Source organism: Flindersiella endophytica (genome assembly GCF_054779015.1).
Genome location: NZ_BAAGYY010000041.1, coordinates 115,778 through 227,349, shown reverse-complemented (window position 1 = coordinate 227,349; position 111,572 = coordinate 115,778). Strand labels below are relative to the sequence as shown.

The window sequence follows — 111,572 nt, the reverse complement described above, 5'->3', positions numbered from 1 at the left end:
CGCGATCCGTCGCCAGTGTGGAAGTCGGTGCCGTCGAAGGCGAAAACCGTGTAGTAGAAGCGGGTCAGCGGTGTCAGACGGGTGTCGGTGAGCGCCTGGACGACCGGGCTGGACTCGCCGTACACCAGGTCGCCGTCGTCGGGATCCAGCGGGAACGTCCGCTCGCGGCGAACCACGCGGACACCGGCCAGGGAGCCTCCGCCGAACGCGGAGGCCGGCGGGTTGGTCCAGGTCAGCTCCACGCTGTGGCCCAGCAGGCTCGGCACGGCCCGGGCACCGGTCGGTTCCCGGCTCATCGGCTCACCCCGCCCTCGATGACCAGCTGGATCGTCTCCGGGTAGCCGGCTCTGGGCAGCTCGAACGGCTCGAGCTCGATCACGCCGTCGGCGTCCACGCCGCCGTCCGCCGTCCGGCTGAACTGCGTGACGGTCAACGACGCCACCTGCGGCAGGCTCTGCAGGGCGTCGTAGACCCGGCTCAGGAACAGCGACTGGCCGAAGTCGACGACGTCGAACGCGATCAGCCCGGCCGTGGCCGCGGTGACGGCGGCACGCACGTCGTCCTGCAGGAAGAACGGCTCGGCCCGGATCGTCGCGCGCAGGAAGATGTCGGCGGGTTCGGGACCGAGCACGCGGATCACGCTGGTCGCCATCCGCGACTCCTCGAACGCGGCCAGCAGGTCGCGCCGCAGCAGCTCCGGCGGCTGCTCGACCCGCCCGCTGGGCGCGACGTACAGCAGCACGTCGTTCCAGTTGAGCGCGACCGCGCGGGCCTTGCCGACGCCCGGCGTTCGCAGTGCGAGCTCGACGTAATCGTCGGCGGTGACCGCGCGGTCCTGCGCGCGGAACAGCCGGGGCGCGAGGTCGCGGCCTGTCTCGATGGTCTCGGCGACCGCTCCCCCACTGCCTCCGGCCGGCGCGACGATCCGCCGCAGCGCGCTGATCGACGACGTGAACGTCGTACCCGGCAGGACGTTGCCCTGCGGACCACCTCCGACGCGGTAGGTCGCGTGCACCTCCACCTGGTCGAGACCGCTGCCCTTCGGCGGGATCGCGCCGTTCACACCGTCGCCGAACAGCAGCGAGACCGTGCCGTCGGCGCCGCGCTGGACCATGAAGCCGCGCTCGACCGGACCGACGGCCGCCAGCGTGCGCACCTCGTGCCAGAACGTGGATCCGCCCGGCCCGGTGACCGTGACCGAGATCGACTTGGCGATCACCGGTCGCTTGCCGAGCTGGTAGAGCTGGTTGGGGCTGCCGTCGGAGCTGCCGAGCAACCCGTTCGCGACGGTGCTCCCCTCCACGGCACTGACCGGCAGGAACCACCGCAGGTTGTCCTCGATCGTCGGGCCGAGGACGGCGGCGGTGAGCGTGACGTCGCGGACGGACTCGAACTGGATCCGCTCACCCGTGTCGTCTGCCCGGTCGGGGGTGAGCTGTGCGGCGAACGCCGTTCCGGCGGGAATCGTCAACGGCAGCGCCTGTCCGGCGTCGACAGCCACCGCCAGCTCCACCGTCGCCGGCGGAGCCGGGCGGAGCTCGTGCCCGAGCAACCGCAGCAGCTGAACCAGCGACTCCGGCTCGTCGCTGGTGGCCGGGAACAGCTGCGAGGCGATCCGCGACTGGTAGTAGAGCGTGATGTCGCTGGCGTACGCGAACAGCTCGATCAGCAGCACGCCCAGGTCGTTCTCGGTCTGGTCCGTCCACTCGGGGAGCGTTTGCCGGGCGATCGTGAGCATCGACTCGCGCAGCGCGTCGTAGCCGAGGTTGGTGTAGTCGATGGGAAGCCCGCGTACCTCGCTCATGAGGACCTCGGCAAGGTGAGCGCCACGTGCTGCGCCAGCTCGTTGGAGTCGATGGCGTAGTCGAAGGTGACGGTGAGTTCGGATTCGTTGTGGGTGAGCCGGATCGGGCTGGTGAGCCGCGCCAGCGGGAGATGGTTGCGCAGCGCCTGCTCGATCTCGTGCCGGATCAGCGTGCGCAACGTGTGGTCGTTGGGCTGCTGCAACCGCTGATGCACACCACCGCCGTACGAGCGGCGCAGCACCCGCTCACCCAGCCGGGTCGAAAGCAGCTGCCGGACGTCGTCGGACACCTTGGCCGCACCCGTGCTCTGCCGGACGTGTCCGTTCTCGATCCGGAACGGCATGGACATCCCCCGAAGCGTGGTCATCGCACCTTGCCTTTCAAGCTCGCCGGCGCGGCCGGAGTGGAGCCCGGCACGGTGAGGTTCGAGATCGCGTTCTTCAGCGTCGCACCGGAGGCGGGCAGCGCCGGATCCCAAGCGGTGAAGGCGGTCTTGAGCCCGGCGTCGAACGCGCGCAGGGCGTCGACCTCGTCGCGCAGGTCGGTGACGAACTGCCAGAACGCCGAGTCCTGAGCCGCCGCGGAGATGGTCTCCGCGTCGATCGTGAGGATCCTGAAGACCGCCTCGCCGAGCGCGTCGAAGTTCGGCCGCACCTGGTCGCTGTCGACGTTGGCGCCCGCGGGCGGATCCATCGCGTTCAGCCGCACACGCATCGCCTCGCGCAACTCGGTCGCGCAGGTCGTCTTGTCCGTTCCCAAACCCATGGCCGTCTCCCCCTACGCCAGGACCTTGACCTGGCTGCTGAGGGTGATCGGCACTGGCGCGCCGAGGTTCCCCACCCCTTGGTCGGTCAGGTGCAGCACCGGCTGTGCGCCGGCGCCGAGCACGACAGTCGGGCCGTCGACCTTCGCCATCGAGGCGCTGAGCTCCAGCGTCGACGCGCCGGCCTCGGCTTTGACGGCCGCGGCCTCGAGCGTCACCTTGGCGACTCCGCCGCCGTGCTTGATGTTCACGGCGCCGGACGTCAGCTCGATCTCGTGCTTGTTGACGCCGTCGGTGAGCTTGACGCCGTTCTGGTCGAACGTCAGCTTGTGCGTGTGCTTGCCGTCGGTCAGCACGACCGACTCGCTGCCGGACGTGTCGTCGAAGATCAGCAGATGACCCGACACGGTCTTGAACGCGCGTACGGTCGGCGGGTTCTTGGCGGCCTCCGGTGCCCAGGTCTCGGCGTCCTGCTGCAGGCCCGTCCAGATCGCCTGCGTGGAGTCGCCGCCCACGAACTCCACCCAGATGTTCGCCTTGTTCTCCGGAACGAAGAACATGCCGAACGGCAACGCCGCCTCGGCCGGCACGACCTCGTCCGGGTGGACCGCGGGCACCGACACCTGCAGGATCCCGGACTTCCCGGCGTCCCGGTTGTCCGCCACCGTTCCGCGATACTTTCCGAAATACAGGTCAGCCACGACTTCCCTCCTCTACCGCACGGCCTTGAAGTCGGACTTGTAACCAGAGGCGTCGATCGTGTGGGTGACGCTGGTGACGTACCAGTCACCCACGAACCGCTCGTGCACCCCGGTGATCGAGACGTTGCACTTGGCGCGCATGAAGATCGAGCCGACGGTCGTACCCGACGCCGACATCCCCAGCCGCCGCGACTCCAGCGCGCCCGCGGTGTCGTCCAGCTGCTGCTGGGTGGGCGCGACCGCACCGGTCGTGAGCTTGGGTTTGGCCAAGCTCTGCTGGAGTTTCTCCCTCGCTCGCTGCCCTGCCTGGAACAGCACGTCGATCCGGTCCAGGTCCGCGCGGTTGGCGCGGCTCGCCAGGTCGGACGCGAGGTCCCAGCTGAAGACCTCGACCGGCGGAGGTGGCGGTGTCTTGATCCGCTGGCCGCCCTGGCCGAGGTCGTGGACCTCCTTCTGGCGGTCGATCAGGCTGGCGTCGAACGTCGGAGTGAACGACATCAGGTTGCTGCCGACGCCCTGCCGGTAGCGCAGCACCAGCTTGTCCGCCCGGTTCAGCCGCAGGATGCGCCGGTCCGGGACGAAGTACAGAACTTCCTGGTCGTTCTCGTTCAGCTCGACGAAGCACTTCGCCTGGTATCTCTTCGCCAGGTCCTGCAGGAGCGCCAGATCGGTCTTGGCGTCCTGGTTCTCCCTTACGATCTTGGGATCCGGGTCGAGGTTGGCGACCACGCCGGCGAAGCGGTAGGGCTCGGCGATCTTCCTGACGATCGCGTTGACGGTCGTGTTCGTCCAGAGCTTCTTCTGCTCTTCGATACCCATCTCGATCGACTTGTCCTCGCCCTTGATCTTCACCTGGGGCACGCCGTTGTCCGGGTAGGTCAGCTCGACCTTGGTGATCAGCGCGCGCAGCAGCAGCGCATGCTGGTCCGGCTCGTTGTAGCCGAGGTCGATCTCGGCCCGGCAGCCCTCCATCAGCGCGTCGGCGTAGATCATCCGTGGGTCGTTCACCGTCAGCGACACGTTGTCGGTCAGCCTGTCGTCCTCAACGACCTGTACCGACGACACCCATGGCGTGACGTCCTGCCCCTCGATCACCACCGAGAAGTACGGAACGCGGGCCGGCAGTCCTGGCGACATCTAGAAGCTCCTCGCCCGGTTGGCACGGGTCACGCGGGCCGGTTCCGGCAGCCGAAGCTGTTCCCCCGGCGTCAGGTCGAGCGGGTAGCGCACGGGGTTGGCGTCCAGCAAGCGCCACCACAGCTGCTCGTCTCCGAGCCGGCGACGGGCGATCAGGTCGATCTCCTCGCCCTGGAGTACGCGATGCGTCTGTTCGCTCGCTGCGCCGGTCGCGGTCAGGCGCAGGCCGATGACGTGCCGGCGCGTACCGTCCGGCGCGGTGACCTCGAGGACCGGGAGCCCGGCGAACCGGGACCTCTGCGGGACCGGCATCAGAACACACTCCCTGCCGCGGGATCCGGGTCGTACGGCGTCAGCTCCACCAACGTCACCTGGACCTCCGCGCGAACCGGATCCAGGTTGAGGTTGTAGAGCTGCTCGGTGATCTGCACCTCGGTGACCACACAGTCCATGACGCGATCGCCGAAGCTGAGCAGGCAGGCCGGCGGGGCGGCGAACACGGTTTCCGAACCGGTGAACAGACCGGAGAAGCCGTCCAGCGCCTGGTTCGCGTCCTGCCAGTCCTCGGTCCGCGGATACACGAACGCCTTGTACTTGTTGAGCTCCGGCATGATCCCGCCACGTTCGTCGAGCGCGATCGAGGTGGGGCCGTCGAACAGGCCGTCGACGAGAACCGTGAACGTCAGCGTGCGGTCGCCGCCCGCGCTGTACTGGCGGACCGGCATGAGCATGCCGGGCGCGTTGAGGGAGGCGTAGTTGACCGAGCGCTTGTCCGTGAGCTTCTCGGGGTTGTACTGGAACATCACCTGGATCGCCGGGTCGAGGTCGACGCTGAGCAGAAATCCGCGGGACGGAGTGCGTTGCTGGAGATTTCCCATCCGTTCCTCCCCCTACGCCACAGCCGGACGCGCGCCGGCCTGGAAGTCCTGGGTGGCCCGCAGCGCGCCGAGGCGAGCCTGGAGTTGGGCCACGATGTCGTCGGTGAGCAGCTGGGCCGAGTTGGCCTCCAGCCGGTCGGCCGTGATCGTGATGTTGATGCCGCCGGCGTTGACGGTCTGGTCGACGGTCACCGGCCCGCCGATCGGTGCTGCCGCCAGCGCACCGCCCGGGCCGAGCGTCCCGGTTTCCGGCGGAGCCGCGGCGACCACCGTCGGTGGCGGCGGAGGGGTGGCCGACGGCAGCTGTGCCTTGATCATGGCGTCGATGTCGATCGACCCGAAGAGGCTGTCGCCGATGCCACCGAAGAAGTCCCCGACCGCGCCGGCTGCGTCGCCGAGCTTCCCGCCGACCCAGCCGGCGGCGTCACCGATCTTGTCGGTCACGAAGCCGGCGGCGTCGCTGACGGCTCCACCGAACCAACTGCCGGCGTCGCCGATGAAGTTGCCGACCTTGCCGATGGCATGGCCGACACCGCTGAGGAACCCGCCGAGCTTTCCACCGAGCCAGCCGAGGCCGTTGCCGATGGCCGACAGCCCGTCCCACAGCTTGCCGGCGATGCCGGTGACGACAGAGAGCACCGACCCGAGTCCGCCGAACAGCTTCAGCAGCGTCCCCAGCGGCCCCGGCATAGACCCGAGTGACTTCGAGATGAGCCAGACGAACCCGGCGAGTGCACCCAGGCCGATGATCATTCCCGCTATGTCGAGGCCGCTCATGTTGCCCAGCGTGGAAGCCAGCCCGGTGAGCGCGGTGATCAGCGCGGTCACCGGTGCCATCGCCTTGAGCGCCCTGTCGGAGAGCTTGTCCAGGACCTTCCCGAGCAGCCAGATGAACCCGAGGATCAGTCCGAGCCCGAACGCTATGCCCACGAAGTCCCAGAAGCCGAACCCCGCGAGCGCCTGCATCAGCGTCGTGATCGCGGTGAAGAACTTCGCCAGCGGCTCGATCACCTTGAGGGCCTTGTCGGTCAGGGTGTCCAGCGCCTTACCGAGCAGGAAGACGAACCCGACGATGGCCGCGAACCCGACGACGATCTTGATGATCTGGCCGGGCTTGAAGCTCGCCAGCGTCGCCATCAACTTCCCGATGGAGTCGAAGAACGCGTTCAGCCCTGGCAGAAGCTTGCTCAGGTCGGTCTTGAACTGCTGGAACGCCAACCCCAGCAGGGCGACGAACCCCGCTATCGCCGCGAACCCGACGCCGATCTTCAGGAAGTCCGTGCCCTTGAAGGCGACCAACGTGGTCATCAGCTTCGAGATCGCCTCGAAGAACGCCTTCAGCTGCGGGACGATCTTCTCCAGGTCCGTGGTGAACAACTGGAACGCCTTGCCCAGTCCCGCCACGAACCCGGCGATCAGCGTGAATCCACCGGCGAGCTTGAGGAAGTCCCAGCCGCCGAGCTTCACCAGCGCTTCGATCAGCGGGAGCAGACCCTTGATCAGGATCCCCACCGCGGTCGCCGCGACGATCGATCCGAGTCCGAACGTCTTCAGGGCGGCGCCCACACCGAACAGGAACCCGACGATGATCGCCAGCCCGAGTGCCAGCAGTCCCAGCAGGCCGAGGAGCTTGAGCAGGTCGAGGTCCTTCAGCGGATCGGCGCCGGTGATGTTGATCAGGATCGTGCCCGACACCACGATCCCCTGCCTGAGCTGGTCGAGGATCTGCGTCAGGAGGTCGATGATCATCGAGCCCTGCTGGAGCTGCATCGAGCCCAGGCCGCCGATCTCGTTCTCGAGGTCGTACATCAGGTTGATGAGGTCGTGCAGGTGCAGGTGAGATCGCCAGTTCAGCCAGTTCATGTAGCGGACGATCTCGAGCAGCTCCAGGAACGTGTTGTAGCTGAAGTACGCCACGGCCCAACGCGTCGCCTGGAGGTGGTCCAGCAGGTCCTCGTTCATCACCTGGACCTTGAGGCGGCGGTCGCTGACGCCCTTCATGATGTCGATGACGTCGATGCTGAGCATCCGCAGCGAGTTGCCGATATCGAGCAGCTGGCGGTTGATCCGGTCGAGAGGCGGGCGCACGACGTCGACCAGGCCGCGGCGGGTGTACGCGCCGACGAGCCGCGCGCTGTCGTCGGTCAGCGTCAGTGAGAGCGGCAGTACTCCGAGCATCGTGGTTCACCTCCTTCTCGGTGGGCTTTCTCGGTGGGTCCTAGTGGCCGGCCTGGGCGCGGGCACGCTCCAGTTCGGCTTTCTGTTCCGCGAGCACGCCGGCCAGTAGCCGGGTGTAGGCGCGTCGCTCGTCGATCTCGAGTCCCATCGCCTCGGCGTGGCCCCAGTGCAGATGGAAGCCGAGGGCGAAGATCTCCTGGCGGAGCTGCTCGATCTCCGTCAGTTGGGGGTAAAAAAACTGGTCAGGTCCAGCGTGGTGCGCATCGGACGGCCGCAGGATTCGCAGTCGAAGTCACGGCTCAGGTCCACGCCGGGCATCTCGTCGCGAAACGCGCGCTCGATACGAGCCCGGTCGCTCATCGTCAGGTCGGACAGGAGCTTGGTTCCGAGCGCCTCGCGGCGGTTCTCGGGCATCTCCTCACCGTCCCCGCTGACGCTGACGAGACAGCGGGCCAGTAGCGCGTTGGTGCCCTTGGCGGCGTTCTCCCGCGCGACCGAGGCGACGCGCTCCTCGTCGGTGCCGACCGGCAGCCGGAACCGCAGCACGTCGTACCAGCCGTCTGTGCCCCTTCCCCTACCCCGGTCCTCGAAGCCGTCCTCGAGCTCCACGACGATCTCTGGCATGCCGGCGGTGTCGGAGACGCGGACGGGAAAACTGTCCAGGTCCTCGATCGCCATCGTGGTCTCCCGGCAGGCGGGGCAGGTATAGCTGGCTTCCAGGTCGGTGCCGAAGGTCAGCTTGCGCAGCTCCAGCAGCAGGAAGTTGCGGTCGGGGCTGGTCAGGTCGCCGATCACCTGCCGGTTCAGCTGGGTCAGGTCGCCCAGCGAGCGCAGGCAGCCGTTGAGCAGCTCGGTGACCAGCTTTCCCGCGTTGGCGCGCAGCTTGCGGTCGGCGAGCAGCGCCTCCTCGTGGCCGGTCAGCTTGCGCAACGTCGCCTTGCGGTGCAGCCGCCCGTCGGGGTCGAGGTATCCGACGGGCAGCGCGACTTCGTACTCGCGTGGCCGGCGCGGCCTCACCTCGGCCACGGCGTCGAACCCGGCCACGGTCATGAGACACGCTCCATGCCTTCGTGCTCGATCTCGAGGGTCTGCTTGAACAGGCCGGAGGACCCGGCTTCGAGGTCGGTGAACTTCGACGACTTCACCCACGCGCCGTAGATGGCGAACCGCAGGACTTCCTGCTTGTTCTCCTCCTTGATGACGGCGATGTTGCGACGCACGGACGACGTCCGGCTCTCGCCGTTCAGCTGGAACATCTCGGCGAACCAGTCCTTGAAGAAGGCGTCGAAACGGCTGCCGTCCATGTTGCGCTCGATGACCAGCGTGTCGAACTTGATGACACCGCTGGAGATCTTGTGCACGGTGGGCGAACCGCCGTCGGGTTGTTCGATCGTCTCGGTCATGCCCTCGTTCAGGCCGGTGACCTTCGTGACGGGGCACTGGGTGCCTTCGATCTCCACGAGAAACCCGTGTGTACGGTACGACTCCTGGAACGTCAGCTCTGCCATGTCGTTCTGCCTTTCGGTGTGTCAGGCCCCTGTGTCAGGCTTCGGCGGCGGTGGCGCCGCTGTCCTGCTGGCCGACGATGATGAGGATCGCCTCGGCCGGCTTGGCCGGGAAGAAGAAGACCTCGAGAGTGAAGACGCCGTTGGCGACGTCTGCCGGCGGGTTGTTCTCGGCGTCGCACTTGACGGTGAACACCTGCTCGGCTGGGTCCGACCCGAACGCGCCCTGCCGCCAGATACCGAGCAGGAACGGTGTGACGACGTTGAAGCGCACCATCTTGCGCAGGGTCTCGTCGTGCGGTTCCTGGGCGACGAACGTCAGGCTGTCGCGCAGGCTCGCCTTGACGAAGTTGAACAGCCTGCGCACGTTGACGAACAGCCAGCGGGTGTCGGTCGACAACGTGCGGGACGCGTCGACGACGATGCCGGCACCCGGGAGGGCGCGGATGCCGTTGACTCCCCCGTTGCGTACCAGGTCGGTGTGGTCGGCGTCGGTCATGTCGTACTCCACGCCGAGCGCGTCGTTGATCCGGGCCTCGTCTCCGGCCGGCGCCTTCCACACGCCACGGGCGTCGGCGATCCGCGCGTACACGCCGGCCACTTCGCCGACCGGTGGGACCGACACCAGCGGCTGGACCGCTGCCGTGGCCGGGTCCGGATTGACGACCTGGATCCACGGCGCGTACAGGGCGCCGAAGACCTTGCGGCCGCGCAGTGCCGCCGCGTACGCCTTGGCTCCTTCACGATCGAAGCCGAACGGGACGGTGCCGATGAACATCGCGTCGCCGCGGCGTTCGCAGTACGCGATCGCGCCGGCCGCGACGCCCACGGAGGTCGACTCCGGGACCGCCAGCAGCTGGATCGCGACGTCGTTGAACGCCTCCAGCCCGCTACGCAGGGCCGGGTCGCCGAGGAAGGCGGTGTCGGCCGGATCCGCGCCGTCGTTGCCGCCGGTCAGCGGGTAGATCCCGGGCGCGGGCGCGTCCACACCGGGGCCGGATGCGGAGTCGAGGTCGGTGGCGACCAGGAACGCCGAGCCGCGCTGCGGGTCGTTGACCACGGCCTCCACGTAGGAGTCGTGGGAGTCGACCATGCTGACCGGGCCGAACCGTTCGACCTCAGCACCCGCGCGGCGGACGATCAGGTCGAACTCGACGCTCGAGATCCTGGTGGCGGCCGCCGGCATCGCCGGGAACGCCGGAGCGGCCGGCCAGCCGATCAGCCGGTAGGTCTCCGAGGCTGCGGTCAGCGTCCGGAAGGCCTGCGACCCGGCGACCGGAGTCGCACCGGTCAGCCCGAGTGGTGTGCGGGCGTCGCCGACACCGCCGGCCGGTGCGGCCACGGCGATCGTCGAGCCCGTGCCGTCGGTGTTGGACAGCAGCGCGAGCCGGTTGCCGGCCGTGATCTCGGCGGCGAAGCCGACCGCCTGCCGGTTGATCGCGGCGACCACTTCGGCGATCGTGACGGCCGCCGGGTTGGCGAAGTCGGAGGTGTGGAACACGATCGTCTCGCCCGCACCACCGTTGGGTGTGACGAGGATGCCGGAGTTGTCGGCGACGGTGGCCGCGAGCGCCGCGACGGCGATCACGTGCCCGCGGACGGCGTAGCGGACCGCCGAGGAGGTCCGGAAGCCGCTGGCCGACGACAGCGCCGCGGTCGTGCTGCCGGCCGCCAGCGCCGCGTCGCTGTTGGCGTTCGCGCCGGTGAAGCCGAGGCTCGCCGGGGCGGTGATCGCCAGCCGGGACCACACGCGCGGGTCGGTCGTGGCCACCGCGACGTTGAGGTTCCCCGCCGGCGTCACCGCGGCACGTACGGCCGTGGTCTGGCGGTTGATGACGGCCGCCACTTCCTGGGCCGAGGCCGCGCCGATCGTGGCGAAGTCGGCGGACCGGAACGTGACGGTGGTCGCCTGGTCGACGCCCCTGGTGGTGACCGTGAACGTCGCGGTTGAGCCGTCGGTGAGCGCGAACGGCTCGGCGTTGCCGCCGGTCGCCTGCGCCGGCACGGTGGCCTGGCCCAGCGGGTGCCGCTCGATGGCGACGCTGAGCTCGTTGCCCCACGCGCCGGGATCGGCGGTGCCTCGCGTTCCGGCCTGCAGCCGCAGCGTGGCAACGGGTGCGGTGGCCTGGTCGTTGACGGTCGCCGCGGCGGTGAGCGCTCCGGACCCGACGACGCGGACGACGAACGCGTCCGAACCGCCGTTGTCGAAGAAGCCGCGAACCGCGAAGGCCCCGAACGCCTCGGGCGTGTGGCCGCCGAAGACGTTCACGAAGTCGGTGAAGCCACGGATCCGGACCGCCTTGTCAGGTACGCCTCGCTGGCTGCGTACGACGAACCCCGCGACGGACGTGGGTGCGGCGGTGATCGTCGGCGCGGATCTGCCGTCCACCTCGACGACGGTGACACCGAGATTGATAGTCATCTTGTTTGTCCCTTAACCTTCCGCGGCGGAGCCGCCGCCGGGCTGCTGGCCGACGATGATGTGGACCGTCTCCGCCGGGCGGACCGGGAAGAAGAAGACCTCGACCCTGAACAACCCCAGGTCCACATCGGAGGCCGGGTTGTTCTCGGCATCGCACTTGACGGTGAACACCTGCTCGGCCGGGTCCGACCCGAACGCGCCCTGCCGCCACAGGCCAAGCAGGAAAGGCGTGATCACGTTGAAGCGCACCATCTTGCGCAGCGCCTCGGTGTGTGGCTCATGCCGGACGAAACGCAGGCCGTCCCGCAAGGACGTCTTGACGAAGTTGAACAGCAGCCGGACGTTCACGAACTGCCAGCGGGTGTCGGTCGACAGCGTCCGGCTCGCCGCGACGGCGGGGACTCGGCCGCCGGGCGACAGGATGCCGTTGGTCCGGCCGTTGCGGACCAGATCGTCGTGCTCACCCTGACTGAAGCCGGCCGACAGGGCCAGCGCACCGCGTACGGTCGCGGCGTCACCGGCCGGTGCTTTGTGGATGCCGCGCTCCTGCTCGGTGCGCGCGTAGACGCCCATGACGTGACCGTCGGGCGGCACGAACTTCACCGGCGCGGGCCCGACGCCCGCGGGGTCGGCGACCTGGATCCATGGTGCGTACAGCGCGCCGTAGACCTTGCTGCCCTGGAACTGCGCCGCGTACGTCTTGACCGTCTCGGTGTAGTGGGCGACGGTCTCGGTGGCGCCGCGGTCGGGCGCGGAGCCGACGTACATGCAGTCGCCGCGGGCCGCGGCGTAGTCGAGCGCTCCCCTGGTGACCAGCGCACGGCCGGTGGCGGAAAGCAGGTGCGCGTCCGGAACCGCCAGCAGTTGCACGCCGGCCGTGTCGAGCGCGTGCAGGCCGGTGCGCGCGGCGGTGTCACCGGTGAGGTCGCCGGCCGCCGCTGCCGTCTCGCTGCCTCCGGTCAGCGCGACACCGCTGACCACGGCCGGGACGTCCACCCCTGGTGCGGCGGTGGACACGTCGGCGGCCAGGACGTACCGCGACCCGGTGACCGGATGGTTGATCCGGTCGAGCACGTAGTCGGCCACGCCGGCCTGCATGGACAGGTTCGGCCAGGTCTCGACGACGTCGAACGTGCCGGTGGTGGGGTCCTGCAGCCGGACGAGCACGCGGAACTCCGCACTCGTGACCACGACGTTCGCCGCCACCGCTTCTCCGGTCGCGGCGCCGATGGTGACCGTACGGGTCACCTGGTCGACCGCCGTGACGACGCGGAACAGCGTGGTCGCCGACACGATGCGCAGCACGCTGCCGACGCCGACGCCGGCCGTGGAGGCCAGTTGCAGCGTCGTCGCCGTCGCGGCCGCGGCGGTGCTGACCGTCGTGCTGGCTCTGGGGTCGTCGCGTACGTCGATCCGGAGCGCCTGTGCCCACGTGCCCGGGTCCGGTGCGCCGCGGAAGCCGGCGGTGACCCGCAACGTGGGTGCGGGACTGCCCGCGCGATCGTTGAGCGTGGCCGTGGCCGGCAGGCTGCCGGCGCCGGTGACCCTGACGATGTGCGCCTCGCGACCACCGTTCAGGAAGAACCCGGTAACCGCCTGCGGCAGATACCCGTCGGGGTGGTGGCCGCCGAATCGGGCGGCGAACTGGTCGAGGCTGGTCACGCGTACGGCCTGGTTCGCCACACCCCGGCGGGTGCGGCCGACGAAGGCCGCGACCGAGGTGGGTGCGGCCTGCAGTACGGGACTGGCCCGGCCGTCGACCTCGGTGACGTTGACGCCTACCTGGAGTGGCATCGCTACGAAGTCCTTTCTGGCGACATCCGAACCGTTCCTTGCGCGCCGAGGCGAAGGAGCAGGCTGTCGGCCGCGATCTCGCGGGCGACCACAAGGCGTCCACGGGCCGGCAGAACGCAGCGGCCGGTCGGCAGCTGCAACTCGATGGGAGCGGAGGTGAGGTTCTCCACGACTGTGTTCTCAGCGTCTTCTGGGGCCGGGCGGCAGGTCAGCGCGGCCGGCTCGGTGCGGTAGGGCTCGCTGGTGGCTTGCCCGGCTTCGAAGCCGAGCACGGCGGCGGCGTCGGGCAGGTCGTCGTCGGCCGGTGCCGTGACGGCGAGACTGGAGCCGACGCCCTGGCTCGGCGAGATCAGACGGACGTGGCCGTCGCCGGTGACGCTCGCGACCTTGCGGCGCAGCACCCGGTTGACGTGCGCCGCGACGTCCTCGGCGGTCCAGTCCGGGCGCTCGTCCTCGCCGAAGCTCACCTTGCGGGACTTGCCGTCGACCTGGATCGTCATGGTGGCGTTCGCCGGTAGGGCGTACGGCGCGGTTCGCAGGCTGGTCAGCCGCGCGGATCCGGGACCGCTGCCGGTGGCGGAGGCGATGGCCGTCGCGAGTCCGAGCGCGACCGCGGCGGTCGAGGCGCGCACGTCGACCTCGAGCACCGTGGTCTCGCCGGTCTCCACCGTGGCCAGGACGAGCCTGCCCTCGGCGTCGACGGATCCGGTGATCCCGTCCAGCCCGTCGACCGCCTCGGCGAGCTCCTCGCCGGTGGCTTCGCCCGGCTCGAACGTGAACGTCTGCCACGATCCGTCGTTCACGCGGAGGACCAGCGACGCTTCGCCGGGAAGGCGGTAAGTGGTCGTAGCCGTCATAGCCGCAGCACGATTCCCTCCTGGTCTTCGGGGCTGCCGAGCTGGCCGGAGAGCACCTGGCCCTGGCGCACCCACGGCACCTCGACTCGCGCGCCTGTCTCGATGCGCGTGCCGACGTGGAGATAGATCGGTGCCGGGGTCGCGCGCACGCGGATGTCCAACGGCGGCGGCAGCAGTGTTCGTACCGGCAGCACAGTGCCGTTGACGCGCAGGCCGGTGTCGACACCGACGCGGCGCAGGATCTCCGTACGCAGTGCGAGCGACTGCGTTCGGTCGCTCGCCGCCGGAAGAATCTGGTACTCGGCGAGAACCGGCCGCGGCGCCGGGCGCAGGCTGCAGACAGTGAGTCCGTCGCGTACGCGGAAGGAGTCGCGCTGCGGGATGTCACTCGCCCGCTGCGGCTCCTCACGCTGGTCGGTCTGTGTCACCAGCACAACGGGATCGGGCAGGTCGCCGGTGTCGGCCGGTTCGTTGAACGGGCTCTCCTCGAACCGGATCGGCGCCGTCACCGAGATGGTCGCGCCGTTGCTCATCGCCGCGGCGAGCACCGGTTGGATCGTGAGCGTGGTCGTGCCGGCCACGTCGTCGTGGACGGCGCCGGTCACCTGATGCTGGGCGCCGGAGGCGTCGACCGTGATCCGGTTTCGCGTGTGCAGCTTACGATTCCGCGCGACGACGATCGTGCTGGCGTCGGCGGCCGCCGCCGCGGTCAGCGGCAGCGCGTCCACACCTGGCAACGGCAGCCCGTCGAGCAGATCCGCCAGCGCGGTCTCCACATCCTGCAACGGCTCGTCGGCAACCGCCAGGAACTCGTCGAAGAAGATCTGGAACGGCTCATCGGTCAGGCAGCGGAGCGAGAACGCGGTGATCCGGCCGCGCCTGTCGCCGGCGATGCCGAAACGGTGCTGCTCCCACGTCCGCCGGCGGTTGACCGGAACGAGCCAGCGGTGTTCCTCGCCCGGTGTGTCAGCGGCATCGGTGTAGGAGAGCTCCAGCAGGAACGGCGCCCGCGGCGAGCCGTCGGCAGCGCGAGAAGCGTACGTCCACAGGCGAAACTCGTCGTACGCACGGAGGTCCAGCTGGGTCGCCGGTGCGAACGCCGCGGTCACGCCGGCCGCGCCGGCCCGCGCTGTGAGCCGCAAGCTGCCGGTGCCGCTGACCCGGAAGTCGGAGACGTCGCTGCCGAGCAGAGCGGCATTCGACGACGACCATCCGACCTCGAATTCGGACACCGTAGTACTCGCCATGCCTGTTTCACCCTCGTTCGTACGCGAGCACATCTGGCTCACGGAGAATCACGTACGAGGACTGTGCCCCCCGGCGATTGACAAACGATGGGAGCCCGATGGAAGTCCGATGGAAGCGTCAAGGCTTCCGCATCAATGCCCGCGATAGGGGGTGAACCAAGGGATCTCCCCGATGCCCGGCCTCTATCCAGGGCTCATCCTGAGCACATGCCCCGCCACCCGGACGTCCTCATCTCGGACAGCGATCGAGAGCTCGTCGCGGTCCAGCTTCGCAACGCTCATGTCGAGGGACGGCTCACCCTCGAACAGCTGCGTCACCGGATCGGCCTGCTTGGCCAGGCGACCAACCAGGCGGATGTCACCGCTCTGGTGAGCGATCTTCCCAGCCCGGACAGCGACCGGCGGGCACCTGTGCCGACTGCGCAGGCTGTGCAGACGGTGCCGTCCAGGCTGCCCGCGAACCACGCGCTCATGCGACAGCTGTGGACGGCCTGGCTCTCACTCGTCAGCGTCGGGCTGGTGCTCGGGGCGCTGGAGACGGTCGCGCCCGGAACCATTCCGTACCTCGCTCCGGGCGGCTCGGCCTGGCACCTTCTCGCCGACCTCTGGCTGATCGTCACACTGACGAGCGGCGCCGTGCTGGCCTCGGTCTCCGCCGTCCGCCGCCTCACCGGCGGGCGCGGCCGGCCGTGATGCCCAGGCAGGTTGGGGTCGAATCGGCGTGCCGACACGATCTGATGTCGTAGCTGGGTGAAGGCCTCCCGACCGTGCCCTGAGCAGACGAGCCGGGAAGGCGCGGCGCGCCTTCCCGGCCGGTTCGTCAGCGGATCCGGTAGAAGTACCAGCCCTGGTCCGGCACGACGCCGTAGTAGTAGCAGGGCTCCGGCGCGCGTCCCCCTGCGGCGATGACCTCCGCCCGGTTGACCTCACAAGCCCCGTTGGTTCCGTACGGTCCGCACGTGCCGGGCGGGCAGATCCCCGCCGGGCCGATCCGCTGCGGTGCCGGCTGACTGGCGTTCGCCGCCACCCCCAGCGGAACGATCGACGCGGCCGCCATTCCGGCGACAGCCACGGCCTGAGCTATTCGATTCACAGAACTCCCCTTCCACGAATGCCCCTCTCCCCGTTCGAGAAGGTGCTCTGTTCCGACCTTCGCAGTGACCGCTGGCGGCTCGCTGGCGCTCCGCTGACGAGGCGGCGGCAGATCCACAACACTCCGGGGGTGGGCTACGTGTCCGTTTCAGACCGGTATGTGAGTGAAGCCACACCACGCGGATCTACCTCTATGCCATCAACGACAACAACGGGCTGGTGCGGGTCGGCCAGGTCGGGTTGACGGACAGCACCTTCAACTACAACCAGGGCACGTTCGGCGCCGGCGACACCGCGGACACGCTGTACGTGCGGCTGGCCACCTCCGACCGGAACCTCTACGCGGTCGACGTCAACACCCGCACAACCACCCGCATCGCCCTGACCGCCAACGTGCCCAACATCTCCGACATGGTGTGGGCCAGCGGATATCTGTGGGGTGTGTACGGCGAGGGCAACCGCCTGTACCGGATCAACCCGGCCAACGCCGTGGTGCCCCGAGGTGCCGGCGGGACCTGCGCCGATGCCGGGGCATGCGCCACCCCGGTGGCGATCACCAGGCCCGGCGGCACGCAACCGCCGGCGCCGGCGCCGGGCCGGCGGCTGCCGGACGCCGGCTCGAGCGCGCTGGCCCTCGCGGCGCTGGCCCTGCTGCTCCTCGTCTCCGGCAGTTTCCTCCCCTGGCGAACGAGCCGCCGCCTCCTCCTTCGACGGTAAGGGGCCGCGGTCCGGAAGTGGAGGGCCGGGACCGGCGCGAGCGTTGACGGGTCCCGGCCCCCCAACTAGCTTCCGGAGGCTATGAGGAGACCCGTGGCCGCGACGCTGATCGCCTTGCTGTCCGTCGTTTCGGCCCTTCTGCCCTGGTCTGCCGGTTCGCGACCTGCCGGCGCCGCCCCCGAGCCGGACGCCGCCAGGTCCGATACGTTCAGCCCCGGCGCGGAATGGCGCGACACCGCCGGCAACGTGATCCAGGCCCACGGCGGGCAGGTCGTCCCTGCCGTGGAGAGGGCCGGGGAGGTGGGTGGGGACGGCCGGCGGATCTGGTACTGGTATGGCGAGGATCGCAGCAACGGCTACTTCGACAGCCCGGGCGTACACCTCTACTCCTCCTACGACCTCCACAACTGGACGGACCAGGGGCTCGCGCTGCGTGCGATGAGCTCCCAGGACCAGTTCACCGACGACAGGTACTTCGCGCGGCTGTACCGGAACTACACCGCCGAGCAACGTGAGATGGTGTGGCGCGACCTGTCGACCAACGCCGTACGCACCGACGGCTGGGCGCGGCCGTCGATCCTCGAGCGACCGAAGGTCGTCTACAACAAGGCCACCCGCAAGTGGGTGATGTGGGTGCACTCCGACGGGCCGTCCTCACCGACGAGCACGTCGACGTACGCACGCGCGGAGGCCGGCGTCGCCGTCGCCGACTCACCGAAGGGACCCTTCCGCTGGCTCGGGTCGTACCGCCTGAACCGCGTCCCGAGCGACTCGGTGCCGTGGTGCGGCACGTCTCCCGCGTTCGACCCGGCCGGCGGGATGGCGCGCGACATGAACCTGTTCGTCGACGACGACGGGACGGGCTACGTCATCTACTCGTCCGAGGAGAACCGGACGATGTACATCTCCAGGCTCAACCGGTCGTACACCTACCTGTCGGCGCCGCCCGAGACCGCCGTCCAGGGCAGGGACTTCGTGCGCACGCTGCCGTGCAGCCAGCGTGAGGCGCCCGCGATGTTCAAGTCCGAGGGGACGTACTACCTGCTGACGTCGGGAGCGACCGGCTGGGACCCGAACCCGGCCCGCTACGCCACGGCGACGCGGATGCTCGGCGCCTGGACCGACCGCGGCAACCCGGTCTCCGGCCCCGCCGGCGCCAACACGTACCGGTCGCAGAGCACCAACGTGATCCCGTACGACCGCGAGCACAACAAGTTCGTCTTCATGGGCGATCGCTGGACGCCGGACACGCTGGCGACCTCGCCGTACGTCTGGCTTCCGATGCGCTTCGGCGAGGCCGGCGCGCTCTCCATCGGCCCGGACGCCCCCTGGAGCCTGCGGGATCTCCAGCCCTACGAGCTGTGGAGCGTGACCACGCCGATTCCCGACCATGTCTGGCGTGGAGACACCAGCACGTTGCCCGCCGAGGTCTCCGTGCGGACCGGACGCCGAACCGCGACGCACCGGGTCACCTGGGACGCCGCCTCCGTGGCCACGCCCGGGTTCGCCAAGCTGCGCGGCACCTTGGACGACGGCCGCGGCTTCACCAGGGATGTCGTCGTCGTTCCGCACGGCCTGTGCTACGCCGTCAACGCCGGCGGCGCCACCACCGCGGACTGGCAGCGCACCATGGACGTCGCCGGGACGGAGGGCGCGCTGCTCAACTCCGCGCCGGAACAGCCACTCGGCGTCGATCCGCAGACCGGCACCACCTGGGGCTTCACCGGCGACAGCGGAACGTACGGCAGTGCGTCGGGCGATCTCTACAGCACGCTGCGATGGGCCAAGAACCGCGAGCCGCTCACGTACACCTTCGGCGGCCTCGAGCCGGGGACGTACACCGTGCACGCCGGCTACTGGGACCCCTGGCCGTCGGCCAACCGCGCCGCCCAGGTCAGCGCCAACGGCCAGGTCGTCGACGAGCAGCGCCTCTTCACCAGCGACTACACCGCGGCCGAGTACGCCGGTATCACCGTCGGCGAAGACGGCCGGATCGTCGTCGAGATCGCGCCCACCCGTACACCGGACATCCAGGTCAGCTGGCTGATGGTGGCCCGCCCCTAGACCGACCAGCTGCCGTCGCGCATGACGGTTCGGCCGGCGAACTCGTGGAAGCCGTTCCAGACCTGCACGCGGCCGGGCGTCAGGCGCAGGTAGACGAACCCGGGCAGCACGCGTGGGTCGTGCGACACCTTCGCGAAGGCATCGGCGATGCCGGGTTCGATCTCGGCCACCGGGACCAGCTCGACCGTCCCGTCGATCATCGTGATGTCGTCGTGGTGTCCGATGGCGACCCGGGCCGTGCCGTTGGCACGGAGGTTCGCCACGGTCGGACTGTGCTCGAACGTCGCCATCGTGAGGTGGCTGCCGTCCCACACGTAGCAGACCGGGATCAGGTGCGGGCCGGTCTGGCTGCCGGTGGCCAGCCAGACCTCGTGCCGGCCGGCGAGCTGCGCCAGCGCGTGCTCGCGGCGTTCGGCCGTACTCCTCGGTGGGGCGGGCGTCGTCTGGGTCATCGGGTGGACTCCTTCCTGGAACTGTCCGTTCTCTCCTTTCTGACGATCGGCCGTGGGCCGAACACGACACTCGCCCGGCGAATGTCGAAACACGTCTGGACGGAGTCGGGGTCAGGCGTGCGCGCGCCTGGCCCCAGCGCCCGGCTCCCGGTCAGCCGCGGCCGTAGCCGTTCGCCGCCCAGACGCAGTAGGCGAAGCCGGCGACCACGGAACCCATGACCGGCTGCAGCGCCTGCGCCCGCGTGACCGCCAGCGCGTGGGTGAAGACCCCCGTGTTCCAGAACGCGGCCGGTATCCAGCGCGGAATCTGCTGCAGGTACGACGCCGGGGCGGTGCCGGTGCCGTCGACCTTCAGATGCGCGCCTGTCGCACCATTGATCAGATTCAGGGTGTAGGTCCTGGACACGCGCTGCATGTCGGTCAACGTGAACGTTCCGGCGAGCCCGGTCCGGTACGCCGCCGTCATGAACTCCAGGTTGAGCGCCGCGTGGCTGAGGTCCTCGGCCTGCCTGGCTGGACTGTAGGTCTGGGTGAAGGACGAGATGTCCTGTGCGGTGTAGCCGGTCTGCGTCCACCCGTTGTACGCCGCGGAGAGCACCGGCCAGTACGGCCACCGGTAGGCGTCGTTCACGAACGTCATGCTGTACCGCAGGTGGTTCTTGATCTGAATCACCCGCTGGCCCCACGTGGCCGATCCGGTGGCACGGTAGAGCTCGGCCATCGTCATGGCCATCGCGTTGATGTGGTTGTGCGGTTCGTTGCTCCCGTCGCACGGCACAGGCGACCCCTTGAGCAACTTGTACGCGCCGAAGCCCCGATCGTTGATCCAGTACTCCCGTTCGTGAAAGTCGAGCCCGGCCTCGGCCGCCTCCAGGTACTCGTCGGCTTTGGCACTGTAGGTCGGGTTCGCTCGCAGCGCCGCGTCGAGGTAGACCAGCCGGACGAACGACGCCAGCGGGTACAGGATGTGGCCGGTGTGCACTGCCCAGACGAACGGGGCCGGCTGCAGCCTCGTCGTACCGGCGACCGGGAGGCCGATCGCGTTGGAGTGGTCGGGCCGGACGTCCCTCACGCTCCACCGTGTCGTCTGGTTGTAGACGTTGTTGTAGACGTACTTGAACACGTACCTCGGGCTCGCGGTGTTGAAGTTCAGGTCGGACGCGGTCACTGCCGACCCGTCGGCCCCGCGGAACACGAGCGTGAACGGCGAGGTCTGCGTCGTTCCACCGGTCTGCCGGACCTCGACCGTGGCTCGGTTGTTGACCGACGGCTGCGCGGTACGTACCTGCAGCAGCGGCTTGCCCGTCGCGTCCTTCAGCGTCGCGATCGCCGCGCTGTAGTCACCTGTCGCACGCCACACCGGACCGGAGACACCTCGGTAGTCCGCCACACCTCGTTCCTGGTCTCGCTGGGCGAGAACCGTGTCCGCGTTCCGAATCAGGTGATCGAGGTAGACCGTGTCCTTCGTGGTCTCGTACATCCGCACCAGAGCCAGCAGGACATAGGCCTGCCCCACGCCAGCGCGCCGTCCTCGTTGTTGTCGTCGGGCTGTCCGTCCGCACCGGACGCCTCGTAGTCGGCCAGGAATCGGTCGAAATCGGCCCGCGAGGTGTAGTCGTAGGTCGCCGCCCCGGCCGGTGCGGCGCCTCGCAGCAGGCCCGCCCCGACCACCGCGGATGCTCCGCCGGCGAGCAGAGCCCGTCGGGAGAGGCGAGACCACCTGACGTCGTTCATCTTGAGTCCCCCTTCGTAAAGCTGAATGAGTGACCTCAGCCCTTGACCGCTCCGGCCATGCTGCTGAGGATGTGGCGTTGCAGAAGTACGAACACGACGAGCACCGGGATCAGCGAAAGCACCGTCCCGGCCGCCAGGCCACGCACGTCGGCGCCACTGACGCCTGACAGGTAAGCGATTCCGAGCGCGATGGGGAACTTCGCCTGGTCGTCCAGCACGATCAGCGGCCACAGGAAGCTGTTCCACACCGAGACGAAGCCGAGAATCGCCAGCACGGCAAGTGTGGGCCGCGCGATCGGGCACGCGATCGACCAGAAGATCCGCCACTCGCTGGCGCCGTCGACCCGGGCCGCCTCGACGATCTCCTCCGGGATCCCGGCGAACGTCTGCCGGAGCAGGAAGATACCCAGCGAGGACAGGATCGCCGGCAGGATCACCGCCGCGTAGCTGTCCAGCAGCCCCAGCTCGCGCATCACGAGGAACCGTGGGATCAGCATCAGCTCGCCGGGCAGGAACATCGTCGACAGGAACAGGATGAAGAAGAACTGACGGCCCCGGAACGCGATCCTGGCAAGGGGATACGCCGTCATCGCCGACACGACGAGATAGACCGGGACGATCACGCCGACATACAGCGTCGAGTTGAGCACGAAACGCCCGAACGGGATCGTCGTCCACGCCTCGCCGAACCAGTCGAGCACCGGCGGCCGCGGGATCAGGTCGGGCGGGAACGAGAACACCGGCTGGTCGCTCGGCTTGAGCGCCGTCGCCAGCAGCCACAGGAACGGCCCGGCGAACACCAGCCCGATCGTGGCCAGCAGCACGTACGTGCCGGCCGTCCGGCGGCGCTGCACCGTGAGCACCATCGCGCTCCTCACCCGTCCCGTCGCCGGCCGAGCAGCTGGTTGGCGACCGCGAGCACGACCATCACCAGCCACAGGAAGAGCCCGGCGGCACTGGCGTACCCGATGTCGTACTTCTCGAACGCCGTGTGCCAGATGTAGTACCCGAGCGTCAGCGTGCTGTCCTGCGGGCCGCCGCGGGTGAGCACGTAGACCGACTCGAACGACCTGGTCGACTCGAGCATGCCGAGCGTGAGCGTCACCGAGACGTACGGCAGGATCGCCGGCAGCGTGATGTGCCAGAGCCGGCGAAGCCGTCCGGCACCGTCGACCGCCGCGGCCTCCAGGTGCTCACGCGGTACCGCCTGCAACGCGGCCAGGTAGATCACCATGAACAGCCCGATGTTCTTCCAGCCTTCCACTGCGGCGAGCGACGGCAGCGCCCAGTGCGTGTCGAGCAGGTAGTCGATCGGCCCGGCACCGACCAGCGAGAGCAGCCAGTTGAGCACGCCCTCGCGGCTGAGCAGGAACCTCCACGCGACCGCCACGGCCACCATGCTCGTCACCACCGGCAGGTAGTAGACGGCGCGGAAGAACCGGATGCCCCGCAGCCTGCGGTTGACCAGCATCGCCAGGAACAGCGGCACGATCACCGCGAACGGCAGGAACATCGCCATGAACGCGAACGTGTTGACGACCGCGTGCTGGAACTGTGGGTCCGCGGCCAGCCGGGCGAAGTTGCGCAGGCCGACGTAGGTCACCGGCGTGACGATGCGGTACGACGACAGCGACATCTGCAGGGCGATGATCGCCGGCCAGGCGAACAGGCCGGCGAACAGCAGCAGGCCGGGGAGCAGGAACAGGTACGGCGTCCAGAATCGCTGGCCGACCGTACGGCGCGGGCCTCGACGTGGATCGCCGCGGCCCGGACGTACCGGTGCCGAGAGTCCTGTCGCTGCCATCACGGCTCCTTCGCCGCCATCACGCTGCGATGTCCAAAAGCCAGGTTTACGGTCCCACCACGAACACCATCCTCTTGCACTCCGAGCGCGTCAAGTGGAAGAACGCGCCTCAAGCAGAGAAGGGTCTTGACGAACCACAGCAAAGGCCACCACATTGAGATGTCCGTAGCCCATGTTTCGGACTATCCGGCAAGTGGAGTCGTAATGAAGCGATCCCGTTCCGCCCTGGCCGCTGTCGGCTCGATGCTGCTGGCTGCCGCCCTGCTGCTCACCGGATGCATCTCCGGCGAGCAGAAGCCACCGCCGGCGCAGGGTGGTGGTGAGAAGTTCAGCGGCGAGATCGAGTGGTGGACGATCAACCTGCAGAAGGACTACTCCGGCTACATCAACGGCCTGATCAGTGCCTACGAGAACAAGCACCCGGACGTGAAGATCCGCTGGGTGGACGTGCCGGGCCAGGACATCACAACCAAGCTGCTGGCCGCGATCGCCGGCGACAAGGTGCCGGACGCGGTGAACTTCGCCTCCACCACCACCGGCCTGTTCGCCGGTCAGATGGCGGATCTCCGCACGTACTTCGACGCGGACGAGCTCGCGGCGTACGCGCCGTCGCTCGTCAAGCCGCTCACCGACCAGCAGGGCAAGGTCGCCGCGGTGCCCTGGTACAACGGCGGCGCGGGCCTCGGCGTCTACCGCCGCTCGGTGCTGGCCAAGGCCGGCTTCGACCCGGCGAACCCGCCGAAGACCTGGGACGACGCGCTAGCCCTGGCCCAGAAGGTGAAGGACAGCGGCGGAGGCTACGGCGCCAACGTGATGGCCTACAGCCTCACCATGCAAAGCGAGGGAGTCCGGCTGATCTCCGCCGACCGCAAGCGGGCGACGTTCAACACGCCCCAGGCGGTGCAGATCCTGGAGAAGTACAAGAAGTACCTCGACAGTGGGGCGATCGCTCCCGGCGTTCTCGGCAAGGACCCGCGAGCCTACCCGCAGAACCTGTCCAACCAGCTGATCGCGTTCATGCCGTCCGACACCTCCAGCAACCTGCTCGGCCTGCAGGAGAACGCGCCCGACGTCTACGCCGACAGCGTGGTGGCCCCCGCGGTGACCGGCCCGTCAGGCACGCAGCTCATGGCCGGGCAGCAGGTGTTCGGAATCCCGTCGGGATCAAAGCACCAGGCGGCTGCCGCGGAGTGGCTGAAGTTCGTCACCTCTCCTGCGAACCAGCTGAAGTTCTGCAAGCTCGTGGCGATCTATCCCTCGACGCCTCAGACACTGAAGGACCCGTTCTTCACCGACGTCAGCGGCAGGACTCCGGCCGACCAGGCGCGCAAAGTGCTCGTCGACACGTTCCCGTCGATCGTGGACGCCTCGCTCGGCTCGGGCAACGACGAGAACCTCCGGCTCCTCTTCGACGAGCAGGTGCGGGCCTACATGTCGGGAGGCAAGTCCGCCGCCGAGGCGCTGGCGGAGGCCGAGAAGCAGTGGAACGCCGAACTGGCGAAGCCGAGCTGAGAGGCGACTCATGGGTGGAACGGGCGACGGGCTGCGGGTCGGCATCGTCGGTGCGGGTCTGATGGGACGCGGCAACGCGCTGGCCATCTCCGGCGAGCGGGACGTCGTTGTGACGGCGGTGACCAGCCGTACGCGCGCGTCGGCCGAGGCGCTCGCCGCGAGCCAGCCGCGGCCCGTCCGGGTCGCGGAGTCGCTCGACGAGCTCCTCGCCGGCGATGACGTCGATGCTGTCGTGCTCACCACGCCGGACCACCTGCACGGCGACATGATGGTCGCGGCCGCAGCGGCCGGAAAACACATCCTGGTCGAGAAACCGTTCACCACCTCAGTCGCCGAAGCCGACCGGGCGGTCGCGGCGATCCGGTCGGCTGGCGTGGTCGCGATGTGTTTGTTCAACCACCGTTGGGTTCCCGCGTACGCACAGGCCAAGGAGCTGACCGCCGATCTCGGTGAGGCGGTCGTCGGCTACGCCCGCAAGAACGACACCATCCACGTCCCCACCAAGATGCTCGGCTGGGCGGACCAGACAACGTGTGCGTGGTTCCTGTCCAGCCACGATATCGACCTGATGAACTGGCTCGTGGGCGATCGCGTGGTACGCGTCTACGCGTCGGCGCGCTGGGGCCGGTTGCGCGACCTCGGCATCGAGACGCCCGACGCCATCCAGATCCAGGCGGAGTACTCCCGCGGCGCGACCGCGACGTTCGAGTCGGCCTGGATCTATCCCGAGACGTTCCCCACGATGGTCGACTCCTACGTCACGCTCGCCTGCGAGGACGGCGTGGTGCAGCTCGACCGGCAGAAGGAGAACGTGGTGCTGGCGACGCCGCAGGCCTACTCCTATCCGCGCAACCTGCTGCAGCGCGTGCAGCACGGCATACCGGCCGGTGCGTACCGCGACGCGATCCGGCACTTCGTCGACTGCTGCCTGACCGGTGCCCGGCCGCTGGTCTCGGTGGAGAGCTCGCGCGACGTCACGGCCGTCCTGGAGGCGGCGCACGAGTCGATCCGTACCCGCCTGCCGGTGGGCGTGCTGTGAGCCTGCCAGAGCCTGCCATGAGCCTGCCATGAGCACAGCCGCGACCTCGCCGGAGAAGCCCCGGCACATCGACGAGCGGATCACCTCGATCGGACCGGCCGAGCTGCTCGACGCGTTCGGCAACCCTGCCGGCGTGCACGACCTCGCTGACTTGCGGGCATGGGTGGCACCCGGCACACGCGAAGCGCTCTGGCCGATCGGCCAATGGGCCACGGAGACTCGTGGCAGCGACGAGGCCGCGGCAGTGATCGCGGCGGCGGAGGACTTGCGGCGCCAACCGCCGGACGTGACCGGAGCCGGGCTCGGACGTTCGGCGCGCTACGGCTTCCACTACCTCGGCTGGCTCGAGCCGGCGGTCCGGGCGTGGGCGCTCACGGGCGACGATCGCTTCGTCTGGACGTTCGAGGAGCTATTCCGGGAATGGATGCGCGGCCGGGACGGGCTGATCGGCGATTGGCCGGGTCTCGACCTGATCTGGTACTCCCTCGGCACCTGGGCCCGCGCCTCGTTGCTGCTCCCCGCGTTGGACGTCCTGGCCGGCTCGCTGTCGGACGCGGCCTGGGGCGAGGTCATGAGCACGCTGATCGGCGGCGCGCGCTGGGCGTGCGACGAGCACGACACGTTCCGCAACGGCAACTGGCAACTGGTCTCGGCCGTCCACCTGCTGCACGCCGGGTCCGTCTACCCACGCCTGACCGAGGCGGAGCAGTGGAGGCGGCGCGGCCTGGAGCGGCTGGCCGAGCACCTGGACAACGACTTCTACGCCGACGGCGGGCATCACGAGCGCTCCCCCGGCTACCACGCGATGTGCCTTTCCGAGGTGCGGCTGGCGACGGCCATCGACCAGCGTTACCTCCGCACCGGCCTGGACGCGCACCCGAAGGTCGCCGCGATGCACGACTGGCTGCGCGAGCTGACCAGCCCTGCCGGCTGGGTGCCACACCTGCAGGACTCCGGGATCGTCTGGAGCGGTGCCGCCACCGAACCACGACCGTCGCGTTCGGTGTGGCTGGAGCCGAGCGGATATGCCGTCCTGCGCGCCCGCGAGCACGAGATCCGAGTCGTCGTCAACGCCGGGCCGTACGTCGGGCACGAGCTGGAGTCGCACTCGCATCGCGCGGTCCTGGACATCATCCTGGAGGGCTGGGGCCGGCCGCTGCTGTGGGAGGCGGGTGGGCCTCCGGACTACGACGACGAGCGGTACCAGTCGTGGTTCCAGGCCGGCCGCGGGCACAACACCGTGCTGGTCGACGGCCACGACGTGGGCGCCGACCGGGACGTGGCCGTCGAGCACTTCGAGGAGTCCGACGGCGAGGTCGTCCTTTCCGCCCGGGTCCGCACCGGTCGCTTCGAACACCGGCGGCGGCTGACGCTGCGCCGGTCCGAGCCGGTGCGGCTGACCGTCGACGACTGGATCGACGCGCCCGGCCGGCATACGTACGAGCTGCTCTGGCACGCGCCCGCGCCCTGGCGCTGGATGGACGGTGAGTGGCGTGCCGGGGGCGACCCGGGCGTCCGGTTGCACGTCGAGGACCTCGGCGACACGACCGTCGCGACGTCCGAGGGTTCGGCTCGGCTGCCCGATCCGGTGACCCGGACCGACGAGTACGCGCCGCTTCACACGCTCTCGCTGACTCGTTCGTACGGCCGCTTCACCACCGTCGTCACCCCGATCGCGGGGCAGCCATGACGAGCGGGCCGGAGCTGATCGACGTGCACGCGTCCGTCGGCGCGCACCCACGGGCGTACGCGAACGGCAGCACCGCCGAGGAGCTCTCGGAATCCCTGCGCCGGCTGGGGATCCGGGCCGCCGTCGTCGGTTCGACGACCGCTGTCTGGCACGATCCTGTGCACGGCAACGCCGACGCCCTGGACGCCGGACGGGTCGCGGGCCTGCACCCGTGCGTGATCGCCGTCCCACCCACGCCGGAGGAGACCGACGACACCGCGGCGCTGCTCGCCGACGCGGTCGCGGCGGGAGCCGTGGCCGCGCGGATCCATCCGGGCACGCACGACTTCGATCCGCTGGACCCGTCGATGGACGCGTTCTACGCCAAGCTTGTCGCCGACCAACTTCCGCTGACCGTCGAGCTTCCGGAGGCGGGCTGGCCTGCGATCGACCGGATCGCCGACCGCTGGCCGGAGCTTCCGGTGATCGTCTCCGCGCTCGGCTATCGTGCGTTGCGGCAGCTCGCGCCGGTCTTCCGGCGCCATCCGAACCTGCACGCCGACACGGTCAACTTCGCCACCCACGAAGGCTGGGAGTGGTTCGTCCGGCAGTTCGGCGCCGAACGGCTGCTGCTCGGGACGGGAACGCCGCTGCGCGACCCCGCTGACGTGGTCGCGCGGCTGCAGTGGTCAGGGCTGTCCGCGGCCTCGCGGCAGCTGGTCGGGCACGACAACGCCCTACGGTTGTTCGGGAGACTGGCATGAGCGCGCCGGCTGCCGATCCTCTGCTCGCGGCCATGCTCGCCGGCGAACCGCTGGCCGATGTGGATGTCGTCGACGCACACGCGCACCTCGGCCCGTACAGCCTGTTCCTGATCCCCTCCTCCGGCATCGACGCGATGGTCGGCGTGATGGACCGGACCGGCGTACGGCAGGCGGTGCTGGCCTCCAACCGCGCCATCCAGCAGGACGCGCACGCCGGCAACACCGAGGCGTTGCGCGCAGCCGACCGCTTCCCCGGCCGGATCGCCGCGTACGCCGTCGTCAACCCCTGGCAGCGGCCCGAGCGCGAACTGCACCGGCTCGAGACCGATCCGCGCTTCGCCGGCATCAAGGTGCACCCGGACCTGCACGAGTATCCGCTGACCGGCCCGCTGTACGAGCCGGTGTGGGAATGCTCCAGCCGGACCGGGCTCCCAGTGCTCACCCACACCTGGCACGGCTCGAGGTTCGACGATCCCGCCCAGGCCGGCGCGGTGCTGGACCGGCACCCCGAAGTCCGCGTCGTCCTCGGCCACAGTGGCGTGAGCCCGGCCGGCATGGCCGCTTCCCTCGAGGTCGTACGCGCACATCCGTCCGCCTACCTGGAGATCTGCGGCTCGTCGATGACCGGCGCGCTGTTGCGCTGGCTCGTCGCGGAGGCCGGCCCAGACCGGGTGTTGTTCGGTTCCGACTTCCCGTTCATCGACCAGCGCTTCTCGCTCGGGCGGGTGGCCGGGGCAGGGCTCGCGCCCGACACCGCCGCGGCCGTCCTCGGCGGCACCGCCAGGCGGTTGTTCGGCAGACTCCGTACCGGAGAGCAGAAAGGGGGCCGAGCATGACCGAGGACCACGCGCACGACCGGATGCTGCACGCGGTCGGCGAACGTTCACCGGATCTCGCGGTCGGACTGTTCGGGCCGCGGGCCGTGGTCAAGGTGATGGCCGAGGAAGGCAAGCGGATCGCGGGCCGCGGCACCAGAGGCTCGATCCAGTTCGTCAGCGCGAGCCACACCGAGCTGTCCGAGGCCGCCGAACGCTACGTACGGCTGGCCGGCCGGATCGACGCGGCAGTCTTTCCCGGGCCGATGCACTACGACCTGGCGCGGGAGGCGGGCTACCTGTCGGTGCCGGCGTCGTACGTCAAGCTCAGTGGCGCGGCGCTCTACTCCACGTTGCTGCGCGGCCGCTTGCACGACGATCTCGACATCACGCGGCTCAGCATCGACTCGCTCAGCCAGGCGGCGGTCGAGGAGTCGTACGCGGAGATCGGCGTGCCGACCGAGGGCGTGCACTGCGAGCCCTACACCGATCCGTCGTCTGCCCTGGGATTCGCCGGCTTCCACCGCCGGCTGCTGCGATCCGGTGCGGTGACGACGGCACTCACGACGATCTTCAGCGTCGAGCAGTCGCTTCGCGCCGAAGGCCTTCCGGTGCTGCGGATCCAGCCGACCCGTGCGACCGTACGCGAGGCGCTGGAGACCGCTGTCCTGCTCGGGCGTGGCACGAAGCTGGAGGACCAGCAGATCGCGATGATCGCGGTCCAGCTGCTCACCGAAGGGTCGCCGGCCGGTGCGAGCACGTACTGGCAGCAGGACGCCGCGTTGTCGGTGCACAGGATCCTGCTGGAGGAGGCGCGGACGGTCGGTGCGACCGTCGTACGGCGCGGTGACACGCGGTTCGGCATCACGACGACGTACGGCGGGCTGGACACGCTGACCTCGCATCTGCAGCACGCACCGTTCGTCACCGCCGCCCGGCGGCAGCTCGGCGTGCCGCTCGCGGTCGGGCTCGGTGCCGGGCACACGCCGCGCAACGCCGATGCGAACGCCCTTGCCGGGCTGGAATCGGCGTTGGAACGGCGGGGTGAGGTCGCGGTCTACGTCGACGAGTCCGAGGCCGAGCTCCTGCTGTCGACCGAGGCGCCCGAGGTCGTCGCGCAGCCGGCCGACGGTGATCTGGCCAGGGCAGCGGCCGTGCTGGAACGGATCCTCGCGGCGAGCCCGGGGCTGACTGATGCCCAGCCCGCGGTCGTCGACGTGGAGGAGGTCAGCGCCGCGCTCGGCGTCACCGACCGCACCGGGCGGCGGATGCTCAAGCAACTCGTGGAGGCCGGGCTGGCCTGGCCGTTGCCGCCGCAACCGTCGCCCGGTGGCGGCCGGCCTCGGCAGCGGTTCCGGCTGCTGCCCGGCCGGATGCCCGGACCACCGGAGAGCCTGTCCGGCTGAGCTCGCTCACGGCTTACAGGGAGGGGATCGGATGCCTGACCAACCTCGTCACGATCGCGCCGAGGAGATGTACGCGAGGGCGTGCCACTCGATCGCGGGCGGTGTGTCCAGCGACGCGAGGCGGGCCTCCGGGACGCCACTGTTCGTCGACCACGCGGCCGGCGCCGAACTGTGGGATGTCGACGGCAACCGGCTGATCGACTACGTGCTCGGGCAGGGGCCGAACGTACTCGGGCACGCCTCCCCTGTGGTGGCACGCGCGGTCAGTGAGCAGGTCACGCGCGGCGTCGCATACTCCGCCCAGCACGAGCTCGAAACCGTCGTGGCGGAACGGATCTGCGCGATGGTGCCGGGCGCGGAGAAGGTGCGGTTCAACACCGTCGGGTCGGAGGCGGTCCACGGGGCCTTGCGGCTGGCTCGCGGGCTCACGGGACGTCCCAAGGTGGTGAAGTTCGAGGGCAACTACCACGGCTGGCTGGATCCCGTTCTGTACAGCGTGCATCCGGACCTCGCGCTCGCCGGCCCGGCGTCGTCGCCGGCTGCCGTACCGGGGTCGGCGGGGCTGCCTCCCGACGGTGCGCGGGATCTGATCGTGCTGCCCTACAACGACCTGGAGGCCGTACGGAAGTGTTTCGCCTCCTACGGCGACGACATCGCCGCGGTGATCTGCGAGCCGTTGCTGTGCAACACCGGCGTGATCTCCCCTGTGCCCGGCTATCTGGAGGGCCTGCGGGACCTGTGCACTGCCAGCGGTTCGTTGCTGGTGTTCGACGAGATCATCACGGGCTTCCGGCTGGCGGCAGGTGGCGCGCAGGAGTTCTTCGGTGTCACGCCGGACCTCGCCGCGTTCGGCAAGGCGATGGCAGGCGGCATGCAGGTGTCGGCGATCGCCGGGCGGTCGTTCGCGATGGACGCGATCGCGGACGGCCGGGTGGCACACGCCGGCACGTTCAACTCCCAGCCCGTCGCGCTGGCCGCGGCCGCCGCCGTGCTGGAAGTGCTCGACACACAACGGGATGCCGTCTTTCCGATGATGCACGCCGTCGGGCAAGGGCTGATGGCCGGGATCCGTGCGGCCGGGAAACGGCACGGAGTCCCTTTACTGGTCGAAGGTCCTGGCGCGGTGTTCCAGGTCTACATCACCGAGCAGCCGGCCGTTCGCGACTATCGCGACTTCGCGGCATGCGACCGGGTGCGGATGACCCGGCTGCACGAGCTGTTGCTCGAACGCGGCGTCAACACCGTGCCGCGTGGCCTGTGGTTCCTGTCGGCCGCGCACACGCGGCTCCACGTCGACCAGACGCTCGCCGCGGTCGACGACGCACTCGCCTCACTCTGATCGACGAACTCACCGGGGAGGATCCTGATGTCGTTGAGAAACCTCGTCCTTCGCCTGACCACGTTGGTGTTCGCGGCTGTGGTCGCGGCCGGCGGGTCGGCCGCTGTTCCCGCGGTGGCCGCAGATCCGCTGCCGCTCACCGTTCCGTCCGTCCAGCAGGCGACGCCGGGCTCGGGAGCCGGCTACACCTGGGCAGCCGGGGCGCGGATCGTCGTCAACTCCAGCGCCGGCAGTCCGCTGGCCGCGGACGCGCGGACGTTCGCCTCCGACCTCGCCGGGCTGCTCGACGGGCCGGCGCCCGCCGTCGTCAACGGCGCGCCGGACACCGCACGACCCGGCGACATCACGCTGTCGCTGGGCAACACCGACGCGCGGCTCGGCACCGAGGGCTACGGCATGACGATCGGCCCGGTGCTGTCGATCAGCGCACCGACCGAGACCGGCGCGTTCTGGGGAACGCGCACGGTGCTGCAGCTGCTGCGGCAGCAGCGCACCCTGCCCGCGACGACGGTCGCGGACTGGCCGCGGTTCGAAGTGCGGGCCATCTCGGTGAGCTTGTACGACTTCCCGGCCGGCTGGTTCGTGAACCTCGTACGCGACATGTCGTACGTGAAGCTCAACGAGATCACGACCGGGTCGGCGTTGTCGCACCTCACCGACGCGCAGATCCGGGAGATCCAGACCGTCGCGAACCGGTACCACGTGAAGTTCGTCGGCTGGTTCAACACCACGCACTACAACCCTCCCCCGATCCCGGCAGCGTACCCGCGCCCTACCGACTCAGAGTCGCCGACCAGCAAGGGAATGTCGCTCCCAGCTCCTCGACGCTGGACATCACCAAGCCGGCCGCGGTGACGTGGGCGACCGACCAGATCGAGCGCTACATGGACCTGCAGACGGCGCCGATCTGGCACGCGGGTGGCGACGAGTATCCGATGTGGTACCTCCGCAACGACAAGGTGACGGCTTCGAACGCGCCCGACCTGTACGCGGCCGCGAAGGCGAAGTATCCATCCGAGCAGTTCCCCGCGGCCGCGCTCTACAACGAGGTGTTCAACCACGTCGACGATCTGGCCAAGGCACACGGCAAGCAGATGCGGATCTGGAACGACGACCTCGTTCCGACGACGGCCGCGAAACTCGACCCCGACGTGGTCGTGGACCACTGGATCAACTACGCGCCGGCTCTGAAGCCCGCGCAGCTGGCGGCGGCCGGACACCATCTGATCAACTCCAACCAGGACCACCTCTACTTCGACGAGCACAAGCCGGGCGGGAAGAACGCCACGGACACCGACCTGTGGACGACGTTCGACCCGGGTGTCTTCCACGGCGGGCTGACGATTCCGGGTGGCGCTGACAGTCCCGCGTTCGATGGCATCAAGCTCAACACCTGGCACGGCGCGATGCACGAGCCGCCGGGCCCGCTGGAGCTCGACCTGCTGGCGCTGGATCGTCCGCTGGCCGAGCGGGCCTGGACGATCGCCAAGCCGACGTCGACGATCACCGCGGCCCGTACGTTGTTCACGGCGATCGGGCGGGCGCCCGGCGTGGTGCAGACACCGGCCAGCAACGACCCCGGCGCGACGTCGTTGCCCGGCTCTCCCGCTGTCGCCTACCAGGGCTCGCAGCAGCTGTTCTTCGTCGGTGCCAACGGCGAGTTGCGCAGGCGCTACTGGAAGTCCGGACTGCCTTCTGTACAAGAGGCCGCGGTGGCGACGTCTGTTCCCGTGACAGGACGGCCGTTGGCGTACGTGTCGGGAACACAGCTGCACGTCTTCGCCCGCGGCACGAACGGCAACCTGCAGCACGCCTGGTACGAGCCGGCCACGAACACCTGGAGCCACGACGACTGGAGCGCCCGGACCGGCACGCCGGGCTCGGCACTGGCGGGCGACCCGGCCGGCTTCGCGTACGGCGCGAACCAGCACGTCTTCCTCCGCGGAACCGACGGCAAGCTCCGCCGCATCTACTGGGACGCGGGTTCGCAGCGGCTGGTGGCCGACTCGTGGGGCGGCAGCATCGCCGGCGATCCGGTCGCGTTCGTGTGGGGCAGGACCCAGAACGTCTTCGCGGTCGGCCCGGACGGTGCGTTGCACAAGTGGTGGTGGCAGCCCAGCGACCCCGGACCGGCCGGAGCACCGCGCGTCCAGCATCTCAACCTGGGTGGGAGTTTCGCGGCGTCGGCCCGGCCGGCGGGCACCGGCTACGTGGAGAACGTGCAGGACGTCGTTGTCCGCGACACCCAGAACCACCTGCGCCTGTGGTCGTACGACGAAGTGGCCGGCACCTCGACCTGGCGCGACCTGACAGCCGCGACCGGCATCTCGGCGGCTGGTAACCCTGCCGAGTTTGTCTACGGCACCTTTCCCGACGCGGAACGCCACATCTTCTTCCGCGACGCCTCGAACAACCACCTTGCCCACATCGCGATCCGCCCCAACGGCACGTTGCTGGCCGACGACTGGACCACCTCGGCGGTCGGCACCCCGGACACAGCCGTGGGCGATCCGGCCGGGTTTGTTTTCGGCGGCAACTCCAGACACGTCTTCGCCACCAACCCCGCGGGGGCGACGCACCACTGGTGGTGGCAGTCGGCCGACCAGACCATCCGGCAGGACACCTGGTCGTCCTGAAAAGTCGTCCTGAAAAGGTGTCGCGCTTTTGCAGGTTCGCGTCGCATCAATCCATCAAGCGTTGTAGTACGGTTCCCGCTCCGATCAAAGATGATCAAGAAAGGGAACGTCATGCGACGTACTGTTGTGCTGCTCGTGGCTGTCGCCTTCGCGCTGGCCGGCCTCACGAGCTGCGCGGGTGGGGACGACAAGTACTGCGGCCTGCTCGAGCAGGCCGACAAGGACAAGACGCTGTCGGGCACGGCCAACATGGAAGACCCCAAGGTCGTGGACAAGGTGATCGCCAAGTTCAAGGAGATCGGCGACGCCGCTCCCGGCGACATCGAGGACGAGTGGAAGTCCGTGAACGACGGGATGGCGATGGTCAAGGACCCCGCCAAGGTCGACCCGAAGGAAGCCGAGCGGCTCGGCAAGGACATGGAGACCGCCCTCGAGACCCTCGAGAAGGACGCCAAGGACCGCTGCGGCGTCGACCTGAGCTGAGCGCCGCCCCCTAGCCCGACGCGTCGTCGAGCCGGTCCTGGTATTGGCCCTGGTGTTGCCAGGCACCCGGACCGGCTCGACTAGGCTCGCGGACATGCCGGACACGCAGTACGAAGACCTACTCCGCCACGTCCTGGACACGGGTAGCCACAAGCAGGACCGCACCGGCACGGGCACGCGGTCGATCTTCGGTCACCAGTTGCGCTATCGGCTCTCCGACGGCTTCCCGCTGATCACCACGAAGAAGGTGCACTTCCGTTCGATCGCGTACGAGCTGCTGTGGTTCCTGCGCGGCGACTCCAACGTCGGCTGGCTGCGAGACAACGGCGTCACGATCTGGGACGAGTGGGCGGCGCCGGACGGCGATCTCGGGCCGATCTACGGCGTACAGTGGCGGTCGTGGCCGACGCCGGACGGCGGGCACATCGACCAGATCAGCGAGGTGCTGCGCACGCTGCGCGACAACCCCGACTCCCGCCGGATCATCGTGTCGGCCTGGAACGTCGCCGACATCCCGCGGATGGCTTTGCCGCCGTGCCACGCGTTCTTCCAGTTCTACGTCGCCGACGGCGCGCTGTCCTGCCAGCTGTACCAGCGCAGTGCGGACCTGTTCCTCGGCGTACCGTTCAACATCGCCAGCTACGCGCTGCTGACCCACATGATCGCTGCGCAAGCCGGGCTTGACGTGGGTGATTTCGTCTGGACCGGAGGCGACTGCCACATCTACGACAACCACATCGACCAGGTCCGCGTGCAGCTCGCCCGCGAGGCGCGGCCGTTCCCCACGCTGGGCCTGAAGCCTGCCGACAGCCTGTTCGGCTACACCTACGAGCACATCACCCTCGACGGCTACGACCCGCACCCCGGCATCAAGGCCCCGGTGGCGGTGTGACCGGTGTGATCCGGCCCAGGATCGGAGTCGAGTGGGCGCAGTCGTCCAACGGCGTCATCGGCCGCGACGGCACGCTGCCGTGGCACCTGCCGGAGGACATGAAGCACTTCCGTACCCTCACCGCGGGCGCGACCGTGCTGATGGGCCGGCACACCTGGGAGTCGCTGCCACCGCGGTTCCGCCCGCTGCCGGGCAGGCGCAACCTCGTCTTGTCGCGCACACCGCAGCCGGACGTCGAGACCTTCCCCGACCTGCCGTCGGCCCTCGCCGCGGTCACCGGAGACGTCTGGGTGATGGGCGGCGCGGAGGTGTACCGGGCGGCTCTGCCGTTCGCCGACCGGATCGTGGTCACCGAGATCCGGGAGCCCTTCGAGGGCGACACCTACGCACCGGACATCGGGCGACCACCGGACTCCGTCGGCGACTGGCAGCAGTCGACGACCGGCCTGCACTACCGCTTCCTGACCTGGGACATGGCCCGGTTCACCACGCCGTGAAGCGTTGCGCGAACCGCTGCCCGAGCCGGTCGCAGGCGAAGACCGGCTCGGGCGGCAGTTCGTACGGTCGGCTTCAGCGCTCCGTTCGAAGCGGGCGAGGTCGTCCCACGGCCAGCGAGCCGGCCAGCACCAGCGCGATGCACAGCCAGGCGAACCAGTCTCCGAACCGCGCGTAGGGCGTGAGAGCGGGATCGGCAGGCAGATCGGCGACGATGGACGCGGTGGACGTGACGGTGGCACGCTGTTCGGCGACCACTCTGCCCCTGGCATCGCTGATGGTGAGCGAGCCGAGCTGGGCGGCCCGGACGACGCCCAGGCCGTACTCCACGCCGCGGGTGACGGCCATCCGGCTGTGCAGCCAGGCATCGCGTTCGAAGTCGAGCGCGGGCACGAGGAGCAGCCGGGCACCGTCACGGCGGTAGGCGCGGATGAGGTCGGCCTTCTCCAGGTCGAAGCAGACCGCGAGCGCCCACCGCCGTCCGGGCACCAGGACTCGCCGATCACCTGGTTCCAGATCGTCCTCGAGTCCCGGGATCAGGAGGTGCTTGGCGTACACCGCGCCCGAGGGCAGGTCGATCGCGGCGTTCACCGACGTGCCGTTCCGGGCGAGGACGAGCCCGGCGACCACGTGGATGCCGCGCTCGCGCGCGACCATGCCGAGCGGGCCGGTGAGCAACGGAAGGGTTTTCTCGTTCGCCCGAAGGGACTTCTCCGGGAGTACGACGACCTGGGCGCCCGAGTCGGCCAGCCGCCCGATCTCGCGTACCAACTCGGCGATGACGATCCGGCCGGCCGGCGTGTCCACCGGCAGGTACTCCGGAGGCTGAGTGACCGCGAGGGCAGCCACCCGTACCCGCTCCCCTTCTCCTGTCGACCCGGCCGACGCCCAGGCGCCGTACCCCATCACGAGGGTGGCGACGATCAGTACAGCGATGCCGAGGCGTACCCGGACCCGGCCGGCGGCACCCGGTGCGGCGACGGCGGCGATCGCGGCCGGGACGCCGAGCGCGACGAACGTGACGCCCCAGTGACCGGTCAGCGCGCTCAGCTGGAGCAGCGCCCGCGCGTCGGCCTGGGTGTAGGCGATGCTCCACCACGTCCCGAACGGCGTCGCCAGCGAGACGACGTACTCCAGCGCGACCCAGCCGGCCGGCAGGACCAGCGCCGCGGAGACGTACCGCCCACGGCGCAGCAGCGCCCGGGTCACGGCGACCAGTCCCGCGAACACCAGCGCCGAGCCGGCCAGCAGCCCGACGGCAACGGGGACAGGCTGCTCGAGCGTCGCCGTGTAGTACGCCCACAGGTCGATGCCGCCGAGCAGCCAGGCCAGGAACGCCGCGACGACCGCGGTCGTGGCGTTCACCCGTGGCGCCAGCAGGAGTACGGGCAGCGGCGCGAGCAGCAGCAGCCCCGGCACCGGGTGCAGGCCCATGCCGCCGTACCGGAGCAGGAGAGCCGAAACGGCAACTGCGCCGCAGGCCCAGAGAACGCGTCTCATCGCAAGGAGCTCCTTCGAAGCATCGGAGAACGGACGCTCCGATGCTGACCGCCCCGAGGTGCTCCGCGGATCGCCGAAACCGGTGAACCTGTCCTGGTCCTTACGAGCGGTCGATGTCGACGAGACCGGACTCGTAGGCGAAGACGACCGCCTGCACCCGGTCGCGGAGCCGCAGCTTGGTCAGCACGTTGCTCAGATGGGTCTTGACCGTGTGCTCCGACAGCACCAACGCGTCGGCTATCTCGGCGTTCGACAGCCCACGGGCCAGCTGGCCGAGCGTGTCGCGTTCCCGTTCGGTCAGCTCGTTCAACCGGCCGGCCAGCTCCGGGCGGGGCGTCCGGCGCCGGCTGGTCATGTCCGCGATCAGCCGGCGGGTCACCGACGGCGCCAGCAGCGAGTCACCGGCGGCGACCACCCGGATCGCGTGGGCGAGCTCCTCGCGCCTGATGTCCTTGAGCAGGAAGCCGCTGGCGCCAGCGTGGAGCGCGTCGTAGACGTACTCGTCGAGGTCGAACATGGTCAGCACGACCACCTTCGCCTCGGTGCTCGCGCAGATCCGCTCGGCGGCGCGTACCCCGTCGAGCCGGGGCATCTGGACGTCCAGCAACACCACGTCGGGGGCGAGCTCCTCGGCCAGGCGGATCGCCTCGAGCCCGTCGGCGGCCTCGCCGACCACGGCGATGTCCGGCTGCGCGTCGAGGATCATCGCGAAGCCGGCGCGGAACAGGTCCTGGTCGTCGACGACGAGGACGCGAATCACGTCATCCTTGTTGTTCAACGAGTGCCCTCCCCTGCGATCGGCACCGCGATCGGCACCGCGATCGGTATGGTGAGCGTCACCACGAACCCGCGCCGGTCCTCACCGAGTCCGGTACGAAGCGTGCCGCCGCAGGTCGCCGCGCGTTCACGCATCCCGATCAGCCCGAAGCCGTTGCCGGCCGCCTGGCCCGCAGGTCCGCGCCCGTCGTCGACGACCTCGACGGTGAGTGCGGAGTCCGACCAGCTCAGCGACACGCCTACGTTCGTCGCCGCCGCATGTCTCAGCGTGTTGCTCAGCGCCTCCTGCACCACGCGGTACGCCGTCACGGCCACCTCCGCGCGGACCGGCCGCGGCTCGCCGTACTCCGTCAACGTCGTACACAGTCCCGCGCGTTCGGTGCGCGCGAGCAGGTCCGGCAAGGAGTCCAGCCCTGGCTGGTGGGTGGACGAGTCGTCGCCGGAACGCAACGTGACGAGCAGCCTGCGCAGCTGCGCGATGGTCTCGCGTCCGGTGTCGGCGATCACATCGAGGGCGGCCTCCGTACGGGCGGAGTCGCGGCGCACGACGGCGGCACCGGCCTCGGCCTGTACGGTCATGAGCCCGACCGAGTGCGTCACGATGTCGTGCATGTCCCGCGCGAGCCGGATCCGCTCCCGGTCGACGGCGGCGGCACGTTCGTCCTCCAGCCGCCGCGCGCGTTCCCGCAGCGCGTCGATCTCCGAACGCCTCGCGCGCACTCCGGTGCCGATCGCCCAGGCCGTCACGAACGACATCGCCGCGAAACCGTAGCCTTCGAGGCCTTCGGCGGGAATCAGCAGCGAGATCAGGACCCCGGCACCGCCGAACACGACCGTGAGCCGGCGCCACCGCGGCGTGCAGTTGGCCGCGATCGTGTAAGCGCAGACCAACGTGCCGTAGGGCAGCTCGATCGGAAGCGGCGGCTGAACGGACAGGAGCGCGGTGATCGCCACGCCGACGACGATCCCCACCGGGATCGGCGCCCGCCTCCGCCACAGCAGCGGAACCGAGGCGAGTACGGCGAGCATCACGATCCACCACGGCCGCGGCGGCAGGAGCACAGGCAACACCGTCGCCACCGTGACGGCAGCGGTCAGCACCACATCAACCACGAACGGCGAGAGCGGCAGCCGCCGCAGCCGTTGTGTCGCGCGCGAGAACAGGGCAGTCATCGTCACCCGAGTATCCAGGCTGCCCTGCCGGAACCGCATCCCTCGTCCGGACCAGGTGCCCCTCACTCGTTCGGCCCACCCGCGAGAGGGGCTTGCAGGGGACGGTCTCGGCCGGATCCGACACCTGCCTCGGCTCGAGGACGCCGGCCCCGGCGGTCTCCGGCTCAGCGTTCACGTGCACTGGCCGTGCCTTGTTCGGGTGCCGGCTTTCTCGTTCACCCTGTAAGCCCACGTTCATGATCCCTCCGCGGAGAGGCGACGGCCAGCGGTCCAACGTCCCTCACCGGCAGGCTCATCGGCGGTACGCCGCAGGGTGCGATCGACTCTGGCCGGCCGTCGCGCAGGTGGCGAATGCTCGTAACTGGCCCGTCGTGGAGGTGGAGGACATGCCGAAGATGGCAACGGTGGCCCGGTACGCGGGCTTCGGGCTGATGGACGTCCTGGCCGTCTTCGGTTGTGCGTTCATCATCGGGGAGACGCTGGCGGACCCTGGCGGGCTCACCGGTGTCCTTGTGTCGGCGGTCTGGTTCGTGCCCATGGTGGTCCTGGCCGCGGCCGCCCTGCTGCGGCCGGGATGGGCGGCACCGGTGCTGAGCGTTCTCGCGTGCGTGGTGGCGGCGTTCATCCTCGTGGATGCGGCGTTCGGCATCGTTCCGCAGGACGAGGTCGGTCCGGTCGGCGCCCTCGCGGGATTCGCGGCCGGCGTCCCGCTCGGCGCCCTCGGATCGCGCCGGCCGGCGCGTGCGGGGTGGTTGCTCCTGATCGTCGCGTTCGCGAACCTCGGTGCGGGCCTCGTCAGGCAGCTGGCGGCCGGCGGGCTGGCCGGCTTCGCCGTTCAGGGCCCGTCCGGCGTCGTAGGGCTGACGGCTCTGACGGTCGGCAGCCTCTTCCTGATCGCCGCAGCGCTGGAGCGACCCGAATACGCCCACCCGCGCAGCGGGTGATTCTGGTGCCGGAGTACGAAACCCCACGCCGTCCGCCGCCACAACTGGACGGCCGCCACGACGTACAAACGGCACCAGGAGCCTCAGATCGAGGGCGATTCCGAGGTGCACGATCGTGTCGTTCTTGACCAGCGCGCTCCCAGCCGAGACGAGGCCGGTAGCAGCGTCACGACAACTGAAGCGCGTCGGACGGTAGCCTCCGCCTCGGTCCGATCACGGCGCGGCCGTAACCGAGCCGGAACAGCATCTGCGCATGGCCGTCCGTCTTCGTCACATGCCGCATCCGCGCTCGCAACTCGTTGATCTGGAACGGCTGGTAGAAGTACGACGCGCTCAGGCGGCCCGCGGTCGCCACGAGCAGCAGCCGCTGCAACGCCTCGCCCGCCCGCAGCCAGTCCTCCGGTTCGTCGCCTTCGGTGGCCAGCACGAACAACTCCGGCTCGGGTTCGAACGCCGCGGTCCAGACAGGTGCTCCGGGCATGCCCAGTGCGAAGTTCCGCATGGGCAGCTCCCCATGCTCCGGCTTCCGGCCGAACGTCGAGACCGGCACACCGTCCAGGCGATCGTCCTGACGCCTCGTCCACCAAGCCAGCTCGGTCGCATAGAGCGAATCCGACTCCAGCACGCGGTTGGCCTGCGTGACCAAGGCCAGCGCGCCGCTCGCCTCGGCAACGGACAGCAGCTTGAGCGAGACGCCCTCGCCGTCTGCGGCGTCCCTGAGCTGCCGAAGGCTGGTCGCCGGAATCTGCTTCCTCGCGAACGGAAACCGGTTGGTGTGCCGCCGCGCGACGGCGTGCAACAGCACCTCCTCGGCACGGGTGAAGCCGGCCGGACGGTCGCCGAGCCTGACTTCGGCCAGAACCGACGCGGTGCTTCGATCCGGTCGATACCGCACCTCGGGCTCGTAACCGATCCGCCGGACGGACAGGCGGAGGTTGCGGATCGCCGCACCGGTGGCGAGGTACAACGCCCGCCCGCCCGGGTCGCTGATCGGCAACAGCCGATCAGAGTCCGCACAGATCCGCAGCACGCGGTCGGGCCCGATGGAGAACCGCCAAGGCTGCGTGTTGTACATGGAGGGTGCGGCCAGCGCGGCGGCGACCAGTCGTCCTACCGAGCTCAAGGAGAGGGTCGACGTTGTTGGGAACATCTTTCCTCCAAGCGAGGGCTGGTTCCCACGTCCGCCGTCATTCTGGTGGCAGGCTCGCCGAGCCGTCTCGCGGCGGCGGGGCGAGCCTGCTGCCTCGCTACCGTTCGAGGTGTACGGGGTGACGGGTGAAGCCCTCGATGTCTCTCGCGGCCGCACTCAGCAACTCGTGCGCCAGTTCCGACAGGGCGCGCGCGACCGCCAGCTCGTCGCCGATCTCGGGGACGGACTTGTCACCAGGGTTTCGGCGGGCGACACCCACGCCGACGAGCCGGGTGTCGCCGGTGTCGAGCCGGACTTCCGCGCGCGTACTGTCGTCATCGTGCTCGTCGATGAAGACCTGCACCCGCCAGCTCTTGGCTCTGCTCATGACGCCCTCTCAGCCCTTGGCATGGGTGAAGTCCGAAGGCTTCGCCGGCGTGGTTGTGGACACGTGCCGGAAGGTCGCGATCAGCCAGATGAGGGCGGTTCCGTAGACCAGTATCGCGAGCATCAGGGCGTTTCCGAGGATGATCGCCAGCAAGCCCGCGATTCCCGTGATCGATGCCACCGTCGCCATGAGGGCGCGATAGCCACCGACGGACGTCCCTCGGGACAGTGCGCTCGCGTCGCTGAAGGCGCAACCGAAGATCCCGAGCAACAGCACGACACCAGCCGCTCCGCGTACCGACGAGATCAGTGTGACGTCGGTGTTCTGCAGGTAGGCGACATACACGCCCACGGCTGCACCGGTGAACAGCGTGGCGCCGATATCCTTTCGAGTCAAGGCCATCTCTTCTCGCCTCCTCTCCCTCCTACCGTCTCCGACAGCACGTGGGTGGCGCATCCGGCCAAGGTCCTCCGTCGGCGGTGCCGATCTGTTCGTCTTCACCGGGTACGACGTCCGCCGCGTCAACGCCTTGCCGAGCCGGAGAGCACCTGCGACGGGCTGTCCTGGTGGGTCGAGAAGCGCAGGACGATCTGCGGCCACGTCGACTCCCCGACCGTCTCCTGCACGTGCCAGCGGGTCTCGCCGACATCCAGGAGCGTGCTGACGAACGAGGTCGACAGGCCGATGAGCTTCGCCGTCAGCAACACCCGCTGCCACGCGATGCCGGCCCACACCCAGGCGGCTCGGGTGTCGGCCGAGGTCGACAGGATCGCGAGCTTGGCGTAGTGGTCCTGCACGAGCTCTTCGAAGCCTGGATCGGTCTTGGACAGCAGGCCGTTGACGTCGACCGTTTCGGAATCGGTGAGGAACGTGAGCTGGGCCCCCTCTTCCTGGGCCGAACGTTCCAGGCTGGTCATGGCCCCGGACCAGTAGTCGCTCAGCTCACCGACGCCGGTCTCGTAACCGTCACCACCCATCACGGCATCGCTGAGCAACCGGTCGTACGACGTCGGGTCGCGCCGGCCGCCGATCCGGATCGACACAACGAGCGGCGAGTCGGCACGCAACGGCAGGATACCTATCGCCACGGACCGGCCGAGTGCCCGCAGGACCGTTCCCACGTTGAGCGCTACCGCACCGCAGGACATGACAGTCGAGCGCCGGTGCGGATCCTCCCTGCGTGTGTGGGCGTCACCGGCCGTGCGAATGTCGATCCGCTGTGGACGAACCACCACCCGCCAGGCGCGCTCTCCTACCAGGCACGGCGCCTCGTTCGCAGCGGCGACGACCAGACGCTCCTGTTCCGGTGTGAGCAGATGTCGCTTGGCACTCATCGTCGTTCCTCCCCCAAGCAAGCTTCTACAGCTCCAGCCTGACGCTGTGAGGGTGACCCCGCATCTTCCGAGTGGCCCACATCCGTACCCGCCTACGGCCTGACCGGACACGTCCGCATGCCCCGGTCAGGCCGGGCTCGTTGGCGATGACCCCAGTCGGTCTGCTCGTAGTAGCCGACGACGTCCGGCTCCTGGAAATAGGAGTATCCGAGGATGACGTCGCCGTCCTGGTCGTATCCCGTCAGGATGCCGCACTCCGGCGGCCCGATGATCCCGAACGCCAGCACCGGATAGCCGCGCCAGCGACAGCTTGATCGCCCGGAGCATCGATGCGCCGGTGACCCCCATCAGGAAGTCGTAGTCACGATGAATATCGCCAGCATTCGAGGTCTGATTTCCAGCGGCTACACGATACGCCCGAACCGTCGGCAGTGCCTTCGCACAAAGCGAAACTGGGACTTCCGGCGCGGAATTGCTGGCTTGTGTCTCGAATCGGGCCCTCCGGCCCGGAAATTCTTGATCCGAAAACCATGCGGGGTGGGAATGATGCCTCCTACGCATTCGGCCAGCGGCTTGTAGCGTCGTCGTGTGGTCCCACATTCTTGGGAGGGAACACTCATGCGACTGGTGAGTGCCGCGGAGCCGAGCCCCGCACACGGACCATCGAGAGCAGGCAAGCCGATTCGAAGGACTCTGGTCTGGCTGCTCGCCTGCGGGTTGACGGCAGGCGCGTTCGCCACCTCACCGGCTTCGGCGCGGCCGGAAACGACGGCCGCAGGGCGGGACGGGCCGGTGACGACGGTCACTCTGGTCACGGGTGACCAGGTACGTCTGATCAGGCGGGCCAAGGGCTACAGCGCGGTCGGGATCGCCGCGCCCGAACGTACCGGCGTGGTGTTCGGTGTCCGGCAGCAGGGTGATTCGGTCTGGGTCATCCCGTCGGATGCCGTCGCGCTGGTCGCATCCGGGCGGCTGGACGAGCGGCTGTTCGAGGTCTCAGCGCTGGCCGAGAACGGATACGGCGACGACGCGCGACCCGGGATTCCGCTGATCGTTCAACACAGCAAGGGCAAACCGGTGCGAAGGTTGACCACGGGCGCGGTGACCGGCAGGGAGCTGACGAGCATCAGCTCGACCGTGGTCGAACAGGACAAGCGAACGGCCACCAAGTTCTGGAAGTGGCTGACAGGCCACACGAAGACCGTCCCAGGCCAGCGGGCCAGACTGGGAGGCGCCTACGCCGCCCAGGTCCAGCACCTCTGGCTGGACGGCCCGACGGCCGCCACCCTCGACCGGTCCGTCCCACAGATCGGCGCACCGGCGGCCTGGAAGAAGGGCTACACCGGCAAGGGCGTGAAGGTCGCGGTGCTGGACTCCGGCATCGACACCACCCATCCCGATCTCGAGGGCGCGGTGGTCGCGTCCGCGAACTTCAGCCACAGCCCGGGCACCTCGGACCGCTACGGTCATGGCACCCATGTCGCCTCGACCATCGCCGGCGACGGTGCTGCATCCGACGGCAAGTACAAGGGCGTCGCGCCCGATGCGGTCTTGCTGAACGGCAAGTGCTCGATGACGATGGTGGAGACTTCGAGTCCAGCGCCATCGCCGGGATGGAATGGGCAGTCGCACAGCAGGCCAGGATCATCTGCGTCGCCCTGACCGCGTTGCCGACTGACAACGACCCGTTCGAGCCCGTAGTCGACCGGTTGAGCCGCTCCTCTGGTGCGTTGTTCGTCATCGCGGGAGGCAACGCCGGCCCACGGCGGTACACCGTGACCTCGCCGGGGACGGCTTCCGAGGCGCTCACAGTCGCCGCGACCAACCGCGACCAGTCCACCGCGGACTTCTCCAGCGCCGGGCCGGTGCGTGGCGACTTCGCATCCAAGCCCGACATCGCCGCTCCCGGCAGGGGCATCGTCGCCGCCCGGGCCGCGGACGGCAAGATCGGTGCCCCGGTCGGCAAGTACTACAGCACGCTGTCCGGTACGTCAACGGCCGCCGCACATGTTGCCGGCGCGGCAGCGATCCTGGCGCAGCAGCAGCCGACCTGGAACGCCGGGCTGCTGAAGACAGCGCTGATGGGCACGGCCAAGCTGCCGGTCAACGAGTCGGTCTACCGGCAGGGAGCCGGTTTCCTCGACGTGGCCAGAGCCGTCGGCCAGAAGGAGTTCGCGCTCGAGAGCAGCCTGAGCGCCTACGTGAGATGGCCGTACAGCAGAACGACGCGGACCCTGACCTACCGCAACCCGAGCGCCACCGCGCTGACGCTGAGCCTGCGATTCGAGCCCAGGGACCAGAACGGCAACCCGGCGGCGACCGGCGTGCTCGCCCTGCCGAGCAAGGTGACGGTACCGCCTCGCGGCACGGCCGGCGTGGCGTTGACGATCGATGCGACGAAGAGCAAGCCGGCCTTGCAGTACCAGGGCCGGATCACCGCGACCGCGAACGGAGTGGTCGTCCGTACGCCCGTGTCCGTCACGCTCGAACCCGAGTCGTACGAAGTCTCCCTCGCGATCATCGATCGCAACGGAACCCCGATCGTCGACGGGACGACCGGCCAGTTCGCGGATCTGCTGTACCTGACCGACCTGACCACACACAGGGAGTACGTCCCGGTCCCGAAGAACGGCCTGTGGGTCACAAGGGTCCCGCGCGGGGCGTACAGCCTCGCTACCCATGTGCTGACGCCGACAGCCGGAGGCCCGCCCAGCTCTACGCTGCTGGCCGAGCCGAGGATCGCCGTGACAGCACCCGTCACGCTGACTCTCGACGCCCGCGAGGGCAGACGGTCGAAGGCGACGGTTGACAGCGCCGATGCGAGGACGACGTCGGTCGGCACAGCTCTGTACGAGAGGTCCGGCAACTCGTCGTGGCTCCACCTGGTCCAGCTGTCCGACCCGGCCGTCGAGCCAGAGGCCTACGTCGTGAGTACGCCCAGGACCAGTCATTTCGTGCTCTTCGTGCTGTACCAGCAGATGGCGGCGCCGGATCGGACCTACGAGCTGCTCCAGTGGGAGGAAAGCGTGATACCGGAGGACCCGGTCTATCGCGTGCACGACTGGGAGCTGTCGGATCAGGCGATCCTGCTCGGCACACAGAACGTCAAGGGGGTGGGCCAACTCGGCCGCTGGGGCTTCGTCGGGCCCGGTGGAGGTGAGTTCGCTTTCGCCAGTGCCTACCCAGTAAAGCTGCCGTCGGCCAGGCGCCACCTGGCGTCTCCTCATCACATGGGCGGACCCTTGATCGACTGGGCCACCGATCTGAACGCCAACCTGGCAACGGACACGCCGGCCTACTTCGAGTACGTCGAGCCGCGGTCCTACCAGGCGAGCTATCCGGCTTCGGTCAAGCTGAGCACAGCCGCCTTCAGCCCACAAGGACACGGCATCCATCTGACGGACGGCTGGCTAGGGCTCGACTTCGGGCCGTTCAACTCCTCTGGCGGAGGGTTGATCACCACCAGCCCCGGCGGGTCGAACGGTGGGATCACACTCAAACGTAACGGTGTCACGGTCGCCACGTCGACGAATCCGTACCACATCTCTCTCGGCAACACGAGCGGAACTGCCACCTACACCGCGATCATGCGAGCCGGCAGGAGCACCCCGTGGCCCGGGTACGTGCCGAGAGTATCCGGCACCTGGACGTTTCAGTCGACCCGACCGGCCGACTGGTCGACAGCACTGCCGATCCTCTCCACCCGGGTCTCGGGTGCCTTCGACCTCTGGGGGCGCGCGCCGGCGGGCCGGAAGTTCCCGTTGACGCTCGACGTGAACGGCACGGCCGCCACCATCGCCAACGCCACGGTGCGAATCTCCTACGACGACGGCAAGAACTGGACAGCCGTGCCGGTGAACCACGCCACCGGCGAATGGATCGCCACCGTGACGCATCCGGCCGTCGCCAAGAGCGCCTGGGTCTCCCTCCGCGTCGTCGTGACGGACAGCCAGGGCAACACCGGCGGCTGGACCGCGATCCGCTCCTACAAGATCGCCAACCTGGGCTGACCTCGTTCCACCGGGCGCGGTCAGCCCACCTCAGGAGTAGTCATGAGCAAGCCAAAACCGATACGGAGGACGCTGCTGGCCCTGCTGGCAGGCGGCCTCGCGATCCTCACGGGTGCGGTGGTTCTGCCTGCCTCGGCAGGGCCGGCAGACCCCGCGGGAGGTCCGATACGCGCCGGCAACGCCGTCACAACGGTCACGCTGATCACAGGCGACCAGGTGTGGCTGTCGAAGCGGGCCGGCGGATACTCCGCCATCGCCGAACCAGCTCCCGGTCGTACGGGAGTTGTGTTCGGCACCCAACGACGAGGCGACACACTCTGGGTATACCCGAACGACGCTGTTCCACTGATCGCGTCGGGCCGGCTCGATCGACGGTTGTTCGAGGTCTCGGCGCTGGCCGCACAGGGGTACGGCGACCAGGTACGCGGCACGATTCCGCTGATAGTTCAGCACAGTAAGGGAAAACCGGTCACCAAGCTCCCGGCCGGTGCCACGAAGGTACGCGAACTGGCAAGCGCCAGCTCGACTGTCACAAGCCAGGACAAGAAGTCGGCCACGAGCTTCTGGACATGGCTGACAGGGACAACGAAGTCGCTGCCCGGCCGGCGGTCCACCCTTGGCGGCGCGTTCACCGACGGTGTGCGTACCGTCTGGCTGGACGGCCGGATGCGAGCCACCCTGGACCGTTCGGTCCCCCAGGTGGGTGCGCCGGTGGCCTGGAAGAAGGGCTACACCGGCAAGGGTGTCAAGGTCGCGGTGCTGGACACCGGGATCGACAGCACCCACCTCGACCTGAAAGGCGCGGTCACCGCGTCGGCGAACTTCAGCGAGAGCCCGGACGCCGTTGACCGGTTCGGTCATGGCACCCATGTCGCCTCGATCATCACCGGCTCCGGTGCGCGTTCCAGCGGCAAGTACAAGGGTGTGGCACCCGATGCCGCGCTGTTGAACGGAAAGGTCCTCGACGACGAAGGCTACGGCACGGAGTCCGGGATCATCGCCGGCATGGAGTGGGCAGTGTCGCAGAAGGCTCGAGTAGTCAACCTAAGTCTGGGCGGGTGGCCGAACGAGGGTCTCGACCCGGTCGACCTGGCGCTCAACGAACTCAGCCGGTCTTCCGGCGCGCTGTTCGTCGTCGCGGCAGGCAACGGCGGACCAGGCCGTTACACCGTCACCACACCCAGCACGGCGACCGAGGCACTGTCGGTGGCCGCGACCGACCGCGACCAGACCGTGGCGGACTTCTCCAGTGCCGGGCCACGCCTCGGTGACTACGCCGTCAAGCCCGAGATCGCTGCTCCCGGGCGCGATATCGTGGCCGCCAGGGCAGCCGGTACCGAGCTCGGCCCGCCGGTCGGCAAGTACTACGTGAAGGCCTCGGGCACCTCGATGGCCACGCCGCACGTCGCGGGCGCCGCGGCGATCCTCGCGCAGCAGCAGCCAACGTGGAGTGCCCGCCTGCTGAAGGCCGCGTTGATGGGCACCGCCAAGCTGCCGGCAAGCGACACGGTGTTCCGCCAAGGTGCGGGATTTCTGGACGTCTCCAGAGCCGTGACGCAGAAGGTGTTCACGCTGGAAGGCAGCCTGAGCGCTAACCTCCGCTGGCCGCATACACAAAAGGCCACCCGAACCCTCACCTATCGCAACCCGAGCGCCAGTCCGCTGCAGCTGAACCTCGGATTCAATCCCAAGGACCAGTACGGGAACGCGGTAGCCACCGGCGTGTTCGGGCTGCCGACATCGGTGACGATCCCTCCACGAACCACCGCCAAAGTTACGTTGACGATCGATCCGACCAGGAGCAAGCCCGGCCTGCTCTACCACGGCCGGATCAACGCCACCGCGAGCGGCGTCGTCGTCCGCACACCGGTCTCGGTCAACATCGAGCCGGAGACCTACCAGGTCACGCTCGACATCACCGACCGCAACGGAAACAAGGTCACCAGCTACGAACAAGGCCAGCTGGCGCAGGACCCCGTTCTGATCGACCTGGCCAACTACGACCGCACGCTGCTGCTTCGGCCAAGGGACGGCTCCTGGGTGGTGCGTGCTCCGCGCGGCGCCTACACGATCGCACTGCACCTGCTCACACCGACCGCGAGCGGAACACCGAGCAGCACGCTCTACGCCGTGCCGAGGATCACCGCGACCGCACCGGTCGCGCTGAAGCTCGACGCCCGCGAGGCCAACCGGGCAACCGCGGTAGTGGACGTGGCCGGTGCCAGGACCACCGAGGTCGGCACAACCTTGGTGCAGCAGATCGGACCGCAGATCTGGTGGACGGACATCGCCGTCTCCAGCGAGACGGGTGAACCGCAGGCCTACGTCATGCCGTCACCGGCCACCAGCCGGATGTACCAGTTCAACCTGCATCAGGCGCTGCAGGCGGCGGATCGCACGTACGAGCTGGCGTTCGGCAACCGTGGCTCGCTGCCCGCCGATCCGAGCTATCCCGTATCGGACAGCGATCTCGCCGACCTGATGATGATCATCGGAGCCCACAACGTGAAGGCGACTGGCACCTATCTTCACGAGCTGGCCACCAACTCCGACGACACACCAGTCTGGAGTGGACACCAGTTCCAGATCACGATGCCCACCACCAGGCATCACCTGGTGTCCACTTCGGTTCTGGGTACACCGATCACCTGGTACAGCGGGATGACCGCCTACACTCAGACCGGCGACTGGGCCTACGACGAGAACCTGGGTGAAGGGCGATACCAGCCCGGGCAGTCGGCGACAGTCAAGCTGAGCACGGCCGCGTTCAGCCCGCAGGCACTCGGATTCCACGAGAGCGACGCCTATCTGGGGCTCGACTTCGGGCCGTTCAACTCATCCGGAGGCGGATGGATCTACACCTACAACTACCCCAACCCTGTACAGGGTGACGTCGTGCTCAAACGCGACGGCGTGGTGATCTCGGACTCAGACGATCCGTACTTCGTCTCCACCAGCCAGGCCGGCGGCACTGCCACCTACACCGCGATCATGCACGCCAGCAGGCGGGCGCTCTGGTCCGGCTACGTGCCCAGGGTCTCCGGAACCTGGACGTTCACGTCGACCGCACCGACAGACCAGAGTCGGTCGCTTCCGGTCATCTCCACCAGGGTCTCCGGCGCGTTCGACGGCTGGGGCCGGGCGCCTGCCGGCAAGGTGTTCCCGCTGACGCTGAACATCGCGGGTACGGATGGTGAGGTCGCCACAGTGACGGTTCGAGTCTCGTACGACGACGGCAAGAACTGGACAACCGTGCCGGTCGGCAACGACTCCGGCGAGTGGGTGGCAGACGTGAGCCATCCCAGCACGATCACCAACCCGTGGGTATCGCTACGCGTCATCGTGACCGACACCGCCGGCAACAGCGGCGGCTGGACCGCCTACCGTTCCTACAAGATCGCCAACCTCGGCTGAACGAGTTCCGGTGCTACCCGGAGTCTCGCTGCCCGCTTTTGCGTGGAAACCCCTGCCACGCAAAGCGGGCAGGCCGGCGTCGCGATCCATCCGGCCCTCCCAACTCGGGACGAAGGTCCGCTACCGGCATTCACAGTTTGCAGGCAGGCTGGCGGTATCCGGCCCTTGTAGGTGTGGAGGGCGACGATGGGCGCTCAGCGAGATTTGCCCGACCGCGCCGTGGTGGTGGGCGTCGACGGCTCTGGTCCTTCCCACAGCGCATTGCTGTGGGCGGCGCGAGAAGCAGCTGCACGCAGCCTCCCGCTGGTGGTCTGCCATTCCTATCAACCGGCCCATTCCGGACCATGGGAGATCGACGGCTCTCTCCGTAACCGGGCCTGGCGAATCGCTCTCGACGCAGCTCGGGCCGCGGAGTTGGAGACACCCGGCATCGAGGTTGTTCCGTATGCCGCCCTCGGACCGGTCGCCCGTGTGCTGCGGGATGCGGTTCCTGACCCGGACCTGTTCGTGCTCGGACAGCATCACAGGAGTCAGGGCCGGCACTTGATGGCCGACCTGCTGCTCGACGGCGTGGATGCCGACCGGCTCGCCCGGCCGGTCGTGCTGGTCCAGTCGGATGCCCAGAGCATGCGCGGTCACCGCGGTCGAGCTCCGATTCTGCTGGCCATCGACTCCGCCAACGCCGTCGAGGCGACGGGACCGTTCGCGCTTGCGGCCGCGGCCCTCCACGGCACCCGCGTCGAGGTCGTACCGGTAAGCCGAGCAGGCGATCACGTCACCAGCGCCGCTTTGCGGACGTTCCGCCGCCTCGCCTCCGGCTCCCCCGACGTGCCCGTCACCGTGCTCCACGAACCCCACGCCGGAGGACCGATCACCCAGTTGATCCGAGCGGCGAGTCGCGCTGGCCTGCTGGTCGGCCCAACCGGCGAGCGAGGGCTCGCGGCATGGAGCCTCGCCAGAGCGGCGATCGGCCAGGCCGCCTGCCCGGTGGCGCTCGTACCCCACAGCCCGGCTGGTACGGCCTGCGCCGGCGCCAACGGCTCGGCAAGGGAGCCGGCCGCAATGGCAACCGGCCCTTCCTCCGAACGTCGAGAAGGCCCTTCGCCCTTGGGCCGAACTCTTCGCTGATTCGGTACCAGTGGCTCCTGCCACGAAGCTGCGTTTGCGACGACAGTGGCAGTGTCGGCTGCCCTGACTTCGGTGCGGCGCGGCACACGAGCAAGGAGTGCCCTGATGTTTGTGAACGTTCAGGAACTGGCGAGCTCCGAAACGCCATCTGCGGAAGCGACGATCGCGGGCGGAAATCTGCTTCTGGTCGGATTGGTGGCCGCCGTTGCCGTGATGGCATTGGTGATCGCGGCCGGCCTGGTACGCCAGGTGCTGGCCGCCGACCAGGGCACCGAGAAGATGCGCGAGATCGCACGGGCGATCCAGGAAGGTGCCGCGGCCTACCTCGCCCGGCAGTTCCGGACGATCGTCTGGTTCGCCCTCATCATCCCGATCGTGCTGCTGGTGCTGCCCGCTGACGACTGGGGCGTCCGGCTGGGACGGTCGGCCTTCTTCCTCATCGGCGCGTTGTTCTCCGGGCTGACGGGGTTCCTCGGCATGTGGCTGTCGGTACGCGGCAACCTCCGGGTAGCGGCGGCCGCCCGATCCGCGGGCAACCGGCCCGCCGTACGGATAGCGTTCCGAACCGGTGGCGTGACCGGCATGTTCACTGTCGGACTCGGCCTGCTCGGCGCGGGCGTCGTCGTGCTGGTGTTCCGCGGCGACGCGCTGCCGGTGCTGGAAGGTTACGGCTTCGGTGCCGCGCTGCTGGCCATGTTCATGCGGGTCGGCGGCGGTATCTTCACCAAGGCCGCCGACGTCGGCGCCGACCTCGTGGGCAAGGTCGAGCAGAACATCCCTGAGGACGACCCCCGCAACGCCGCGACGATCGCCGACAACGTGGGCGACAACGTTGGTGACTGCGCCGGCATGGCGGCCGACCTGTTCGAGTCCTACGCCGTGACCCTGGTCGCCGCGCTCATCCTCGGCCGGGAGGCTTTCGGCGACAAGGGTTTGGTGTTCCCGCTCCTGATCCCGATGATCGGCGTGCTCACGTCCGTGGTCGGTATCCTGGCCGTCTCACCGCGCCGCGGCGACCGGTCGGCTCTGACAGCCATCAACCGCGGATTCTTCGTCTCCACAGGGATCTCCGTCTTCCTGGTCGCCGTGGCATCGTTCTGGTTCCTGCCCTCCAGCTTCGCCGAACTGCCCGGCGTGAGCGCCTCGGTACGTACAGCGGATGGCGACCCGCGGCTCGTCGCCTTCGTGGCCGTGTTGATCGGCCTGGCCTTGGCCGGCGGGATCCAGCTGCTGACCGCGTACTTCACCGAGCGTCGGCACCGGCCCGTCCAGGAGATCGGGGAGATGACACAGACCGGCGCGGCCACCGTTGTGCTCTCGGGCTTCGCCACCGGGCTCGAGGCCGCCGTCTACACCGCGTTGCTCATCAGCGCGGCCGTGTTCGGTGCCTTTCTCCTCGGCGCCGGCAACGTCACGGTCGCGCTGTTCGCCATCGCACTGGCCGGGACCGGCCTGCTCACTACCGTCGGCGTCATCGTGTCGATGGACAGCTACGGACCGGCCACTGACAACGCCGGCGGCATCGCCGAGATGTCCGGCGACGTCGGCGCGGAAGGTGCCGCGGTGCTGGCCGGCCTCGACGCCGTCGGCAACACCACCAAGGCGATCACGAAGGGTGTCGCGATCTCGACCGCCGTCCTCGCCGCGACGGCGCTGTTCGGTTCCTTCCGTACGACAGTGGAGACCGAACTGGCCCGGCACGGCGTCGGCGAGGGCACGTTCAACCTCTCCGTCGACCGTCCCAACGTGCTCGTGGGCCTGATCCTCGGTGCGGCCGTGGTGTTCTTCTTCGCAGGCCTGGCGATCCGGGCCGTGGGCACGGCGGCGGGACGCGTCGTGGTCGAGGTGCGCGACCAGTTCCGCACCCGGCCGGGAATCATGACGTACGCCGAGAAACCCGACTACGGGCGGGTCGTCGACATCTGCACCCGGGACGCGCTGCGAGAGCTGGTCACCCCTGCCCTGCTCGCGGTTCTCGCCCCCATCGCACTCGGATTCGCGCTCGGTTACGCCCCGCTCGGCGCCTTTCTCGCCGGTGCCATCGCCGCCGGCACGCTGATGGCGATCCTGCTCGCCGACTCCGGTGCCGCCTGGGACAACGCCAAGAAGCACATCGAGGAAGGCGCCTTCGGCGGAAAGGGATCCCCGCAGCACGCGGCCGCGGTGATCGGGGACACCGTGGGTGATCCGTTCAAGGACACCGCCGGGCCGGCGATCAACCCGCTCATCAAGGTCATGAACCTCGTCGCGCTCCTGATCGCACCCAGCATCGTGGCCTACGCCGACAACACTCTCCTGCGCACGACGGTGGCGATCGCGGCCGTGGCCGCCATCATCGCCGCCATCGCGTACACCAGACGCCGCTCCGCGCTCGGCCTGGGTCGGCCGGAGCCGGCCGAAACACACCACCCGGCAAGGAGTTAGCCATGACCACGGTAGCCGGCCCGCCCATCGTCGTCGGTGTCGATGGAACGAGCGAAAGCAGGAACGCGTTGCGCTGGGCGATTGACGAGGCGAGCTGCCGAAGGTCACCACTGCACGTGATCACCGCCTACGACGATTCCCGGCCGATGGCGTACTCACCGGCTCGTCACTCGAACGAGCTGGCCCGCACCACGGCCAAGGAGGTACTGGACGAGGCGGTCGTGTACGCGAGCGAACGGTTGGCCGGCCCCCGCGTGCACGGCCAGCTCACCTGCGGCAACACCGCGACCGCGCTGATCGAAGCCTCGGCCACAGCCGGACTGGTCGTGGTCGGCTCACGACCGAAGTCGAAAGCCTCGCCTGTCGTGATGGGCACGGTGAGCTCCGCGGTCGCGGCCCTGGCCCACTGCCCGGTGATGGTCGTCCGAGGTGGAGTGACCAGGCCGCTCCCACCTCGTGTCGTCGCCGGCGTGGACGACTCGCCGGCCTCGGCGAACGCCCTGGCGTTCGCCGTCGAGGAGGCCGCGCTGCACGGGCTGACGCTCGAGGTCGTCCACGTCTGGCGGCCGTTCCAGTCCATCGATCTCCCGGTCTGGACCGATGCCGACGCCGGTTCCGCCCGAGAGGCGGCCCGGCTCTGGCTGGTCGACTTCGTGGCGCCGCGGCGAACGTCACATCCCAAAGTCTCGATCTCGACAGAGGTCATCGGTGGACACCCTGCGGCCATCCTCGTCGAACAGTCGCGATCCGCACAGCTCGTCGTCGTAGGCTCGCATGGCCGGGAGACGCTCGCCGAGCACCTGCTCGGCTCGGTAGCTCAGTCCGTGCTGCACAACTCCTTCTGCACGGTGACGATCGTGCCGGGCTGACCGGGTGGCGGCCGCGGCCGGCGTTGGTCAGGTTCGACCCCACCCGTCCACGTTGATGACTCCGCGTTGGAGCTCACCGGCGATCCCGTCCGCCCACGCGTCTATCGCATCCCAGTCGCGGAAGTCACCTTGCGGCGTGTGCATCGCCAGCACGACGGAACGCTCGGACAACCGCAGCGCGTGCAAGTCCAGCTTGCCGCCGAACAGCCGGTGTTCGCGGGCCAGCGTCAGGTGCTCGACCTGCTCGATCCTGATCGGGTCCTCCTCCGGCCGGTACGGCTCGCCCGTGGGTCCGCTGGAGAACAGCCACACGGCCCGGTCCATCAGCACCTCGCGGTGTTTCCGGACGAACTCGAGCGCCGAGTCGAGCCACTTCCCGTCGTACACCGCGCTCCCGATGATCACGGCGTCGTAGTCCTTGGGATCGCCGGCGTCCTCCGGAGAACGTACGTCGACCTGGAGGCCCAACTCGCGCATCGTCCTGGCCAGCCGTTGTGCTATCTCGGCGGTGGAGCCGTGCCGGCTCGCCGCGGTCACCAGTACCCTCATGTCGCACCCACCATCGCCGTCTTGGCGGCTACCTCTGAACCCCACTGTGCGCTTGGGTTCCCGCCCGCCGCACCCGGCTGTCGCCCTTTGCCCGGGTGACGAACGCCCTCGTTCTGCCGCCGAACGTCCCGAAGCTGCGACCGATGGCGGTACGCCCAGCTGCCATAGGCCCCTAGGCCGTTCCGGCGTCCGGACAGAGCATGGAGTCGACCCCAAGGCTGGTGGTAACACATCACCACGCCAGCTACCCCCGGGGGTATCCTCGTCGTCAAGGAGAAAGCTGTGGGCAAGGAGGCTTGCGGCCATGACACGAATCGACACCGACCTGAGTGACGTACGCAAGGTACTCGCGGTCGTGGCTCACCCCGATGACGAGACGTTCGGCCTTGGAGCCGTGCTCGACGCGTTGGTGCGCGCCGGAGCGGAGGCGTCCGTGCTCTGCTTCACCCGCGGCGAGACCTCGACCCTGGGCGGCGACCAAGCTGACCTGGCGGCCACACGCACAGTGGAGTTCGAGGCCGCCTCCCGTGTGCTGAGACTCGCTCCCGCCCGGCAGCTGGCCTACCCGGACGGGCGGCTGGTCACAGTTCCCCTACCGGAACTGGCCGGCCACGTACTCGAGTTCGCCGCGCAGGTGCGGCCCAGTCACCTGCTGTGCTTCGATCAAGGTGGGGTGACCGGACATCCGGATCACGAGCAGGCCACCGAGGCGGCGCTGTTCGCGGCCGGCATCCTCGGGTTGCCCGTACTCGGATGGACCTTACCGAAGGCCGTCGCCGACGCGCTGAACGCCGAGCTCGGCACGACCTTCCTGGGCCGGGCCGATGCCGAGATCGACCACAACCTCCTCGTCGACCGCTCGCGACAGCGCAAGGCGATCGCCGCGCACGCCAGCCAGGCAACCGGCAACGCCGGGCTGGAACGCCGGCTGCGGTTGCAGGGCGACAGCGAGTGCCTCCGGACGCTCCGGCCGGCAACGACCGAGCCCTCGTCGCCGTTGCTGGAACGGATCCGAAGCGGACTGATCGGAGAGAGCGCCGTGCTCAATGGTCCGTACGGGCCTCGACGGATCACCTATGCCGACTACACCGCGTCGGGCCGGAACCTGGACTTCATCGAGGACTTCGTCCGCGAGCAGGTGCTGCCTCGCTACGCCAACACCCATACCGAGAGCTCGGGTACGGGCTTGTGGACGACCCGGCTACGCGAGCAGGCGCGCCGGCTGATCCGGGACTCAGTAGGTGGCACTGACGACGACTTGGTGATCTTCTGCGGCTCCGGCGCGACCGCCGCGGTGAACAAGCTGATCGGCATTCTGGAGCTGCGCCTTCCCGCCGGCCTCGACGAGCGCTTCGGCCTCCTGGAGCAGATTCCTCGCGAGGAACGTCCTGTCGTGTTCGTCGGTCCGTACGAGCATCACTCCAACGAGCTGCCCTGGCGAGAGTCGATCGCCGACGTCGTGGTCATCGACGAGGACGTCGACGGCCACATCGACCTGACTCAGCTGGAGGCCAGACTCGAGGAGTTCGCCGGCCGCCCGTTGCTGATCGGCAGTTTCTCGGCGGCCTCCAACGTCACCGGCGTGCTCTCCGACGCCGACCGGATCGCAGCCCTCCTGCACTCGCACGGCGCCCTGTCGTTCTGGGACTACGCCGCCGCGGGGCCGTACGTCCCGATCCGGATGAGGCAGAGCCGGCCGGGCCGCGGCGACCACAAGGACGCCATCTTCCTTTCGCCGCACAAGTTCGTCGGCGGCCCACAGACACCGGGAGTGCTCGTCGTCAAGCGAACACTGGTTCGCAATCCAGTGCCCACCGCGCCTGGCGGCGGAACGGTGGCCTACGTCGATCCGCTCGGCCACCGTTACCTCGACGATCCGATCGCACGCGAGGAAGGAGGCACCCCGGCGATCGTCGAGTCGATTCGCGCCGGTCTGGTGTTCGCGGTGAAGGACGCCGTGGGTACGGGCCTGATCCAGGAACGCGAGCAACGCCTGTGGCAGTACGCCCTGGCCCGCTGGGAAACCAACACCAGTATCCAGATCCTCGGCAACCCGAACGCGTCGAGGTTGTCGATCGTTTCGTTCCGTGTCCGCGCCGGCGAGCTCTATCTTCACCACAACTTCGTCGTCGCCGTACTCAACGACCTGTTCGGCATCCAGTCCCGCGGCGGCTGTTCGTGCGCGGGCCCTTACGGCCATCGACTCCTGGCAATCGACTCCGAGCACTCACACGCCTTCGAACGCGAGATCGAGCGAGGCTGCGACGGCGTCAAGCCCGGCTGGGTGCGGGTCAACTTCAACTACTTCATCTCCGACGTCGTACGTGACTACCTCGTGGACGCCGTGAGCCTGGTCGCCAGGCTCGGGCACCGGCTCCTGCCGGACTACCGGTTCGACCCGCGCAGGGGACTGTGGCGGCACAGGGACGGCGTGTCCAAACCGGCGGTCCAGGTCGATCTGCGACTGGTCGCGAGCGGCGCCGCGGTGGCCTCGGGAAACAGCAGTCTCGACGAAACGGCCCTGGCCGGACACCTCGAGCAGGCCCGCCGGCTGCTGGAAGGCCGGCCCGACAACATCGACGACGGACCGACCGGACTGCCGGAGGACTTCGAAGCACTGCGGTGGTTCCCGCTCCCACCCGTCTGCGCAGGCGGCTAGGGCTTCTCCTCTAGTACTACAGCCGTAGGCCGTGATCGCGTTGTTGTCGCTTGTGGCAGTGGCAGAGTTTCGCTTGGTGTCGGTGGTGTCGGTGGAATCGTTCCATCGTGTGATGTGCACGATGTCGTGTGTGGGGCGGGTGCTGGCTGGGAGCGGGCGTGTGCGGCTGTGGCGGCCGGGACGGTGTGGGCGAGCACGCTGGGGGTGGCCCAGCGGTGCCAGGTGGTCCGGGTGCGGACGTGGTGTTCGTCCAGTGCGGGCGCGTCTCTTGCCGGCTTGGATGTTCTCCTGGATTTGCCGGCGTGTTCCGGCCGCCGGTACCTGCGTGTGCGGCGAGACGACGGTAGTGGTGTTGCACAGGAAGCGTGTTTGGTGACCGCAATCGCTGTAAGCCGCGAGCGATGCGCCACAGGAGGAACGGCCAGCGGCGATGGCGCTGGGACAGCGAGCCGCCTGAGCCCAAAGATCAACTCGTCTCGCAAGCAGATCCCCACGGGGACGCGCATAACGATGGATCCCGAGTCCCGGCAGCTACCGCTCCGGCCTCGCCGAACACGACGTCGTCTTCCGGCCGACGAGGCCTGATCGGGCCGTCATTGGCCTCCCATCGAAACGGGAGCAGACCCGGTAGCTCCGCGGTCGTCGCTGGACTGCCGAGGAGATGACGCGGGGATGGCGTTGTCGATGAGCACGGCGGCGATGGCGGCGGCGGTGGGGAAGGTTTCGGCGTTGAGGGCTCGGTTGCGGGCTGAGGCGCCATCGAGCAGCAGCGCCAGTTGTTCGCCGAGTTGTTCGGGGTCGGTGGCGCCTGCTTCGCGGGCGGTGTCGGCGAGGCGGGCGGCAACGGCTTTCTTGTAGTCGTGTGCCCGTTGGCGTGCGGGGTGGTGCGGGTCGCGGATTTCGACGGACGCCGCGATGTAGGGGCACAGGGGCGTGACGTCCTCGGTCCCCTGTGTCGCGGTCGTGGGCGCCTCGAAGGCCGCGAGGAGTCGTGCGCGAGGTGTGAGGTCGGCGCGGTCGAAAACGCCGGGCATGACGTCGGGATCGAATCGCCGCAGATATTCGGCGACGAGTTCGTCCTTGCCGGCGAAGTGCTGGTAGGCCGTGCGCTTGGACACCTGGGCCACCGCGCAGAGCTGGTCCATGCCGGTGTGGTTGATGCCCTGCTCGCGGAACAGCTGTCGTGACGCGCTGAGGATGCGCTCGCGCGCGCCCCTGCCGCGGCGCCTGCCCTGAGGCCCCTTCTCCAACTCCGTCATGCCTCCAGCATAGCTTGTTGGGTAACGCCCGGTGTACATAGCTTGCGCTCCGGCCGATCGTCCTATACGTTAGGCACACAGATCGGTGTACATAACACGTCGTCAATTCAATGGGAGTGATCGTGGGAAAGCTCGATGGCAAGGTCGCGGTGATCACGGGCGGATCAAGCGGTCTGGCGCTGGCCGGCGCCAAGCTGTTCGTCGAAGAAGGAGCGCACGTCTTCATCACGGGCCGGTGGAAGGAAACACTGGATGACGCCGTCGAGCAGCTCGGCCGGAACGTGACCGGCGTGCAGGGCGATGCGGCCAACCTGGACGATCTGGACCGCTTGTTCGACACGGTCAAGCAGGAAAAGGGCGCGATCGACGTGTTGTGGGCCAGTGCCGGGATGGGCGAGCAGCGCAGGCTCGGCGAGATCACCGAGGAGCACTTCGATGCCACCTTCGGGCTCAACGCGCGCGGCACGCTGTTCACCGTTCAGAAAGCACTGCCACTGTTCAACGACGGCGGCTCGATCTTCATGACCGGGTCGAACGCCTCGCTCAAGGGCTATCCGGAGTGGAGCGTGTATGCGGCGAGCAAGGCCGTGCAGCAGGCCTACGCCCGCGTGTGGCTGTCGGAGTTGAAGGACCGGCAGATCCGGGTGAACGTGCTGACCCCCGGCCAGGTCGCCACGCCCAAACAGGATGAGCTGTTCGACGAGGACACGAAGCGGCAGTTCGAATCCCTGATCCCGCGGGGAAAGATGGGCCGCCCCGAGGAGATCGCCACCGTCGCGCTGTTCCTCGCCTCCGACGACTCGAGCTATGTGAACGGGATGGAACTGGCCGTCGACGGCGGCACCGCGGCGATCTGAGCGGCAGAAAGCCAGAGCAGTCAACCTTTTCTTTTCGTCAAATCAAAGACGGGACAACTCATGAGCAGCAGCATCAGCATCATCGGCACCGGGAACATGGCCCGCACCATCGGCGCGCTGGCCCTAGCCGGCGGCAACACCGTCGAGATCATGGGCCGCGACCAGGCCAAGGCCACCGACCTGGCCAAGGCTCTCGGCAGCAGCGCCACGACAGGAGAGTGGGGCGCCGTCCCGGCCGGGGACATCGTCATCACGGCCCTGCTGTACGACGGTGTCGTTCCGGTCGTCGCCGAGTTCGGAGACGCCCTCGCGGGCAAGGTCATCGTCGACATCAGCAACCCCTTCAACGCCACGTTCGACGGACTGGTCCACGGCGAGGAGACCTCAATCGCGCAGGAAGTCGCCAAGGTGGCCCCGGCCAGCGCCAGCGTGGTAAAGGCCTTCAACACCATCTTCCGGCAGGTCCTGGAGAAGGGCCGTCCCGACGTCTTCATCGCCGGCGACAATGCACAGGCCAAGGCGGACGTGGCGGCATTCGTCAAGAGCCTCGGGCTGCGCCCACTGGACGTCGGCGGCCTGAAAATGGCGCACTGGCTGGAAGGCGCGGGCGTAGTCACGATGGGCCTGGCCCGCCACGGCGTGGGGAACTGGGACTTCGCCCTCGGCGTCAACGAGTTCTCCGGCTGAGCGCGACCGCGCTATCGCCGGCACTGTAGGCCTCATGAGGAGCGCGATCGCCGAGCCACTGGTGGGGTCGGACGCGGTTGTAGATGTCGCGGAACCGGCTGGTCTCCACCGCGAGCGCGCCCCGTCGTCGATCGGCGCCCGGTACAGGTACTCGTACTTCAGGCTGCCGTACAACACGGTACGGCCGGTGTCGGGATGGACTCGGCTTCCAAGCTGGACGACAGCTCGAGTGACAGTGCGCGGCCATCGCTGCATCGTCGGTGTTTGTGAAGACAACGGACATGGCCGCGATGGCCGCTGCGCTTGGCGTGGAGGTTGCCGGCTGGGAGAAAGGGTTGGCCGGGCTGATGCTGCGGGTTGGGTCGTGTTTTGCCCGGCCGGACCTCCTGGCACCGCTGGGCCACCCCCAGCATGCTCGCCCACACCTTGACCTACTGCTGTCGTACTAGGCCAGCGTGAGGAAGAGCTTCTCCAGCTGAGCCCGGTCGGCCGCGCCCTGCTCAGTGTCATCGGCCACGCACTGCTCCAGCCCGCTCGCGATCAGCTTGAACCCCGCCCGATCCAGTGCGCGCGACACCGCGGCCAGCTGGATCAGCACGTCCTTGCAGTCGCGGCCGTCCTCGATCATCTGAACCAGCCCGCCAACCTGTCCCTGCGCACGGCGCAGCCGCTTGACCACGTCGGCGAGCACATCCTCGTTCAACTCCACACCGAACTCCTCTGTGAGTGTTCCTGGTCAGCTTGCTTTCCGCTGGGCGATCGACGCGCGCACCTGGTCCATGTCGAGCCCCTGAACCTTGCCGATCAGCTCCTCGAGCGCGGGCGCCGGCAGCGCACCAGGCTCGGCGTACAGCACCACACCGTCCCTGATCGCCATCAGCGTGGGGATCGAGGAGAGTGGCCATTCCCACTCCCTCATCGATACCCCTGCCGGTATCCTGGTCTCATCGCAATGATACCCCCTGGGGTACAAAGGAGAGACGGCTGATGAACATCGGACTGACCGTGCGGATGCGGGCACCGTTCGACCTGGCAGTGGATCGGGTCCGCCTAGCGCTGCGGGAGCAGGGCTTCGGGGTGCTGACCGAGATCGATGTCCGGAGCACGCTTCAGGAGAAGCTCGGCGAGGAGATGGAGGACTACCTCATCCTCGGCGCCTGCAACCCGCCACTCGCCCACCGGGCGCTGGCTGTCGACCGCCAGGTCGGAATGCTCCTACCATGCAACGTGGTCGTACGCGCCGATGGCGACAGCACACTCGTCGAGGCGCTCGACCCCGGCACGATGGTCGAACTCACTGGCGAGGCCGACCTGGCTCCGATCGCCGAGGAGGCCAACCGGCGACTTCGTGCCGCACTCGACGCGCTCATCGGCTGAACGGGCTGGTCTCCAACCGATCGGGGCACGTACGCCTGATCGCGGTCGCCTGCTCCAGCAGTGCGCTCGCCAGCCGGGTCGCCTCGGCCGCCGTGAAAGTCACCCACGCCGGCTGCCGACCGTCCTGGTCAGGGCCGAGCCGCAGCACCACCCGCCCGACCGCCGCCTCGGCGATGACGAACTGGCCGACGTCGACTCTGCGACCGCACCCGGTCAACAGCGTCGATCGCTCACATCTTTGGTCCATTGCGCCACTCCTTGGCCCGATACCCTTAGGGGTATCCGCACCAACCGTCCGAGGTGGCCGGCTATTCCTTCTCTGCGATGGATGGCACGCGAACGGGCGCCGGACCAGCCATTTCTGCTCCAAACCTCCAGACGAGCCAGCCCTACGACCTGCTCTCGGCAGGCTGGTCGCGCCAGTGTGCCGCCAGCGCGATGTGAGACCGTCCGAGCGTCGGACCAGTACTGGTTCGTGATGGCCGCCAGATCACATGATCCTTGGCGGTTGGAGTTCGGACCCGCCGATTCCAGGAGCACCGATGACCGACCAACAACACATGTGGCGAACCAGAACACGACGGTTCGCCGTAAGGTTCGTAACTGTCGTCGCGCTCGGCACCGCCGGCCTGTGCGGTGCTCTCACTGCCAGCGCAGACACCGCCAACCCCGTCCGAACCGCTTCGATCGACGGCCGAGTGGTGAAGGTGTCATACGTGCCAACGCCCATGCGGCCACTCGCCGACGCCCTCGGAGCCACCCAGGCGACAGCCATCAGCCCCACCGTCACGCCCTACGCCACATACGTGACCCAGACCAACTGGGAAGGCTGCGAGGACTACCAGGTATGCATCTGGAGTCAGGATCACTACACCGGCCCTGGATACTTCTTCGGTGGCGACTACGCACCCTGCGAAGGCTGGCGATTCGAGGGCAAAGTACTCCAGGACCACACGTGGTCGATCTGGAGCCGGGCATCCGGACCCATCTCGATCTGGGACCGATACGCAGACGGCACATACCGGTACAACAAGTACGGCTGGCTTCCCCGCGAATACAGCCACGAGACCAAGTTCAGCTACATCATGGACGCCTGGGTCTACGACCCCAACAACAACTGCACCAGCCTCGTCCTCCACTACCCCAGCAACGCCTGAGCGAGTGGCGACCGGCAGGCGGTCTGCCGGATCGGTCCGGCAGACCGCCTGCCGACTTCCAGACCATGGCCGGCCTGAGTGACGCCTGGTTCGGACCGCAACCTCGAACGTGTCCGCCCCTGTACGACGTCAGATCGGATCGACCGTCACGTTGCGCCAGGAAGCCGTGCCGTCGAAGGTACGGACGCCCACAGCGCCCGCGGTGAAGCAGGCCGGATCGGTGTAGGTCGCCGTAGCCGGCTGCGCGTTCGGATCGTCGGCGCGTTTGGCGGAGATGCTGATGGTGCAGCCGCTCACGTGTGCGCTTACGTGGATCCAGGTGCCGACCGGTGAGCCGCCGGGGATCGCGGCGGCGGGAGTCAGCTGGGTCCAGTTGTAGGCCTGCCGGCCGAGGATCAGGCCGGTGGCGCCGACGCCGACGTAGTAGCCGTTCAGTGCGTCGGTGCCGATGTCGGGATCGCTGACCCGGAGCAGCAGGCCCGCGTTGCCGTTGGCTCCGGCCGAGTTGCGGCGCACGTCGCCCTCGAGCACGTAGTTGGTCCATCCGGTCGAGCCGGCCAGCGACTTGCTGCCGCCGGTACCACCGGCGCTCTCCGACATGACGCCGCCGCTGAGACCCCAGGTCCCGCCATAGTGCTTCCAACCCTTCTGCGAACCACCCGACGCACCGCCGGTCCAGGGCGCCGTATAGGGCAGCACACCCGCGTTCGCGCTCTCGGTCCGTTCCGACCTCGGCTGACCCGCGAGGTTCGACGGAGCGGTGTAGCGCACCTCGCGGCCATCGACCGACGGCAGCAGGCTCGGGCTGTAGTTGGACAGGCTGCCCGGCCCGCCGTCCTGGATCTGCAACGGCGCCGGGAACCACGACCAGGCGCCGTCACCGTTGTTGGTGTTGACGAACACCGCCTCGTGATTCTCGTACGCGAACCCGTCGCCGGCGGTGTAGCGCACGTGCATGCCCGCCATCAGCAACTGCCCGTTCGGCCCACCGCCAGGACTCCAGGTGACGTACGGGCTGGAGCCGAGGTAGCGGCCATCCGTGGTCTGCACGAACGTGCCCCGGTCCGCCGGTCCGCTCCCCCAGACATTGCCGCCGTCGATGGACTTCTTCAGGTAGGCCTCGCAGGCGCCCCGGCTGGTCGAGCAGATCTCGTAGGCGAGCACGAACGTGCCGTTCGGCAGCCGGGTGACCGTCGGCATGCCCGGCCGCTCCACCTGCGGCGGCGACGCGACATCCTTCACCAACCCGGGCGCGTAGTTCGTGCTGCCGTCGGGGTTCGCGCTCCAGGTGTCGCCTCCGTCGTTGGACACGACATGGCCGACGAACTGCGAGTGCGTGGCTCGCTGCCGCTCGTCGGCGAAGAACGCGACCAGCTTGCCGGCGCCGTTCAGGGTGAGGAACGGTTCCCAGATTCCAGGGTCGTCACCGCCGACGTCGGCGTTGCGCGCGTACTGGTACATGCTGACGTACGTCCACGTCGCGCCGTGGTCAGTGCTGCGCCACAGCTGGAAGTTCGTGGAGTTGTCCGTGCCGATCACGTTCGCCGTCAACAACAAGGTGCCGGCGGGATAGGCGCCCACCTGCTGCGGCAACTCGTACAGGAACGGCTGATAGATGCTGGACGAGGGATGCGCGGCGCCGGTCTGCCCGTCAGCGACGTTGGCCAGTGACGACCAGGAAGCCCCGTCGTCCAGACTCTGCCGGACCGGCACCCTGGCCTCGCCGTCGTTGACACCGAACTCGAACGTCGCCAGCAGACGACCGTTCGCCGCCCCCGAATGAGCCAGCCGGATCACCCGCGCGTAGGTAACGCCTTCGTTGGGCCCGACCGAGTACAGGGCAGTGCCCACGGTGTTGGCCGACGCCAAGCCCGGCGACCACCCAAGCGTCGTGAGGAGTACCAGCGCGATCAGGAAGGCTGCCCGGCGAGCACGATGTGACTTCATCGAACCTCCACTTCGAAGTAGGAGATCTCCGACACAGGTTGTCGGATGGAGTTTGCTCCCTCCTGCTGGCGCCGCGCTGGCGCGGATCGGCAAACTCGCTTCACACGTTGGCGATCCCGATGATGATACGAGATGGTAATATCCGTATCCATACCATTGCCCGATCCGGCGTTCTCTCCGACGATCCCGGCCTTACGCCGTAGGATCCCTCGCATGACCAAGAGGGACTCGATCGACCGCCACATCGCGCTGTGGAAGCGCGAGGTGCCCGGACTCGATCCGGTCGTCGAGGGTGCCGTCGTGCGCATGCAGGTGCTCGTCCGACGCATGCATCGACTCCGGGCCGGCACGGTCGCCGCGCACGGCCTGAAGAGCTTCGAGTACGACATCATCTGGCACTTGCGCGCCCTCGGCGCGCCGTACCGCGGCGCACCGACCCTGATCGCCGAACGCGCCGGAATTCATCCCGCGACACTGACCAGCCGGTTGGACCGCCTCGAGCATGCCGGATACGTGAAGCGGATGCACGATCCCTCAGATCGCCGTCGACTACTGATCGAGCTGACCGACAAGGCGCACGCGGCTCTGGACGAGTCGATAGGAGTCAACATCGACGCGGAGAAGGCTCTGCTCTCGGCCCTGACCCGATCCGAGCGCTCGCAGCTGTCGAGTCTCTTGCGCAAGCTCGTGCTCGCCGCGGAATCCGAGGGATCCCAGCTGCTCGCCACCGACGACAGCCCGTCCCGGCGATCCTCCGCCACGTCCGAGTAGTTCGACAGACACCACCTGAGCCGGTTGTGTACGGAGCGGACAGCTGTCGGCGAGCCCGGGGCGCACCAGTGCTGTCAAACAGGTTCGACGCGTTCGACGGCCAACGTGGCGATGGCGGACAGGACGAAGGGCCAGGCACCGGAGTGAGGGTTGATCAGCTCGAGGTGGCCGGTCCCGCGCAGCACCCACACGTCACTACGGTCTCCGGCGGCCCGGGCGGCAGCCGCATACGATCGGCTCACCTCCAGCGGAACGCTCGTGTCCAGCTCGCCGTGAATCAGGATGCTGGGAACGCCCGTGGGCACCAACCTGGTCGGGTCCGCCGTCGCGAACCGCTCCGCGCAAGAGGACGGATCGCCGCCGATGAACTGGTCGACGGCCCGGTTCCCGAGCCCCAGGCCGCTTGCCAAACCCAGGTCGGAGACGCCCGCGAGCGCGATGACGCCCGCGAACACAGGCGGGGCACATCCGGCCAGCCCCGCCGGCGCCTCCCGCAAACGGTGCCGGGACGCCGCCCACAGAGCCAGGTGACCGCCCGCCGAATGCCCCAGCAGCACGATCCTGCCGTTCGGGCTCGCCGTGACCGCATGGGATACGCACGCGTCAACAGCGGAAGCGACGTCCCGGAACGTGCCGGGCCATCCTGACTCGACACCGCCCGGCCTGCCATACTCGATCGAGTACACGGTGTTTCCGGCCCTCGCGAGCGCGGCGCACAGCCGCCTGACGTGCCGCCGAGTGTAGGCGGCCCGCCAAAAGCCACCGTGGATGACGACAAGCTGAGCAATGACCGGCTCCGACCGGCTCTCCCAGACCTCGATCACATTGTCCGCCGCCGGGCCGTAGACGATCTCGTAGTCATAGCCGGCGCTGGCCTCACTCATGCCTCAAGTCTTACCGCGGCCGGCGACCCAGTGCTTCCGGCTGTCGATACATAGCCGGCGGCAAGCTCCACATGTCGGGCATTACGGCACCGCGCCGACACAGAACTGACATGTCACAAAGTCCAGTCACGCTCAGCGCGTGATAGTCCACATTTCTCTCGTAATAGTTCACGCGTGACGACCTAGCATGGCCGTGTTCTCATGACAGAAGGGAAGGCCATGGCCCGTAACGTGAGAATGGCTCTGACCACCGGGATTGCCGGCTTGCTCGCCGCCTCCGCAGCGCTGGTCCCGGTCAATGCCGCGCAAGCCGCTCCTGTGCGCTACGAGGCGGAAAGTTCTCCGGCCACCTGTGACGGCACGATCGACTCCAACTACCCCGGGTTCTCCGGTACCGGATTCTGCAACACCACCAATAGCAGCGGTGTGGCGGCGCAGTTCACGGTGAACGCGCCTCAGGCCGGCAACGCGACGCTCTCGGTCCGGTTCGCCAACGGGACGGCCACCGCTCGGCCGGCGAACGTCACCGTCAACGGCTCGTCCGCCGCGTCGGCGTCGTTCGAGGGCACGGGAGCGTGGTCGGCGTGGGCGACCAAGACGCTCACGGTTCCGGTCGGTTCCGGCAGCAACGTCATCCGGCTCACCGCCACCGGGTCCGGCGGGCTGCCCAACGTCGACTACCTCGACGTCGAGGTCGGTGGGACTACACCGCCGGCGGGGTCGGTGCTCTACGTGGCACCGGGCGGTAGCGACTCCGCGTCCGGAACCCTCTCGGACCCGACGACGCTCCCCTCCGCACTGACCCGCATCCAGCCCGGCGGGACGATCTACCTGCGCGGCGGAACGTACGGCTACTCCCAGACCGTCACCATCGCCCCGGGCAACAGCGGCACCTCGAGCGCACGCAAGACCCTGTCGGCCTACCAGAACGAGACACCGGTACTGAACTTCTCCGCCCAGGCCGAGGACTCCGCCAACCGGGGACTGGCACTGAACGGGTCGTACTGGCGCCTGTACCGCATCGTCGTCGAGCACGCCGGCGACAACGGAATCTTCGTCGGCGGCAGCAACAACATCGTCGAACGCACGGTGACCCGCTTCAACCGCGACTCCGGGCTCCAGCTGTCGCGGATCGCGTCCGACACGCCACAGAGTCAGTGGCCGGCCGGCAACCTCATCCTGAGCGCCGAGTCGCACGACAACGCCGACTCCGACGGCGAGGACGCCGACGGCTTCGCACCGAAACTCACCGTCGGACCGGGGAACGTCTTCCGCTACACCGTCTCCCACAACAACATCGACGACGGCTACGACCTCTACACCAAGCCCGACACCGGTCCCATCGGAGTGGTGACGATCGAGGACTCGCTGTCGTACAACAACGGCACGCTCAGCGACGGCTCCCAGGCCGGGAACGGTGACCGCAACGGCTACAAGCTCGGCGGCGAGGACATCGGTGTCAACCACATCGTCCGGCGCAACATCGCCTACCACAACGGCAAGCACGGCTTCACCTACAACCGCAACCTCGGCACCATGACCGTGTCGGACAACGTCAGTATCGACAACGCCGAACGCAACTTCTCCTTCGACGGCGGCACCTCGGTGTTCCGCAACAACACCTCCTGCCGCAGCTCATCCGGAACCAACGACCGCATCATCGGCGACGCCGACAGCTCCAACCAGTTCTGGTCCGGCACCAACGGATCCCGCTGCTCCTCCTACGCCGGCGCCCTGCACTGGTCCTTCGCCGCCGACGGCCACCTCGTCGTCACCTTCGGCTCGTAGCTCCTCACTCCATCCGTCCACGAGCCAGGGCGCTGACCACGAGCGTGCCAATTCCTGCCCGGTCTTGGCGCGCTCGTGGTGGTATTGGGGGAAAGGCCCGTGCGACGGCGGATACCGGACGCACTACGGCTCGTTCGGGTCCGTGGGAGGTGAAGCTCGGTGGCCAAGCCTACGATCAGGGCCGGTCTGGCTCCGACGAGGCGCGTCTCGGACCGGGTGGTGCGCAACCGCGACGCGAGGGTGAGGTTGACCCGGCGGGTCCGGTTGGCGTTCCTCGTGCCGGCGGCGATCTACGTGCTGTTCGCGTTCGTCGTACCGGTGGTCTACAACCTGGTTCTGAGCTTCGAGCAGACGTCGCCGGCCACGATCTCCGAGCTGGTCGCACCGTTTGCCGGGTTGGAAAACTACAAGCTGGTTCTGCTCGACCCGACCACGCAGAGCGTCATCGTGCGGACGTTCGTGTTCACCGTGGGGTCGCTGGTCTTCCAGTTCCTGATCGGGTTCGGCCTGGCGCTGCTGTTCAACCTACGCTTCCCGTTGAACCGGCTGGCCCGCTCGCTGGTGATCATCCCCTGGCTGCTGCCGCTGCTGATCACCGGCTTCACCTTCCAGTTCCTCTTCCAGCAGGAAGCCGGCGCGGTCAACCAGATCCTTCAATACCTGCACCTCGTCGACCGGCCCATCGGGTTCCTGCTCACGCCGAACCTGGCGTTCGTCAGCATCCTGGTGGCCAACATCTGGATCGGCATCCCGTTCTTCACTGTGCTGCTGTTCAGCGCGCTCCAGGACGTGCCGATCGAGCTACAGGAGGCAGCGATGCTGGACGGCGCGAACGCCTGGCAGCGGCTGACCCGGGTGACGATACCGATCATCCGGCCCGTCATCGAAGTGGTGTTCGTGCTCGGGTTCGTCTTCACCGTGAAGGTGTTCGACGTGGTGATCGGGCTGACCCAGGGCGGCCCCGCCAACACCACGCAGCTCCTCGCACCCTGGGCGTACAACCTGACGTTCCAGCAGTTCAACTACGGCGCGGGCGCGGCGCTCAACACCGTGTTGCTGCTCATCGCGCTGCTGGCCGCGCCGGTCTACATCTGGCTCAACCGGGAGTCGCTTCGAGGAGGCGGGTCATGAACCGGCGACAGCGACCCGTCACCACCGTGCTGGCCACGATCGGCTCACTGCTCGCGCTGGTGGTCCTGCTGTTTCCCTTGTACGCGGTCATCATCGCCTCGTTCGAGACCAACGAGCAGCTCATCGGCGCGCGCTACAACTTCTTCCCGCCGACGCCGACCCTCGACAACTACCGCAACGTGATCGACGTGCAAGGCGGCCACATCGCCAGCACGCTGCTGATCGCCGTGGGCACAGCGCTGCTGACCCTGGTCATCTCGGTGCCGGCCGCGCACGTGCTGGCGAGGTATCGCTTCCGGGTGACGGGAATCCTCGTCGGAGGGCTGCTGGTGGCGCAGATCCTCCCGTCGATCGTGATCGCCAACTCGCTGTTCCTGCTGTACCACAAGCTGGACCTGCTGAACACGTACCCCGGGCTGATCCTGGCCGACGCGAGCTACGCCGTGCCGTTCGCCATCCTGGTCGTGCGAGCCTTCATGCTCGGGCTGCCTGCCGATGTGTTGCAGGCAGCCGAAGTCGACGGCGCCGGCGAGTGGCGGACGTTCACCAGCATCGTGCTGCCGATGAGTCGTTCGGCCATCATCACCGTGGCGGTGTTCGCGTTCCTCAACGGCTGGGGCGACTTCATCTTCGCGCTGACGCTGCTGCCCGGCAGCAGCGGCATGACGCCGATCACCCTCAGCATCTTCTCCTACATCGGCCAGTTCCAGCAGAGTCTCGGCTCGGCCATGGCGTTGGCGGTCATAGGGCTGCTGCCCGCGGCGATGCTGCTGATCGCCGCGCAACGCTACATCGCGGCCGGCCTGACAGTCGGCTCAGTCAAGGGATAGGCCCCATACGGCCTGCACCGGAAAGCAGAGGACTCCATGCACAGGACAACACCGCGGCGCCGGTTGTTCGGCGCCGGTGCGGCCGCGATCGCACTGGCCATGACGGTCACGACGGTCACCGCCTGCGGCTCGTCGTCGGACGACAGCGGCAAGGTCACGCTGTCGATGCTGGACTACTACACCACCGGCGGCGGTAACGACGCGGTGAACTGGTACATCAAGAAGTTCGAAGCCGAACACGCGGGCGTCGACGTCAAGCGGCAGAGCGTCCCGTTCGGCGATCTGATGCCCAAGGTGCTGCAGGCGGCAACTGCCTCCGACCTGCCCAACATCGTCATCATCGACAACCCGAACGTGCAGCAGGTCGCGGCCACCGGCCAGCTGCGCGCCTTCGACGACCTGCCCGGCTACACCACAGCGGGCTACTACGACGGTGCCATCAAAGAATGCGCGTTCCAGGGCAAGCACTACTGCTACCCCGTGGGCGCCAACTCCACCGGCCTGTTCTACAACAAGAAGATGCTCGACGCGGCCGGCGTCAAGCCGCCGGAGACGTGGGCCGAGCTGGTGACCGCGGCCAAGCAGCTGACCAAGCAACCCACCTACGGCATGGCGTTCTCCGCGCCGGGTGACGAGCAGGCGACCTGGCAGCTGGAGCCGTTCTTCTGGACCAACGGGGCCAGCCTGAGCAAGGTCGACTCCCCGCAGTTCGTCCAGGCCCTCGAGCTGTGGACCACGCTGGTCGAGCAGGGCTCGACGTCCAAGTCGATACTGCAGTGGGACCAGGCCCCGGAGCTGACCCAGCAGTTCCTGCAGAAGAAGACGGCCATGATGATCAACGGGCCGTGGATCCTCCCGGATCTGGACAAGGCCGGCTGGAAGTACCAGCAGGACTACGGCATCGCGGAGATCCCCGTACGGCAACCCGGCCAGAAGGTCATCGCCCCACTCGGCGGTGAAACCTGGACGCTGGGCAACTCCGGCGACGACGAGCAGAAGAAGCTGGCCTGGGAGTTCGTCAAGGGACTCCAGGAGTCGTCGGTCATGCAGCACATGACCAAGGCGATGTACTACCTGCCCACCAAGCCGGCCGTCACCGAGGAGTTCCTGAAGGGCGGACCGGAGTACAAGGTCTTCGCGCAGGAGTCGTTGACCGCCCGGCCGCGCACCACCGAGTACGGCGCGAACTACCCGAAGGTCTCACAGGCGATCTGGACGGCGATCCAGGCCGCCATCACCGGCACCAAGACACCGGCACAGGCACTCCAGGAGGCGCAACGGGTCGTGGCGTCCGTACCGCGACAGCAAGGCTGACCGGCCACCTGAGGCGTTGGTGTTCAGGTTTGGTCGCGGCGTGCCGTGGTGGCCAGCGTGACCGCGCTCATCGCAGGCATGGCGATCGAGCAGAAACCCAGCAGCGTGACACCGAGCACGACGGTCGGCAACGGCCCGGACGGACCCGTGGTCAGCAGCACCGCGGCGCCGACCGCGCCGAACGCGTATCCGGCCGGCATGGGGATCCGCGAACCGAACCGTGCGGTCAGGCGCCCGCTGGCGAACGCACCGACTCCGATCGCAACGGTCAGCGGGAAGATCGACATCCGGCGTGGAACGAGGTCTGCCGAAGAGATCCCTGCAGCAACCGGGATACGCACAGGAGCGTTCCGTAGAGACAGAAGTTGAAGATCAGGCCGGCTGCGGTGCCCGCGGAGAACCGGCGAGACGCGAAGATGCGCAGCGGCAGCATCGGTGCGGAGCGACGATGCTCGACGGCCACGAACAGCCCGCCGGCCGGCCTGTCGAGCTCGTCGAGGCGGCTATGCGGTCGGCTTGAGAATCTCGAGCATGGCGGTCGTCGCGGGCGGGTCGGGCGGCTCGCCGTACGTGACGGCGTAGATGTGCCGGGTGAAGCCATCGATCTCGGTGGTGTGGATCCCCGGCGTGCGGTGCGCCTGGAGTGCGAGGCCGGGCAGGGTGGCGACCGCCATGCCGGCTGCCACGAGCGACTGGATCACGACGATGTCGTCACTGGAGTACGCGATCCGCGGAGTGAAGCCGGCTTGCCTGCAGGCGGCGACCATCGTCGCGCGGCAGCGCTCGCATCCGCCTACCCAGGCGGAGTCGCGGTGGTCCTCCATGCGTTGGTCCGCCTCCTGGCTGACCAGATAGAGCGGGTCGTCCAGCAGGTGGGTCAGCCGGAAGCCCGCCTCCTCGTCCGGAGTGTCCGCGTGCCGGAAGACCAGAGCGATGTCGACGTGCCCGGCGCGCAGCATTCGCAGCCCGTCGACGGGGTGCACGTCGACCAGGTTCAGCTCGATACCCGGGTACGACGTGGCCAGCTCGGCCGCCGCCTTGGGGACGATCGTGCTGAGGACCGTCTGGAAGCCGGCGACCCGCACCCGCCCGGCCCGGAGCCCGACCTGGGCGGCGATCTCGACGGAGGTCGCCTCCACCCGTCCGATGATCTCCCTGGCCCGCTGGGCCAGCAGCTCGCCCTCGGGAGTGAGCCGGATGCCGCGGCCAACGCGCTGGATGACCCGGGCACCGATCGAGGCCTCCAGCCGCCCGAGGTGATGGCTGATCGACGGCTGGGAGTAGTGCAGCTCCTTGGCCGCCTCGGTCACCGATCCGTGGCGTGCGACGGCCTCGAGTACCCGAAGGTGCGTCAGGTTCATCCATCAAGTTTATCTATTGATGTGTGGAAGATTTGGCATTGGACGTCATGACCGCTGGCAGCGAGCATTGTTGTCATGACAGAGCAGATGACCATCCCCGTCGACTCGCCGCCCAGGCCCGGCCTGGCCGAGCTGGTCGCCCGTATCCAGTCACGCACCCGCCGGCGGGCGGACCCGCGGACCATCGCGAAAGACGTGGCCGACGTCCTGGCGGAGGCCAGGCCGGACGTCGACCTCCTGACCGAGGCCGAACGGGCCGGCTCGCCCGACGGCTACACCCGGCACACCCTGCACGCCGAGGCCGCGTTCTCGGTGTCCGCGGTGGTGTGGCGGCCGGGCCAGGTGACCGAGATCCACGACCACCTGGTGTGGTGCTCGTTCGTGGTGTTGCAGGGCTCCGAAACCGAGACCCTGTACGACATCGACGGCGACCGCCTGGTCGAGATCGGCGAGCGGCACCGGCCCGCCGGCTCGGTCAGCGGCGTGGCGCCACCCGACGACATCCACCGCGTCCGCAACACCGGCGACACGGTCGCGATCACGCTGCATGTGTACGGCGCGGACCTCAGCAACGGCAGCAGCGTGCGCCGCACCTACGAGCAGCGGCACGACCGCTGACGGGACCAGCACCTGAAGCTGCTCACCGTGTGCCGTCGTCCTGGTTTCGTTGGGCGAGGCGTTGGAGCTGCCCTTCGTGTACGTCGGCCACCCATTCCCAGCCAGGCTTGGCCGTTGGGCCGATCCGTGGGTCGGCGGGGACGCTGCCGTCTTGTAGGGCCTGCACGTACGCGCGGTCCAGTCGGATCCGTGCGCGGACCTGATCGCCCATGCCCACGGATCCGTGGCCGGGGACGAGGATGTCGACGTGGTTGGCCGCGTCCTCGACCAGTTGTAGTGCGGCGAGGTAGTCCTGGATCGGGTCCGCGGCGGCCACGTCGAGCATCGGAACCAGGACATCGGACAGCATGTCGCCGGCGACGAGTACCCCGCGTTCCTCGATCAACAGTGCCGCATGGCCCGGGGCATGTGCCTGATGCTCGAGGACGCGGACTCGCGGGCCGTCCCAGGGAATCTGCGCGGTGTCGGCGGGCAGGCCGGCGATGCGGCCGAACAGGTCGTCAAGCGGTACCTGCCCGGCGATTTCCGTCTCGAGCAGATGCTCGGCGATGCCGGCCTTCGCAGCTGCGTCCGACAGGTGCTCCTGGACTGTGGCCGCGCAACGCACCGTGCCGTAACGGGGTGCCGAGCCGAGCCGGGCGTGCCAGAGCAGGTGATCCCAGTGCGGATGGGTGGAGAACCCTGCCACAACAGGCTGGTCCAGCTCGCGAACGTCGTTCGCGAGCTGGGCCAGCTCGGATTCGGTCACGCCGGGGTCGATGAGCAACACACCGGCCGGGCCCTGCACCACAACGGCGTTGGTCTGCACGAACTCGCTCTGGTGGACCAGCACACCATCCGCGACCTGCCTCAGCACGAGCTCGTCTCCTTCGCGTCCCGGATGGCGTAGTGGTGCATCGTGACTCCGTACTCGAACGTGCGCTGCTCGAGCAGGTCGAGCTCGATGGGCAGGTCGTACTCGTCGAACAGCGGCCGGCCGAAGCCGAGGATCGCGGGATGGGTGGTGAGCAGCAGCTCGTCGAGCAGGTTGGCGCGGAGCAACTGGGTGGCCAGCGCCGCGCCGCCCACACTGATCGTGCCGTCGGTCTGGGCGCGGAGGGCGGCGAGCTGCTCGATCGCGTCGTCTCCGCCGATGATCCGGGTGTTGTGATCGGCACTGCGGCGGGTGCGGGAGACGAGCACCTTGGGCTTCGCGGTCCAGATCTCGCCGTACTCACGCAGAACGTCCGGCAGCGACGCGTCGTCGCGCGCCCGCGGCTGATATTCCTCCATCGTCTCGTAGATGATCCGGCCATGGACCATCAGCGCGAGCTCCCGTGTCCGCGCGTTGGCCTCGCGGTGCAGCTCCTCGCTGAGGCGAAGCCACTCCCCCGCGCCGTTGTCCCCCGGGACCTGCTCGATCCGCAGGTCGAGGGACACGTTCATCGCATACACGAACCGGCCCATCGTCACCTCATCCCCAGAGTGCTTGCGATTTGCAACTACTATATTGGGAGCGACCTACCTGTCAAGGAGGAGTTGTGGAACCACGGTCCGGGTGTCCGATCAACGCCGCCGTCGAGGTACTCGGGGATCGCTGGTCGTTGCTCGTCCTGCGCGACATCAGCTTCGGCGACCGCCGCCACTTCCGGGCGCTGCTCACCGGGTCGATGGAGGGCATCGCGTCGAACATCCTCGCCGACCGCCTCGTACGTCTCGTCGATGCGGGGATCCTCACCCGCGGCACCGCCGCCCGCGGCCAGCGCGCCCGCTACAGCCTCACCGAAGCCGGCATCCAGACCCTGCCGATCATCTGCGCCCTCGGCAACTGGGGCCTCGACTGGCGCCCGGGCAGCACCGAACTCCGCAACCGCCACCACCTCATCCGCGACGCGGGCCCGGCGTTCGTCGAGCAGCTCATGGACGAGCTCCGCGTTCGCCACCTCGACGCCCCACCAAAGCCGCACGACGGCCCGTCCGCCTTCGCACGCCTCGACGCCGCCTCCGCCGTCGAACAGGAACGAGTCGACTGAGCAGCACGACAAGCGCAAGCGCACCGAAGCATGCCGGCGCACTCGAAGTGTCAGGTCGGGTTGGACAGGTCGGTGTTAGCGTCTGCGAACGCTTGTGCGGCGAGGATGGCCTGGCGTCGGAGGGTTCGTGGTTCGACGACGAGGACGTCGCTTCCGAGCATTCGGATCACGGTGAGGGCGTTGTCTTCGTCTTCCAGGACGAGTTCGGCGTTGGCCCAGCCGTGTGGGTCGGGTTCGGAGATGGTTCGAGCGTGAGCCTGTACCCAACGCACACGGGTGAGGGCGCTCCCGCGCAGCCGTAGCTTGACGACGGTCCGTGGAAGCGTGTCGGTGTAGGAGTTGACTGTGGCCTGCCAGTGGACAACCAGGTCGAAGTCGGGACGGCGGGTGAAGGTCTGCTCTGTCGGGACCACGTGCTGGATGCGAGAGACCCGATAGGTGCGGTACTCCTCGTCCCGGATGGCGATCAGATACCAGTTCGCGCCTTTGCAGACCAGACCCAGCGGCGTGACGAGCAGATCGCGTTGTGAGGTGCCGTACCGGATGCGGATCAGGCGGTCGGACCAGACCGCCTTGTAGAGCTGGGGCAGCCATGGCTCCGGGTTGCTGACCGATCCCCAGGGCGTGGGGTCGAGATGGATGCGCTGCTGGGCGTGCTCGGCTTGGTCGCGCAAGGTCGGGTTGATGGCGGCCAGGAGCTTCAACTGTGCGGCCGTGGCATGCTCGGTGACGCCGAGGGCCGCCGCCGCGGCCGGAACACCGCTGAGAAACAGAGACTGCGCCTCGTCGGTGGTCAGTCCGGTCAGCCGGGTGCGATAGCCCTCCAGCAGGGAGTAGCCGCCGTGGTTGCCGGCCTCGCCGACGATCGGAATCCCTGCCGCGTTCAACGATTCGACATCCCGGTAGATCGTCCGCACTGTGACCTCGAGGGCGTCGGCCAGGTCCCGCGCCCGCATCCGGCCACGGGACTGCAGCAACAGCACGATGGACACCAGCCGGCTGGCCCGCATCCCAACATTCTGCCAAAGCAACTGACAGCAGATGTCAGCAGAGCTCGCTAGCGTCACAGCTGCCACCACAACTCTCGCGTTCTGGAGACGCCATGAGTAGGAAGACTGTCGACGAGACACCCGCTGACCAGCTGACGCTGCGGACTCGTTCACGTCGCGCGGCTTGGATCGCCGGGCCGTTGCCAGGGTTGCTGGCCGCTGTGCTGCTGCTGGGAGTGGCCGACTCGATCACCGGCCCGTACCTCGTGCTGTTCGGCGCCGACCAGGCACGGCTGTCGCCGTTGGCCATCGGGACGTTCGTTTCGGTCACCGGGCTCAGCGGCATGGTGATCAGCACCTGGCTCGGCCGGCGCTATGACCGGAATCCGAGCCGCCGTCCGCTGTTGCTGGCCGTCAGCGGATCGGCCGTCGGCTACCTGTTGCTGACGCAGACGACATCGTTTCCAGTGTTGCTCGTCATCGGCGCGGTGTTCCTGGGAACGGGTGCGGCGGCTTTCCCGCAACTGTTCGCGCTGGCTCGCAGTCATCTTGACCGGGGCGGCAGAACTGAACGGGCAACGCCCGCGCTACGGTCCATGTGGTCGATGGCCTGGGCGGTCGGCCCGATGGCCGGTGGTGCGATCCTGGCCGCCTACGAGTTCGATGGGCTCTTCCTGGCCGCGGCGATCTGTTTCGCCCTCGTCGCGGTGCCCCTGCTGCCGCTCCGCGTACCGCGGGCCGTTACGTCGGTCCCGAGGGGCACCCATCAAAGCGAGCCAGGCCGGCCGAAGTGGCTCGTTCCGCTCGTCGTGGCAAGCTTCGCGCTGTTCCACACCGCGATGTTCGCCGGCTCGGTCGCCCTGCCCCTCTACGTCACCGACGAGCTCGACCGCCCCTACGGCGACGTCGGTCTTATGTTCAGCGTGTGCGCGATCGTGGAGTTCGTCGCCGCACTCGCGCTCACTCGGATGCCCGCCCACGTCAACAGGGAACGCGTCATCCTGCTCGGCTTCCTGCTGTTCCTCGCCTACTTCGCCCTCATCGCCGTTTCCAGCAGCGTCTGGCTCATCGTCGCCGCCCAAGCCGCGCGCGGCACCGCCATCTCGGTCGTGCTCGCACTCGGCATCACCTACTTCCACGATCTCCTGCCACGCCAGCCGGGCCGGGCCACCACCCTGCTGTCCAACACCGCCGTCGCCGGGTCCCTCGTTGCCGGGATTCTCGCGGGTGCGACCGCGGAGGCGCTTGGATTCCGCGCAGCCCTCATCCTGTGCGGCGTACTCTGCGCCATCGGATGGCTGCTCCTCATCGCCGCACGCACCTGTCGCAACACCCCCACCCGAAACGACGCCTGAGGCTCCCCGGGCAGCCTGCGTTTCCGCGTGGAGCGCTGGAGGGCTTCAGTCGCGCGGGCTCGGGGCCACCTCGCGCACCATCACGCAGTTGCCCTGGCCCTTGGGCCGGTCGTAGGTGAAGCCTTCGCGCTCGTACATCGTGCGGGTGCCGTTATAGAGGAACGAGGAGTTCTTCTTCCGGACCCCGCCGGTGTCGTGCGGGTAGCCCTCGACCAGGCCGCCGCCGGCCTGCGCGACCAGTCCGACGGCTCCACGCAGGGCGAGCGCCGCCAGGCCCCGACCGCGAAAGCCGCGCTCGACCAGGATGCAGGTGACCCGGTAGTCGGGCAGGCGCTCGGCAGTGGCGAGGTACTCCTTACGATGCTGGATGTCGGGCAGCTCCTCCGGTGACCCGTACTCCGCCCAGGCCACGGCCCGGTCGCCGTGGTAGACCAACGCCGCGTGCGCGATCCCCTCGACCACCAGACGTTGCTTGAGCGCCCGGTTCCCCTCCGCGCTCTGCCCCTTGTCCGCACAGTCCGGATGGAACTTCGTGCACCAGCAGCTGGCGAACATGCCCCCGTTCCGCTCGACGAGAGCGGCGAAGTCGTCGAACGTCTCCGGCGTGAGCGCCCGGATCGTGAAGTCGGACATGCCGGCAACATACATCCCACTGCCGACAGGTCCACGGCGGTTCAAGATCCCCGACCCCCGCGCCGTGCATGGCGCGCGGTTCGATAGTAGGTGAGGAACATGTCCACACCACTGGTGATGAGCTCCTGTGTGCGCTTCTTGTTGATCCGCTCGCCGTAGGCGATGTGGGTGAAGTGGGGATAGAGGACGAGTCCGTAAAGCTGGACCAGGGCCAGATCGATGTCGGGGATGTCGAGCTCGCCGGTGTCGATTCGTTTGCGGAACTCCTCAGCGAGGATGGCAGATGTCGGGCCGGGGCCGTTGGCTTTCCATGCTCGGCCGAGCTCGGGAAACCGCTGTGCCTCGCTGGCGACCAGGTTGCGTAGCGCAAGCACCTGCGGCTGCGCCATACCTGCCACCCATCCTCGCGCTGTCTGCACGAGGATCTCCTGGATGTCGTCCGACTCGGCCAGGCTCTTCTCCAGGGCGATCGTCGCCTGTTGGAGTGCCTCCCTGAGGGCGTCGTGGACGACGGCGAGAAACAGCTCTCTCTTGCTTCCGAAGTGGTTGTAGATCGTCACCTTCGATACGTCGGCCTGTTCGGCGATGAGGTCGATGCCGGCTTCGAAGCCGCGAGCAAGGAATACCACGCGGGCGGCGTCGACGATTGCCCGACGCTTGAGATCGGCGCGCTCGCCGGTGGGCGTCCGTCGTCCTCCATCACTCATGTCTGCACGATACCAGACTGATGAACTGCCCCGTTCAGTTCAGCTGAACTGAACGGTTGCGTTCACATGAACTGAGCCGTACAGTTCATCTGACGGTCGGTCGAGGATCGACGCCTTCCACACCTGACCAAGGGAGTGCACACCATGTTGCGTGAGCCCGTACTGACCGCGGTGGTGCCCGCGGCGCCGCGCCGGGATCGCCGGACCGCACGGTTGGCGCTGTTGTCGTTCGCGATGCTGATCGTTTCGCTGGATCAGTACATCGTCGTGGTCGCATTGCCCGAGATCGGCCGTGACCTGGGCTACTCAGCCCAGACTCTGCAGGCGGTCATCAGCGCATACGCGATCGCCTCCAGCGGGTTGTTCCTGTTCGGTGGCCGGGCCGCGGACCTGCTCGGCCGGCGCCGGGTCCTGATTACTGGGCTGGTGATCTATGCCGTGGCGTCGGCCGTCGGAGGGCTGGCGACCGTGCCGCTCCTCCAGCTCACCGGCCGCGCTTTGCAGGGACTGGGTGGCGCGTTGGTCTTCCCCAGCACTTTGGCGATCATCAACACGACCTTCACCGAGGGCCGCGAGCGAAATCGCGCACTGAGCGTATGGGGCGGAGCCGGCGCTGCCGGCCTGGTCATCGGCGTTCTGCTCGGAGGAGTGCTCACCCACACCTTCGGGTGGCAGGCGGTGTTCTTCGTCAACGTTCCGCTGGCCGGCGTCGCGATCGTGCTGGCGTTCGCGCTCATTGGCGCAGACCGGGCACGTGAGGTGGGTCGGCGGTTCGACCTGCCCGGCGCACTGAGTGCCACCGCCGCGGTGACCCTGCTGGTGTTCGCGCTGGTGCGTGGACCAGACGCAGGGTGGGGCTCACCGAGGATCGTGGCCGCTGTGGTGGCCGGGTTGCTGCTGCTCGGAACGTTCACGGTGATCGAGCGGCGCAGCACCGATCCGCTGCTACCACTCCACCTGCTGACCAACCCCAGCCTCATCCTGGCCACGACCGTCGCGTTCCTTTTCACGGCCACCTTTGGGTCACTGCTGTACTTTCTGTCCATCCACCTCCAGGACGTCTGGGGATATGACCCGCTGGCCACCGGCCTCGGGTTTCTGCTGCCCACCGCGGTGGTGGTCTCCGGCTCGGTACTGGCCGGCCGCGTCGTCACCCGGATCGGCGTCCGGCGCACGCTGTTGGGCGCACTCGCCGTAGGCGCCGCAGGCGCATGCTGGCTCGGGTTCACCCTCACACCGGATGGCTCCTACGCCTGGCTGGTGCCCGGGCTGATCGCTGTCAGCATCGGCGACGGGATGGTGTTCACGACCATGTACATCGCCGCGTCGACCGGTGTACCCGACCGCCAGCAGGGAGTCGGTTCGGGGATCGTCACCACCGGTTCAGGGATTGGCGCAGCACTCGGCCTCGCCGTGCTGGTCCTGATCGCCAATGCCAACGCCCGCGGACTCCAGGGCGACGCGCTGCGAATCGCCACCAGCGGCGGGATCAGGGCCGCGGTCTTCGCCATCGCCGGCGGCATCGTGATCACCTCCCTGATCGCACTTACCACCCGGCGCCGCTCAGCTCAACTCACCTGACGGAGGTCGGGCACATGCGGATCGCAGATCGGACGGAGCTTCCGGGCGGAAGCAGGCGCCAGGGACGGGTGACCGCGTTGCAGGGTGCCGCCTTGTACCTCGGCGCGGTGCTCGGAACCGGCGTGGTCGCGTTGCCGAGTATGACCGCGCGAGCAGCCGGGCCGGCGTCACTGCTCGCCTGGCTCGCGCTGGTCGTTCTCTCGGTGCCGCTGGCAGCGACCTTCGCGGGACTTGCGGCGCGGTATCCCGACGCGGGTGGAGTGGCCACCTACGTCCGCCGCGCGTTCGGCACCGGCGCCGCGGCGGTGACCGGCTGGTGGTCGCGACGGTGCGCTACCCGCGTGGCTCGCTGCCGGTAGCGCGGTCGGCGAAGTCCCGCGCCGCAGCCTCGCCGTGCTGTCGACGGTCGCCGGCGCCTGCTATCTCGGAGTGGCGATCAGCGGCGCCGCGATCGAACCGCTCGTGCTCGCGTCGTCGGCGTCGTTCGCGGCGGTGTACGCGGCCGGCGCGGCCGCCGCGACCAGGCTGCTGCCACGGCACAGCCTGGTTCGCGCCGCGGCGTACGTCTCTGTCGCCCTTGCCTTGCTGCTGCTGGCCGCCACCGGCCGGTATGTCATCTTCCCACTCGCGATCGCCGTCGCATCCGTCGTGTACCAACGGCTACGGGCATCGCACCAGGCAAGCACCATCGAGCAGACCGCGTGACACAACCAGGCACGCCAGGATTGACGGGCTCGACGACCAGGCCGCCCTCTGACGCTGCCGCTACGTCTGGCGGTCGGTGGGTCCTTCTTGCCGGCGCGGCGACCGCTTCTGAGCGATCAGTACGTCGATGCCGTCCAGGATCCGCTCGAGGCCGAAGGTCACGTCGGCGTCGTGGACCTCGTCGGTGTACTGGTCGCCGGCCATCAGGGCGGCCAGGATCGAGTATCCGAGTTCGTGCAGCCGAGGTTGCAGGAATCGTGTCACCGCTGCCGGCTGGACGGAGGTCATGGTGCTTTCGCGCACATCGCGACGCGTGCTGGCGATCCGCCGGGCATAACCGTCCAGCAGCAACGCGCACGACAGGCTTTCGGTGGGACTCAGCCCGGCACCGGTCAGCACCTTCAGGATCGCCTCTGCCCAGCCGAGCATGTTCGGCGTCACCGGCGCTCCGCGGATGGGCAGATCGCAGAGCCAGGGGTGGACGTCGCACCGATCGACCATCGCCTGCGTCCAGACGGTCGCCGCGGCTCGCCAGTCCGGTGCGTCGGCGACCCGGTCCGGTGCCGGACCCCAGGCTGCGTCACCGAGCAGTACCAACAGCTCGTCGCGGGATCTGACGTACCTGTAGATCGCGTTGGCGGTCAGCCCAAGCTTCTGGGCGATCTTGGGCATCGACAACGCGGCGAACCCGCCGGCATCGGCGAGCTCGAGGGCCGCGCCGACGATCTGCTCGACGCTCTGCGTCGGCTTCCGGCCGAGCTTGTTCGACTTGGCGGGCAGGCCCCACGCCAGCACGAGCCCCGGTGGCAGGTCCGCATCGTCGGTCATCGTGTCGGTCAGCGGCATCAGGTCGGCTCCTCACGCCCCGCGGAACTCGGTATTTGACTTCGTGTGTACCTTACACTTTATATTAGTGTGGCCCACACACGAATACAGAGAATGCGAGCACGCCATGGGACAGCAGGATCACCACGACCGACCGGGTCGGCGACGACCGCGGTTCGACCTTTCTCGCCGGCTCGGAGTGCTGCTGACCGCGGCGTTGCTCACGAGCTCGGCGGCGGCCTGTGCAGGAGCAGGCGGAGCAGCCGGAGCAGCCGGAGCCAGGACGAACGACCGTGGCATGCCGGAAACTCCCGCGGACGCCGTGGTCTCGACCGACGCCGGCGTAGTACGCGGCACGCTCACCGCGGAGGCCCGGCTCTTCCAAGGAATTCCCTACGCCGCACCGCCGGTCGGCCGGCTCCGCTGGGCATCGCCGCAACGGGCCGCGTCCTGGCGTGGCATCCGGGACGCCACCAAGCCCGGGAATCGCTGTGCCCAGGCCGAAGGGCTGATCGACGAGGCCAGCACGACCGAGGACTGTCTCTACCTCAACGTCACCACGCCACGCGACAGCCGCGCACACAAGCTGCCGGTCATGGTGTGGATCCACGGCAACGGCTTCATCAACGGAGCCGGCAGCCTGTACGACGCACAGCAGTTGGCGAACAGCGGCCAGGTCGTCGTGGTCAGCCCCAACTACCGGCTGGGCATCTTCGGCTTCCTCGCCCATCCGGCGCTGAACCACGGAGGAGCTCGGCAACTTTCGGGGAACTTCGGCCTCGAAGACCAGCAGGCCGCGTTGCGGTGGGTCCAGCGCAACGCAACGGCGTTCGGCGGCGACCCGGGCAACGTCACGATCTTCGGTGAGTCCGCAGGAGGCACCAGCGTCTGTTCCCAGCTGGTCGCGCCAGGATCGGCAGGACTGTTCCAGAAGGCGATCCTGCAAAGCGCCCAATGCACCGGGCAGAAGTGGTCGCCCGGACCGCCGACCTGGTTTCCGCTGCCACGCTCCGAACGCGAGCAGCACGGCCTCGATGTCGCAGCCAAGCTCGGCTGCTCCGACCCGCGCACTGCCGCGGCCTGCCTGCGAGCCAAACCTACGGCCCAGCTCACCAAGTGGTCCGACGACGGCGTCGGATCAGGACCCACCGTCGGCGGTGGCATGCTGCCCCTCAGCCCGGATCGCGCCTTCGCAACCGGCCGCTTCAACCACGTACCGATCATCCAGGGAACCACGCGGGACGAGCACCGCCTGTTCACCGCGGCAATCGAAGCAGCAACCGGCCAGCTGACGACCCCCGCCAGCTATCGCGAAGAAATCCACACGCTGTTCGACCAGCCGGACGCCGAACGGATCCTGACCCGCTATCCCGTCGAACAGTTCCGTTCCGCCGGCGAGGCATTGTCGGCCGTCGTCACCGACTGGGCGTGGGGCTGCCCGGTCCTCGACCGAGACCGCGCACTCGCCGCACGGACACGCCTGTACGCCTACGAGTTCGCCGACGAGACCGCTCCGTGGTTCAGCACCCTCCCCAAACCCAACTTCCCGGCCGGCGCGTTCCACGGCGCCGAACTGCAGTACCTCTTCACCGACGAGCAACTCCCAGGCCCGAGCACACCCGCACAGCAACAACTCTCCACGACGATGATGCGCTACTGGACGCAGTTCGCACGCACCGGAAGCCCGAACGGTCCCGGCCTGCCACGGTGGCAGCCATTCCAGAACAAGGACCACGTCCAGTCACTCGCCACTCCAAGAATCACCTCGGCCGACCTCGCCCAGGAACACCAATGCGCCTTCTGGACCTCAATAGGCTCGTGACCTGATCAACCAAGTCCGCCATGTGAGGATCTGGGCCCGAGCATGGGTCAGGATGCCAGCACTGACTTATATAAGTGAGGACTGGTACGATCCTGGCCCATGCACGCGTTCGACATCCTGGGCGACCCGGTGCGCCGGCGCATTCTGGAGCTGCTCGCCGACGGTGAGCAGACCTCTGGCGCGATCACGGACGTGATCCGGGCCGAGTTCGGACTCTCCCAGCCGGGTGTCTCACAGCATCTGCGCGTGCTGCGTGACAGCGGGTTCGCGTCGGTGCGGGCTGAGGGCGCTCGCCGGTTCTACGCCGTCGAGTCCGCGCCGCTGAGCGAGGTTGACGCGTGGTTGGACCGGTTTCGCCGGTTGTGGGATCAACGCCTCGACGCTCTGGGAACCGAGCTGGCCCGGGGCCGGCGTGCAGCTCGCACTCCGGCTGGTGGGGCGCCCATCCGACCGGTTGGGTCCGGCACCGATGCGGACAAGACCGATCCATCGGCGAAGGGGACATGACATGAAAGACATAGTGGACGAACTGGCCGCCGCGCACCGGGCGATGGGCAAGGGCAGCGTGCCCGCAGGCAAGGCGTACACCATCGAGGTGCGGCGTCGATACGAAGCGCAGATCGACGACGTCTGGGACGCGATTACCAGCCCGGAGCGGTTGCGTCGCTGGCTGAGGCCGGTCACCGGGGATCTGCGGGTTGGTGGGAAGTTCGAGTTGGACGGTGGTGAGCACGGCGAGATCCTCCAGTGCGAACCGCCGCGTCTGCTAAAGGTGTCCTGGCTCTACGGAGCGGACGCCGACGCTTGGCCCGGCACGAGCGAGGTGGAAGTGCGCCTGGTCCCGGGCGCGACCGGCGATACGGAATTCGAGCTGATCCACGCAGCGGTCGTCGAGGAGCCCCTCTTCCCGACCTACGGCCCCGGTGCCGGCGGCGTTGGCTGGGACCTGCATCTCCTCGCCCTGGCCCGGCTGCTGGCCGGTGGCGAGACCGCCGACCACGAGGCGGTCCAGAAGTCGCCCGAAGGGCGCGAGTTCATCCGGCGCAGCGCCGCGGCCTGGGGCGAAGCTCACCTGGCCGCTGGTGGCGAACCGGAGCACGTCGCGGCCGCGGTCGAGGCCACCACCACGTTCTACGCACCCGACCCGACCTGACATCCCCGCTGCGGTGGGCCGACCGGCACCCCCACAGCAGGCAGGTTGTCGCACACCTGGAAGGAATGCGCGCCATGAAGTACACCAACTCGATCGAGATCGCCCTGCCGCGGGAGAAGGTGGCCCAGCTGCTCGCCGACCCGGCACACATACCGAAGTGGCTGCGGGGCCTGGTGCTGCACGAGCCGGTGAACGGGATCCACGGGCAGCTCGGTACCAAGTCGCGGGTCGTGATGCAGTCGGGGCAGCGGAAGATCGAGTGCACCGAAACGATCACACGCCGGGATCCGGCAGACCTGCACGGGATCCCGAAAGAAAGCGTCGTTCACTTCGACCGCGAGATCGTCGGCCCGGGCATGTGGAGCGTCGTGCGCGATCGGCTGACCGAAGCCAATCCGGACACGACGCTCTGGGAGAGCGAGAGCGAATACCGGTTCAGCAGCCTGCTGATGCGGCTGGTGGGGCTTCTCATGCCCGGCTCCTTCCACAAGCAGTCGCAACAGCACATGCAGGATTTCAAGGCGTTCGCCGAACAGGGAAAGGATGTCCGCGAAGGAAGGAACTGATCCGCACCCTGCTCCCACACCTTGCACCGATCTTGCAGAACCGGTGACGGCCGCCCACAATCAGCCCAAGCAGGCCAATCGGCAAGCTCGAGAGTGGGGGGATATGCGGATCCGGCTTTTCGGGGAGATGGAGTTCACTGTTGCCGGGCGGCGACTGGACCTCGGGACGCCGCGGCAGCAGGCGGTGCTGGCCGCGCTGATCGTCGACGCCGGCCATCCCGTGCCGACCGAGACGTTGATCGACCGGGTCTGGGACGAGGATCCGCCCGTCGAGGCCCGCAATGTCCTCTATTCGTATCTGAGCCGGATTCGCCGGGTGTTGAAGCAGGCGGCCAAGCTCACCGGTGAGCCGCCGGTACTTCTGGAGCGCCGGTATGCCGGTTACGTGCTCGAGGTCGATCCTGATGCCGTCGACCTGCATCAGTTCCGGCGCCTGATCGAGACTGGTCGCGATCCGCGGGGTTCCGACGTCGAGCGGGCGGATGCGCTGACCGAGGCGCTGGAGCTGTGGCGTGGCGCTCCGCTGGCCGGCGTGCAGGGCGAGTGGGTTACGCAGGTACGCCGAAGCTGGCGCCAAATGCGGCTGGACGCGGTGCTGCAGTGGGCGCAGGCCGAGCTTCACCTCGGCCGTACCGCCGCGGTGATCTCCACCTTGCCTGACGTCATCGCGGAGTATCCGTATGTGGAACCGCTCGAGGGCCTGTTGATGCGAGCCTTGCACGCCGAGGACCGCGACGCCGAGGCGATCGATCGATACACCGCCGTACGCGACCGGCTGGCCGAACAACTGGGCACCGACCCCGGCGCCGAACTGGCCACGCTGCACCAGTCGATCCTGCGCGGCGACCTCCCGCCGCTGCTGCCCGACCAACCCGCCGCCACGACCAACCAGCTGGCCGTGCCCGCGCAGCTTCCGCCCGACACCTACGCCTTCACCGGCCGCGAACCAGAGCTGGCCCGGCTCGACACGATGGTCGCCGAGTCGAACCAGCAGCCGACCGCTGTGGTGATTTCGGCGGTCTCCGGTACAGCCGGCGTGGGCAAGACGGCGCTGGCCGTGCACTGGGCGCACAGCATCCGTGACCGCTTCCCCGATGGGCAGTTGTATGTCAACCTGCGTGGCTTCGACCCGGGCGGGCAGGTAATGAACCCCACCGACGCGGTCCGCGGATTCCTCGACGCTCTCGGAACACCGCCAGAACAGATCCCAGTCGACCTTGCCGCTCAGACCGCGCTGTATCGCAGCCGGCTGGACGGGAAACAGGTCCTGGTGGTGCTGGACAACGCCCGCGACACCGACCAGATCCGCCCGCTGCTACCAAGCTCCGCCGGCTGCCTGGTGGTGGTGACCAGCCGCAACCAGCTCACCAGCCTCATCGTGACCCAAGGCGCCCACCCGCTGACCCTGGACCTGCTCACCACCACCGAAGCCAGGCAACTACTGTCCCGCCGCCTCGGCCCCGAACGGATCACCGCCGCACCGCAAGCCGTAGACGACATCATCGACTCCTGCGCCCGCCTGCCCCTCGCCCTGGCGATCGTGGCCGCCCGCGCGGCCACCTACCCCACCTTCCCCCTGGCCGCACTCGCCGCCGAGCTCCGAGACACCCACGCCAGACTGGACGCCTTCACCACCACCGAAACAGGCACCGAAACAGGCACCGGGAGTGACGTACGGGCGGTGTTCTCCTGGTCCTACCGGCAACTCAACCCAGCCGCCGCCCGGCTGTTCCGGTTCCTTGGCCTGCACCCCGGCCCGGACATCTCCGCACCGGCAGCGGCGAGCCTGGCCGGCATCCCGCCAGAACAGGTTCGCCCCATCCTCGCCGAGCTCACCCAGACACACCTGGTCAGCGAGAACACCCCCAGCCGCTACACCTTCCACGACCTGCTCCGCGCCTACGCCAACGAACTCGCCCACACCCACGACACCCAGGCCGAACGCACCGCTGCTGTGCACCGGATCCTCGACCACTACCTGCACACCGCCCACCGCGCGGCCCTGCTACTCAACCCGACCCGAGATCAGATCACCATCTCTCCGCCGCAAGCTGGTGTGACACCCGAAGACCTCGCCGACCACGGGCAGGCCATGGCATGGTTCAGCACCGAACACCCCGTCCTGCTGACAGCCCTCGACCAGGCAGCCAGCGGAGGGTTTGCTTCCCACACCTGGCAGCTGGCCTGGACCCTGTTCGACTACCTGCACCGACGCGGACTTTGGCGTGAGCGTGCGGTCGTCGCGGAGGTCGCCTTGTGTGCGGCACGGCAGCAGGGCGACCGGGAGACACAAGCCCGCACCCATCGCCATGTCGCCCTCGCCTACCAGCCGCTCGGACGCTTCGACGAGGCCCACACTCACCTACAGCAGGCCCTCGATCTGTACGGCGAGCTCGGTGACCACACCGGCCAAGCCCGGGCCCATATCGGCTTCGCGCGGATACTTGAGCAGCAAGGCCGCCACACGGATGCGCTCCACCACTCCGAACAGGCGTTAGACCTGTACCGAGCCGCCGGCAACCGAATGGGACAGGCCCATGCGCTCAACAGCATCGGCTGGTCCCACGTACTGCTCGGGCACCACCAGCAGGCACTCACCTCCTGCCGGCAAGCCCTTGGACTCCATGAGCAGCTCGACGACCCTGAGGCTGAGGCGGCCACCTGGGACAGCCTCGGCTATGCCCACCACCACCTTGGTCACCACCAAGAGGCAATCGCCTGCTACCGCCATGCCCTTGACCTGTTTCAAGTGACTGGACACCGCTACCACGAGGCAGATGTTCTCCTCCGCCTCGGCGAGACCCAACACGCCAGCAGAGACCACGACACGGCCCGTATCAGCTGGCAGCACGCGCTGGACATCCTCGAAGAACTCGGCCATCCCGACGCCGAGGACGTACGCGCAAAACTCCACCACCTCGACCCACCCGCCCACGACTTCGCACCATGTTCGGCTCCACGACGGCGGTAGCACGGCACGCGTTCGCCGTCGGCCTACGGCCGCACGCAGTCGCGTGATTCACCTCTGTTGCCTGGCGATCGCCGTGTCCACGACCGGCCGCGGGTTAACGCGGGCCCCTTACCCAAGGCGATCGCCAGGGCCGATCGGCTGCTCGCGCTCGAGCTGCACAGAAGCCACTCGCCGTTCCTCCCCCAACCCGGCTCGTCGCCGGCCTGCTGGCTGCCTGACATACGAAGGCGCCTCCCCCGTGCCAGCCCAGCGGACGCTCGAGTGAGCAGGCGGCATGGTCCGTGGAGGCGGCCGTCGCGGGGACCGAGCGGCCGGGAAAGTCGCCGCAGCACGATGCCTGACCCGAGCCGACTTCCGCCCGTCGCAGGCGGGCCGAGCCCTCGTTCAGCGCAGCCATGGAACCGCCACCGGTCCGCAACGACGGCCGGCGTTGCCGACCTCATGAACGTTGCGGAAAAGCTGTCGTCGGCGCCGCCGAACAGCCAAGCGCTGTCCCCGTTTCGGCCATCTGGACGTGGAACCCGAGGCTGTGGCCGGCGCGAGATCTCAGTCTTGATCGTGCGGCCGTTGGTGGTGTTGGTCGATGTGGTGCTGGGCTTGGCGGAGCTGGTCTTCGAGGGTGATGATGCGGCAGGCTGATTCGAGGGTTGTTCCCTCGTCGACGAGTTCTCGCACGCGGGCGGCCAGGCGTAGCTGGGCGCGGGAGTAGCGGCGGTGTCCGCCGGCAGAGCGTTGTGGCTGGATCAGGTTGATGTCGTCAAGGCTGCGCAGGAAGCCGGCGGTTGTTCCGAGCATTTCGGCGGCGCGGCCCATGGTGTAGGCCGGGTAGTTGTCGTCGTCGAACTTGTCGGCCGCCTCTGAGCTCGCCGCGGTCGCATCCTGGGTCATATGCGGGGTCGCATCTGGTGGTTCTGGGGTCATCGCGCCTCCACGGCGGGTCTACACATGTCATGGGGCCCCGGTGCGGAATGGCACCGGGGCCCCAGGGTTGGGTTTCATCACTGTCATCCGACCTGGTGGTCGGGTTGGGGTACCCGCGGCCGCCTACGAGGGCGGCACCTACGGGGATCGCCTATGTGTGACCGAGAACCACCAACTTCCAATCTGATGGGACTGCGGTACCCGCGCGGAACGACCGCGGCGGGCGATCCAATGATGTGGCCCTTCCCTCCTTTACCGTCCAAGGTGCCTTCTTGTTCCTTACATCTGTGCTCACGCCGCCAGGGAGCCAGCTGGCCCCACCGGCGGCGCCAGCTGGCCGGAGCCGCAGTCCTGCCGGACCCGGCCAACTGGCTATCACCGTCTCCGCGGGCAGTTCGTCATCTCCCGCGCCTACGTGACGTTATCTCTCGTTGGTGCTGACTATGTTACATGCGCCTGCCACTGATTTTCTACCCCAGGCACCATAGATTTTTTCGCGGCCATGGACGCGACCCAACTACGCGCCCGGCGGTGACCGCGGCCCGGCTCCAGTTCTCGGTCGACGACGGCGCCACCTGGCAGGACGCCGGCCTGTCGGCCCTGGGCGGCGGACGCTACCGCGCGACGGTCGAGCATCCGGCGCTCCCGCAGACCAAAGTGACCTGGGTGAGAGGTCAGAAGACGCCGCCGCCGGCCCCGAGGTTCTGCCCTGTTACCCAGCGCGCCGCGTCGGACGCCAGGAACACGGCGGCGTCGGCGACGTCGAGTGGGTCGCCGATGCGCTTGAACGGCGACATCTCGGCGGCGACGGCTCGGTCGCGTTCGGGCAGCAGGTCGGTGTCGGTGAACCCGGGAGACAACGCGTTCACCGTGACTCCGCGCGGGCCGAGCTCCTGGGAGAGGGTGCGGACGAACTGCTCCACCGCGCCCTTGCTGCCGAGGTACAGCGACGTGCCGGTGAACAACATCTTCGTACCGCCGGTCGAGACGGCGATGATCCGGCCGCCGTCCCGGACGCGTCGGGCCGCTTCCCGTAGCGCGAAGAAGGTCCCCTTGGCGTTGACGCCGAAGATGTGGTCGTAGTCCGCTTCGGTGCAGTCGACGACGGGCTTGATGACCGCGACGCCGGCATTGGCGACGACGATGTCCAGCTGTCCCAGCTCTGACTCGGCTTCGTCGAACATGTGGTGGATCTCCTCCAGCCTGGCGAGGTCGGCCTGGACGGCGATGGCCTTTCCGCCAGCCGACTGGACCTCCTCGACCACTGCAGAGGCAGCGTCCTTGTTCGTCACGTAGCTGAACGCGACGGATGCGCCGCTGGCGGCCAGTCGTTCCACGGTGGCCCGGCCCACGCCGCGGGACCCGCCGATCACGAGGGCGTTCTTGCCGGCAAGCTCAACGTTCACAGCGATCTCCCATGTCTCGCTCATGCATTCACTCTCTCGACCAACGCGTCGACGACCGCCTGGAACCCGTCAGGCGGATACAGCAGGTTCATAGGTCGATCGTCGCCGCCTGGGGGTCGGTGAACAACGGCGATGTGTGAAACGATCGATTCCTGCCAGGAATCGATCCTGGGCGCCCGACCGCACAGCTGGAGCATGCCCGTGGAGCTGGACCAGATCCGCCTCGTCCTCGTCCTCGCCGAACAGCTGCATTTCGGCCGGACCGGTCAGCGGCTGCACATCTCCCAGGCACGCGTGAGCAAGCAACTCGCCGCCCTCGAGCGAGAACTCGGCGGCGTCCTGTTCGACCGGTCCAGCCGGCACGTACGGCTCACACCGCTCGGACAACAGTTCGTGAGCCAGGTCGGCCCGGCCTACCAGAACCTTCTCGACCGCGTCGCGCACCTCCACGACGCGGGGCAGCCGCGGATCCGGATCGGCTTCCTTCCCACCACCGGCGGCGCGGCCCTGGGCCGGGTGGTGCGCGCGTTCGAACACCGCCACCGAGAGATCACCGTCCAGTTGAAGGAGATTCCCTTCGACGACCCGTACGCAGCGCTTCGCGACGCCGACATAGACGTGCTCGCCAGTTGGCGCACACCACCCGAGCCAGGCATCACCGTTGGGCCGACCATCGACCGCCCGGAACGCGTCGCGATGCTTTCCACCAAGCACCCACTGGCCAACCGGACCAGCGCCTCGGTACTCGAAGTGGACGACTGGGCACAGGCGGCGAACGTCAGGCCGCAGGCGATCCGCGAGGCGTTCCTCCCTCCGACCGCATCGGACGGCACACCGATTCCGCGTTCCCCGCTGGAATACACCAACCTGCAGGAACTGCTGTCCCTGGTCTCCAGAAACCTGATCGCCCACGCCACGGTGACCTCGGCAGCCGAGTTCGCACACCGCGACGACATCGTGCTGATCCCCATCCACGACCTCCCCCCGATCGACCTCGCCCTGCTGTGGTGGACCGCCCACGAGACCGAGACCATCCGCACTTTCGCTCAGGTCGCGCGCGGCGTGTTCCGCGTCAGGCGCCCCGAACTGGCGAGCTCGAAAGACTTGGCAGAGGTTGAGTAAGCCACCCGTCTGAGCATCCACGTCAAATCCTTTACCTGCGGACCGATGAGTTCGCGCGGGTGCTGGCGGCCTGTGTTGGGGTCAATTCCGATGGTCCGATCACCGGACCCACTCGAAGGGAGCCCACCATGGACCGGGTCATCGTTGTCGAGTTCATCAGCCTGGACGGCATCGTCTCCGACCCCGACGGCCAGGACGGCACGCCGACCGGTGGCTGGGCTTTCGGCATGGGGCGGGGGCTGTCGCAGGCGACAAGTTCCGGATGGGCGCCATGCTCGAGAGTGGTGTGTTGCTGTTGGGCCGCGCCACCTGAGAGAGATTCGCCGGGATCGGGCCGGGCCGCTCCCGGTTCGGCGCCGAACCGGCCGACTTCACCCTGCTGCCGGCCATCCGGATAGGCGCCGCCGTGCTCAGCAGATACGAGTCAAGATGATCCAACATGGCATGAATCGTCGGTGTCCACCGACCAGCCGCGTGACGCACCGTATCGCCGACTCGTACCGCACCAACCCTTTTTCCGCTGGCGCGATGAGTTCTGACCCCGGCGCCGGTATGTATCGACGAGCTCGCCGGAGCACTCGGGGCGGGCGAACCGAACCGCAAGGGAGAATCCGATGTCAGACAGCCGTCCGGAAGACCAGGCCGCCATCCAGGCCGTTATGGCCGACTCCTACAAGGCGTGGTCGGCGGGTGACGCCGACGGCATGGTCGCCAACTACACCGAGGACGCGACCGCCATCATGACCGGCTCGCTCCGCGACAGCCGTGACGTTATCCGCGAGAACATGGCCCTGGCCTTCGCGGGACCGCTCAAGGACACCTCGACCTACAACAAGCAGCTGAGCATCCGCTTCGTCGGCGGCGACGCGGCGATCGTCGTCAGCGAGTCCGGCATCCTCTTTGGCAACCAGACCGAGGTTCCGGACGCGGCCAAGGTGAACAACACCTGGGTGCTGGAGAAGCGGGACGGCCAGTGGCTGATCGCCGCTTACCACAACAGCCCCGCGCAGGCGCCGGAGCAGTAAACCCCTGCCGGTGCAAGGCAGTTAGCGCGCGTAGTGGTGCAGGGTCCTCATCGCCGACCGATGTTTCCGCCCTGTCGTCGACCGTGTGGAGGTCCCTGGGAGTCGAGCTCTCTCTATTGAGTCAAACTTTCCGGGATGGTCCGAGGTGAGCGCGTCAGGAAGGGATGACGGTGATGACCAGGAAGGCGTCGCCGGTGCCGGTGGAGCGGCTGCGGGTGGTGCTGCCGGTCCTGAGTGGCCAGATGACGATGGTCGAGGCCGCGCGGCCCAGAGACCACCCTGGCCGACCTGGGCTCGCTATCCTCACGTGAGTGGAGCTCACCTCGGTCCAACGCGAGCAGGACGCGTTCCAGCAGCAGCTGACCGCGGCACAGATCTCCGCGCTGTGCGAGCGGGCATTTGGGCCAGAGGTGTCCATACGGTCGGCGGTCGAGCTCGGCAACGGTGGCTACAACACGACCTACCGAATCGACCTGGACCCTGAGCGGGTGATCCTGCGCGTCGCACCCGCGCCGGAACGGCAGTACCGGTCGGAGCGGGAGCTGCTGCGTAACGAGTACGCCGCGCTGCCGTACTTCGCGCCGGTCGCGGCGCTGCTGCCGCGCACGCTGGCCGCCGACTTCACCCACGAGCTGATCGGCCGGGACTACCTGTTCCAGTCCGAGCTGGCCGGCGTGCCCGTGCCGGAAGGGATCGGCCGCTATCCACGCCCGGAGTGGGTCTCGATGTACCGCCAACTGGGCACGATCACACGCCACATCCATGACGTACGCGGGCCACAGTTCGGCCCAATCGCAGGTCCGTGGTTCGCGACCTGGAGCCAGGCCCTCCTGGCCGAACTCGACGCCATCGCCGCCGACCTGGACACCGCGGGGCTGGAGGCCGCCGACATCCGCACGCTCGCCGCAGCGGCCACCCAGCATCGCAGCGTCCTGGACCAGATCACCGAACCCCGCCTACTCCACGGCGACCTGTGGACCATCAACCTGATGCTCACCCCCAACGCCCCCCAACCAACCATCTGCGGCCTCTTCGACTGCGAGCGCGCCAGCTGGGGTGACCCTGCCGCCGACTGGACGATCCGCATGGCGCTGCGCCGCCCCGGCACCGAACGCGACACGTTCTGGCAGACCTACGGCCCACCCGACAACTCACCGAACGCACGACTGCGAGCCCTCATCTACCACGCCCGCCACACCGCCGCCCTCCTGCTCGAACGCCACCGCCACCACAAACACGACGAGGACCTACGCCTCGAGCTTCATACAACGATCACACAACTCAGCTAGAACGTCACCTGCAGACCACCACAGCGTCGAGCCCTGCCGACTGCCACCTCTCACAACGGCCCTTAAGCCTCACCGAACCAGCGTCCGAACCGACGAGTGGACCCATGAGCTTCCGCCCGCCCGGTAACGTGCGTAAGCATGATCCAAACTCCGCCGCTGGAGATCCGAACTTGCCAAGTCTGGTGGGCTCGGCACAACTCAAAACTGGCAGGCTATGCCTCCCTCCTGAGTTCGAGCGAGCGTGAGACGGCGGCGGCCTACCGCCAGGATGCTGACAGGAGACGGTTCATCGCCGGGTGCGTCATCTCCCGGCTCGTCCTGGCCGGCTTGCTGGGCCTCCCGGCCGCCCAGGTTCCGCTGGATCGTCGCTGCCAACGTTGCGGCGCACCGCACGGCCGCCCACGCCTGCATGGCGAGGAGATCGCGTTCTCAGTGTCACACTCCGGTGACCGAGTGGCCGTCGCATTCGTCCGGCATGCGCAAGTCGGTGTCGACGTAGAAGCGATAGACCGTTCCGCCCAGTCGCCGGAAATGCTCGACGCGGTACTCGCACCATCTGAACGAGCCGAACTCGCAAGCTTCCAAGGACCGGACAGGCCCCGCGCCTTCCTGACGTACTGGACTCGAAAGGAGGCTGTGGTGAAGGCAACCGGCGATGGTCTGGCAGCTCAACTCCCCGGCATCGTCGTATCCGCCCCTGACGAGCTGCCACAACTCATCAGCTACGGTGAGTGCGCCACGCCAAGATTGACTACGATGGCTGAGCTTCACCCCGGAAGAGGCTACGCCGCCGCGCTTGCGGTCATCGGTGAACGCCCGACATCCATAACAGAGCTCGATGCTGAGGCGATCCTCGCCCAACAGCTACGCCCTCGTGAGATGAGCCCAAACGGTTCGCCAAGGTAAGGCCGGGCATGGTCACGTCTTCTCGCGGGGTACGTCTGCCGTTGTTCTCTGGTGCGGTAGCCGCGCCGCTGCTGCTGTTGGTGATCGGGATCGATGGCGCGACGCGTGCCGGGTACGACACCTGGCGGCACGGGTGAGCCGGTATCGCACCGCTGTTGATGGCTTCGCAGTCGCGAAACGGCCAGTTCGTCGGTCATCCGGACAATCCGGCAACGTGACGGCGATAGTGGGAACGTCGGGAAGTGCTGGCACAGTCGACGGAGCGCCCCCGCAGCAGCCGCACCCCGGGACGTTTGTAGCCCGCAGACGCCGCCACGAAGGATGTGCGGAGACTGTGCGAACGAACCATACGATGAACACGTGTTTGCTCGTTCGACTGATTCGTCATCGCTATCGAAGGAGACACGATGCTCCAAAGATGGCGGAACCTGCTCACCGTGCTCGCCGCATGCGTGATCACCATCGGCTTCACGGCAGGTCCCGTACACGCAAGCAGCCAAAGCAAGCCGGAGCACCAGAAGACAGATATTCAAATCCGTAAGAGCAGCACTCTCCATCTACGGATGGCCACGCCTGAGGGCCCAATCCAACAGGCCGACGCTGAAGGCTGCAGCTGGGAGATCACCGCCAGTGCTGTCGGACATTACGACAGCCAGACAGGTACACTTCAACTTATCGAGGGCTTCTACCAAGCCATCACCAGCTGCGACTTCAACGTGTCATCGATCGACGCTACGGCCAAACTGTGGAAGAACGATCTCCCCGTAGACGTCGCACAGCCCTGGATATGTGAGGACTGCAACGGATCCATCTCGGGAGCTTCCATCCTGTGCGCGGGTATTACTTGCGCAGGAAGCTATGTAGTCTCCCATACGTTCACAATCTGGCTCTACGATCCCAATTTCTGGCCGCCCCCCGCCGGCGACGGCTGCCAGATCCTGGGGCCGGACCAGCAGTTGCTTTCTTGTACCCATGACACGAGCGACGACCCCATGGTCTTCCCGCCTGTGCTGTGATCCGAGGGAGTTCGCCGTGCTGAGACAGAGTTCAGCACCGCGTGATCCATGAAGTCAGTCATTGTCCGTCGCCGGGATGTAGGCGCCTGGCACCTGGTTCGGTGCGTAGATCTTGGTCTCACCCGGGTAGGGCTTCGTCCAGTCGTGTGCCTCGTACCAGGAGAGGTGGTTCATCAGTTCGGGGCTGGCGGAGTCGGCTTTGGCGAGTGTTCCGGTGAACCGCTTGTCGGGCGAGTCGAGGCAGTCATCGCTGACGTCCGGCGGTTATGGTCGGCATCGCGACTTCCGGCTGCGGTTGACGATTCACGATGCCGGCGTTGGTCCCTTCGCGAAGATTGCCTGCCAAGTCTGGAACGGCACATGGCGCATGCGGCGCCGCGCGTTCGTTCCACAGGAGCTTGGAGATTCGGGTGCGTGAACTCACCAACACGTTTTACGCACTCGCTCCAGGAACGAGTCTCCACCTGGACAGAGACGCCGTCCGCGTGGTTCGACCCGACATCAACCGTCGCACGCTCCTGCCACTTGCTCGGATCGATCACGTCGTCGTGTTCGGCGGCGCGACGGCAAGCGATGAACTTGTCTGCCGCCTGGGAGCCGATGGGAAGTCCGTCACGCGGCTGACCGGACCTGGACGCTTCCTGGCCAGAGCATCCGGCGGCCTGCGTGCGAACCGTCACCCGGGCAGGCGCCGTACCGGGCACACGACAACGTCGATCAGCGTGTCGCGAAGCCTGCGAAGGAATCGGCACGCGAGTGGGCCTTGCGCTCGTAGCGCATGGTCAGTCGTCGGTGTCCGGTTGTCATGCGTCAAGAATGTGGCAGGAGTTGATCTTGCAGTCGCATTTGTCCAGCGTGGGGGCGGGCTGGTGAACTAGAGTGCCTTGGCTATGAGCGATGTGAGGATTCGACCGGCGCGGCTTCCCGATGACCTTGACCAAGTCTGTGAGCTGTACGCGGAGACGGTCGGGTGGCACGCTGAGCAGTGGCCGGAAGATTTCAGGATGACCGATGTACGAGGGTCGGTCCGTGAAGGTCTCTCGAATGCCGACGCGGACAACGGTTTGCACCTACTTGTCGCTGAAGTCGGCGATGGACGACTGGCCGGGCTGGTGGCTGGATTACTCCGACCTAAGCCCACGCAGGCGGTTGCAAACTACGACGGGCCGGTTATGCATGTCAATGACCTCGTGGTCACCGGGGAGTATCGCCGGCGAGGGATAGGTGCTCTGCTCATGAAGGGATTGGAGCAGCTGGCCAGCCAGCATGGGGCGGTGGCGGTGACGTTGCAGGTGCACAGCCAGAACCACACGGCTGGAGAATTCTATCGGGAGCAAGGGTTCCGTCCGGTACAGATCGAAATGCGCAAGGACATCTCCGATGACGAGCTTTCACCGTGATCGAACGTCGAGATAAGCCTGTCTCGGCGTAAGATCGCCGAGCGCCTGGTGCGGGCGGATGGTGTTGTAGGTCTGGCGGAACAGGTTCGTCTCCACCGCCAGCGCGTCACCGTCGGGGATCTCGCAGCGGAACCGGCCTTGGTCCATTGCCCAAACCGCCGATGTGCGGTCTGGAACGGCACCCCGAAGCCCGGCGGCAGGTCCTGCCAGGAACACCCGCTGGTCAACACGTACACGATCGCGGTCAGCACCGCCCGATCATCCAACGGCGCCGTGCCACCGCCCTGCGGCCGTGGCTGGAACCGGGGAATCAGCGGCTCCACCAGCACCCATAACTCGTCCGGCACCAACCGCAGCGACAACCGATCCCTCACAGACCAAGATCATCGCCGATCACCCGCTCGAAACCACGTAAGACAAGCTCTTAGCGGGCTTGATCTCGGAGAGCGTCGAGGCGCTCCCGGATCAGGTCGTGGCGGGTGAGAAAGCGTTCCGGACGTAGCGTTTCGACATCGAGCCCTTCCGCACGCAGCTCTGCGGCGAAGTCCGTGCCCGAGGCCGCGGAACGGTTGGCGGCCGCCTGGATCAGCCGGTAGGCCTTCTCGCGTTCGATGCCACCGCCCAGCGCGTCGGCCAGCACTGTCGAGCTGTAGACCAGCCCGTGGGTCTGATCGATGGCTGCCCGCATACGCTCCGGGAACACCTCGAGCCGTGATATCACGTCGGTCGCCAGCGTCACCTGGTAGTGGCTGACCTGCAGGCAGTCCGGAATCACGACTCGTTCGACCGCGGCGTGGGCGAGGTCGCGTTCGTGCCACAGGGCAACGTCCTCGAGCATCGTGGTCACGTGACCGCGCAGGATACGTGCCAGCCCGCACAACCGCTCGCTCGATGTGGGATTGCGCTTGTGCGGCATCGCGCTCGACCCCTGGTATGCGGACGAACGGCCCTCCTCGACCTCACGCACCTCGGTGCGCTGGAGCAGCCGGAACTCCAAGCCGATCTGCTCGACGCACGCACCCAGCGTCGCGACCGCCTGGACCAGCTCGGCATGGCGATCCCGGGCAACCACCTGCGTGGGCACGTCCTCGACCCCCAGTCCGAGTGCGCCACAGACGTGCTGCTCGACGAAGGGGTCGATCAAGGCGTACGTGCCGACCGATCCCGAGATCGTTCCGACTGCAACGGCATCCCGCGCGGCGCGCAGCCGACGGATCGACCGATCGGCGGCGAAGGCGAATCCCGCGAGCTTGTGCCCGAACGTGGTCGGCTCGGCGTGCACCCCATGCGTACGGCCGATACACACCGTCTCCCAGTATTCCAGTGCCTTCTCCACAAGGACATCGCGAAGTTCTCCGGCCGCCTGGAGGAGGAGATCTGCCGAGCGCGCCAACGTGTGGCCGAGTGCGGTATCGACCAGGTCGTAACTCGTCATTCCCAGGTGCACCCATCGCGCCGACTCGGCTGGCACGTCCTCGCAGAATGCGGCGAGGAACGACAGCACCTCGTGATCACGTTCGCGTTCGTGGTCCATCACCCGGAGCACTGATGGAACGCGCGCACGCCGAATGTCGGCCAATGCGGCTTCGGGCACGTTTCCCAACTGGGCCTGGGCTTCCGTGGCGAGTACCTCCACCCTGACCCAGGTGGCGTAGCGTTCGGCGTCGGACCATAGTTTCGCCATCTCAGGGCGGGAGAATCGGGAAATCATTCCAGCGGACTCCTTGTCGACCGAGGATCAGCGGCGCGGGCATACAGCTCGAACCGTAGTGGGAAAGCCCGCTCTACCGTAAGCTGAGCGCGCGACGCACGCCGCTCTGATCCGCTCTCGTACTATCCGGCATCGTAGGTAGTCCACCAGACCTTGGAATGTGCCACCGCCTTCAGAGGAAAGCGAGGTTCCCATGTTGCCGAGACGTCACCTGCTCGCTTCCGGCGGGCTCATCCTCACGGTTGGCATGCTCGGCTCCGCCTGCGGCAACGACGAGCCCCCATTCGGGGATGAAAGGGGTGGGGGGATGAAGCACTCGCTGACATCCTCCCCATCCGGGCACGACGACATGCCCGGCATGGACATGCCCACCGGAGATGGGCTCCTCGCCACGATATCCGGCTACACGTTCGCCGCGGACACATCCTCGCTGCCCGTCGGCAAGCCGACCTCGCTCACGTTCCAGATCACCGGCCCGGGCGGCAAACCGGTCACCACGTTCGAACCGGACCAAACCAAACTCATGCACTTCTATCTGATTCGCTCGGATCTTGGTGGGTTCCAGCACGTGCATCCGGCCATGGCGGCAGATGGCACCTGGACCGCACCCCTTGGTACCGTGCAACCCGGTACGCACCGGGTCTACGCTTCCTTCATCGTCAAGGACCGTTCGGGAAACACCACGCCGCTGGTGCTGAGCCGGGCGATCTCCGTTCGTGGTAAAGCTCGCCCGGTGCCATTGCCCGCCGCATCGGCGACCACGAAAGTCGACGGCTACACACTGACGGTGAACTCCCGCGAGCTGATGGCCGGCATGGAACACAAGCTCACTGTCGAGATCTCCAAAGCCGGGCAGCCGGTCAGGAACCTGCAGCCCTACTTGAACAGCTACGCCCACCTGACCGCTTTCCACGAAGGCGACCTGGCATTCGCCCACCTCCATCCACAGGGCGAGGTTGGCGGCGATAGCGGTGGCCCTGAGCTGACATTCAACGCAACGCTGCCCAAGGCCGGAAACTGGCGACTGTTTCTGCAATTCCAAACCGCCGGTGCCCTGCATACCGCTGCGATCACGCTGCGGGCCGGTTGACTCTCGTAACGACGTAGGTATCGTACGACCATGCCGAGGCTCGGGGAGCTCGAGACCGCGATCATGCACGTGGTCTGGTCCGTCGGCGAGCCGTTGACCGTGCGGGAGATCCTCGACGAGCTCAGCCCTGAACGAGACTACGCCTACACCACGGTGATGACCGTCGCGGACAACCTCCACACCAAAGGCTGGTTGCGCCGGGAGAAGGTCGGCAAGGCCTATCTCTACGAGGCGATCGCCTCTCGCGAGGAGTACACCGCCTACCTGATGAGCGAGGCCCTGCGAGAAAGCGACGATCGGGCTGGGGCCTTCCTGCATTTCATCGAAGACATGTCGTTGGCCGACACCGACGCGCTACGGTCGGCCCTTCGCCGACTGTCGCGACGTAAGGCGCAGCGGCAGGCCCATCCAGGACCGTTTCAGCAGAAGAAACTCCGACGGTGATGGCGGCCGGCAGCCTCGCGTTGTACGCCCTGGTCATTGGCGCGTTCGCACCGTCGCTGCTGCGCCGGCTGTCATCGTCCACCGTCTCGCCCACGATGACGGTTGGGCTCTGGCTGGCGTCGGCGGCCTCGATGCTGGCTGCGGCGTTGCTGTCCGGCCTGACGGCCTTTCTGGCTGCCGAGCCTGTCCATCAGTCGGTCTTGCACCTGCTCCGGATCTGTGCAGACGCGTTTCACTTGCACTACTCGGATACGTCAACGAGCGAGCTGGCCGGCCTGCTCGCGGCGGTTTCGCTCACCGGGTGGTGTGGCGTGATCGGTGGGATCACGTGGTGGCGAGCGCGGGCCGAGCGGATCCACCACCGCGACCTGCTCGATGTCGTGGGACGGCCCGATCCAGTGCTCGGAGCCGTCGTACTCGACCACGAACGCGCTGTCGCATATTGCGTACCCGGCTCGGGTGGCCGGATCGTCGTGACCTCGAGCCTGCTCCAACAGCTTTCCTCCGAAGAGCTGTCTGCCGTTCTCGCACACGAACACGCCCACCTGGCAGGCCACCACCATCGGCTGACGGGTCTCGTCCAGGCACTCGCGGTCGCGTTCCCGTTCGTACCACTTTGTCAGGCAGCTCGCACGGAGGTACAGATTCTCGTGGAGCAGCTCGCAGACGAGACAGCCGCTGAGGTACACGACCGAGAGGTCGTGGCGGCCGCGCTGTTGCGCGTGTCCGACTCAGCCGACGCTCCCAGCTCGATGCTGGCAGCGGGCGGTTCAACAGCGGAGCACCGCGCGCTCCGGCTGCTCCACCACCGCGTGCCGGCGTCGGCAGCGGCCCGGCTGCTCGCCGGTTGCGCTGCTGCCGCGCTGGCGCTTGCACCAGTCGCGTGGTTCGCGATCACTGTGGTTCTGGCCTTCGCCGACCACTGCCCCAACCCGCCGACGTGACCACTCCGTCTTCAGGGCCGATCACCAGCCCCGGTCAGCGTCAGGTCGTCCAGGGCCGCGCGCAGCTGCATCAACTCGAGTGGATCCAACCGTTCGAACAGCAAGAGCAGCACCCCAGTCCGGTCGCCGCTGTCGTCCAGCACTTCATCCAGCAGTGAGGCCACGTAGTCCGCCCGAGACCTGGTTGCCCAATACATATAGGCCCGGCTCTGCTTCTCTCGCATCAACCAGCCCTTGCGATGCAGAATTTCCATGACCGTCTGCACGGTGGTGTAGGCGAGGTCGCGTTCCTCGTTGAGCTTCTTCCGCACATCGCGAACCGCCAGACGACGAGGCGCCGCCCACATCACGTCCATGATCGCGGCCTCCAAGTCACCGAACCCGTGCACCGGCCCCTCCCTTTCTCCGCACGTAACCTGCGTGGTAGGTCGCTGGTGAAAGTCCTACGTCGTGCCCTCCGCAGCCGCTGACCCGACTGGATGTTCACCGTCCGGCTGGGGCGGAGGGAGTTGCACGCATACGAAAAGTCCGCCGTCAGGCCGCGGACGGGCGTGCACCTGGCCGCCGTGGGCGTGTGCGACCGAACGCACGATGGACAGACCCAGGCCCGCGCCACGGCCGGCAGACGCCGGGCCGGCCTCGGTGAGCCGATCGGTCGAGGCGAGCCTGCGGAACGGCTCGAACAGCCCCCCTACGTCGTACTCCGGCACTGTCGGTCCGGTGTTCTCTACGGTGAGAACGACGTGGTCGTCGACGGTGCCGGTAGTGACCGAGACCCAGCCGTGCTCGGCGACGTTGTATCGGATCGCGTTGTCGAGCAAGTTGTACGCCAGGCGTTCCAGCAGGACGGGATCGCCTGCGACGGGGGCAGTGGCAAGGTCGGGGCGGACCTCAACCCTCGCCTCGCGTGCAGCGTGGCTGGATGCCGTGGCGACGTGCCGAACGACATCAGCAAGGTCGACAACGGTGTGCTCGGTGAGGCGCTGCTCACCGCTGACGAGGACGAGCAGGCCGTCGATGAGCCGCTCGTGCCGGCGATTGATCTCCAACAGCGTCGTGCCCAGTTGACGGGTCGACCGCGGAACGTCAGGCGTGTCGAGCGCGACCTCGATCAGAGTGCGGTTGAGAGTCAACGGTGTGCGCAGTTCGTGGGAGGCGTTGGCGACGAAGCGACGCTGCCCGTCGAACGAGCGGTCCAGCCGCTCCAGCATGGCGTCGAAGGTGTCCGCGAGATCCTTGATCTCGTCGCCAGGCCCGTCGAGCGCGATCCGCTCGTGCAGGCTACGATCAGCGACTCGGCGTGCGGTGGACGTGATCTGTTTCAATGGGCGCAGTGCTCGATCTGCCAGTAGCCAGCCGAAACCGCCTGCGCCGACACCGACGACGCCGAGTGAAGCCAACGACCAGATCAGCATCCTGCGCAGGGCCTCGTCGCGGTCCTGTTCGAACTGAGTTCGCAGCGTTGCCTTGAGCTGCGCGGCGCGCGGACCGGCATGCGCGTTCGCCTGACTCAGATAGGCCGTGATGTGCTGTTCGGTATTGCCGACCCGGGTCGCCAGTTGCCGGTCGAGCGACTGTCCGAGGAAGATGTAGGTCAGAGCGATGAGGATCGCGCCGGCCAGGAAGAAGGCTCCAGCGTAGGAAAGCGTGAGCCGGGCACGGATCGTGGTGTTCCACCAGCGACTCATGGGATGCGGTATCCCGCACCGGGGATCGTCTCGATGACTGGCGGATCACCCAGCTTGCGGCGCACCATCATAATAGTGTAACGAACCACGCCGGTAAACGGATCAGTGTGCTCGTCCCACGCCTTCTCCAGGAGTTGCTCGGCGGACACCACGCCGCCGTCAGCCCGAAGGAGCTCGGCGAGGACGGCGAACTCCTTGCGGGACAGCGCAACGGGCTCACCTTCGCGGGTCACCACGCGGCGGTGAGAATCGAGGCGGACGCCGGCGCGCTCCAACACCGGTGGCGCGGCTGGGCGGGCTCGCCTGCCCAGCGCCTCGATGCGGGCAATGAGCTCGGCGAAGGCGAACGGCTTGGTGAGATAGTCATCGGCACCGAGCCCCAGCCCGGCAACCCGTTGAGTGACCGCGCTGGCAGCGGTGAGCATCAGGATCCGGGTGTCGCTGCCCGACTCCACCAAAGTGGAGCACACCTGATCTCCGGACACCCGTGGAAGGTCACGGTCCAGGACGACAACGTCGTACTCGTTGACGGCAAGCCGCTCCAGCGCGGCATCACCGTCGTAGGCGACGTCGACCGCCATGGCGTGCTTACGCAGCCCGCCGGCGATCGTATCGGCCAGCAACCGCTCGTCCTCCACCACCAGTACCCGCACCCACCCAATCTTGCCTGCCGGTGTTGTTAGGTCGTTGTTAGGCCGCCGTGAGGGGTTTTCCTAGCACCAACCCAACGTGGTTCCTGGTGAACTGACGTCGTGAGGACAACCGATCGAGGAGGACACGCGGATGGCTACTCGAGAGACGCCGAGCAAGGGTGTGCCCGTCTGGGCACGGGTACCGGGAATCATCGTCCTCGTCCTGGCCGCGGTACTGGGCACCACGATGCTCGTGGGCGCAGCGGCGTTTCCGGGTACGGGTGCGCAGAACCAGGGTCCGAGCGTCCAGAACCAGAACCAGCAGAGCAACCAGAACAACGAGAAGCCACGGAAGAACCAGAAGCACGGTCCGGGAATGCACGGTCCGGGGATGCACTGACGCAAGCGACCTGTCGAACCTGTGGAGTCGAATATGGCTAAGCGATCAACTGCTCAAGTCGCCAAACGGCAAGGTGCTCTTGGTACTGGCCGAGACTGGCGGCAGCGCATTCTCTTCCACCACCTGCCGCTCGCCGCGGCGAGCGTCCTGCTCTTCTTCCTGTTCATGTGGATCGCGCCATCCAACCCCACGCCCATGAACATGACCAGCGACGGCGTGCTCCCCCAGGCCGCCGCCGCCATGAGCCACGGCGGAACCCAGTCGCCAGACATCGCAATAGGAGGTGGAGGCGGCATCCGAGCGCTGATGGCGAGCTCCACCACTGCCACCGGGTACGTCGCCACGGTGCTCCTCGCGTTGACGCTCCTCATCGGTCCGGCCAACCTCCTGCTCCGCCGGCCCAACCCGGTCTCGAGCTCGTTGGCGCGCGACGTAGGGATCTGGGCGTTCATCGGCAGTGTCATCCACGTGGTCATCGGATTTCAGGTCCACGGCAACGTTGGCGAGCTGTTCAATTTCCGGCTCTACTTCTTCGACTCCAGCGGCATACCCAAGACCAACGCCTTTGGCTGGGCGAACTGGACCGGACTCGCCGCACTGATCATCGTCGCCGGATTGCTTGCCCTGTCCAACGACCGCTCTCTGCGCGAGCTCAAGGCCAGGCGCTGGAAGAACCTCCAACGGACGAACTACGCCTTGTTCGCCCTGATTGTCCTCCATGCGTTCTTCTACGGCGCACTGTTGCGAACCACGTCACCCCTGACCTGGACGCTCGGGCTCTCCTTCGTCACGGTCCTGGCTGGACAGGCGATTGGGATCTGGCTGTACCGGCACAAGCGAGCGCTTACCGGCGGTGACGGTCACGTGCAACCACCAAGCCAACCGCAGCCGACGGGCGCCCGTCCGTGAGCGGACTGGAAGAAGGCCTCCGCCCGCAAGACCGGGCGGAGGCCTTGCCTCCTCGGAAGATTCCGTTCGAAACGTCCCTGATCCTGGTCGGCCTGCGCTGCGTCGCGCGCTACCTCGTGCTGCCGTTCGTGCTCCCGCTTCTGGGCGTCGTCGCCCGGCCCACGTTCGGCATCCTCTTGGTAGTGGATGTCATCGCGATCGCTTCGATCCTCAGCACACTCCGCGCGGTTTGGTCGCAACGGCGCCCTCGTCGCCGCCTGTACTTCGCCTTCGCCCTGGTGCTGATCGCCCTGATCCTCGTTCTCTTGCTGAACGACGCACGAACGCTGGCGGCCTAATCCTCCTCCAGGGCCAGTGCGCCGGACGGGCAGCGCAGCACCGCTTCGCGGGCCTCGGCTGGGAAGTCGGAGCGACGAGCTCCCTCGCGCAGGACAACCCGGCCATCGTCCTCGTCCTGGTCGAACAGGTCCGGTGCGGTCAGTGCGCACATGCCCGAGCTGGCACAGAGTTCCCTGCGGACGCGAATCCTCATGTCTCCTACCACGTGACTGGAAGCTCGTGGACTCCGTAGTGAACCATGTCCTCCCGCAGCCGAACCTGGTCAGGCCGCACGGCCAACCGTAGGTTCGGAAAGCGGCGGAACAGCTGGGTGAAACCGACCCGCAGCTCGATCCGGGCAAGCTGCTGACCCAGGCACTGATGGACACCGTGCCCGAAAGCCAGATGCCGGCCGGCAGTCGGTCTGGCCAGGTCGAGCGTGTTCGGCTCGGTGAACTGCTTGGGATCCCGGTTGACCTCCGGCAGCGAGACACAGATGGTGTCGCCGGCCTTGATGAGAACGTCATCGAGCACGACATCCTCCAGCGCCACGCGCAGCACGCCGAACTGAAGGATGGTGAGATAGCGGAGCAGTTCCTCGACGGCATTGTCGACGCCGTTCTCGTCCGCGGAAACGAACGCGGACAGCTGATCCGGATTCTGCAGCAGGGCGAACGCCCCGAGTCCGAGCATGCTCGCCGTCGTCTCGTGTCCGCCGAAGAACACGACCCTGGCGATGCCGATGATCTCCTCGTGGGTGAGCTCGCCGGCCCTGACGAGTTCGCTGAGAAGATCGTCGGCGGGTTCGGCGCGCTTCTGAAGCACCACGTCACGCAGGAACGACAGGAGGTCCAGATTGGCTTCTATCCTTGCCTGCCTGGGCATGTCCCGCTTCGACATGACCCGAACATCACGCTGGAACCGCTCGCGAGCAGCGTACGGCACGCCGAGCAACTGGCAGATCGCTATCGTCGGCATCGGCCAGGCATACGTCTGCACCAGGTCGACCGGCGCACCGGTGGACTCCATCGCATCCAGGAGTTCGGTGGTGATCCGCTCGACGTTCGGCCTGAGCTGGTTCATTCTGCGTACGGTGAAGTACCGCCTGAGCGGCCCTCGGTAGCGGGTGTGCGCTGGGGGATCCATATGAATGAAGATGCCGGGCTTGGCGGGTGCGTCGCTGAGATGCTCTCTCATGTCAGACGCCAGCGGCATGTGGCGAAGCTCCTGCCGTGCGCTGAACCGCCGGTCACCGAGGACAACGCGGGCTGTGGCGTATTCGGTAACCAGCCAGCCGATGTGACCGTCCGGAAAGCTCAGCGGGGCAATTGGTTGCTCTCTGCGCAGTTCCCGGAGCCTGTCGGGCGGATCGAACATGTTGCTGCGGTTGGTAGGAAGCGTAATGGACTCAGTCACGAAGCTCACTCCAAGCAGAGACTAGTCATACCGCCACAGGAGCGGGGACCTTCAGGGGCGGTCCCTGGCGGCCATAGACGGGGCAGCCGTACATAGGCTCGTAGGCCTCGAAGAGTCTGTAATCCTCTTCCTCCCTGAGCCGGACCACGAAGGCGTTGGTGTCCGACCAGAGGTCGCCGTTCAGGGTCAGTACCCGCTCTCGCTCACCGCCGCCGGCCTCCCTCAGCAACTGGTGCAGGCGAGGCTCCCTCGCACCCGGCCTCCGGTCGTAAACCGCGCGGATCAGCCGGTAATAGGTTTCGTATCCGGTTTTGTAGAAGGCCGAGTAGCGGCTACCGGCTTCGGTCTCGGACTGGGCTCCGGCCAGGCACCGCGATGTCTCCTCCGCTGCCCGTCGGCCAGTTGCCAGCGCGAGGTAGACGCCGGCCGAGAAGATCGGGTCGGTGAAGCAGCCCGCGTCGCCCACCAGGAGATATCCCGGTCCGGCGAGGGTATCGGCGTGATACTCGAAGTTGTTCTCTCCGCGTAGGCCGTGCCAGACCTTTGTCCCCCGCAGCCGCTCACCAATCCTGGGAATCCTGTGCAAGTGCTCGGTGAACACATCTTCCGGACGTGATGCCCGCAGGATCTCCGCAGGCGCCATCACACCGATGCTGATGACGTCATGGCGGGTCGGTATGGCCCAGACCCAGCCGTCCTCGTGCGCCCCGATCTGGGTGTCCCCCGCCCGTCCGGCGTAGTTGCTCTCGTCCAGTCCGCTGAAGTGTTTGAATACTGCTGCCATCTTGAGCTTGTTGTCGGTCTTCCGCAGCTTCAAGCCACGAGCGACAACGCCCGCGCGCCCACTGGCGTCGATGACAAACCGCGCGGAGGCACCGCGTGGGCGGCCTTCCCACGTGTAGTTGACTCCTGTGATCCGATCCCCGGAGAAGAGCAACTGGGTGACCCGGGCCTCCTCCAGGACGGTGACGCCTGGTTCCTCGGCAGCGGCGTCGAGGAGAATCTTGTCGAAGTGCGCCCGATCCACCTGATAGGCCCAGGTGCGGTAGCCCTCGTCCGCGGTCATCTCGAGGTCGACGCTGCGGACGCTGCCGTCCGGCCGGATCAGCTCCAGCCCCTTCTTGACGATGAAGCCCTCCCCACTGAGCTTGTCAAGCAGGCCAAGCTGCTCCAGCACGTCGCAAGCGTATGGCTGAAACGACTCGCCGATGTGAAATCTCGGAAATCGCTCCCGCTCCAGGACGAGTGCGGAGTATCCGGCCCTGGCCATGGTGATCGCGTACGCGGATCCGCCAGGCCCGCCGCCAATCACGATCGCATCGTAGTTCTTGCCGTCTTCTTTCATCACGGAATTCACACTCGCTCCTCGACACTGCGCTCATTGGTCAGCACAGAAATTGCCGCCGACCCGGCTTACTCCAGGAGACGTTGACGGGCCGTGCGGGCCACATTCACCAAACCATACGCGACACCCGAAGTGTTTGTCCTCTGCGAGAACGGACGCGGTTTCGACTGCGCTTTGCCGCAGTTGAACGAGTTAACGGATAACCTTCGCCAAGCTGGACACGATGTCCGCCGGGCTGGGCAGCTCAGCCATCTCGGCGCGCACCTCCCCAGCCGTCTTCGCGTATTTCGGCTCGACGAGGAGCTGCTCCAGTGCCGACCGTACCGTCTCAGCCGTGACCTCCTCCGGAGGTAGCACGATCCCAAGACCGCGGCCAGCGACGATCTCGGCATTGACCGGCTGATCGGCGAAGCGCCGCGGCACCACCAACTGCGGCACGCCACAGGCCATCGGCGTCAGACAGGTGCCCGCTCCACCGTGGTGCACGATCGCAGCACAGGTGGGCAGCACAGCTCCCAACGGCATCCAGCCGACGGCCCTGACGTTGGCCGGCAGCTCACCCAACTCGGAGATGTCGACCTCGCCGAGCGCGAGCACCACGTCGAGGTCAAGCGCGGCGATGCCGGCGACGAGATCGCGTACGCCACGAAGACCGCCCAGCGACGGCAGTACGCTGCCCAGCGTCAGGCACACTCGCGGCTGCTCCGGCTCGGCGATCACCCACTCCGGCAGCACAGCGCTGCCGTTGTAAGGGATGTAGCGCATCAACCAGTGGTCGTCCGTCTGCAGGCCGCCGAGGCTGGGCGGCCGGACGTCGATGGCCGCGGCAGGACGGATCACCGGCCGCGACACGCCGGATGAACGCTGGGACTCCTCATCGAATCCGGTCCGGGAGAACCGCACCCATTGCTCGACGTACGGAATGTCCAGCTCGCTCGCGACCAGCTGACCTGCCCACTGCTCCACCGTGGAGATCACCAGGTCCGGGCGGAACGACCGGGCGATCCGCACCGCACCCGGACCCATCAACTGACCGAACAGCGCGAACCGCCGACCGATTCGCTTCATCGCCTCGTGCCGCCCGGCTTCGTCCTTGGTGGGCGTCGTCGATGTCACGCCCGAGGCGGCAGACTTCGCACCAGTGGCGGCGGTCGCTGCCATGAACTCACCCCAGACGTCGGTGTCCGAACAGGGATCGATCACCGGAACGCCGGCGTCCGCTGTCACCTTCGCAGCCGACCCGTTGTTGACCATCAAGACGTCATGACCGCCGGACCGCAACGCCCACGCCAGTGGAATCATCGGCAGATAAAAGCCCGAACCTGGCAATGCGGTAATCATTACGCGCATATCTCGCCCTTCGCTGGCTGGCGACGAAACCTCTCACGCCGATAAAGTGATGCCGTGATGATAAAACCCCAAGGTCCGGCATGGCTAGGCATTGGTGCGCAACGTTCGGGCACGACTTGGTTCACTGACCTGCTGCTCCAGCACCCGACAATGCAATTGTCGGCGCAGAAACGTAAGGAGCTGCATCTACTCGATCGGCCCGACCCTGATCTGGCAGCGTATCGCGAATTGTTCGGTCCATACGCCGGCGAGTGGACACCCTATTATCTGCGCTCGCCGGCGGTTCCACCGATCGCCGCGAAGGCCATCGGGCAGGACACCGTGGTGCTCGTGCTCCTTCGTGATCCGATCGAACGCTTCGCCTCGGCGATGCGGCATCTCCAGACCCAATGGGAGCCTCACGATCTGGTTCCGCGACTTCGCCACCGGTTGACCCATCTCA

The 111,572-nt window shown here is 67.8% G+C and carries 113 protein-coding genes and 2 pseudogenes (2 of these 115 running past the window's edge); 59 read left to right on the top strand and 56 right to left on the bottom strand.

Annotated features, from left to right (window positions below; genetic code table 11):
• The 15 genes from ACYVF6_RS41985 to ACYVF6_RS41915 form a co-directional block, all read right to left on the bottom strand.
• Positions 1-296, bottom strand: the beginning of a protein-coding gene (locus ACYVF6_RS41985; protein ID WP_460531143.1) for a phage tail protein. The gene continues 2,647 nt to the left of window position 1, outside the view; the window shows 296 of its 2,943 coding nt (coding positions 1-296); it begins with the start codon at positions 294-296; its stop codon lies off the left edge, out of view.
• Positions 293-1,804 carry a baseplate J/gp47 family protein gene (locus tag ACYVF6_RS41980; RefSeq protein WP_460531140.1) on the bottom strand — a complete coding sequence of 504 codons (1,512 nt, stop codon included), beginning with the start codon at positions 1,802-1,804 and terminating at the stop codon, positions 293-295. Before ACYVF6_RS41980 ends, ACYVF6_RS41985 begins: the two co-directional genes overlap by 4 nt.
• Positions 1,801-2,172 carry a GPW/gp25 family protein gene (locus ACYVF6_RS41975; RefSeq protein WP_460531137.1) on the bottom strand — a complete coding sequence of 124 codons (372 nt, stop codon included), beginning with the start codon at positions 2,170-2,172 and terminating at the stop codon, positions 1,801-1,803. The genes ACYVF6_RS41980 and ACYVF6_RS41975 overlap by 4 nt, the downstream gene beginning before the upstream one ends.
• The gene (locus tag ACYVF6_RS41970; protein WP_460531134.1) at positions 2,169-2,570 is read right to left on the bottom strand and encodes a hypothetical protein; all 402 of its coding nucleotides are present in this window, start codon (positions 2,568-2,570) and stop codon (positions 2,169-2,171) included. Before ACYVF6_RS41970 ends, ACYVF6_RS41975 begins: the two co-directional genes overlap by 4 nt.
• A gap of 12 nt (positions 2,571-2,582) precedes the next feature.
• Complete coding sequence (locus ACYVF6_RS41965; protein WP_460531131.1) at positions 2,583-3,269, bottom strand: phage baseplate assembly protein V; 687 nt, start codon at positions 3,267-3,269, stop codon at positions 2,583-2,585.
• A gap of 12 nt (positions 3,270-3,281) precedes the next feature.
• Positions 3,282-4,406 (bottom strand): phage late control D family protein, encoded by a 1,125-nt coding sequence (locus tag ACYVF6_RS41960; protein WP_460531128.1) that lies wholly within the window; start codon positions 4,404-4,406, stop codon positions 3,282-3,284.
• Positions 4,407-4,718: a hypothetical protein gene (locus ACYVF6_RS41955; RefSeq protein ID WP_460531125.1), complete on the bottom strand. Its 312-nt coding sequence runs from the start codon at positions 4,716-4,718 to the stop codon at positions 4,407-4,409. It lies immediately after the preceding gene.
• The gene (locus ACYVF6_RS41950) at positions 4,718-5,284 is read right to left on the bottom strand and encodes a CIS tube protein (protein ID WP_460531121.1); all 567 of its coding nucleotides are present in this window, start codon (positions 5,282-5,284) and stop codon (positions 4,718-4,720) included. Before ACYVF6_RS41950 ends, ACYVF6_RS41955 begins: the two co-directional genes overlap by 1 nt.
• 12 nt (positions 5,285-5,296) lie before the next feature.
• Entirely contained in the window at positions 5,297-7,462 is a 2,166-nt protein-coding gene (locus ACYVF6_RS41945) for a hypothetical protein (protein ID WP_460531118.1), read from the bottom strand.
• A gap of 219 nt (positions 7,463-7,681) precedes the next feature.
• The gene (locus ACYVF6_RS41940) at positions 7,682-8,512 is read right to left on the bottom strand and encodes a T4 family baseplate hub assembly chaperone (RefSeq protein ID WP_460531115.1); all 831 of its coding nucleotides are present in this window, start codon (positions 8,510-8,512) and stop codon (positions 7,682-7,684) included.
• A complete protein-coding gene (locus ACYVF6_RS41935) occupies positions 8,509-8,970 on the bottom strand; it encodes a phage tail protein (RefSeq protein WP_460531112.1) in 462 nt (153 codons plus the stop codon). The genes ACYVF6_RS41940 and ACYVF6_RS41935 overlap by 4 nt, the downstream gene beginning before the upstream one ends.
• A 34-nt stretch (positions 8,971-9,004) precedes the next feature.
• Positions 9,005-11,389: a phage tail sheath family protein gene (locus ACYVF6_RS41930; protein ID WP_460531109.1), complete on the bottom strand. Its 2,385-nt coding sequence runs from the start codon at positions 11,387-11,389 to the stop codon at positions 9,005-9,007.
• 12 nt (positions 11,390-11,401) lie between these two features.
• Positions 11,402-13,183 (bottom strand): hypothetical protein, encoded by a 1,782-nt coding sequence (locus ACYVF6_RS41925; protein WP_460531106.1) that lies wholly within the window; start codon positions 13,181-13,183, stop codon positions 11,402-11,404.
• A gap of 2 nt (positions 13,184-13,185) precedes the next feature.
• Complete coding sequence (locus ACYVF6_RS41920) at positions 13,186-14,040, bottom strand: hypothetical protein (protein ID WP_460531103.1); 855 nt, start codon at positions 14,038-14,040, stop codon at positions 13,186-13,188.
• Positions 14,037-15,287 (bottom strand): hypothetical protein, encoded by a 1,251-nt coding sequence (locus tag ACYVF6_RS41915; RefSeq protein WP_460531100.1) that lies wholly within the window; start codon positions 15,285-15,287, stop codon positions 14,037-14,039. The genes ACYVF6_RS41920 and ACYVF6_RS41915 overlap by 4 nt, the downstream gene beginning before the upstream one ends.
• 207 nt (positions 15,288-15,494) lie before the next feature.
• Between ACYVF6_RS41915 and ACYVF6_RS41910 the strand changes: the two genes are divergently transcribed.
• Positions 15,495-15,980, top strand: coding sequence for a DUF1707 SHOCT-like domain-containing protein (locus tag ACYVF6_RS41910; protein ID WP_460531097.1), 486 nt, complete (start codon positions 15,495-15,497; stop codon positions 15,978-15,980).
• A gap of 127 nt (positions 15,981-16,107) precedes the next feature.
• Here ACYVF6_RS41910 and ACYVF6_RS41905 read toward each other — a convergent pair whose 3' ends face one another.
• Positions 16,108-16,380, bottom strand: coding sequence for a hypothetical protein (locus tag ACYVF6_RS41905; RefSeq protein ID WP_460531094.1), 273 nt, complete (start codon positions 16,378-16,380; stop codon positions 16,108-16,110).
• 182 nt (positions 16,381-16,562) lie between these two features.
• Here ACYVF6_RS41905 and ACYVF6_RS41900 point away from each other — a divergent pair, with 182 nt between their 5' ends.
• Together ACYVF6_RS41900 and ACYVF6_RS41895 are read left to right on the top strand one after the other, a co-directional pair.
• The gene (locus ACYVF6_RS41900) at positions 16,563-17,096 is read left to right on the top strand and encodes a DUF6923 family protein (RefSeq protein WP_460531343.1); all 534 of its coding nucleotides are present in this window, start codon (positions 16,563-16,565) and stop codon (positions 17,094-17,096) included.
• 81 nt (positions 17,097-17,177) lie between these two features.
• Entirely contained in the window at positions 17,178-19,160 is a 1,983-nt protein-coding gene (locus tag ACYVF6_RS41895) for a glycoside hydrolase family 43 protein (protein ID WP_460531091.1), read from the top strand.
• Here the strand turns inward: ACYVF6_RS41895 and ACYVF6_RS41890 are convergent.
• The 5 genes from ACYVF6_RS41890 to ACYVF6_RS41870 form a co-directional block, all read right to left on the bottom strand.
• Complete coding sequence (locus ACYVF6_RS41890; protein WP_460531088.1) at positions 19,157-19,612, bottom strand: pyridoxamine 5'-phosphate oxidase family protein; 456 nt, start codon at positions 19,610-19,612, stop codon at positions 19,157-19,159. The genes ACYVF6_RS41895 and ACYVF6_RS41890 overlap by 4 nt on opposite strands.
• A 151-nt stretch (positions 19,613-19,763) precedes the next feature.
• Positions 19,764-21,128 carry a hypothetical protein gene (locus ACYVF6_RS41885; protein WP_460531085.1) on the bottom strand — a complete coding sequence of 455 codons (1,365 nt, stop codon included), beginning with the start codon at positions 21,126-21,128 and terminating at the stop codon, positions 19,764-19,766.
• The gene (locus ACYVF6_RS41880) at positions 21,050-21,346 is read right to left on the bottom strand and encodes a hypothetical protein (RefSeq protein ID WP_460531082.1); all 297 of its coding nucleotides are present in this window, start codon (positions 21,344-21,346) and stop codon (positions 21,050-21,052) included. Before ACYVF6_RS41880 ends, ACYVF6_RS41885 begins: the two co-directional genes overlap by 79 nt.
• Before the next feature lie 35 nt (positions 21,347-21,381).
• On the bottom strand, positions 21,382-22,212 hold the full coding sequence (locus ACYVF6_RS41875) for a carbohydrate ABC transporter permease (protein ID WP_460531079.1): 831 nt from the start codon (positions 22,210-22,212) through the stop codon (positions 21,382-21,384).
• Positions 22,213-22,220: 8 nt separating this feature from the next.
• On the bottom strand, positions 22,221-23,150 hold the full coding sequence (locus ACYVF6_RS41870) for a carbohydrate ABC transporter permease (RefSeq protein WP_460531076.1): 930 nt from the start codon (positions 23,148-23,150) through the stop codon (positions 22,221-22,223).
• Between the two features lie 204 nt (positions 23,151-23,354).
• On the opposite strand from ACYVF6_RS41870, the gene ACYVF6_RS41865 reads away from it, so the two are divergent.
• The 12 genes from ACYVF6_RS41865 (at position 23,355) to ACYVF6_RS41810 (ending at position 36,202) form a co-directional block, all read left to right on the top strand.
• Positions 23,355-24,662, top strand: a complete 1,308-nt coding sequence (locus tag ACYVF6_RS41865; RefSeq protein ID WP_460531073.1) for an ABC transporter substrate-binding protein — start codon at positions 23,355-23,357, stop codon at positions 24,660-24,662.
• 10 nt (positions 24,663-24,672) lie between these two features.
• Complete coding sequence (locus ACYVF6_RS41860; protein ID WP_460531070.1) at positions 24,673-25,701, top strand: Gfo/Idh/MocA family protein; 1,029 nt, start codon at positions 24,673-24,675, stop codon at positions 25,699-25,701.
• Between the two features lie 28 nt (positions 25,702-25,729).
• Positions 25,730-27,391, top strand: a complete 1,662-nt coding sequence (locus tag ACYVF6_RS41855) for a heparinase II/III family protein (RefSeq protein ID WP_460531067.1) — start codon at positions 25,730-25,732, stop codon at positions 27,389-27,391.
• Positions 27,388-28,134 carry an amidohydrolase family protein gene (locus ACYVF6_RS41850; RefSeq protein ID WP_460531064.1) on the top strand — a complete coding sequence of 249 codons (747 nt, stop codon included), beginning with the start codon at positions 27,388-27,390 and terminating at the stop codon, positions 28,132-28,134. Before ACYVF6_RS41855 ends, ACYVF6_RS41850 begins: the two co-directional genes overlap by 4 nt.
• A complete protein-coding gene (locus tag ACYVF6_RS41845) occupies positions 28,131-28,970 on the top strand; it encodes an amidohydrolase family protein (RefSeq protein WP_460531061.1) in 840 nt (279 codons plus the stop codon). Before ACYVF6_RS41850 ends, ACYVF6_RS41845 begins: the two co-directional genes overlap by 4 nt.
• Positions 28,967-30,355, top strand: a complete 1,389-nt coding sequence (locus tag ACYVF6_RS41840; protein WP_460531058.1) for a hypothetical protein — start codon at positions 28,967-28,969, stop codon at positions 30,353-30,355. Before ACYVF6_RS41845 ends, ACYVF6_RS41840 begins: the two co-directional genes overlap by 4 nt.
• A gap of 31 nt (positions 30,356-30,386) precedes the next feature.
• Complete coding sequence (locus tag ACYVF6_RS41835) at positions 30,387-31,694, top strand: aspartate aminotransferase family protein (protein WP_460531055.1); 1,308 nt, start codon at positions 30,387-30,389, stop codon at positions 31,692-31,694.
• 27 nt (positions 31,695-31,721) lie between these two features.
• Complete coding sequence (locus tag ACYVF6_RS41830) at positions 31,722-32,549, top strand: beta-N-acetylhexosaminidase family protein (protein ID WP_460531052.1); 828 nt, start codon at positions 31,722-31,724, stop codon at positions 32,547-32,549.
• The gene (locus ACYVF6_RS41825; protein ID WP_460531049.1) at positions 32,546-34,330 is read left to right on the top strand and encodes a family 20 glycosylhydrolase; all 1,785 of its coding nucleotides are present in this window, start codon (positions 32,546-32,548) and stop codon (positions 34,328-34,330) included. The genes ACYVF6_RS41830 and ACYVF6_RS41825 overlap by 4 nt, the downstream gene beginning before the upstream one ends.
• A 111-nt stretch (positions 34,331-34,441) precedes the next feature.
• Complete coding sequence (locus ACYVF6_RS41820; RefSeq protein WP_460531046.1) at positions 34,442-34,813, top strand: hypothetical protein; 372 nt, start codon at positions 34,442-34,444, stop codon at positions 34,811-34,813.
• Between the two features lie 94 nt (positions 34,814-34,907).
• Positions 34,908-35,705: a thymidylate synthase gene (locus ACYVF6_RS41815; RefSeq protein WP_460531043.1), complete on the top strand. Its 798-nt coding sequence runs from the start codon at positions 34,908-34,910 to the stop codon at positions 35,703-35,705.
• Complete coding sequence (locus ACYVF6_RS41810) at positions 35,702-36,202, top strand: dihydrofolate reductase (protein ID WP_460531040.1); 501 nt, start codon at positions 35,702-35,704, stop codon at positions 36,200-36,202. Before ACYVF6_RS41815 ends, ACYVF6_RS41810 begins: the two co-directional genes overlap by 4 nt.
• Before the next feature lie 73 nt (positions 36,203-36,275).
• Here ACYVF6_RS41810 and ACYVF6_RS41805 read toward each other — a convergent pair whose 3' ends face one another.
• From ACYVF6_RS41805 to ACYVF6_RS41795, 3 genes are all read right to left on the bottom strand, one after another.
• Positions 36,276-37,700 (bottom strand): nitrilase-related carbon-nitrogen hydrolase, encoded by a 1,425-nt coding sequence (locus ACYVF6_RS41805; RefSeq protein WP_460531037.1) that lies wholly within the window; start codon positions 37,698-37,700, stop codon positions 36,276-36,278.
• Positions 37,701-37,800: 100 nt separating this feature from the next.
• The gene (locus ACYVF6_RS41800) at positions 37,801-38,478 is read right to left on the bottom strand and encodes a transcriptional regulator (RefSeq protein WP_460531034.1); all 678 of its coding nucleotides are present in this window, start codon (positions 38,476-38,478) and stop codon (positions 37,801-37,803) included.
• Positions 38,475-39,650, bottom strand: a complete 1,176-nt coding sequence (locus ACYVF6_RS41795) for a sensor histidine kinase (RefSeq protein WP_460531340.1) — start codon at positions 39,648-39,650, stop codon at positions 38,475-38,477. Before ACYVF6_RS41795 ends, ACYVF6_RS41800 begins: the two co-directional genes overlap by 4 nt.
• Before the next feature lie 386 nt (positions 39,651-40,036).
• Between ACYVF6_RS41795 and ACYVF6_RS41790 the strand changes: the two genes are divergently transcribed.
• Positions 40,037-40,594, top strand: coding sequence for a hypothetical protein (locus tag ACYVF6_RS41790; RefSeq protein WP_460531031.1), 558 nt, complete (start codon positions 40,037-40,039; stop codon positions 40,592-40,594).
• A 166-nt stretch (positions 40,595-40,760) separates the two neighbouring features.
• Here the strand turns inward: ACYVF6_RS41790 and ACYVF6_RS41785 are convergent, their stop codons facing one another.
• The 5 genes from ACYVF6_RS41785 to ACYVF6_RS41765 form a co-directional block, all read right to left on the bottom strand.
• Positions 40,761-41,744 (bottom strand): nitroreductase family protein, encoded by a 984-nt coding sequence (locus ACYVF6_RS41785; RefSeq protein ID WP_460531028.1) that lies wholly within the window; start codon positions 41,742-41,744, stop codon positions 40,761-40,763.
• A 97-nt stretch (positions 41,745-41,841) separates the two neighbouring features.
• On the bottom strand, positions 41,842-42,111 hold the full coding sequence (locus ACYVF6_RS41780) for a DUF1876 domain-containing protein (protein ID WP_460531025.1): 270 nt from the start codon (positions 42,109-42,111) through the stop codon (positions 41,842-41,844).
• A gap of 9 nt (positions 42,112-42,120) precedes the next feature.
• On the bottom strand, positions 42,121-42,507 hold the full coding sequence (locus ACYVF6_RS41775; protein WP_460531022.1) for a hypothetical protein: 387 nt from the start codon (positions 42,505-42,507) through the stop codon (positions 42,121-42,123).
• Between the two features lie 125 nt (positions 42,508-42,632).
• A complete protein-coding gene (locus ACYVF6_RS41770; RefSeq protein WP_460531019.1) occupies positions 42,633-43,445 on the bottom strand; it encodes a nitroreductase family protein in 813 nt (270 codons plus the stop codon).
• Between the two features lie 92 nt (positions 43,446-43,537).
• Complete coding sequence (locus tag ACYVF6_RS41765; protein WP_460531016.1) at positions 43,538-43,732, bottom strand: hypothetical protein; 195 nt, start codon at positions 43,730-43,732, stop codon at positions 43,538-43,540.
• Between the two features lie 331 nt (positions 43,733-44,063).
• Here ACYVF6_RS41765 and ACYVF6_RS41760 point away from each other — a divergent pair, with 331 nt between their 5' ends.
• The 6 genes from ACYVF6_RS41760 (at position 44,064) to ACYVF6_RS41735 (ending at position 55,290) form a co-directional block, all read left to right on the top strand.
• Positions 44,064-45,107, top strand: coding sequence for a S8/S53 family peptidase (locus ACYVF6_RS41760; RefSeq protein WP_460531013.1), 1,044 nt, complete (start codon positions 44,064-44,066; stop codon positions 45,105-45,107).
• Positions 45,059-47,455, top strand: a complete 2,397-nt coding sequence (locus tag ACYVF6_RS41755; RefSeq protein ID WP_460531010.1) for a S8/S53 family peptidase — start codon at positions 45,059-45,061, stop codon at positions 47,453-47,455. The genes ACYVF6_RS41760 and ACYVF6_RS41755 overlap by 49 nt, the downstream gene beginning before the upstream one ends.
• A gap of 42 nt (positions 47,456-47,497) precedes the next feature.
• Complete coding sequence (locus tag ACYVF6_RS41750; protein WP_460531007.1) at positions 47,498-50,869, top strand: S8 family peptidase; 3,372 nt, start codon at positions 47,498-47,500, stop codon at positions 50,867-50,869.
• Positions 50,870-51,055: 186 nt separating this feature from the next.
• A complete protein-coding gene (locus ACYVF6_RS41745) occupies positions 51,056-51,997 on the top strand; it encodes a universal stress protein (protein ID WP_460531004.1) in 942 nt (313 codons plus the stop codon).
• A gap of 105 nt (positions 51,998-52,102) precedes the next feature.
• A complete protein-coding gene (locus ACYVF6_RS41740; RefSeq protein ID WP_460531001.1) occupies positions 52,103-54,421 on the top strand; it encodes a proton/sodium-translocating pyrophosphatase in 2,319 nt (772 codons plus the stop codon).
• A 2-nt stretch (positions 54,422-54,423) separates the two neighbouring features.
• Complete coding sequence (locus tag ACYVF6_RS41735) at positions 54,424-55,290, top strand: universal stress protein (RefSeq protein ID WP_460530998.1); 867 nt, start codon at positions 54,424-54,426, stop codon at positions 55,288-55,290.
• 27 nt (positions 55,291-55,317) lie between these two features.
• Here ACYVF6_RS41735 and ACYVF6_RS41730 read toward each other — a convergent pair whose 3' ends face one another.
• Positions 55,318-55,839, bottom strand: coding sequence for a flavodoxin domain-containing protein (locus ACYVF6_RS41730; protein WP_460530995.1), 522 nt, complete (start codon positions 55,837-55,839; stop codon positions 55,318-55,320).
• 304 nt (positions 55,840-56,143) lie between these two features.
• Between ACYVF6_RS41730 and ACYVF6_RS41725 the strand changes: the two genes are divergently transcribed.
• Complete coding sequence (locus tag ACYVF6_RS41725) at positions 56,144-58,498, top strand: aminotransferase class V-fold PLP-dependent enzyme (RefSeq protein WP_460530992.1); 2,355 nt, start codon at positions 56,144-56,146, stop codon at positions 58,496-58,498.
• Positions 58,499-59,091: 593 nt separating this feature from the next.
• Here the strand turns inward: ACYVF6_RS41725 and ACYVF6_RS41720 are convergent.
• A complete protein-coding gene (locus ACYVF6_RS41720; protein WP_460530989.1) occupies positions 59,092-59,757 on the bottom strand; it encodes a TetR/AcrR family transcriptional regulator in 666 nt (221 codons plus the stop codon).
• A 122-nt stretch (positions 59,758-59,879) separates the two neighbouring features.
• Between ACYVF6_RS41720 and ACYVF6_RS41715 the strand changes: the two genes are divergently transcribed.
• Together ACYVF6_RS41715 and ACYVF6_RS41710 are read left to right on the top strand one after the other, a co-directional pair.
• A complete protein-coding gene (locus tag ACYVF6_RS41715) occupies positions 59,880-60,614 on the top strand; it encodes an SDR family NAD(P)-dependent oxidoreductase (RefSeq protein ID WP_460530986.1) in 735 nt (244 codons plus the stop codon).
• Positions 60,615-60,665: 51 nt separating this feature from the next.
• Positions 60,666-61,301: pseudogene (locus ACYVF6_RS41710) on the top strand (NADPH-dependent F420 reductase); the annotation flags it as partial.
• A gap of 445 nt (positions 61,302-61,746) precedes the next feature.
• On the opposite strand, the gene ACYVF6_RS41705 reads toward ACYVF6_RS41710, so the two are convergent.
• Positions 61,747-62,010, bottom strand: a complete 264-nt coding sequence (locus tag ACYVF6_RS41705; RefSeq protein WP_460530984.1) for a metal-sensitive transcriptional regulator — start codon at positions 62,008-62,010, stop codon at positions 61,747-61,749.
• 27 nt (positions 62,011-62,037) lie between these two features.
• A complete protein-coding gene (locus ACYVF6_RS41700) occupies positions 62,038-62,220 on the bottom strand; it encodes a YbbN family protein (RefSeq protein WP_460530981.1) in 183 nt (60 codons plus the stop codon).
• A gap of 68 nt (positions 62,221-62,288) precedes the next feature.
• Here ACYVF6_RS41700 and ACYVF6_RS41695 point away from each other — a divergent pair, with 68 nt between their 5' ends.
• Positions 62,289-62,678, top strand: a complete 390-nt coding sequence (locus ACYVF6_RS41695; RefSeq protein ID WP_460530978.1) for a DUF302 domain-containing protein — start codon at positions 62,289-62,291, stop codon at positions 62,676-62,678.
• Here ACYVF6_RS41695 and ACYVF6_RS41690 read toward each other — a convergent pair.
• The gene (locus ACYVF6_RS41690) at positions 62,668-62,925 is read right to left on the bottom strand and encodes a hypothetical protein (protein ID WP_460530975.1); all 258 of its coding nucleotides are present in this window, start codon (positions 62,923-62,925) and stop codon (positions 62,668-62,670) included. The two genes, ACYVF6_RS41695 and ACYVF6_RS41690, sit on opposite strands and share 11 nt — an antisense overlap.
• A gap of 469 nt (positions 62,926-63,394) precedes the next feature.
• Here ACYVF6_RS41690 and ACYVF6_RS41685 point away from each other — a divergent pair, with 469 nt between their 5' ends.
• Positions 63,395-63,835, top strand: coding sequence for a peptidase inhibitor family I36 protein (locus tag ACYVF6_RS41685; RefSeq protein WP_460530972.1), 441 nt, complete (start codon positions 63,395-63,397; stop codon positions 63,833-63,835).
• 129 nt (positions 63,836-63,964) lie between these two features.
• Here ACYVF6_RS41685 and ACYVF6_RS41680 read toward each other — a convergent pair whose 3' ends face one another.
• Positions 63,965-65,782: a hypothetical protein gene (locus tag ACYVF6_RS41680; RefSeq protein WP_460530969.1), complete on the bottom strand. Its 1,818-nt coding sequence runs from the start codon at positions 65,780-65,782 to the stop codon at positions 63,965-63,967.
• A gap of 213 nt (positions 65,783-65,995) precedes the next feature.
• Here ACYVF6_RS41680 and ACYVF6_RS41675 point away from each other — a divergent pair, with 213 nt between their 5' ends.
• Positions 65,996-66,553, top strand: coding sequence for a MarR family winged helix-turn-helix transcriptional regulator (locus ACYVF6_RS41675; protein ID WP_460530966.1), 558 nt, complete (start codon positions 65,996-65,998; stop codon positions 66,551-66,553).
• Positions 66,554-66,627: 74 nt separating this feature from the next.
• On the opposite strand, the gene ACYVF6_RS41670 is transcribed toward ACYVF6_RS41675, so the two are convergent.
• The gene (locus tag ACYVF6_RS41670) at positions 66,628-67,437 is read right to left on the bottom strand and encodes an alpha/beta hydrolase family protein (protein WP_460530963.1); all 810 of its coding nucleotides are present in this window, start codon (positions 67,435-67,437) and stop codon (positions 66,628-66,630) included.
• Between the two features lie 237 nt (positions 67,438-67,674).
• Between ACYVF6_RS41670 and ACYVF6_RS41665 the strand changes: the two genes are divergently transcribed.
• The 4 genes from ACYVF6_RS41665 (at position 67,675) to ACYVF6_RS41650 (ending at position 72,500) form a co-directional block, all read left to right on the top strand.
• Complete coding sequence (locus ACYVF6_RS41665) at positions 67,675-69,225, top strand: carbohydrate-binding protein (protein WP_460530960.1); 1,551 nt, start codon at positions 67,675-67,677, stop codon at positions 69,223-69,225.
• 159 nt (positions 69,226-69,384) lie between these two features.
• On the top strand, positions 69,385-70,356 hold the full coding sequence (locus tag ACYVF6_RS41660; RefSeq protein WP_460530957.1) for a carbohydrate ABC transporter permease: 972 nt from the start codon (positions 69,385-69,387) through the stop codon (positions 70,354-70,356).
• Positions 70,353-71,186 carry a carbohydrate ABC transporter permease gene (locus ACYVF6_RS41655; RefSeq protein ID WP_460530954.1) on the top strand — a complete coding sequence of 278 codons (834 nt, stop codon included), beginning with the start codon at positions 70,353-70,355 and terminating at the stop codon, positions 71,184-71,186. Before ACYVF6_RS41660 ends, ACYVF6_RS41655 begins: the two co-directional genes overlap by 4 nt.
• A gap of 36 nt (positions 71,187-71,222) precedes the next feature.
• The gene (locus ACYVF6_RS41650) at positions 71,223-72,500 is read left to right on the top strand and encodes an ABC transporter substrate-binding protein (RefSeq protein WP_460530951.1); all 1,278 of its coding nucleotides are present in this window, start codon (positions 71,223-71,225) and stop codon (positions 72,498-72,500) included.
• A 23-nt stretch (positions 72,501-72,523) separates the two neighbouring features.
• Here ACYVF6_RS41650 and ACYVF6_RS41645 read toward each other — a convergent pair whose 3' ends face one another.
• Together ACYVF6_RS41645 and ACYVF6_RS41640 are read right to left on the bottom strand one after the other, a co-directional pair.
• Entirely contained in the window at positions 72,524-72,841 is a 318-nt protein-coding gene (locus ACYVF6_RS41645; RefSeq protein ID WP_460530948.1) for a hypothetical protein, read from the bottom strand.
• A 162-nt stretch (positions 72,842-73,003) separates the two neighbouring features.
• A complete protein-coding gene (locus tag ACYVF6_RS41640; RefSeq protein ID WP_460530945.1) occupies positions 73,004-73,861 on the bottom strand; it encodes a LysR family transcriptional regulator in 858 nt (285 codons plus the stop codon).
• 75 nt (positions 73,862-73,936) lie between these two features.
• On the opposite strand from ACYVF6_RS41640, the gene ACYVF6_RS41635 reads away from it, so the two are divergent.
• A complete protein-coding gene (locus ACYVF6_RS41635; protein WP_460530942.1) occupies positions 73,937-74,479 on the top strand; it encodes a cysteine dioxygenase family protein in 543 nt (180 codons plus the stop codon).
• 22 nt (positions 74,480-74,501) lie between these two features.
• Here the strand turns inward: ACYVF6_RS41635 and ACYVF6_RS41630 are convergent, their stop codons facing one another.
• Together ACYVF6_RS41630 and ACYVF6_RS41625 are read right to left on the bottom strand one after the other, a co-directional pair.
• Positions 74,502-75,335 carry an MBL fold metallo-hydrolase gene (locus ACYVF6_RS41630; protein WP_460530939.1) on the bottom strand — a complete coding sequence of 278 codons (834 nt, stop codon included), beginning with the start codon at positions 75,333-75,335 and terminating at the stop codon, positions 74,502-74,504.
• Positions 75,329-75,925, bottom strand: a complete 597-nt coding sequence (locus ACYVF6_RS41625; RefSeq protein ID WP_460530936.1) for a dihydrofolate reductase family protein — start codon at positions 75,923-75,925, stop codon at positions 75,329-75,331. The genes ACYVF6_RS41630 and ACYVF6_RS41625 overlap by 7 nt, the downstream gene beginning before the upstream one ends.
• Before the next feature lie 74 nt (positions 75,926-75,999).
• Between ACYVF6_RS41625 and ACYVF6_RS41620 the strand changes: the two genes are divergently transcribed.
• On the top strand, positions 76,000-76,491 hold the full coding sequence (locus ACYVF6_RS41620) for a winged helix-turn-helix transcriptional regulator (RefSeq protein ID WP_460530933.1): 492 nt from the start codon (positions 76,000-76,002) through the stop codon (positions 76,489-76,491).
• Between the two features lie 50 nt (positions 76,492-76,541).
• On the opposite strand, the gene ACYVF6_RS41615 is transcribed toward ACYVF6_RS41620, so the two are convergent.
• Positions 76,542-77,501: a helix-turn-helix transcriptional regulator gene (locus tag ACYVF6_RS41615; protein ID WP_460530930.1), complete on the bottom strand. Its 960-nt coding sequence runs from the start codon at positions 77,499-77,501 to the stop codon at positions 76,542-76,544.
• A gap of 92 nt (positions 77,502-77,593) precedes the next feature.
• Here ACYVF6_RS41615 and ACYVF6_RS41610 point away from each other — a divergent pair, with 92 nt between their 5' ends.
• Positions 77,594-78,835 (top strand): sugar efflux transporter, encoded by a 1,242-nt coding sequence (locus ACYVF6_RS41610; RefSeq protein WP_460530927.1) that lies wholly within the window; start codon positions 77,594-77,596, stop codon positions 78,833-78,835.
• A 45-nt stretch (positions 78,836-78,880) separates the two neighbouring features.
• On the opposite strand, the gene ACYVF6_RS41605 is transcribed toward ACYVF6_RS41610, so the two are convergent.
• Together ACYVF6_RS41605 and ACYVF6_RS41600 are read right to left on the bottom strand one after the other, a co-directional pair.
• The gene (locus tag ACYVF6_RS41605; RefSeq protein WP_460530924.1) at positions 78,881-79,468 is read right to left on the bottom strand and encodes a GNAT family N-acetyltransferase; all 588 of its coding nucleotides are present in this window, start codon (positions 79,466-79,468) and stop codon (positions 78,881-78,883) included.
• Positions 79,469-79,509: 41 nt separating this feature from the next.
• A complete protein-coding gene (locus tag ACYVF6_RS41600) occupies positions 79,510-80,175 on the bottom strand; it encodes a TetR/AcrR family transcriptional regulator (protein WP_460530921.1) in 666 nt (221 codons plus the stop codon).
• Positions 80,176-80,319: 144 nt separating this feature from the next.
• On the opposite strand from ACYVF6_RS41600, the gene ACYVF6_RS41595 reads away from it, so the two are divergent.
• Genes ACYVF6_RS41595 through ACYVF6_RS41585 form a run of 3 tightly spaced genes read left to right on the top strand, consistent with a single transcriptional unit; the run spans position 80,320 to position 82,461 of the window.
• A complete protein-coding gene (locus ACYVF6_RS41595) occupies positions 80,320-81,756 on the top strand; it encodes an MFS transporter (protein ID WP_460530918.1) in 1,437 nt (478 codons plus the stop codon).
• 14 nt (positions 81,757-81,770) lie between these two features.
• Positions 81,771-82,115: an amino acid permease gene (locus tag ACYVF6_RS41590; protein ID WP_460530915.1), complete on the top strand. Its 345-nt coding sequence runs from the start codon at positions 81,771-81,773 to the stop codon at positions 82,113-82,115.
• A 34-nt stretch (positions 82,116-82,149) separates the two neighbouring features.
• Complete coding sequence (locus ACYVF6_RS41585; protein ID WP_460530912.1) at positions 82,150-82,461, top strand: hypothetical protein; 312 nt, start codon at positions 82,150-82,152, stop codon at positions 82,459-82,461.
• A gap of 60 nt (positions 82,462-82,521) precedes the next feature.
• Here the strand turns inward: ACYVF6_RS41585 and ACYVF6_RS41580 are convergent, their stop codons facing one another.
• Positions 82,522-83,307, bottom strand: a complete 786-nt coding sequence (locus tag ACYVF6_RS41580) for a TetR/AcrR family transcriptional regulator (protein WP_460530909.1) — start codon at positions 83,305-83,307, stop codon at positions 82,522-82,524.
• Between the two features lie 277 nt (positions 83,308-83,584).
• On the opposite strand from ACYVF6_RS41580, the gene ACYVF6_RS41575 reads away from it, so the two are divergent.
• From ACYVF6_RS41575 to ACYVF6_RS41555, 5 genes are all read left to right on the top strand, one after another.
• Positions 83,585-85,108, top strand: a complete 1,524-nt coding sequence (locus tag ACYVF6_RS41575) for a carboxylesterase/lipase family protein (RefSeq protein ID WP_460530906.1) — start codon at positions 83,585-83,587, stop codon at positions 85,106-85,108.
• 99 nt (positions 85,109-85,207) lie between these two features.
• A complete protein-coding gene (locus tag ACYVF6_RS41570; RefSeq protein ID WP_460530903.1) occupies positions 85,208-85,615 on the top strand; it encodes an ArsR/SmtB family transcription factor in 408 nt (135 codons plus the stop codon).
• Between the two features lies 1 nt (position 85,616).
• Positions 85,617-86,261 (top strand): SRPBCC family protein, encoded by a 645-nt coding sequence (locus ACYVF6_RS41565; protein WP_460530900.1) that lies wholly within the window; start codon positions 85,617-85,619, stop codon positions 86,259-86,261.
• A gap of 74 nt (positions 86,262-86,335) precedes the next feature.
• The gene (locus ACYVF6_RS41560) at positions 86,336-86,827 is read left to right on the top strand and encodes an SRPBCC family protein (protein WP_460530897.1); all 492 of its coding nucleotides are present in this window, start codon (positions 86,336-86,338) and stop codon (positions 86,825-86,827) included.
• A gap of 103 nt (positions 86,828-86,930) precedes the next feature.
• Complete coding sequence (locus ACYVF6_RS41555; protein WP_460530894.1) at positions 86,931-89,798, top strand: AfsR/SARP family transcriptional regulator; 2,868 nt, start codon at positions 86,931-86,933, stop codon at positions 89,796-89,798.
• A 546-nt stretch (positions 89,799-90,344) separates the two neighbouring features.
• Here the strand turns inward: ACYVF6_RS41555 and ACYVF6_RS41550 are convergent.
• Complete coding sequence (locus ACYVF6_RS41550; protein WP_460530891.1) at positions 90,345-90,719, bottom strand: helix-turn-helix domain-containing protein; 375 nt, start codon at positions 90,717-90,719, stop codon at positions 90,345-90,347.
• Between the two features lie 674 nt (positions 90,720-91,393).
• Positions 91,394-92,149 carry a Rossmann-fold NAD(P)-binding domain-containing protein gene (locus tag ACYVF6_RS41545; protein ID WP_460530888.1) on the bottom strand — a complete coding sequence of 252 codons (756 nt, stop codon included), beginning with the start codon at positions 92,147-92,149 and terminating at the stop codon, positions 91,394-91,396.
• A gap of 171 nt (positions 92,150-92,320) precedes the next feature.
• On the opposite strand from ACYVF6_RS41545, the gene ACYVF6_RS41540 reads away from it, so the two are divergent.
• From ACYVF6_RS41540 to ACYVF6_RS41500, 9 genes are all read left to right on the top strand, one after another.
• Positions 92,321-93,247, top strand: coding sequence for a LysR family transcriptional regulator (locus ACYVF6_RS41540; RefSeq protein WP_460530885.1), 927 nt, complete (start codon positions 92,321-92,323; stop codon positions 93,245-93,247).
• A gap of 614 nt (positions 93,248-93,861) precedes the next feature.
• A complete protein-coding gene (locus ACYVF6_RS41535; RefSeq protein ID WP_460530882.1) occupies positions 93,862-94,272 on the top strand; it encodes a nuclear transport factor 2 family protein in 411 nt (136 codons plus the stop codon).
• 173 nt (positions 94,273-94,445) lie between these two features.
• Positions 94,446-94,583, top strand: a complete 138-nt coding sequence (locus ACYVF6_RS41530; RefSeq protein WP_460530879.1) for a hypothetical protein — start codon at positions 94,446-94,448, stop codon at positions 94,581-94,583.
• The gene (locus ACYVF6_RS41525; protein ID WP_460530876.1) at positions 94,584-95,561 is read left to right on the top strand and encodes a phosphotransferase family protein; all 978 of its coding nucleotides are present in this window, start codon (positions 94,584-94,586) and stop codon (positions 95,559-95,561) included.
• A gap of 138 nt (positions 95,562-95,699) precedes the next feature.
• The gene (locus tag ACYVF6_RS41520; protein ID WP_460530873.1) at positions 95,700-96,467 is read left to right on the top strand and encodes a 4'-phosphopantetheinyl transferase family protein; all 768 of its coding nucleotides are present in this window, start codon (positions 95,700-95,702) and stop codon (positions 96,465-96,467) included.
• 8 nt (positions 96,468-96,475) lie between these two features.
• Positions 96,476-96,604 (top strand): hypothetical protein, encoded by a 129-nt coding sequence (locus ACYVF6_RS41515; protein WP_460530869.1) that lies wholly within the window; start codon positions 96,476-96,478, stop codon positions 96,602-96,604.
• 270 nt (positions 96,605-96,874) lie between these two features.
• Positions 96,875-97,483, top strand: a complete 609-nt coding sequence (locus ACYVF6_RS41510) for a hypothetical protein (protein WP_460530867.1) — start codon at positions 96,875-96,877, stop codon at positions 97,481-97,483.
• 308 nt (positions 97,484-97,791) lie between these two features.
• Positions 97,792-98,361 carry a CRISPR-associated endonuclease Cas1 gene (locus ACYVF6_RS41505; RefSeq protein WP_460530864.1) on the top strand — a complete coding sequence of 190 codons (570 nt, stop codon included), beginning with the start codon at positions 97,792-97,794 and terminating at the stop codon, positions 98,359-98,361.
• A gap of 12 nt (positions 98,362-98,373) precedes the next feature.
• Positions 98,374-98,883: a GNAT family N-acetyltransferase gene (locus ACYVF6_RS41500; RefSeq protein WP_460530861.1), complete on the top strand. Its 510-nt coding sequence runs from the start codon at positions 98,374-98,376 to the stop codon at positions 98,881-98,883.
• Here the strand turns inward: ACYVF6_RS41500 and ACYVF6_RS41495 are convergent.
• The 3 genes and pseudogenes from ACYVF6_RS41495 to purB form a co-directional block, all read right to left on the bottom strand.
• Positions 98,875-99,030 (bottom strand): integrase core domain-containing protein, encoded by a 156-nt coding sequence (locus tag ACYVF6_RS41495; RefSeq protein ID WP_460530858.1) that lies wholly within the window; start codon positions 99,028-99,030, stop codon positions 98,875-98,877. The two genes, ACYVF6_RS41500 and ACYVF6_RS41495, sit on opposite strands and share 9 nt — an antisense overlap.
• 35 nt (positions 99,031-99,065) lie before the next feature.
• Positions 99,066-99,206 (bottom strand): annotated as a pseudogene (locus ACYVF6_RS41490) (transposase); the annotation flags it as partial.
• Between the two features lie 101 nt (positions 99,207-99,307).
• The gene (purB, locus tag ACYVF6_RS41485; RefSeq protein WP_460530855.1) at positions 99,308-100,594 is read right to left on the bottom strand and encodes an adenylosuccinate lyase; all 1,287 of its coding nucleotides are present in this window, start codon (positions 100,592-100,594) and stop codon (positions 99,308-99,310) included.
• Between the two features lie 307 nt (positions 100,595-100,901).
• On the opposite strand from purB, the gene ACYVF6_RS41480 reads away from it, so the two are divergent.
• The 3 genes from ACYVF6_RS41480 to ACYVF6_RS41470 are packed head-to-tail and all read left to right on the top strand — an operon-like array spanning position 100,902 to position 103,072.
• Positions 100,902-101,684: a hypothetical protein gene (locus tag ACYVF6_RS41480; protein WP_460530852.1), complete on the top strand. Its 783-nt coding sequence runs from the start codon at positions 100,902-100,904 to the stop codon at positions 101,682-101,684.
• Between the two features lie 30 nt (positions 101,685-101,714).
• Positions 101,715-102,128 carry a BlaI/MecI/CopY family transcriptional regulator gene (locus tag ACYVF6_RS41475; protein ID WP_460530849.1) on the top strand — a complete coding sequence of 138 codons (414 nt, stop codon included), beginning with the start codon at positions 101,715-101,717 and terminating at the stop codon, positions 102,126-102,128.
• Positions 102,128-103,072 (top strand): M56 family metallopeptidase, encoded by a 945-nt coding sequence (locus ACYVF6_RS41470; protein ID WP_460530847.1) that lies wholly within the window; start codon positions 102,128-102,130, stop codon positions 103,070-103,072. Before ACYVF6_RS41475 ends, ACYVF6_RS41470 begins: the two co-directional genes overlap by 1 nt.
• An 11-nt stretch (positions 103,073-103,083) precedes the next feature.
• On the opposite strand, the gene ACYVF6_RS41465 is transcribed toward ACYVF6_RS41470, so the two are convergent.
• Genes ACYVF6_RS41465 through ACYVF6_RS41455 form a run of 3 tightly spaced genes read right to left on the bottom strand, consistent with a single transcriptional unit; the run spans position 103,084 to position 105,413 of the window.
• On the bottom strand, positions 103,084-103,461 hold the full coding sequence (locus tag ACYVF6_RS41465) for a BlaI/MecI/CopY family transcriptional regulator (protein WP_460530844.1): 378 nt from the start codon (positions 103,459-103,461) through the stop codon (positions 103,084-103,086).
• 54 nt (positions 103,462-103,515) lie between these two features.
• On the bottom strand, positions 103,516-104,760 hold the full coding sequence (locus ACYVF6_RS41460) for a sensor histidine kinase (protein ID WP_460530841.1): 1,245 nt from the start codon (positions 104,758-104,760) through the stop codon (positions 103,516-103,518).
• Entirely contained in the window at positions 104,757-105,413 is a 657-nt protein-coding gene (locus tag ACYVF6_RS41455) for a response regulator transcription factor (protein ID WP_460530838.1), read from the bottom strand. Before ACYVF6_RS41455 ends, ACYVF6_RS41460 begins: the two co-directional genes overlap by 4 nt.
• Before the next feature lie 130 nt (positions 105,414-105,543).
• Between ACYVF6_RS41455 and ACYVF6_RS41450 the strand changes: the two genes are divergently transcribed.
• Genes ACYVF6_RS41450 through ACYVF6_RS41440 form a run of 3 tightly spaced genes read left to right on the top strand, consistent with a single transcriptional unit; the run spans position 105,544 to position 107,039 of the window.
• Positions 105,544-105,792: a hypothetical protein gene (locus ACYVF6_RS41450; RefSeq protein ID WP_460530835.1), complete on the top strand. Its 249-nt coding sequence runs from the start codon at positions 105,544-105,546 to the stop codon at positions 105,790-105,792.
• A 33-nt stretch (positions 105,793-105,825) separates the two neighbouring features.
• Positions 105,826-106,701, top strand: a complete 876-nt coding sequence (locus ACYVF6_RS41445; protein ID WP_460530832.1) for a hypothetical protein — start codon at positions 105,826-105,828, stop codon at positions 106,699-106,701.
• Entirely contained in the window at positions 106,698-107,039 is a 342-nt protein-coding gene (locus ACYVF6_RS41440) for a hypothetical protein (RefSeq protein ID WP_460530830.1), read from the top strand. Before ACYVF6_RS41445 ends, ACYVF6_RS41440 begins: the two co-directional genes overlap by 4 nt.
• Here ACYVF6_RS41440 and ACYVF6_RS41435 read toward each other — a convergent pair.
• The 4 genes from ACYVF6_RS41435 to ACYVF6_RS41420 all read right to left on the bottom strand — a co-directional run bounded on the left by ACYVF6_RS41435 (position 107,036) and on the right by ACYVF6_RS41420 (position 111,082).
• The gene (locus ACYVF6_RS41435) at positions 107,036-107,233 is read right to left on the bottom strand and encodes a ferredoxin (RefSeq protein WP_460530827.1); all 198 of its coding nucleotides are present in this window, start codon (positions 107,231-107,233) and stop codon (positions 107,036-107,038) included. The two genes, ACYVF6_RS41440 and ACYVF6_RS41435, sit on opposite strands and share 4 nt — an antisense overlap.
• A 5-nt stretch (positions 107,234-107,238) precedes the next feature.
• Entirely contained in the window at positions 107,239-108,102 is an 864-nt protein-coding gene (locus ACYVF6_RS41430) for a cytochrome P450 (RefSeq protein WP_460530824.1), read from the bottom strand.
• A 358-nt stretch (positions 108,103-108,460) separates the two neighbouring features.
• Complete coding sequence (locus ACYVF6_RS41425) at positions 108,461-109,792, bottom strand: NAD(P)/FAD-dependent oxidoreductase (RefSeq protein WP_460530821.1); 1,332 nt, start codon at positions 109,790-109,792, stop codon at positions 108,461-108,463.
• Between the two features lie 180 nt (positions 109,793-109,972).
• Positions 109,973-111,082 carry a nucleotide disphospho-sugar-binding domain-containing protein gene (locus tag ACYVF6_RS41420; RefSeq protein WP_460530818.1) on the bottom strand — a complete coding sequence of 370 codons (1,110 nt, stop codon included), beginning with the start codon at positions 111,080-111,082 and terminating at the stop codon, positions 109,973-109,975.
• A gap of 105 nt (positions 111,083-111,187) precedes the next feature.
• Between ACYVF6_RS41420 and ACYVF6_RS41415 the strand changes: the two genes are divergently transcribed.
• Positions 111,188-111,572 carry the 5' portion of a sulfotransferase gene (locus ACYVF6_RS41415; RefSeq protein WP_460531337.1) on the top strand. Its footprint extends 338 nt past the window's final position, so the window shows 385 of its 723 coding nt (coding positions 1-385); it begins with the start codon at positions 111,188-111,190; the stop codon falls past the right edge of the window.

Coding starts and splice junctions, on each gene's coding strand:
- ACYVF6_RS41980 (WP_460531140.1), bottom strand. CDS start 1,804: ATGAGCGAGGTACGCGGGCTTCCCATCGACTACACCAACCTCGGCTAC.
- ACYVF6_RS41975 (WP_460531137.1), bottom strand. CDS start 2,172: ATGACCACGCTTCGGGGGATGTCCATGCCGTTCCGGATCGAGAACGGA.
- ACYVF6_RS41970 (WP_460531134.1), bottom strand. CDS start 2,570: ATGGGTTTGGGAACGGACAAGACGACCTGCGCGACCGAGTTGCGCGAG.
- ACYVF6_RS41960 (WP_460531128.1), bottom strand. CDS start 4,406: ATGTCGCCAGGACTGCCGGCCCGCGTTCCGTACTTCTCGGTGGTGATC.
- ACYVF6_RS41955 (WP_460531125.1), bottom strand. CDS start 4,718: ATGCCGGTCCCGCAGAGGTCCCGGTTCGCCGGGCTCCCGGTCCTCGAG.
- ACYVF6_RS41950 (WP_460531121.1), bottom strand. CDS start 5,284: ATGGGAAATCTCCAGCAACGCACTCCGTCCCGCGGATTTCTGCTCAGC.
- ACYVF6_RS41945 (WP_460531118.1), bottom strand. CDS start 7,462: ATGCTCGGAGTACTGCCGCTCTCACTGACGCTGACCGACGACAGCGCG.
- ACYVF6_RS41940 (WP_460531115.1), bottom strand. CDS start 8,512: ATGACCGTGGCCGGGTTCGACGCCGTGGCCGAGGTGAGGCCGCGCCGG.
- ACYVF6_RS41935 (WP_460531112.1), bottom strand. CDS start 8,970: ATGGCAGAGCTGACGTTCCAGGAGTCGTACCGTACACACGGGTTTCTC.
- ACYVF6_RS41930 (WP_460531109.1), bottom strand. CDS start 11,389: ATGACTATCAATCTCGGTGTCACCGTCGTCGAGGTGGACGGCAGATCC.
- ACYVF6_RS41925 (WP_460531106.1), bottom strand. CDS start 13,183: ATGCCACTCCAGGTAGGCGTCAACGTCACCGAGGTCGACGGCCGGGCC.
- ACYVF6_RS41920 (WP_460531103.1), bottom strand. CDS start 14,040: ATGACGGCTACGACCACTTACCGCCTTCCCGGCGAAGCGTCGCTGGTC.
- ACYVF6_RS41915 (WP_460531100.1), bottom strand. CDS start 15,287: ATGGCGAGTACTACGGTGTCCGAATTCGAGGTCGGATGGTCGTCGTCG.
- ACYVF6_RS41910 (WP_460531097.1), top strand. CDS start 15,495: ATGCCCCGCCACCCGGACGTCCTCATCTCGGACAGCGATCGAGAGCTC.
- ACYVF6_RS41895 (WP_460531091.1), top strand. CDS start 17,178: ATGAGGAGACCCGTGGCCGCGACGCTGATCGCCTTGCTGTCCGTCGTT.
- ACYVF6_RS41890 (WP_460531088.1), bottom strand. CDS start 19,612: ATGACCCAGACGACGCCCGCCCCACCGAGGAGTACGGCCGAACGCCGC.
- ACYVF6_RS41880 (WP_460531082.1), bottom strand. CDS start 21,346: ATGAACGACGTCAGGTGGTCTCGCCTCTCCCGACGGGCTCTGCTCGCC.
- ACYVF6_RS41875 (WP_460531079.1), bottom strand. CDS start 22,212: ATGGTGCTCACGGTGCAGCGCCGCCGGACGGCCGGCACGTACGTGCTG.
- ACYVF6_RS41870 (WP_460531076.1), bottom strand. CDS start 23,150: ATGGCAGCGACAGGACTCTCGGCACCGGTACGTCCGGGCCGCGGCGAT.
- ACYVF6_RS41865 (WP_460531073.1), top strand. CDS start 23,355: ATGAAGCGATCCCGTTCCGCCCTGGCCGCTGTCGGCTCGATGCTGCTG.
- ACYVF6_RS41860 (WP_460531070.1), top strand. CDS start 24,673: ATGGGTGGAACGGGCGACGGGCTGCGGGTCGGCATCGTCGGTGCGGGT.
- ACYVF6_RS41855 (WP_460531067.1), top strand. CDS start 25,730: ATGAGCACAGCCGCGACCTCGCCGGAGAAGCCCCGGCACATCGACGAG.
- ACYVF6_RS41850 (WP_460531064.1), top strand. CDS start 27,388: ATGACGAGCGGGCCGGAGCTGATCGACGTGCACGCGTCCGTCGGCGCG.
- ACYVF6_RS41845 (WP_460531061.1), top strand. CDS start 28,131: ATGAGCGCGCCGGCTGCCGATCCTCTGCTCGCGGCCATGCTCGCCGGC.
- ACYVF6_RS41840 (WP_460531058.1), top strand. CDS start 28,967: ATGACCGAGGACCACGCGCACGACCGGATGCTGCACGCGGTCGGCGAA.
- ACYVF6_RS41835 (WP_460531055.1), top strand. CDS start 30,387: ATGCCTGACCAACCTCGTCACGATCGCGCCGAGGAGATGTACGCGAGG.
- ACYVF6_RS41830 (WP_460531052.1), top strand. CDS start 31,722: ATGTCGTTGAGAAACCTCGTCCTTCGCCTGACCACGTTGGTGTTCGCG.
- ACYVF6_RS41820 (WP_460531046.1), top strand. CDS start 34,442: ATGCGACGTACTGTTGTGCTGCTCGTGGCTGTCGCCTTCGCGCTGGCC.
- ACYVF6_RS41815 (WP_460531043.1), top strand. CDS start 34,908: ATGCCGGACACGCAGTACGAAGACCTACTCCGCCACGTCCTGGACACG.
- ACYVF6_RS41805 (WP_460531037.1), bottom strand. CDS start 37,700: ATGAGACGCGTTCTCTGGGCCTGCGGCGCAGTTGCCGTTTCGGCTCTC.
- ACYVF6_RS41795 (WP_460531340.1), bottom strand. CDS start 39,650: ATGACTGCCCTGTTCTCGCGCGCGACACAACGGCTGCGGCGGCTGCCG.
- ACYVF6_RS41790 (WP_460531031.1), top strand. CDS start 40,037: ATGCCGAAGATGGCAACGGTGGCCCGGTACGCGGGCTTCGGGCTGATG.
- ACYVF6_RS41785 (WP_460531028.1), bottom strand. CDS start 41,744: ATGTTCCCAACAACGTCGACCCTCTCCTTGAGCTCGGTAGGACGACTG.
- ACYVF6_RS41780 (WP_460531025.1), bottom strand. CDS start 42,111: ATGAGCAGAGCCAAGAGCTGGCGGGTGCAGGTCTTCATCGACGAGCAC.
- ACYVF6_RS41770 (WP_460531019.1), bottom strand. CDS start 43,445: ATGAGTGCCAAGCGACATCTGCTCACACCGGAACAGGAGCGTCTGGTC.
- ACYVF6_RS41760 (WP_460531013.1), top strand. CDS start 44,064: ATGCGACTGGTGAGTGCCGCGGAGCCGAGCCCCGCACACGGACCATCG.
- ACYVF6_RS41755 (WP_460531010.1), top strand. CDS start 45,059: ATGGAATGGGCAGTCGCACAGCAGGCCAGGATCATCTGCGTCGCCCTG.
- ACYVF6_RS41750 (WP_460531007.1), top strand. CDS start 47,498: ATGAGCAAGCCAAAACCGATACGGAGGACGCTGCTGGCCCTGCTGGCA.
- ACYVF6_RS41745 (WP_460531004.1), top strand. CDS start 51,056: ATGGGCGCTCAGCGAGATTTGCCCGACCGCGCCGTGGTGGTGGGCGTC.
- ACYVF6_RS41740 (WP_460531001.1), top strand. CDS start 52,103: ATGTTTGTGAACGTTCAGGAACTGGCGAGCTCCGAAACGCCATCTGCG.
- ACYVF6_RS41735 (WP_460530998.1), top strand. CDS start 54,424: ATGACCACGGTAGCCGGCCCGCCCATCGTCGTCGGTGTCGATGGAACG.
- ACYVF6_RS41730 (WP_460530995.1), bottom strand. CDS start 55,839: ATGAGGGTACTGGTGACCGCGGCGAGCCGGCACGGCTCCACCGCCGAG.
- ACYVF6_RS41725 (WP_460530992.1), top strand. CDS start 56,144: ATGACACGAATCGACACCGACCTGAGTGACGTACGCAAGGTACTCGCG.
- ACYVF6_RS41720 (WP_460530989.1), bottom strand. CDS start 59,757: ATGACGGAGTTGGAGAAGGGGCCTCAGGGCAGGCGCCGCGGCAGGGGC.
- ACYVF6_RS41700 (WP_460530981.1), bottom strand. CDS start 62,220: ATGAGGGAGTGGGAATGGCCACTCTCCTCGATCCCCACGCTGATGGCG.
- ACYVF6_RS41695 (WP_460530978.1), top strand. CDS start 62,289: ATGAACATCGGACTGACCGTGCGGATGCGGGCACCGTTCGACCTGGCA.
- ACYVF6_RS41690 (WP_460530975.1), bottom strand. CDS start 62,925: ATGGACCAAAGATGTGAGCGATCGACGCTGTTGACCGGGTGCGGTCGC.
- ACYVF6_RS41680 (WP_460530969.1), bottom strand. CDS start 65,782: ATGAAGTCACATCGTGCTCGCCGGGCAGCCTTCCTGATCGCGCTGGTA.
- ACYVF6_RS41675 (WP_460530966.1), top strand. CDS start 65,996: ATGACCAAGAGGGACTCGATCGACCGCCACATCGCGCTGTGGAAGCGC.
- ACYVF6_RS41670 (WP_460530963.1), bottom strand. CDS start 67,437: ATGAGTGAGGCCAGCGCCGGCTATGACTACGAGATCGTCTACGGCCCG.
- ACYVF6_RS41665 (WP_460530960.1), top strand. CDS start 67,675: ATGGCTCTGACCACCGGGATTGCCGGCTTGCTCGCCGCCTCCGCAGCG.
- ACYVF6_RS41655 (WP_460530954.1), top strand. CDS start 70,353: ATGAACCGGCGACAGCGACCCGTCACCACCGTGCTGGCCACGATCGGC.
- ACYVF6_RS41650 (WP_460530951.1), top strand. CDS start 71,223: ATGCACAGGACAACACCGCGGCGCCGGTTGTTCGGCGCCGGTGCGGCC.
- ACYVF6_RS41640 (WP_460530945.1), bottom strand. CDS start 73,861: ATGAACCTGACGCACCTTCGGGTACTCGAGGCCGTCGCACGCCACGGA.
- ACYVF6_RS41635 (WP_460530942.1), top strand. CDS start 73,937: ATGACAGAGCAGATGACCATCCCCGTCGACTCGCCGCCCAGGCCCGGC.
- ACYVF6_RS41625 (WP_460530936.1), bottom strand. CDS start 75,925: ATGGGCCGGTTCGTGTATGCGATGAACGTGTCCCTCGACCTGCGGATC.
- ACYVF6_RS41615 (WP_460530930.1), bottom strand. CDS start 77,501: ATGCGGGCCAGCCGGCTGGTGTCCATCGTGCTGTTGCTGCAGTCCCGT.
- ACYVF6_RS41610 (WP_460530927.1), top strand. CDS start 77,594: ATGAGTAGGAAGACTGTCGACGAGACACCCGCTGACCAGCTGACGCTG.
- ACYVF6_RS41605 (WP_460530924.1), bottom strand. CDS start 79,468: ATGTCCGACTTCACGATCCGGGCGCTCACGCCGGAGACGTTCGACGAC.
- ACYVF6_RS41600 (WP_460530921.1), bottom strand. CDS start 80,175: ATGAGTGATGGAGGACGACGGACGCCCACCGGCGAGCGCGCCGATCTC.
- ACYVF6_RS41595 (WP_460530918.1), top strand. CDS start 80,320: ATGTTGCGTGAGCCCGTACTGACCGCGGTGGTGCCCGCGGCGCCGCGC.
- ACYVF6_RS41590 (WP_460530915.1), top strand. CDS start 81,771: ATGCGGATCGCAGATCGGACGGAGCTTCCGGGCGGAAGCAGGCGCCAG.
- ACYVF6_RS41580 (WP_460530909.1), bottom strand. CDS start 83,307: ATGCCGCTGACCGACACGATGACCGACGATGCGGACCTGCCACCGGGG.
- ACYVF6_RS41575 (WP_460530906.1), top strand. CDS start 83,585: ATGCCGGAAACTCCCGCGGACGCCGTGGTCTCGACCGACGCCGGCGTA.
- ACYVF6_RS41570 (WP_460530903.1), top strand. CDS start 85,208: ATGCACGCGTTCGACATCCTGGGCGACCCGGTGCGCCGGCGCATTCTG.
- ACYVF6_RS41565 (WP_460530900.1), top strand. CDS start 85,617: ATGAAAGACATAGTGGACGAACTGGCCGCCGCGCACCGGGCGATGGGC.
- ACYVF6_RS41560 (WP_460530897.1), top strand. CDS start 86,336: ATGAAGTACACCAACTCGATCGAGATCGCCCTGCCGCGGGAGAAGGTG.
- ACYVF6_RS41555 (WP_460530894.1), top strand. CDS start 86,931: ATGCGGATCCGGCTTTTCGGGGAGATGGAGTTCACTGTTGCCGGGCGG.
- ACYVF6_RS41550 (WP_460530891.1), bottom strand. CDS start 90,719: ATGACCCCAGAACCACCAGATGCGACCCCGCATATGACCCAGGATGCG.
- ACYVF6_RS41545 (WP_460530888.1), bottom strand. CDS start 92,149: ATGAGCGAGACATGGGAGATCGCTGTGAACGTTGAGCTTGCCGGCAAG.
- ACYVF6_RS41540 (WP_460530885.1), top strand. CDS start 92,321: ATGCCCGTGGAGCTGGACCAGATCCGCCTCGTCCTCGTCCTCGCCGAA.
- ACYVF6_RS41535 (WP_460530882.1), top strand. CDS start 93,862: ATGTCAGACAGCCGTCCGGAAGACCAGGCCGCCATCCAGGCCGTTATG.
- ACYVF6_RS41530 (WP_460530879.1), top strand. CDS start 94,446: ATGACCAGGAAGGCGTCGCCGGTGCCGGTGGAGCGGCTGCGGGTGGTG.
- ACYVF6_RS41520 (WP_460530873.1), top strand. CDS start 95,700: ATGATCCAAACTCCGCCGCTGGAGATCCGAACTTGCCAAGTCTGGTGG.
- ACYVF6_RS41515 (WP_460530869.1), top strand. CDS start 96,476: ATGGTCACGTCTTCTCGCGGGGTACGTCTGCCGTTGTTCTCTGGTGCG.
- ACYVF6_RS41510 (WP_460530867.1), top strand. CDS start 96,875: ATGCTCCAAAGATGGCGGAACCTGCTCACCGTGCTCGCCGCATGCGTG.
- ACYVF6_RS41505 (WP_460530864.1), top strand. CDS start 97,792: ATGCCGGCGTTGGTCCCTTCGCGAAGATTGCCTGCCAAGTCTGGAACG.
- ACYVF6_RS41500 (WP_460530861.1), top strand. CDS start 98,374: ATGAGCGATGTGAGGATTCGACCGGCGCGGCTTCCCGATGACCTTGAC.
- ACYVF6_RS41495 (WP_460530858.1), bottom strand. CDS start 99,030: ATGGACCAAGGCCGGTTCCGCTGCGAGATCCCCGACGGTGACGCGCTG.
- purB (WP_460530855.1), bottom strand. CDS start 100,594: ATGATTTCCCGATTCTCCCGCCCTGAGATGGCGAAACTATGGTCCGAC.
- ACYVF6_RS41480 (WP_460530852.1), top strand. CDS start 100,902: ATGAAGCACTCGCTGACATCCTCCCCATCCGGGCACGACGACATGCCC.
- ACYVF6_RS41475 (WP_460530849.1), top strand. CDS start 101,715: ATGCCGAGGCTCGGGGAGCTCGAGACCGCGATCATGCACGTGGTCTGG.
- ACYVF6_RS41470 (WP_460530847.1), top strand. CDS start 102,128: ATGGCGGCCGGCAGCCTCGCGTTGTACGCCCTGGTCATTGGCGCGTTC.
- ACYVF6_RS41460 (WP_460530841.1), bottom strand. CDS start 104,760: ATGAGTCGCTGGTGGAACACCACGATCCGTGCCCGGCTCACGCTTTCC.
- ACYVF6_RS41450 (WP_460530835.1), top strand. CDS start 105,544: ATGGCTACTCGAGAGACGCCGAGCAAGGGTGTGCCCGTCTGGGCACGG.
- ACYVF6_RS41445 (WP_460530832.1), top strand. CDS start 105,826: ATGGCTAAGCGATCAACTGCTCAAGTCGCCAAACGGCAAGGTGCTCTT.
- ACYVF6_RS41435 (WP_460530827.1), bottom strand. CDS start 107,233: ATGAGGATTCGCGTCCGCAGGGAACTCTGTGCCAGCTCGGGCATGTGC.
- ACYVF6_RS41430 (WP_460530824.1), bottom strand. CDS start 108,102: ATGAACCAGCTCAGGCCGAACGTCGAGCGGATCACCACCGAACTCCTG.
- ACYVF6_RS41420 (WP_460530818.1), bottom strand. CDS start 111,082: ATGATTCCACTGGCGTGGGCGTTGCGGTCCGGCGGTCATGACGTCTTG.